This is a genomic window from Yinghuangia aomiensis (assembly GCF_039542225.1).
In the GTDB taxonomy this organism is placed as follows: Bacteria; Actinomycetota; Actinomycetes; order Streptomycetales; family Streptomycetaceae; genus Yinghuangia; species Yinghuangia aomiensis.
Genome location: NZ_BAABHS010000001.1, coordinates 230,386 through 345,728 on the forward strand (window position 1 = coordinate 230,386; position 115,343 = coordinate 345,728).

The window sequence follows — 115,343 nt, forward strand, 5'->3', positions numbered from 1 at the left end:
GCGGGCGGTGCGGCCGCGGTACTCGAACTCCTCGCCGGTCCAGGCCTTGAGGAGCGTCTCCAGGACCTCGTCCTGGATCTTGCCGCGGCGGGTCCACTCGCGGTCGAGGCCCGCGTACTCGACGGGGCGGTAGCCGAGGCCCGCGACGATCGAGAGGCGGCCGGCGCTGATGTTGTCGAGGACGGCGATGTCCTCGGCGAGGCGGATCGGGTCGTACAGCGGAGCGAGGAGCGCGCAGATGATCACGCCTATGCGGTCGGTGGCGCCGAATATCGCACCCGCGGTGCTGAGCGGGGACGGGCTCCAGGCGTTCTCCGCGCCGTGGTGCTCCTCCAGGCTGATCATGTCGAACCCGTTCGCGTCCGCGAACTTGGCCATCTCGATGGTGGCCTTGTAGCGGGACTGGACGTCGGCTCGGTCCAGACCGGGAGTCACCTGGTTGAACCGCAGATTCGTCACTGCCATGGGGGCTGCACACCTTCCGATCGTCCCGCCGGCCCCGGCGCGTTTTTCGCGCGGCCGGGCGACCCGGGAGCATGCTTGGCCCCGGCAAGCTATCTGACACCCAGTCAGGATTCAACGCCTTGACAGACCCGGCATTTGCCGCTCCCCACTACTTTGTTGGCGCAGGCCCCCCGGACACCCACGCGAACCGACCGCAATGCCCCGAACCGGGCCGTCAGGGGCCCTGAAGTGGCGGGGGAATGGGAGCGGGGTGACGGGGGTGGGGGCATGGCGAAGCGGCGGGCGGGACGCCGCGGGCCTGACCGGTGCTTGCCCCGCCGCTGACCTGCGCGCCCCCGGCCCCCGGGTTCGGGCCCCCGCGTCGCGTCCTCTGCGCGTCGTGTCCGAGGTTCGGTTGGCGGGAGGGTGTCTGGGAGACTGGGGCTCCTATGGAAACTCTGATCCTTGTCGTCGTCATCGCGGTCGTGGTGCTCGGCGCAGCCGGCTGGTTCGTCGTCGGCTCGCGCCGCGGCTCCGTCGCACCGCCTCCGCCCCGCACCCCCGTCGAGCCGAGCGTCGGCGAGGACGCGCAGCAGCTGCCCGAGCCGCCGCGCCGCGGAATCGACACGCTCGACCTGCCCGAGACCGAGGCGCCGCCCGCAGCCGACGAGGCCGGGGCGGCCACCGTTCCGGACACCCTCGAAGAGGCGCCGCCCGCGCTTGAGGTGCCCGAGCCGACCGCCGGCCGCCTGGTGCGGCTGCGGGCCCGGCTCGCCCGGTCGCAGAACACCCTCGGCAAGGGGCTGCTGGCCCTGCTGTCCCGCGAGCACCTCGACGAGGACACCTGGGAGGAGATCGAGGACACCCTCCTCACCGCCGACGTCGGCGTCGCCCCCACCCAGGAACTCGTCGAACGCCTCCGTACCCGCGTCAAGGTCCTCGGCACCCGCAGCCCCGCCGACCTGCGCGCCCTGCTGCACGAGGAACTCCTCGCGCTCGTCGGCACCGACTACGACCGTTCGCTGACCACCACCAAGGCCGCCGACGGCGCTCCCGGCGTGCTGATGGTCGTCGGCGTCAACGGCACCGGCAAGACCACCACCACCGGCAAGCTCGCCCGCGTCCTCGTCGCCGACGGCCACACCGTCGTGCTCGGCGCCGCCGACACGTTCCGTGCCGCGGCCGCCGACCAGCTCCAGACCTGGGGCGAGCGGGTCGGCGCGCGCACCGTGCGCGGCCCGGAGGGCGGCGACCCGGCGTCCGTCGCGTTCGACGCGGTCAAGGAGGGCATCGCCGAGGGCGTCGACACCGTCCTCATCGACACCGCCGGCCGCCTGCACACCAAGACCGGCCTCATGGACGAACTGGGCAAGGTCAAGCGCGTCGTCGAGAAGCACGGCCCGGTCGACGAGGTCCTGCTGGTCCTGGACGCCACCACCGGCCAGAACGGCCTCGTGCAGGCCCGGGTCTTCGCCGAGGTCGTCAACATCACCGGCATCGTGCTCACCAAGCTGGACGGCACCGCCAAGGGCGGCATCGTGGTCGCCGTGCAGCGCGAGCTGGGCGTTCCGGTCAAGCTGATCGGCCTGGGCGAGGGGCCGGACGACCTCGCACCGTTCGAGCCGAGCGCGTTCGTCGACGCGCTGATCGGCGACTGACCGCCCGAACCACGGCACACGCGACACAAGAGGGCCGGCGACCGCGAGGTCGTCGGCCCTTCGGCATGTCCGGGGAAGTGCTGCTCGGTTCAGGAGGCGAGCCAGAGCCCGCGGCCGGCACGCGGGCTGTTGCTGTGGCAGGCGTAGGCGAGGGTGCCGAGCAGCAGGCGCGCCTCGGGGAGCGCGCGGGTGTCGTCCGGCGGGCGGATCCACTCCGCGGTGCCGAGCAGGCCCAGCGGCGACGGCGGCGCGAAAATGTAGTCGCCCTCGCCGTGGCAGCGCAGGTCGAGTTCCGCGTCGTCCCAGCCCATTTGGTACAGCAGGTGCGGGAGTTCGCCCGCGGCCCCGGCGGCGACCAGGAAGAACAGCCGCCCGGTCGGGGTCTCCAGCACCGGCCCCAGCGGCGTGCCCATGCGCTCCAGACGGACCAGTGCTCGGCGGCCCGCGGGGGCCGGGACGCCGATCGCGTCGAACGCGCGCCCGGTCGGCAGGACCACGGTGCTGTCCGGCCACTGGGACCACAGGTAGCGTGCCGCCGCGGGCGCGGTCGTCGCGTGTGCCGACCACTCCGGGTCGGACGGGTGCATGCCGGGGGCGGCACAGGCCGCGCGGCCGCACGAACAGCGCGTGCTGCGCCCGTCCCGAACCAGGTAGGTTCCCTGGGCGACGGGCCAGTTCCGCTGCTCGACATACTCCGACACCGCCTGCCACAAGGCCGTGCGGGTGCGTCGGCGCGATCCGAGCATGATGTCCATGACCTCCCAACGGCTCCCGTCACTTTTGGTTACGGCTCCGCTACGCAACCGCGGCGGAGTTGCGGCGGAAGCGGCGGTTGGCGGTCGCCGGTCGACTACCAGTCAAGCGTGCGAGCCCCCTGCGGTGACCCTGGCGCAAGGGGTGGCGAACAGTGGCGTTTTCCCGTTCGCCCGCTTGGCCGCCGCTCCCGGGGTTACTTTCGGCATACGGGACATTGCGCACGGTCCCCGGGACATCCGTTGGGCGACCGAAGGGAACCGGGCACGACGGTGTGGAGTGCACAGGGGGAGAATCCGGTGTCAATCGCAGAAGCCGAGACCGCAGGATTCGCCGCCCGGGCCGAGGGCCCCGGCGGTGTCCCCGAGGACCCGTTCGCGGAGCCCGCGGCCGAGTCGTTCGCCGCCGAGCCCGCGGCCGAGCCGCGCCGTTCCGGATCGGGCAAGCAGCCCAACGACCGCCTCGCGTCGTGGTTCGACCGCACCGGCTGGTCCAAGGGCGAGTTCGCGCGCCAGGTCAACCGCCGCGCGCGCCGGCAGGGCGCCCTGCACGTCAGCACCGACACGTCGCGCGTGCGGCGGTGGCTGGACGGCGAGCAGCCGCGCGATCCGATACCGCGCATCATCTCCGAGCTGTTCAGCGAGCAGTTCGGCTGCGTGGTCGCCGTCGAGGACCTCGGCTTCAAGGAGCCGGGCGCGCTGTTCACCGGTTCCGGCGTCGACCTGCCGTGGTCGCCCGAGTCGGTGGTGGACCTGCTCGGCGAGTTCTCGCGCAGCGACCTCATGCTGGGCCGCCGGGGGTTCCTCGGCGCGTCCCTGGCGTTGTCGGCGGGCCCGGCGCTGGTCGAGCCGATGCAGCGGTGGCTCGCCCCCACCCCGGTGCCGCCGCTGCCGCCTCGCGCCCCCCTGGCCCCGGGCCGAATAGGGGCCGGCGAGCTGGACCAATTGGAAGAGACCGTGCGGCTGTTCCGCGACTGGGACATGCAGTGCGGGGGCGGCCTCCGGCGCAAGGCCGTGGTCGGCCAGCTGCAGGAGGTCACGGACCTGCTGCAGGACGCCTATCCGCTGCCGGTCCGCGACCGGCTCTTCCGGCTCACCGCCGAGCTGGCGCTGCTGGCCGGCTGGATGTCCTACGACGTCGGCATGCAGCCGGGCGCGCAGAAGTACTTCGTGCTGGCGCTGCATGCCGCGAAGGAAGCCGGGGACCGGCCGCTCGGCGCCAACGTCCTCGGCGTGATGGCCCGTCAGATGATCCACCTGGACCGCCCGTCGGACGCGTTGGAGCTGGTCCACCTCGCCCAGTACGGCGCCCGCGACAGCGCGGGCCCGCGCACCCAGGCGATGCTCTACGCGGTCGAAGGCCGGGCCCACGCCGGCCTCGCGCAGGCCGACAAGTGCCGTCGTTCGCTGGTCCTCGCCGAACAGCTCGCGGCCGACGCGGGGGAATCCGCGGAGCCCGACTGGATCCGGTACTTCGGCGAGGCGGAACTGGCGGCGGAGGCCGGGCACGCGTACCGCGACCTGGCGTACCGCAGCGCGGGACCGGCGGAGCGCGCCCGGCCGCCGATGGAGAGGGCCGTGCGGCTGTTCGCCGCGACCCCCGACTACGCGCGTTCGCTCGCCCTCGGCCTGATCGGCCTGGCGTCGGTGCACGTCCTCGAACACGAGGCGGACGCCGCGTGCGAGGCTGCCGCCGGTGCGCTCGACCTGGTCGGGCGGGTCCGGTCGGACCGGTTGACGACGCGGCTGCGGCGCACCGTGCGGAGCGCCGTCGACCGGTTCGGCGACACCGCCGCCGTCCGGTCGCTCGCCGACCGGCTGACCGCGGAACTGCCCGAGGCGCCGTTCCCGCAGGCGTGACGGCATCACGGCCGACCCGGGCACCACGGAAACGAGGCGGCGCCCCTTCGCAATCTGCGGAGGGGCGCCGCCCGGGTTCCGGGTCCGCGGCGAAGCGCCGCGGGCGCGGGTTAGGACAGGCCGATGCGGTCCATGAAGACCACGCCGGTGTTGTACATCTCCACGCCGGTGACCTTCTTGCTGTAGATCGGCCCCACCTGCGACTCGGCGTACGCCCAGATCGGCAGGTCGTTGGCCATCGCCTTCTGCAGGTTCGAGTACGCCTGCTTGCGCGCGGCCGGGTCGGTGGCGGTGCGGCCGGCCATCAGGGCGGCGTCCGCTTCCTGGTTCTTCCAGCCGAAGTAGTTCATCGGGCTCTGCGACAGGAAGGTGTTGAACATGTCGGGCTCGGGGTCGACCAGCCACTGCTGGAAGAGGATGCCCTGGAAGTCCTTCTGGATCGCGTACTTCTGGATGTACTGGCCGATCTCGATCGAGTCGATCTTCATCGACACGTTCTCGAAGGCGCTCAGGCGGCTCTTGAAGTACTCGGCGACCTTGTCGGACGACGGGTTCTTCGGGACGAGCAGCGTGAAGTCGACCTTCTTGTTCTCCGCGGCGAGCTCGTTGAAGAGCTTCTGCGCTTCGTCCTTGTTCGGCGCGGGCTGCGCGTACTGCGGGTCGAAGTACGGCGACGACTGCGGGAAGAAGCTCTTCGCCGGGATGTAGCCGTTCTGCAGCGTCTTGGGGATGTCCGCCGGGTCCAGCGCGAGCGCGATCGCGCGGCGGGCGCGCGGGTCGTCGAACGGCGCCTTGGCCGCGTTGAAGCCCAGCAGCTGGCCGCCGAGGTCTTCCTTGACCTGCGACTGCACCGAGGACTTCGCTTCCGCGAGCAGCTTCGGGTCGGAGCTGGCGAAGATGTCGGCTTGGCCGGACTTGACCGAGTTGAGCTGCTGGTTGATGTCCGGGACGTTCTTGATCGACAGCTCGTCGAGCTTCGGCAGACCCTTGTCCTTCTGCCAGTAGTTCGGGTTCTTCACGAACACCTGCTCGCTGCCGCGCGTCCAGCTCTTCAGCATGAACGGGCCCGCGCCGACCGGCTGGGTGCCCGCGGCGTCCAGGCCCTTGTTGATCGCGGACGGCGCCTCGATGTAGGTCAGGTGCGTCGCGACCGTCTTGTCGAAGCTCGGGTTCGGCATCTTCGCCGGGGTGATCTTGAGCGTCAGCGGGTCGGTGACCTCGAGGGTCAGGCCGGCCGCGGCGGAGATGTGCAGCGACGCCGTCTCCGGCTTCGCGTGCGTCTCCCAGTTGAGCTTGACGGCCGCCGCGTCGAGCGGGGTGCCGTCGCTGAAGTTCACCCCGGCGCGCAGCTTCAGCGTCCAGGTCGCGCCGTTGTCGGCGGTGGTCAGCGACTCGCCCAGGAACGGGGTGACGTTGCCCGTCTTCACGTCGATGTAGAACAGCGGGTCGTACAGCGCCGCCATCCGCGGCTCGTCCGCGACCGCGACGTACGACGAGCGGAACGGGTCGAGGGACTTGGAGTCCTGGACCGCGAGCATCGTCATCTTGCCGCCGTTTTTGGCGGTACCGCCGCCGGACGAGCTGTCCGACTTCTTGTCGTTGCCCCCGCACGCGGTCGCGGTCAACGCGAGCGCCGCGATCAGTGCGGGTATTGCCGTGCCTTGCATGGTGCGCCGTGCTGCCGTGCGTCGTGCTGACACCGTCTTGCCACCTCCGCCGAGAACATGACGACCGGACCGGGTCCGGTCGGTTGGTGCTGTCGTGCTGTGGAGCAGGGGGAACCGTGGAGCTGTCGAGCCGTATAGCTGTGAGACCTTGCAGAAATGCGGCCGGGAGCTTGGGCGGCGGGATGGGACCGCGGAGCCGGGGAGCCGCGCACCGGCGGCCGAAGGACGGCTGCCGGGTGACACGTGTGGAGCATGGCAGCCACGAGGGCCGTTCTGCTCCGGGGGAAACGCGATGTGCGCAAGATCACCGATCCTGTGCACCGCGTGCTCTGGGTCACCGTAGGGATAGTTGGCGCAAGTTGCACGTGCCCGAAGCCGATCTGTTACACAGTCAAGCTTCTCGGCGGGGTCCGGACGCGCAGCGGCGCCCCTCCGATGCACGGAGGGGCGCCGCATGCTTGCCGAACGTCACCCCCGGGGCGGGTGCCCGGCCCGGGGATCGGGGGCTACTTCCGGCCGATCCGGTCCATGAAGAACACGCCGGCGTTGTACTGCTCCACGCCCGTGATCTTGGTGCTGAAGATCGGACCGTTCGACGACTCGGCGTACACCCAGATCGGCAGGTCGGCGGCCATCGCCTTCTGCAGGTCCGAGTACGCCTGCTTCCGCGCCGCCGGGTCGGTGCTCATCCGCCCCGCCAGCAGCGCCTTGTCCGCGTCGGCGTTCTTCCAGCCGATGAAGTTGAGGAAGCTGCCGGAGTAGAACGAGTTGAACACCGTCGGCTCCGGGTCGACGACCCACTGCTGGAACAGCATCGCCTGGAAGTCCCGCTTGATCGCGTACTTCTGGATGTACGCGCCGATCTCCAGGGACTCGATCGTCATCGTCACGTTCTGGAACTGCCGCAGGCGGCTCTGCATGAACTCGGCGACCTTCACCGACGACGGGTTCTGCGGCACCAGGTAGCTGAACTCGACCTTCTTGCCCTCGGCGGCCAGCTCGTTGAAGAGCTTCTGCGCTTCGTCCTTGTTCGGGGCCGGCTGCTTGACCGCCGGGTCGACGAACGGGCCGGAGGAGTTGAAGTAGCCCGTGGCCGGGACGTACCCGTTGTCGAGCGTCTTGGGGATCTCCGTCGGGTCGAGCGCCAGCGCGATCGCGCGCCGCGCCCGCGGGTCGTTGAACGGCGCCTTCGCCAGGTTGAACTGCACCATCTGGCCGCCGTCGGTCTTGAACTCGGCGACGTTCATCTCGCTCTTCGCCTTGGAGAGCAGCTTCTGGTCCGAGCTGACGAAGATGTCCGCCTGGCCGGACTTGACGCTGGTGTACTGCTGCTGGATGTCCGGCACGTTCTTGACGCTGATGCCGTCCAGCTTCGGCAGGCCCTTGTCCTTCTGCCAGTAGTTCGGGTTGCGCTCGAACTCCTGGACGCTGCCGCGCTGCCAGCTCTTGAGGACGAACGGACCAGCGCCGATCGGCTGGCTGCCGTACACCTCGGGGCCCTTGTTGATGGCGGACGGCGCCTCGATGTAGGTCAGCTCCGACGCGACCGTGCGGTCCAGGTTCGGGTTCGGACCGCCGACCGGGGTCAGCGTGACGGTCTGCGGGTCGGTCACCGCGCTGGTGAACATCATCGCCGAACCGGCGTGCACCGAGTGGGTGTCCAACTTCGCGTGCGTGTCGAAGTTGAGCTTCACCGCCGCGGCGTCGAACGGCGTGCCGTCGCTGAACTGCACGCCCTGGCGCAGCTTCAGCTGCCACGTGGCGCCGTTGTCCGCGGTCGTGAGCGACTCGCCCAGGAAGGGCGTCACCTTGCCGGTCTTCGGGTCGATGTAGAACATCGGGTCGTAGAGCGCGGCCATGCGCGGTTCGTCGGCGACCGCGACATAGGACGTGCGGAACGGGTCCAAGGCCGCCGAGTCCTGCACGGCGAGCATGGTCAGGTGCCCGCCCTGCGCGGCGGGCGCGGTGGCGCCGTTGGACTTGTCGTCGCTCGTCTTGTCCTTCGAGTCGCTGCCGCAGGCCGTGGCGGCGAGGCCGAGGGCCACCAGGCCCGCGATCGCCGCGCCGCGGCGACCACCGAGACCGCCGATCCCGATGCGTGTTTTCCGTCGTGCTGACACCGTTACTGCCTCCTCCTGGCGAGTACGTGGCGGGCCGGTCCGGGGCCGGCCAGATCGTGCTGCCGTGCGGTCCGCCACGCGGCCCGGGAGGCGGCGCGGCGGGGTGGGGCGAGGGGTGGAGCATGGAACTGCGCGGTGCGCGTCCGGGACGCCGACGTGCGGGGCGTCGCGAACGTGAGGGCCACCGTAGGTGCTTAACGCGGGAAAGTTTGTTGTCGAGCCGAATCTGTTACATCGTCAGATTCTGATGTTCCAGTGATCGGCGGCACTCGGAGTCACAGCGTCCGGATTCCGCCCCCGGCACGGACGCGCGGCGCCGCCGGACACCCCCGTGCCGAGGGCGTCCGGCGGCGCGGATTCCGCTGCCGGACAGGCGGCTCAGCCGCCTGGGAGGGCTACTTGTGCAGCCCGATCAGCTCCCAGCGCACCAGACCGTCGTTGAACAGCTGGAGGCCGGTCACCTTGGGCGTGAAGAGCGCCGCGGAGACGGCCTCCTGGTACACCCAGAACGGCATGTCCTCGTTGAGCTGCGTCTGGACGCGCGTGTAGGCGTCACGGCGCTCTCCGGTGTCCGTCGTCAGGCGGGCCTCTTCGAGCGCCTTGTTCACGGTGACGTTGTCATAGCCCGCCGAGTTGCCGAACGCCAAGGGGCCGCCGTGCAGCAGATCGTAGATGCCCGGCTCCGGGTCGTCGATCCACTGCTGCCCGACCGCCGCGGTCCACCCGTCGCCGTTCTTGCGGACGGTGCGGATGTAGGTGGGGATGTCCACCTGCTGGATCTTCATCTCCACACCCCGGTAGGTGCTCAGCTTCTGCTGGATGAAGCGGGCCACGTCCACGGTCGTCGGCGCCGACGGGGTGATGTAGGTGAACTGGAGCGGCTTGGTGCCGTTCTTCGTCACCTGGTCGAACAGCTCCTTGGCCTTGTCCGCGTTGTTCTCCGGGGCCGAGAGCTGGTTGTTGGCGAGAGGCGACGCCGAGCCGAAGATGCCCTTCGCCGGGGTACCCGCGCCGTTGTAGAACTTGTCGTTGATCTCCGAGCCGCTGAGCGCGTAGGCGACCGCCTGGCGCGCCCGCACGTCGGTGAACGGTCCCTTGAGGTTGTTGAACAGGACCATCGCGCCGCCGTTGAGGTGGATCTCCTCGACGCCGAGGCCGTTGCTCTTGCCGAGCCCGATGTTCGCCGGGTCGACGGTCACCATCAGGTCGGACGACTTGCCGAGGCTCTCGACCCCGCGCTTCACGTCCATGTCGACGTTGATGACGATCTCGTCCAGATAGGGCAGGCCCTTGTCCTTCTGCCAGTAGTTGGGGTTCTTGGTGAACACCTGCTTCTGGCCGGGCACCCATTCCTTGAGCATGAACGGCCCGGCGCCGACCGGGTGGTCCTTCAGCTTGCCGGGGTCGGCGAGGGCCTTGGGCGATGCGATGAAGGACAGGTTGCGGGCCACGATGCGGTCGAAGTTCGCGTTCGCCGTATTCAGGGCGATGTGCAGCAGCAGCGGGTCGGCCGGGTCGACGGTCAGCGACTTGATGTTCATCGCGGCCATGCTCTGGAACGACTGGATCGTGGGGTTCCGGTGCCGGTCCCAGTTCGCCATGACGGCGTTGGCGTCGTACGGCGCGCCGTCGCTGAACGTCACGTTGGGCTTGATCGTGAGGTTCCACTGCAGCATGTTGTTGCCGTCGGGGGCGAGCCGCTCGGCGATCTGCGGCTGCACGGTCCCGGTCGCCGGGTCGGTGACCACGAGCGCGTCGTAGACCGCCGACATGCGGTTGCCGTCCGCCGCGGCGACGAACGACGTCTGGGCCGGGTCGAAGCTCGCCGCGTCGCCCGGCACGGTCATCGTCAGCGAGCCGCCCTGCTTGGGCGTGCCGCCGGGCGTCGGGGGAGTGTCGCTGCCGCCGCCGCATCCGGCGAGGAGGACGCCGGCGACGACCGTGGCCGCGAGAGACCGGCCCCGGCGGAACGCGGTGTTCCGCCGCGCGGGCGCGGGTATTCGGATAGCGCGGGAAGTACGAGTCACTGCTGGCCAACCTTCACCTGACGGGCCGTCCGTTTGCCGCGGGCGGCGGTGGTGCGCGATACCGGCAGCTGCACGGTGACCGTCGGGGGATGGCAGACCGTGGGCAAGCCGGGTGGTGCGTTGGTGGTTCGGCGGTGCTGGGTCGTGCTTCGTGCATGCCGCGCACCGTGGAGGGTGCGCGGTGGGGGCGGGTTCCCGGAGGACGGAACCCCGCCCGGCCGCGGATACGCGGAGGCCGGACCGCCGTGGACGCGGCGGCCCGGCCTGCTTCGTCACGTGATGCGGGCTGCCCCTTTCTACTGCCTCAGAGGAGTCGGGTCCACCGTCGAATGTTCTCGGCCGTCACCCGACGAACACGCCGAGGGTGTTTCGGGTAGATTCATGCGCTCTGGTCCGCCCGTCGGCGGCGCGGGTCAGCGGCGCAGGCCGATGCGGTCGAACAGGGCGACGCCGTCGCTGTGCAGGCTGACGCCGGTGATCCGCGGGGCGAACACCGCGGTCCCGATCGCCTCCTGGTACACCCAGAACGGCACGTCGCGGTTGAGCGCGATCTGCACCTGCGTATAGGCGTCGCGGCGCACGGTGTTGTCGATCGTCGTGCGCGCGGTGATCAGCGCCTGGTCGACCGCCGGGTTCTTGTAGAAGCAGCAGTTCGAGAAGCTGTCGCCGCGCAGGAAGCCGACCAGGATCGGCTCCGGGTCCGGGAGCCAGATCTGGTCGATCTTGACCTCGAAGCGGCGTTCGATGTTCGACCGGGTGATGAAGGTGGGGACGTCGAGCGTCTCGACGTTCAGCTTGACGCCCGGGTACTTCGCGAGGGTCTGCTGAATGTACTGCGCGACCTTCACGGTGTTCGGCGCGTTCGGGATGATCATCGTCGCGGTGAGCGGCTTGCTGCCGTTCGCGGTGACCTTCGCGAACAGCCGCGCCGCCTCGTCCGGGTTGTTGTTCGGCTGCTGGAGCTGGTCGTTGGCGACCGGGCTGGAGGACGAGAAGATGCCGTGCGCGACGGCTCCGGTGCCGTCGAAGATCTGCTGGTTGATGGCGTCCGCGCTGAGCGCGTTCGCGACCGCGCGGCGCGCGTCGGGGTCGGCGAACGGCCCGGACGAGGTGTTGAAGGAGATCATCTGGCCGCCGGACAGGATCACCGAGACGGTGCCGAGGCCGCCGTCGCGGGCCTGGGCCACCACCATCGGGTCGATCGTCGATGTGGCGTCGGCGCGGCCCGCCTTGAGTTCCCCGACCGCGTGCCCCGGGTCGGGGTCGACCTTGAAGACGACGTGGTCGAGGTAGGGCGCGCCCTTCTTGAAGTACGTGGGGTTGCGGTCCAGCGTGAGCGACTTCCCCTTGTGCCAGTTCCCCGGGTTGAGCATGAACGGGCCCGCACCGACCGGGTTTTCCGCGCACTTCTGGCTGGCTATGCACTTCGGCGACGCGATGTAGGTCAGCTGTGTGGCGACCATGCGGTCGAAGTTCGCGTTCCGTTCCGGCAGGGTGATCTGCAGGTGGGTGTCGTCGACGACCTCGGTGTCCAGGCCGGCCGCGGCGGCGTTCTGCTGCGACTGCACCTTCGGGTCGGCGTGCCGGTCCCAGTTCACCTTGACGGCGTTGGCGTCGAGCGGGGTGCCGTCGGTGAACTTGACGTCGGAACGCAGGGTCAGCATCCACACCTTGGCGGTGGGTTCCTTCGGCAGCAGGCTCTCCGCCAGCTGGGGGTGGACCGTGCCGGTGTTCGGGTCGGCCCAGACGAGTTCGTCGTAGATGGCCGCCATGCGGTTGCCGTCCACGACGTTGTTGTACGAGGCGGTGAACGGATCCAGTCCGCGTGCCTCGCTTTGCAGCAGGAAGGTCATCGTGCCGCCGTCCTTCGGCGTTCCCGCGGCCTGCGGGCTGGTCGTGCCGTTGTCGCCGCACGCGGCGACGAGAACGGTGCCCGCGGCCGCCATGAGCACCAGCGGCCGGCGCAGCGAAGCGCGCCGGTAGCGGTAACGGAAGGTGTGTGACGGCTGTATCTCAGGTCGTGCGAAAGCCACTGCTGGGGTCGTCCTAACGCATTGCCCGTCCGGGGGCGGACGGTGGTACCGATGGAGGTGCGACTTGCTACGTGCTCCCCGCGCGTCCGGCGCCCGTCGTCGACGGGCGCCGGACACATGCGCGGGTTCGGAAGTGCAGGGCGGTACTGGCGGTGCTAGGCGCCACGGGGTGACACGTGTCAACGTGTGGACGGCAATCTCCGTGGCATTCCGGTTGGTTGGCGGTGATTCGTGCCAAGGTCCGGAAACGCCGCACGCCGGACCGCGGAGCCGTGGCGGCTTCGCGGTCCGGCGTACGACGGACGTGCGTGGATGATTCTGACGTACGGTCAGGCGGAGGCGGCGACCGCCTCCTCCGCGTTCTCTCCGACGAGCGGGAAGTGGCAGGCCACGCGGTGCCCCGGGGCGACCTCGCGGAGCTGCGGAACCTCGTCCGCGCACCGGTCGGTGGCGAGCGGGCAGCGGGTCCGGAACCGGCAGCCGGTGGGCGGACGCATGGGCGACGGGATCTCGCCCTTGAGCGCCGGACCGGAGTGCTCGGCGCCGGGGTCCGGGGCGGGCACGGCGTCCAGCAGCGCCCGCGTGTACGGGTGCGCCGGGTTGTCGTAGATGGCGTCGGTGTCGCCGGTCTCGCAGATCGTGCCCAGGTACATCACCGCGACCTCGTCGCTGATGTTCCGGACCACCGCGAGGTCGTGCGCGACGAAGATCATCGAGACGCCGGTGGACGCCTTCATGTCGTCGAGCAGGTCGAGCACCTGCGCCTGCACCGACACGTCCAGGGACGCGACCGGCTCGTCGCAGATCAGCAGGTCCGGGTTGACCACCATGGCGCGCGCGATCGCGATGCGCTGGCACTGGCCGCCGGAGAACTGGTGCGGACGGCGGTCCGACACGAACTCCGGGTCCAGGCCCACCTTGCGCAGCATCTCGGCGACGCGCGGCGCGACCTCGTCCTTGGGCGTGCCGGAGATGACCAGGCCTTCGGCGACGATGTCCTTGATCTTGCGGCGCGGGTTGAGCGCCGAGATCGGGTCCTGGAACACCATCTGGATGCGGCGGCGCATGACGCGCAGCCCTTCCTTGTTCAGCTTGGTCAGGTCCTGCCCGTCGAACACGACCGAGCCCTTGGTGGGCTTGGTGAGCTGCAGGATCGCCCGCGCGAGCGTGGACTTGCCGCAGCCGGACTCGCCGACCAGGCCGAGCGTCTTGCCGCGCTTCAGCTCGAACCCGACGCCCGCGACGGCGTTCATGACGCCGCCGGGCACCCGGAACTGCTGCACGAGGTCGGAGACGGTGAGCAGGATGTCGTCCTCGACCGCCTCGCGGCTCGCCGGGACCTTCGCGGACGCGGCGGCGGAGGCCTCGGCGTCGTCGGCCTTCTCGGCCCCTGCCTCTGCCTCTGCGTCTGCCTCTGCCTCGGACTTGGCCTCGGCTTCGGCGTCCTCGGCCTTGGCGTCGTCCTTCTTCGCCTCGTCGGCCTTGACCTCGTCGGCCTTGACCTCTTCGGTCTTGGCGTCCTCAGCCTTGGCTTCTTCGACCTTGGTTTCCTCGGCCTTGGTTTCCTCGGACTTGGCCCTGGTCTTGGCGGCGGCCGCGGTGGTCTTCTTCTTGCCGGCGGTCATGCCGAGACCTCCTTGGTCTCCGTGCTGGTGCTTGCTCCCGCCCCGACGGTCACCGGGACGTCCAAGGCCTCGTCCTCGCCGACCGGGTGGTGGCACGCGAACAGGTGCAGCGAGTTGCCGTTCGCCCGCAGGTCCGGGCGCTCGGTGTGGCACACGTCCGCGGCGGTGTCGCAGCGTGCCGCGAAGGCGCAGCCGCCCTTGAACGTGACCAGGTCCGGCGGGCTGCCCGCGATGGGGCTCGGCCGCATCGTCTTCGGCACGTCCAGGCGCGGCACGGCGGCCAGGAGCGCTTCGGTGTAGCGGTGCCGGCGGTGCACGAACAGGTCGTCGGTGGGGGAGTGCTCCACCATGCGGCCCGCGTACATCACGGCGATCTCGTCGGTGCGGCCGGCCACCACGCCGAGGTCGTGGCTGACCAGGATCATGCCCATGCCGCGGTCCTCCTGGATCTCCTCCAGGAGGTCCAGGATCTGCCGCTGCACGGTCACGTCCAGGGCGGTGGTCGCCTCGTCCGCGATCAGCAGGTCGGGGTCGCAGGCCAGCGCCATGGCGATGGTGACGCGCTGGCGCATGCCGCCGGACAGCTGGTGCGGGTACTGCTTCGCCCGCTTCTCCGGCTCCGGGATGCCGACCTGCTTGAGGAGGTCCACCGCGCGGACCTTCGCGTCCGCGCGGGAGATCTCCATGTGCTCGCGCATCGGCTCGGTCAGCTGGCGCTCGATGCGCACGACCGGGTTGAGCGACGTCATCGGGTCCTGGAAGACCATCGCGATCCGGTTGCCCCAGATGCTCCGCGCCTGCTTGCGCGGGATGCCCACCAGCTCGTCGCCGTCGAGCTTGACGCTGCCGCTGATCTTCGCGATCGACGGGCTGATGCCCATCAGCGAACGCACCAGCATCGACTTGCCCGAGCCGGACTCGCCGACCAGGCCCAGGGTCTCGCCGCGGGCGATGCGGAACGACACGCCGTCGACCGCCTTGAGGAGGCCGCGGGGGGTGTTGAGGTGAACCTTGAGGTCGGCGACCTCCAGCAGCGGGACGTCCGACGCGGGGGCGTCTTTGTTCCGATCCATGAATACGGTCCGTCCGTCGAAAGCGCCTGGTCAGGCGGCTAGAGGTTGGATTCGCGCACGTCGAACTTCGCGCGCAGCCGGTCGCCGATGACGTTGAGGGAGAACACCGTCAGGAAGAGCACGGCACAGGGGATGAACACCTGGCCGGGCGCGTCCTCGAGCGCGTCCTTCTCCTTGAACACCATGCCGCCCCAGCTCGGCTCGGGGTCGGGGACACCGACGCCGAGGAACGACAGGGAGCCTTCCGCGACGATCATGACGGCCATCACGATGACGGCGTACGACAGGATCACCGCGACGGTGTTCGGCATCAGCTCGCGGAACATGATCCGGCCGGGCTTTGCCCCCATCGCCCGGGCCACCACGACGTACTCGCGTTTCGACTGCGCGATCGCGTTCGCTTTGGTGAGCCGGTAGAAGCCCGGGACGGCCAGCACCGCGAGGCCCGCGGTGATGTTCCAGACGGACGGCGGCTTGAACGCCGACGCCAGCATGAGCAGGAGGAGCAGCGGCGGGAACGCGAGCAGCGCGTCCGCGACGATGTCCACGATCGCTTCGACGGTTCCGCGGAAGTACGCGGACGCGAGCCCCAGCAGGCCGCCGATCAGGATGCCCAGGGCCACCGGCACGGTCGCCACGATCAGCGACGTGCGGGCGCCCAGCGCGATCCGGGTCAGCGTGCTGCGCCCGAGGTAGTCGGTGCCCAGGAACTCCGGCCACGACTGGAACGGCGCCAAGTGCGACTCGCCGATCGGCTTGTCGTACTCGGCCGGCAGCAGGTCGGCGAACAGCACCATGAGGATCACGATGCCGATCCAGCCCAGCGACAGGTACCAGAGGATCCCCGGCCGCTTCTTCTTGGCCTTGATCTCCGCGGCGGCCTCGCCCGGCGACTCCACGCCGGACTCGGTCAGGCCGAGGCTGTTCTCGGTTTCGACGAGGCTCATCGCGCCCTCACTCTCGGGTCGATCAGCATGTAACCGATATCGACCAGTGCGTTCAGCAGGACGTATCCGACCGCGATGACGACGACGGTGCCCTGCACGACAGGTACGTCGTTGTTGGCCTGGATGGCCCCGACGATGCTCTGCCCCAGGCCGGGGATGCTGAAGTAGACCTCGACGATGACGGTGCCGCCGATGAGCCGGCCCAGGGTGAGGCCCGAGATGGTGATCAGCGAGAACGACGACGGCCGCAGCGCGTGCCGGAACAGCACGTACGGCGTCGAGAGGCCCTTGGAGCGCGCCGTGAGGATGTAGTCCTCTTGCAGCGTGCCGAGCATGTCACTGCGCAGCAGCCGCAGGAACTGGGGGATTTCCGCGAGCGCGAGGACGATCGCGGGCAGTATCAGGTACTCGATGTTGCCGCCCGGGTCCTCGGAGAACTTCGCCCACCCGGTGTTCGGGAAGACTTGTCCGAGCGTGCCGGGCGCGGCGAACAGGTAGACCAGCAGGACCGAGCTGATGAACGGCGGAACGGCCAGCAGCGCCGACGACATACCGCCCATGATTTTGTCGGGCAATCGCCCGGCTTTCGCCGCGGACCAGACACCCAGGGGAACGGCCACGAGCAACGCGATGAGCAGCGCGGTGACGGCCAGCTCGAGGGTCGCCGGGTAGCGCTCCTTGATCGACTCCATCACGGGCTGGTCGGTGGCGATCGACTTGCCGAGGTCGCCGGTGACGGCGTCGCCGACCCAGTCCGTGTAGCGCTCGAACAGCGGCTTGTCGTAGCCGTATTCCTTTTCGAGCGCCTTCACGTCCGCGGGCGTCATGTCCGGGGTGAGCTTGGCGGCGACCGGGGTCTTGCTCGAATCCCCGAGCTTCATCATCTCGGGCATCGCTGTGGTGGCGAACGTGACCAGGAACAACACCGGAATCAGATGGAGGACCTTGCGACCGAGCAGGCGCCACACGACGGCGTCACCCCCTCTCGCGGGTCTGGTCGGCTTCAGGTCGGCTGACTCGTGGAGACCGATATCGGGACGGATATTGGGACAGTCTGTGCATCCGCGGTGACGGGGGTCGGAGGCCCTGGTGACACGTGCCTTGACGGTCCGTCAGTTAAGCGCGGTGATTAATTACGGCAGTGAGTGCGATCAATGTCAATGCATTCCCGTGATCGGTCTCACTGTCCCCGCCAGGCTTTACCAACCATCCCGTCGGGAACGTCCGGGCTATTCCCGCGGGACCCCTATTGCCCCTCTGACCAGCAGTTGCCCGCCCGTCACGCCGCGCCGCGGACGGCACTCGGTGCCACCTTGATCCGTACGCCGAGGTACGTGCGCGGAGGCCCGCCGGGCGGGTGTACGGTGACCTCTCCCGCCGGTCCCCCGCGGTCCCCTCTTCTGCGCGCGCCCGCGCGCGCGAGACCCGCACGTCCGCGCCCGCTGTCCGGAAACCGTCTGCGGCACCCCGGAGTTGCCCGCGCGGACCCGCCGGATCCCGCCGTCGGAGACCCCCGCACGGCCCATGCGTGGACGTTCACACCCCCGAAACACTCGTGCGGGAACCGTCACGCCCGCGAAACACGCCGCGACACGCCGTGAAACCTCACGCCCCGAAGGTTCTTCCCATGAGCCCCGGAGGTCGGCCGGGGCACCGGAGAAGAGAGGCGGAGTATGGACACGGGTAACACCGCTTTCGTACTCGTGAGCGCCGCACTCGTCCTGTTGATGACGCCGGGCCTGGCGTTCTTCTACGGCGGCATGGTGCGGGCCAAGAGCGTGCTCAACATGCTGATGATGAACTTCATCTGCATCGCGGTCGTCACGGTCCTGTGGATCCTCTACGGCTGGACCGTCGCCTTCGGCAACGCGAACGACGCGCCCGACGGCAGCACCGTATGGGGCGGCTTCAAGCAGTGGGCGCTGCACGACATCTCGATGACGGACGGGCAGTGGGGCACCTCGGGTGTCCCGATCATCGCCGTCGTCGCGTTCCAGCTGATGTTCGCCATCATCACGCCCGCGCTGATCAGCGGCGCCATCGCGGACCGCGCCAAGTTCACCGCATGGGCACTGTTCGTCGCCGTGTGGTCGACCCTGGTCTACTTCCCGGTCGCGCACTGGGTGTTCTCGCCGAACGGCTTCATCAACGCGAAGCTCCACGTCATGGACTTCGCCGGCGGCACCGCGGTGCACATCAACGCCGGTGCGGCAGCCCTGGCCTGCGCACTCGTGCTCGGCAAGCGCGTGTCGTGGCGCAAGGACCCGATGCGGCCGCACAACGTGCCGTTCGTGATGCTCGGCGCGGGCCTCCTGTGGTTCGGCTGGTTCGGCTTCAACGCCGGCTCCGCGCTCGGCGCCAACGGCGCCGCGTCGATGGTGTTCGTCAACACCCAGGTCGCCACCGCCGCCGCGGTCCTCGGCTGGCTCGCCGTCGAGAAGATCCGCGACGGCCACTTCACCACCCTCGGTGCCGCGTCCGGCGCGGTCGCCGGCCTGGTCGCCATCACCCCCGCGTGCGCCTCGGTCAGCCCGCTCGGCTCGATCGCCATCGGCCTCATCGCGGGCGGCGTGTGCGCCCTCGCCATCAGCCTCAAGTACAAGTTCGGCTTCGACGACTCGCTCGACGTGGTCGGCGTCCACCTCGTCGGCGGCGTCGTCGGCACCCTCCTCATCGGCCTGTTCGCCACGAAGGAGATGGTCGGCACCGTCTACACCAACGGCGCCAAGGCCGGCCTCTTCTACGGCGGCGGCGTCGAGCAGCTCGGCCGCCAGGCCGCGGGTGCCGCGATCGTCCTCGTCTACTCCTTCGTCCTCGCCTACGCCATCGCCTTCGTCATCGACAAGACCATGGGCTTCCGGGTCGCCGAAGACGACGAGGTCGCCGGCATCGACCAGGTCGAACACGCCGAGACCGCCTACGACTTCGCCACCATGGGCGGCTCCCTCCGGCCGGCCCCGGCCCACGTCGCCGCAGGCACCTCCGCAGCGGCCGAATCGAAGGTGGACGCGTGAAGCTCATCACCGCGGTGATCAAGCCGCACCGGCTCGACGACGTCAAGAACGCCCTCCAGGCGTACGGCGTCCACGGCATCACCGTCACCGAAGCCAGCGGCTACGGCCGCCAGCGCGGCCACACCGAGGTGTACCGCGGCGCCGAATACCAGGTCGACCTCGTTCCCAAGGTCCGCCTGGAGGTCGTCACCGACGACGACGACGCCGAAGAACTCCTCGAAGTGATCGTCAAGGCCGCCCGCACCGGCAAGATCGGCGACGGGAAAGCCTGGATCGTCCCGGTCGACAGCGTCGTCCGGGTCCGCACCGGAGAACGCGGACCCGAGGCGCTCTGAGCGCCCCGCGACCCCCGCACCGGAACACACCGGAACCCGCAATGCCTGCGCCCCGAGCCCGCACCGCCACATCGGCGTGCGGGCTCGCGGCGTCCCGCGCGCCGCGCCCTCCTCACCCCGCGCCTCCCAGCACCCCGCCCGCGCACCCGCGCGCACCGAGGAGATCGGCCCAACGCGCGTTTGCCGCGCCGGGCGCCGGGAACCCCCGACCGACCGCCGACACCCCAGGAGGCCGCCCGTGGTGAGCCCGAGCCCCCCCACCGACCGCTACACCCGCGACCGCGCCGCCCTCCTCGGCGACGCCGACCGCCCCGCCGCCGAACGCCGCCGCGCCCTCTCCGACCTCGCCGACCGCTGGCTCGCCGAACTCCTCGACGCCGCCGCCGGCCCCACCGCGGGCACCGCGGCCGCCCCCGGCGCCGGCATCGCGCTCGTCGCCGTCGGCGGCTACGGCCGCCGCGAACTCTCCCCCGGCAGCGACCTCGACGTCGTCCTCGTGCACGACGGCCGCCCCGGCATCGCCGAACTCGCCGACGCCGTCTGGTACCCCGTCTGGGACTCCGGCACCTCCCTCGACCACGCCGTCCGCACCCCCGACGAAGTCCGCCGCGCCGCCGACGACGACCTCCGCGTCCACCTCGGCCTCCTCGACGCCCGGCACATCGTCGGCGACCCCGACCTCACCGCCCGCATCCGCACCACCGCCCTCACCTCCTGGCGCACCGGCGCCGCCAAACGCCTCCCCGAACTCCGCGACGCCTGCCGGGAACGCGCCGAACAGCACGGCGAACTCGCGTTCCTCCTCGAACCCGACCTCAAATACGCCCGCGGCGGCCTCCGCGACCTCGCCGCCCTCCGCGCCGTCTCCGCCTCCTGGGTCGCCGACGCCCCCCACGAAGAAGCCGACGCCGCCCGCGCCACCCTCCTCGACGTCCGCGACGCCCTCCACCTCGCCACCGGCCGCCCCGCCGACCGGCTCCTCCTCCAGGAACAGGACACCGTCGCCCGCGCCCTCGGCCTCCTCGACGCCGACACCCTGCTGCGCCGCGTCTCCGAAGCCGCCCGCGCCGTCTCCTACGCCTCCGACGTCACCTGGCGCGAAGTCGACCGCGTCCTCGCCGCCCGCACGGGCCCCATCCGCCGCGTCCTCCGCGGCCGCAACGCCCGCCCCACCGGCCCGGAACGCCGACCCCTCGCCGAAGGCGTCGTCGAACACGGCGGCGAAGCCGTCCTCGCCCAGGGCGCCCAGCCCTCCCGCGACCCCGTCCTCCTGCTCCGCGCCGCCGCCGCGGCCGCCCAGCACGGCGTCCCGCTGTCCCGGCACGCCGTCGACCGCCTCGCCGTCGAATGCGCCCCGCTGCCCGACCCGTGGCCGCCCGCCGCCCGCGAATCCTTCGTCGCCCTCCTCGGCGCCGGCCGCAGCGCCCTGCCCGTCTGGGAAGCCCTCGAATCGCGGCACCTGGTCACCCGGCTGCTGCCCGACTGGGAACGCGTCCGCTGCCGCCCGCAACGCAACGCCGTGCACCGCTTCACCGTCGACCGCCACCTCGTGGAGACCGCCGTCCAGGCCGCCGCCCACACCCGCCGCGTCGCCCGCCCCGACCTCCTCCTCGTCGCCGCGCTCCTGCACGACGTCGGCAAGGGCTGGCCCGGCGACCACAGCATCAGCGGCGAAGTCATCGCCCGCGAAGCCGCCGCCCGCATCGGCTTCCCCAAAGACGACGTCGACGTCATCGCCACCCTCGTCCGCCACCACCTCCTCCTCGTCGACACCGCCACCCGCCGCGACCTCGACGACCCCGTCACCGTCCACACCTTCGCCGAAGCCGTCGGCAGCACCGAGACCCTCGAACTCCTGCACGCCCTCACCGAAGCCGACGCCGCCGCCACCGGCCCCGCCGCGTGGAGCGACTGGCGCGACGCCCTGTGCCGCGACCTCGTCCGCCGCACCCGCGCGGTCCTCGCCGGCCGGCCCGCCGCCACCGCACCGCCCGTCGACATCGCCCGGCTGCGCCTCGCCGGCCAGACCGAAGGCGGCTTCGCGGTCACCCTCCAGCCGCTGTCCTACGGCGCCGAGGTCACCGTCGCCGCCCCCGACCGGGTCGGCCTGCTCGCTCTCGCCGCGGGCGTCCTCGCGCTGCACCGGCTCACAGTGCGCTCCGCCGCCGCCGACGTCGTCGACGGCACCGGCATCACGGTGTGGACGGTGGAGACCGAGTTCGGCGCGCTGCCCGACCCGGCAGCCGTCCGCGAGGACATCCGCCGTGCCCTGGAAGGCGGCCTCGACGTCGCCGCCAAGCTCGCCGCCCGCGAAGCCGCCTACGCGCCGCGCCGCGGCACCGCCCCCAACCCACCGCGCGTCGAGGTCGTCCCCGGCGTCTCGGAGACCGCCACCGTCCTCGAAGTCCGCGCGCACGACAGCCCCGGCCTGCTGCACCGCATCGGGCAGGCGCTGGCCGGCGCCCGGGTCAGCGTCCGCCAGGCCCGGGTCGGCACGCACGGCGCCGACGCCGTCGACGCCTTCTACATCGTGGGCGCCGACGGCAACCCCCTGGCCCCGGACACCGCCAAGCAGGTCGCCAAGGCGGTGGAGAAAGCCCTGACCTGACCCCGGAGCCGGGGGAGCCCCGGCACCGGCCTGGCCCCGGTCCCGGCGGCCCCCCGGTAGGCTGGAGCGGACGACACTCCCATTCCCCGCGACGAAGGACCTCTGCCGACGTGTTCGACACTCTCTCCGACCGCCTCGCAGCGACCTTCAAGAACCTCCGCGGCAAGGGCCGGCTCTCCGAAGCCGACATCGACGCCACCGCGCGCGAGATCCGGGTGGCGCTGCTCGAAGCGGACGTGGCGCTGCCGGTCGTGCGCGAATTCGTCGCGCACGTCAAGGAGCGCGCCCGCGGCACGGAGGTCTCGCAGGCGCTGAACCCCGCCCAGCAGATCGTCAAGATCGTCAACGAGGAACTGGTCCGCATCCTCGGCGGCGAGACCCGGCGGCTGCGGTTCGCCAAGACCGCGCCGACCGTGATCATGCTCGCCGGCCTCCAGGGCGCGGGCAAGACCACCCTCGCCGGCAAGCTCGCCAAGTGGCTCAAGGCGCAGAAGCACGAGCCGCTGCTGGTCGCGTGCGACCTCCAGCGCCCCAACGCGGTCAACCAGCTCACCGTGGTCGCCGAGCGCGCGGGCGTCTCCGTCTACGCGCCCGAGCCGGGCAACGGCGTCGGCGACCCGGTCGCGGTCGCCCGCGACTCCATCGAGTTCGCCCGCGCCAAGCAGTACGACGTGGTCATCGTCGACACCGCCGGCCGCCTCGGCATCGACGCCGAACTCATGCAGCAGGCCGCGGACATCCGCGACGCCGTCAGCCCCGACGAGATCCTCTTCGTGGTCGACGCGATGATCGGCCAGGACGCGGTCGTCACCGCGCAGGCCTTCCTCGACGGCGTCGGCTTCGACGGCGTGGTGCTGTCCAAGCTCGACGGCGACGCCCGCGGCGGTGCCGCGCTGTCCGTCGCGCAGGTCACCGGCCGCCAGGTCATGTTCGCCTCCAACGGCGAGAAGCTCGACGACTTCGACGCGTTCCACCCGGACCGCATGGCGTCCCGCATCCTCGGCATGGGCGACATGCTCAGCCTCATCGAGATGGCGGAGCAGAAGTACGACGCCGAGGTCGCCCTCAAGGCCGCCGAGAAGATCCAGAAGGGCGGCAAAGACTTCACTCTGGAGGACTTCCTCCAGCAGATGGAGCAGGTCAAGAAGATGGGGTCGATCTCCAAGCTCCTCGGGATGCTGCCCGGCATGGGGCAGATGAAGGAGCAGATCGACAGCATCGACGACCGCGACCTGGACCGCGTCGCCGCGATCATCAAGTCGATGACCCCGGCCGAACGCGACGACCCCAAGATCATCAACGGATCCCGGCGCGCCCGCATCGCCAAGGGCTCCGGCGTCGAGGTCTCCGCGGTCAACAACCTCATCGAGCGGTTCTTCGAAGCCCGCAAGATGATGACCTCCATGGCCCGCGGCGGCGGCTTCCCCGGCATGCCGGGCATGCCGGGCATGGGCGGCGCCAAGAAGAAGGGCAAGGCCCCCAAGCAGGCCAAGGGCAAGCGCCAGTCCGGCAACCCGATGAAGCGCAAGCAGGAAGAACTCGAAGCCGCGAAGCGCCGCGAAGAGCGCGCCGCGGGCGGCTTCCAGCTCCCGGCCGGCGGCGACACCGACCCGGGCTCCTTCGAACTCCCCAAGGGCTTCGAGGACTACCTCAAGTAGTCCGCACCCGAGCGGCCTTTCCCCCGCGCGCCCGGCCCGGCCGGCCGCGCGGGGAAGGCCGCCCGGGGCGCCCGCGCCCCTGAGCAGTCCGCCCCGTTGCAGGTCAGGCGGATAGAGTTCGGCGATGACCGCCGTGTACACGAAGCCCGGATTCCGCGTCGGCATCCGCCAGGTCCGCGACGAGGACGCCCCCGCCTACCGCGACGCCGTCCTGCGCTCCATCGAACTCATCAGCCGCTGGAACCCCGCGCGCCCCGACGGCTTCCCCGACATCCTCGCCGCCCAAGGCCCGACCATGTGCACCTACCTCGTCGTCGACCTCGACGACGGCGGCCTGGCCGGCAAGATCAACGTCGCGAACATCGCCCGCGGCGGATTCCGCAACGCCACCCTCGGCTACGACGCCTACCTCCCGTACGCGGGAACCGGCCGCATGACCGAAGGCCTCAAGCTCGTCGTCGACCGCGCCTTCACCCCCGCCGCGCGCGGCGGCCTCGACCTGCACCGCCTGGAGATCAACGTCCAGCCCGGGAACGACCGTTCGATCTCCCTCGCGAAACGCCTCGGCTTCCGCCGCGAAGGCTTCTCGCCCCGCATGATCCACATCAACGGAGCGTGGCGAGACCACGAGCGCTTCGCGATGACCGCCGAGGAGTGGGCCGGCCTCGGCTGAACCCCCGCCGCCCCCGGCCCGGAACGCCGCCGGCGCGGTCCGAGCGGGACGGCGGAGCCCGTACCATGTGGCCTCATGGCAAAGGCTCCCATCCTCACCCCCCAGGCGGACGACTTCCCGCGCTGGTACCAGGACCTGATCGGCAAGGCCGAACTGGCGGACAACGGACCGGTGCGCGGCACCATGGTCATCCGACCGTACGGCTACTCGCTGTGGGAGCGGATGCAGTCCGAAGTCGACGCGCGCATCAAGGACGCCGGGGCGCAGAACGCGTACTTCCCGATGTTCATCCCCGAGAACTACCTCACGCGCGAGGCCGAGCATGTCGAAGGCTTCAGCCCCGAGCTGGCCGTCGTCACGCACGGCGGCGGAAAGCAGCTCGAAGAACCCGTCGTGGTGCGCCCCACCTCCGAGACGATCATCAACGAGTACATCTCGAAGTGGGTGCAGTCGTACCGCGACCTGCCGCTCCTCATCAACCAGTGGGCCAACGTCGTCCGCTGGGAGCTGCGGCCCCGCGTCTTCCTGCGCACCACCGAGTTCCTGTGGCAGGAAGGCCACACCGCGCACGTCTCCTACGACGACGCCCGCGCCTACGCGTCGCGCATCCACCGCCAGGTCTACGGCGACTTCATGCGCAACGTCCTCGCCATCGACGTCCTCCTCGGCCGCAAGACCGCCCGCGAACGCTTCGCCGGCGCCATCAACACCCTCACCCTCGAAGGCATGATGGGCGACGGCAAGGCCCTCCAGATGGGCACGTCGCACGAACTCGGCCAGAACTTCGCCAAGGCCTTCGACATCCAGTACCTCGCCGACAGCGGCGAACGCGAATACGCGTGGCAGACCTCGTGGGGCGTCAGCACCCGCATGGTCGGCGGCCTGATCATGAGCCACGGCGACGACAACGGCCTCCGCATCCCGCCGCGCCTCGCCCCCGTGCAGGCCGTCGTCATGGCGATCAAGGGCGACGACGCCGTCCTCGCCGCGGTCCGCGACCTCGGCGACCGACTCAAGGCGGCCGGCATCCGTGCCGTCGTCGACGACAAGACCGACACCCCGTTCGGCCGCCGCGCCGTCGACTGGGAGCTGAAGGGCGTCCCGGTCCGCCTCGAGATCGGCCCGCGCGACCTCGAAGGCGGCACCGCGATGCTGGCCCGCCGCATCGCCGGCGGCAAGAGCCCGGTCACCCTCGACAGCGCCGTCGACACCGTCGCCGCCGTCCTCGCCGAGGACCAGGACCTGCTGCTCCGCCAGTCCGCCGAGCGGCGCATCGCCCGCACCGTCGACGTCGCCTCGATCGACGAGGCCGTCGAAGCCGCCACGACCGGCTGGGCGCGCATGCCGTGGGCCGACCTCGGCCCGGCCGGCGAAGCCAAGCTCGCCGAGCAGGGCGTGTCCGTCCGCTGCCTGGTCACCGCCGACGGCGACGTCCCGGACGCCGACGACCAGCCCGGCAACGTGGCGATCCTGGCCCGCGCCTACTGACCGGGCCCTTGCCGCACCTACGCACGCCCCGGACCCCGCGAATTGGGATCCGGGGCGTGTGTCTGGCAGAATGGCCCGCTGAGTACCCGGAGCATTGACGGACCCTCTCTCCGCATGACTTCGTGTCCACGACCGGTATGTCCTCATGTCCCCACGTGACGACGCGGTCGCTCACCCACGTCAAGATGCAGGAGACACCACACTCGTGGCAGTCAAGATCAAGCTGAAGCGCCTGGGCAAGATCCGCAGCCCGCACTACCGCATCGTCGTCGCCGACGCCCGCACCAAGCGTGACGGCCGCGCGATCGAAGAGATCGGTATCTACCACCCGATGGAGAACCCCTCGCGCATCGAGGTCGACTCCGACCGGGCCCAGTACTGGCTGTCCGTCGGCGCCCAGCCGACCGAGCCGGTCGCGCACATCCTCAAGCTCACCGGCGACTGGCAGAAGTACAAGGGCCTGCCGGCTCCGGAGCCGCTGAAGGTCGCCGCCCCGAAGGCCGACAAGAAGGCCGTGTTCGAGGCCGCCGCCAAGGAAGCCGCGGACGAGCCGAAGGACGGCGCCACCACGCCGAAGGCGAAGAAGGAGAAGAAGGCCGACGCGGCCGAGGCTCCCGCTGCCGAGGCGACCGAGTCCGCCGAGTCGGCGCCGAGCGAGGGCTGACCCCATGCTCGAAGAGGCCCTTGAGCACCTGGTCAAGGGAATCGTCGAGAACCCGGACGACGTGAAGGTCCGGGCGCGCAACCTGCGCCGGGGCCGCATCCTCGAGGTGCGCGTGCACCCCGACGACCTGGGCAAGGTCATCGGCCGGGGCGGCCGGACCGCGCGGGCGCTGCGCACCGTCGTCACCGCCCTGGGCGGCCGCGGGGTCCGCGTGGACCTCGTCGACGTCGACCAGGTGCGCTGACCCGCCGCCGGCCTCCCGGGCCGGCGCGAGCGAGCAGACCCGTTCAGACGCACGGGTGGCCCTCCACATCTGTCCATCCGATGTGGGGGGCCACCCGTTTTTTCACGGGACCCCACCCCTTTTCACGGGACCCCGCGTGTCCCGCAAGGAGAATCCAGTGCAGTTGGTGGTCGCCCGGATCGGCCGGGCGCACGGCATCCGCGGCCAGGTCAGCGTCGAGGTCCGCACGGACGAACCGGAGCTCCGGCTCGCGCCGGGCGCCGTCCTGGCCACCGACCCGCCGTCCGCGGGCCCGCTGACCATCGCGGCCGGCAAGGTGCACAGCGGGCGCCTGCTCCTCAGCTTCGAGGGCGTCCCGGACCGCACCGCGGCCGAGGCGCTCCGCAACGTCCTGCTGATCGCCGAGGTCGACCCGGAGGAACTCCCGGACGACCCCGAGGAGTTCTACGACCACCAGCTCGTCGGCCTGGACGCGGTGCTGGCCGACGGCACGCTCGTCGGCGAGGTGCACGAGATCGCGCACCTGCCGTCCCAGGACCTCCTCATCGTGCGGCGGCCGGACGGGCGCGAGGTGATGGTGCCGTTCGTCGAGGAGATCGTCCCGGAGATCGACCTGGCCGAACAGCGGCTCGTCCTGACACCGCCGCCGGGGCTGATCGAGCCGGACGAGGCCGAGGTCGCGTCGGCACGCGACGCGGCGGCTGAGGATGCCCCGGATGGTTCGGATGCCCCGGACGGTTCGGACGGCACTTCGTGAGGATCGACGTCGTCTCGATCTTCCCCGAGTACCTCGCCCCACTCGACGTGTCCCTCGTCGGCAAGGCCCGCGCCAAGGGCCTCCTCGACGTCCGCCTGCACCAACTCCGCGACCAGGCGCACGACGTGCACAAGACCGTCGACGACACCCCGTACGGCGGCGGACCCGGCATGGTCATGAAGCCCGAGCCGTGGACCGCGGCCCTGGAGGAAATCGCGCCGCCCGGCGCCGACCCCGTGCCGCGGCTGATCGTGCCGACCCCGTCCGGGCGGCCGTTCACCCAGGAACTCGCCGTCGAACTCGCCGCCGAACCGTGGCTCGTGTTCGCCCCGGCCCGCTACGAAGGCATCGACCGGCGCGTCATGGACGACGCCGCCACGCGCATGCGCGTCGACGAAGTCTCCATCGGGGACTACGTGTTGGCCGGCGGCGAGGTCGCCGTCCTGGTCATGGTCGAAGCCGTCGCCCGGCTCCTGCCCGGCGTCCTCGGCAACGCCGAATCGCACCGCGACGACTCCTTCGCCCCCGGCGCCATGGCGAACCTCCTCGAAGGGCCCGTCTACACCAAGCCCGCCGAATGGCGCGGCCACGCCGTCCCGCCGGTCCTGCTGTCCGGCAACCACGGCGCGATCGCCCGCTGGCGCCGCGACCAAGCCCTGCGCCGCACCGCGGAAAACCGCCCCGACCTGCTCGAACGCCTCGCCGCGGAGACGCTCGACAAGCACGACCGGGCCACCCTCGCGGCGCTCGGCTGGACCGAGCACGACGGCCGGTTTCTTCCGGACGCCACCCCTGTGGCAGACTGAATGGCTGTTGTCGTACGACCTGATCCGGCGCCCCGCGAGGACGTGTGCCGGAGGTGCCCCTGCCACAGGGGGAGTGCCACCTCGACGGTCTGCGACCCACTTTCGTAGACACCACGAGATCCGTGGGTGACCTGTGGCACCTGCGAGAAAGCGACGCCACCATGGCCAACATCATCGACGGCCTCGACGCAGCCTCCCTGCGCGACGACATCCCGGCCTTCCGCCCGGGTGACACCCTCAAGGTGCACGTCCGCGTCATCGAAGGCAACAAGTCCCGTATCCAGGTCTTCCAGGGCTTCGTCCTGCGTCGCCAGGGCTCCGGTGTGCGCGAGACCTTCACGGTCCGCAAGGTCAGCTACAACGTCGGCGTCGAGCGCACCTTCCCGGTGCACACCCCGGTCCTCGAGAAGATCGAGGTCGTCACCCGCGGTGACGTCCGCCGCGCGAAGCTTTACTACATGCGCGACCTGCGCGGCAAGGCCGCGAAGATCAAGGAGAAGCGCGACGCTTCGGGCCGCACCACGGTCTGACCGAACCTTGCGTAGTACCGCAGAGGCGGGAAGACGAGCCGACTAGGCTCGTCCGCGATGGACGACGCAGCGCGCACGGTCGCAACGGGGACATCCCCGCAGCCCGCCGACCCGGCCCCCGGCCGCGGCTCCACCGGCACCTCCGAAGGAGGGCCCCCGGAGCCGCGGCCGACGCATGCCCGGGGACCGGCAGGCGAGGCGGATTCGGACCCCGATTCCGATGCGGATTCTGATTCGGATGCGGATTCCGATGCGGATTCGGACAAGGTGAAGGCCTCGGACGGCGGGGGAGCGAGGTCGGGGCCGACGGCGGACGCCGCCGAGCGGCGGACCGGCTCGTCGGCGGCCGAGGACACCGCGGTGTCCGGGCCGGAGACCCGAGCCGCCGAGACGGACGGCAAGGGCTCGACCGTGACCGCGAAGTCGCGGGACCGGTCGGGCGGGTCGGCGAGGGCCGAGGACGACGACGGTGCGGGGGCGAGTGCCATGGCGGCCGCGCCTTCCCCTGACGCCGAGGGCCGTGCGGGCCCGACGGCCGCGGTGGCGGCGACGACGTCGAAGGCCGGCGAAGGGGCGGATGCGGGCACCAAAGCTGCCGCGCGTTCCGCCGATTCCGACGCGAGCACGTCGACGCGTCGTCCGAAGGCCCGTCGGATGGGCGCTTCTTCGACGACGGCGGAGCAGGGGCGTGCCCCGAAGCCGTCGAAGTCCGCCGGATCGGGGGGCTCCACGGCCGCCGATGCGGATGCCGAGCACCGGGGGGACTCGGCGGCTTCGGCTGCGACGACGGCCGAAGCCGCCCCCGCGACGCGGCCGAAGGCGCGCCCGAAGGCTCGTCGGGTGGGCTCTCCTCCGGCGACCGTGGAGCAGGATCGCGTGCCCGAGCCGACGAAGTCCGGCGACTCCGAGGGGCGTGTCGAACCTGCGGGCTCCGCCGCCGGTGTGCCGGACGCCCACGGGAGTGGGGGCTCGACGGCCGCGGCGGCGACATCGACGGCGACCGCGGCTGCGGTGGTCGCCGCCAAAGCCGCCACGACGACGACGTCGCATGTGCGTCCCCAAGCCCCAGCCGCGGGCTCGTCTTCGCGCACGGCGGAGCAGGACCGCGGGCCCGCGTCGGTGACGTCCGGCGACTCCGAGGGCCGGGCCAAGCCCACCGGATCAGGCGTGACCGGAGCGGGTGGTGCGGACTCGGCCGACGAGTCCGCGAGTCGGCCGCGTGCGGCGTCGGGGGAGCGCGACGGGGCCGCCCAGCCCCGCGAAGAGTCCTCGGCTTCACCCGTCGACGCCGAGGAGCCGAGGCCGGGCGCCGGCGAAGAGCGTGCGCCGGCCGATGACGAGGCGGCGACGGGGAGTTCCTCCGATGCTGCGGTGCGTCCGCCGAAGTCCGCCGGTGCGGACCCGGCCTCCCTCCACCCCGCGCGGGTTGCTGCGCCGTCGGCGCCGAAGGAGCGCGCCACGGTTGGCTCCGCCGCCGGAGCGCCGGAATCCGCGGACGGTTGCGAGACCGACGACGTCTCCGAGACTGCAGAAGCTGCCTCGGCGGACGGCCCACCGCCCCGTGGCGTCGACAAGACCGCCGACGACGATGACGTTGCCGCTGTCGCCCCGTCCGAAGGCGACGTGAGCGACGACTCGGAATCCGAGGCGGATGCCGAGTCCGGCGAGGCAGATTCCGGCGATGCCGAGCCCACTGCGGCCGATCCCGATGCCGATGCCGCGGGTGTCGAAGCCGACCCCGACACCGGGGCCGCCGACGAGTCCGGCCCGGATTCCGACGCGACACCGACGGCCGAGGGCAGGGCGAAGGCCACGGCCGACGCGTCCGAGCCCGGCGCCGACGGCACCGGGGCTTCGGCCGAGCCCGAGCCCGCTGCCGAGTCCAAGGCGGCCCGGTCCACCGGCGACAAGCCGGAGCCCGCCGCCAAGACGACCCGCACCACTGGCGACAAGCCGGAGCCCGCCGCCGATTCCGACACCGAGGCTTCGGCCGCCGACAGCTCCGGCCCCGGGACTCCCGCGGGCAAGGCCACCGGCGCGGCCCGGTCCGGCGCGGGCGAAGCGGCTCGCGCCGCCGCCGACGCGGATGCCGCCCCCGCTGCCGCGACCGCCCCCGCTGCCGCGTCCGCCCCCGCCGCCAAGTCCCCCGCCGCGTCCGCCTCCGCCGCTGTCGAGCCCAAGACGGCAGACGGCGACCTCGTCAGTCTCGTCAAGACCCGACCCGACGACGACACGGACACCGACGAAGCCGATGCGCCGCGGAAGCGGCGGCGGTTGCCCGCCTGGGTCGAGCTGCCGCTGATGCTGGCGTTCGGGCTCGTCGTCGTGCTCGTCCTGCATACGTGGGTGGCGCAGCCGTTCGTGATCCCCAGCGGGTCGATGGAGAACACGCTGGAGATCGGCGACCGGGTGCTGGTCAACAAGCTGGCCTACTCGTTCGGTGACCATCCGAAGCGCGGTGACGTCGTGGTGTTCGACGGGACCGACGTGTTCACGTTCGACGGGAAGGGCGGCGGGCCTTCCAATCCGATCGGGAAGGCCGTCGACGCGTTCGGGTCGATGTTCGGGTTCGGGTCGTCCGACGAGACGGACTTCGTGAAGCGCGTGATCGGCATCGGCGGCGACCACGTCGTGTGCTGCGATGCGCAGGGCCGCCTCACGGTCAACGGCGTACCGCTCGACGAGAAGGACTTCCTCTACCCCGGCGACGTGCCGTCGACGATCCCGTTCGACGTCGTGGTGCCGGCCGGCGAGCTGTGGGTGATGGGCGACCACCGCGGCAACTCGGCGGACTCGCGGGAGCACATGGGGCAGCCGGGCGGCGGTTTCGTCCCGGAGGACAAGGTCATCGGCCGCGTCGAGTGGATCATCTGGCCGATCGGCCGGATGGGCGGCGTGCACCGGCCCGCGACGTTCTCCCAGCCCGGAATCGACCGGCAGGAGCCGCCGCCGCGGCTGGCGTCCGGACCGGTCGCGGCGGCGGGGCCGCCGTCGGATCGGGGCCGTGGGTAAGCGCGGCAAGCCCCGCACGTCGTCCCGTCCCGGGGAGGAACGCGAGCGTACGGCCGCCCCCGAACCCGCCCCGCCGTCTCCGGCCGCCGCGCCGCCGTCCGGCCCCGAGCCACCGGCCCCGGAACCGTCCGCGGCGGAGACCACCGCGCAGCTCCGCCCGGTGCCCGCGGCCGACGGCACCGCCCGCCCCGGCCGTGCCGCCGCGCGCGCCAAGGCGTCCGCCAAGGGCCGCGGCGGGACCCGGCGGCGGCGCCGTCCCGCGTCGCTGCTGCGCGAGCTGCCGATGCTGGTCGTGGTCGCGGTGGTGATCGCCCTGCTCATCAAGACGTTCTTCGTGCAGGCGTTCTTCATCCCGTCCGGCTCGATGGAGCGGACCATCGGCATCGGCGACCGGGTGCTCGTGGACAAGTTCACGCCGTGGTTCGGCGCCAAGCCGGAACGCGGCGAGGTGGTGGTGTTCCGCGACCCGGGCGGCTGGCTCCAGCACAAGCCGAAGAACGATCCGCCGCCGGGCATCAAGCAGCTGAAGCAGGCGATGGTCTTCGTCGGTCTGATGCCGGCCAACGACGAGCAGGACCTCATCAAACGGGTGATCGGGGTCGGCGGCGACACGGTCGCGTGCTGTGATCCGTCGGGGCGGGTGACGGTCAACGGCGTACCGCTCGACGAGCCGTACATCTATCCCGGAAACGCGCCGTCCAACCTGCCTTTTTCGGTCAAAGTACCGAAGGGCCGCCTGTGGGTGATGGGGGACCACCGGGGCGACTCCGCGGACTCCCGGGCCCATCAGGACCGGCCTTACCAGGGCACCATTTCGGAGGACGACGTCGTAGGCCGCGCCTTCACGGTCGCCTGGCCGATCGGCCGCTGGCGGACCCTCCCGGTGCCCGGCACGTTCGCGGATGCCGGGAAATTTACCCAATCGAGTGCTGCGAACGCGGTTCTCCCGAGCGTTCCGGTCGTTATGGGCTTGACGGGTGCCGTTCCGGTGATCCTGCTCCGTCGGCGTGTACGCTCGCGCCCGCGGAGCCGGGATGTCCACGCGCACCGACCGGGCTCGTGAAACGCGCCCGCAGACGAAGCATGACGATGGACGGATGGCCGGCGAGCCCGCGCGCCGGGCGCCGCCGGCACAGGTACGAGGAGGCGCCGTGGGGGAAGTCGTGGTCGGAGCACGATCCGCAGGTGGAGACGACGAACCCGGTCGTACGCCCGACGAGCCGCAGCGGCGGCCCGAGCCGGGCGGCTCCGTACCTGGCGGAACGCCCGGTGGCACCCCTGCCGGCAGCCCGGCGGGCCCGGCCGGTCCAGGGCCCGGCAACGGGTCCGGCGGACCGGACGAGGGCGCGGACGGCCCCGGCGTCCCGCACCCGGGCGAGGCCCCCGGGGAGTCCGGGGCCCGGTCGGAGAACGGCGCCGCGCCCGACGCGGACACTCCGGTGGACCTGGGCAAGAACGGCGCAGCGGCGGTTCCCCCGCCCGGCGGGCCGCGCGACGAGGAGTCGGCAGAGGAGCCCGCAGCCCCCGGCGGCCGTAAAAGAAAGGCCAAGAAGCCGGCAAAGAAGGGTTCTTTCTGGAAAGAACTTCCGCTGCTGCTCGCGGTCGCGCTGGTGCTGGCGCTCATCATCAAGACCTTCTTCGTGCAGGCGTTCTCCATCCCGTCCGCGTCGATGGAGGACACCATCCAGATCGGCGACCGGGTGCTCGTCGACAAGCTGACGCCGTGGTTCGGTGCCGAGCCGGAGCGCGGCGAGGTCGTCGTGTTCCACGACCCGGGCGGCAGCGACCCGTGGCTGGAAGGCACCCCCGACCAGTCGAGCAACGGGTTCGTGCGCGGTCTGCAGACGGCGCTGTCGTTCGTCGGCCTGATGCCGTCCACGAACGAGAAGGACCTCATCAAGCGCGTCATCGGGGTCGGCGGCGACACCGTGGCCTGCTGCGACGCCGCGGGCCGCATCACGGTCAACGGCGTACCGCTCAACGAGCCCTACCTGAAGCCGGGCGTCGCCCCGTCGGAGACGCCGTTCCAGGTCACCGTCCCCAAGGGGCGGCTGTGGGTGATGGGCGACAACCGCAGCAACTCGCGCGACTCGCGGGCCCACCTGGCCGGCGGCGACGCGATGACCGCGACCATCGACAAGGACGAGGTCATCGGCCGCGCGTTCACCGTCATCTGGCCGCTCGGCCGGATCCACTGGCTCGGCGTGCCGGACACCTTCGACCAGAAGGGCCTGTCGGCGGCGCCTCTGGCCCTCGGCTTCATCGGCGCGGTGCCCATGGTGCTGTGGCGGCGCAAGTGGGTCGAGACGCGCAGCGACGACGCCACGACGGGGGCGCCGCCGGCCTGACCGGTGCCGCATCCGCTTTCCTCCGGGCGAGGCCGGTCCCGTACATGCGTACGGGACCGGCCTCGCCCGTCCGCGTCGGGTGCACAATCGGCGAATGACTTCGAACGACGCCGCGCAGCCCCGGGCCCACGTCAACCCGTGGCCGGAGGCGCTGCCGCATCCCGTCCCCGACTATCCGGCCGACCTGCGCGTGGACCTGGTGCGCAGGGCCGTGCGGGTGGTTTTGCTGGACGCGTCCGGGCGGGTCCTGCTGTTCAACAACAACGTGGCGCAGAGTCGGCCGTCGATCTGGTGGGACCTGCCCGGCGGCGGGCTGGACCCGGGCGAGACGTACGTCGACGCGGCCGTCCGGGAGATCTTCGAGGAGACCGGCCTACGCCTGGACCCCGCCGACGTCGGTTCACCCATATGGCGGCGCAGCTCGACGTGGACACGCGGCGAGTTCCGCCGTGTACAGCACGAATACGTGGTCGCGGCGCGCGTGGCCGGAGAGGCCCCGGAGATCGACGCGCACGGGTGGACCCAGGAGGAAGTCGACGAGTATGTCGGCGCACGCTGGTGGACGGTGGATGAGATCGTGTCGAGTCGGGAGCATTTCTACCCGGGGCGGCTGCCCGAGCTGCTGCCCCGCTTCCTGGCCGGGGAACTGGTGGACGAGCCGTTCGAGTGGTGGAACTGAGCGGGAGGGCGTCGGCCTGGGCCGCCCGCCGGTACACAATGGATGCGACAGCGAAGCGCAGGAGCGAGGGGCGCGCATGAGTGCGGAGGATCTCGAAAAGTACGAGACCGAGATGGAGCTTCAGCTCTACCGCGAGTACCGCGATGTCGTCGGCCTCTTCAAGTACGTCATCGAGACGGAGCGGCGCTTCTATCTCACCAACCAATACGAGCTGCACGTGCGCTCGGCCGACGGCGAAGTGTTCTTCGAACTCGCCATGGCGGACGCGTGGGTCTGGGACATGTACCGCCCGGCGCGGTTCGTGAAGAACGTGCGGGTGCTGACCTTCAAGGACGTCAACGTCGAGGAGCTGACGAAGAGCGACTTGGAGATGCCGTCGGGGAATGAGGGGTTCGGGACGTAGGGGGAGACGGGGGAGGGGCGGCCGGCTGAGCGTTGTGCCGGCGTCGTGGCCCCCTCCCCCACCCACCTTCCGGCGGTCGCGGCCTGCCGTGACCGCCGGGTCACGCCAGGTCACGCCGGGTCGCAAAGTAGCCGGTCTCCGGTTCCGGCGGCGGAAGTTATCCACAGGCTGGGGTTGTCCACAGCCTTGGCGATCTTGAAGCTGCGCGTCTCCCTCCCGACCCGTCATGGTCGTCGCGGAGGTGGTCCTCATGACCCGCACGCCCGACCGGCACAGCCCGAAAACCCGCGCGGCGACCCACGCCGAAACCCCGGCCGAGACCCCCGTCGGTCCCGAAACCGGCCGCACACCCAAACCACGCACCCCCGCGACCCGCACCCCCACCACCCGCAACGCCGCCATCGGCGACTACGGCGAGCGCGTCGCCGCCCGCTTCCTCGCGGACGCCGGGTTCGTCGTCCTCGCCCGCAACTGGCGCTGCGCCCTCGGCGAGCTGGACCTCGTCGTCCGCGACGGCCCGACCCTGGTCGTCTGCGAAGTGAAGACCCGCCGGATCCCCGCGGTCGAGCACCCTCTGGCCGCCGTCACCCCCGGCAAAGCCGAACGCTTACGCCGTCTCGCCGAACGCTGGATCGCCGAACACCCCGACCTCGCCGCCCCCGGCTGCGACGTCCGCATCGACCTGGTCGCCGTGCTGCCCTCGCACCGCGGCGCGGCCCGCGTCGAACACGTGAGGGGAGCGTGCTGACATGGTGTTCGCCCGCACCCGCTCGGTGACGCTGCTCGGCGTCGACGGCGTCGTCGTCGAAGTCCAAGCGGACATCGAACCCGGCCTCACGGTCTTCAACCTCGTCGGCCTCCCCGACAAGTCGGTCACCGAATCCCGCGACCGGGTGCGCGCCGCCCTGGTCAACTCCGGCGAGGAATGGCCGCCCCGCCGCATCACCGTCGGCCTGACCCCCGCCACCGTCCCCAAAACCGGCAGCGGCTTCGACCTGGCCGTCGCCTGCGCGATCGTCGCCGCCAACGGCAAGATCGACCCGGAACTCCTCGCCGACCTGATCATGGTCGGCGAGGTCGGGCTCGACGGCCGGGTGCGTGCGGTCCGCGGCATCCTGCCCGCCGTCATGGCCGCGGCCGCGGCCGGGTGCGGCCGGGTGGCCGTGCCCGAGTCCGTCGCCGTGGAAGCCCGCCTCGTGCCGGACATCGAGGTCCTCGGCGTCCGATCCCTCCGGCACCTGTTCGCGGTGCTGCGCGGCCTCCCGCCGCCCGACGAACCGCCGCTCCCGGCGGCCACCGGGCCCGACCCGGAAACGGTCGGCTCGATGCTGATCGGCGGCCCCGGCCTGCCCGGCCTGCCGCCGCCCGACCTCGCCGAGGTCGCCGGACAGCGCCGCGCCCGCCGCGCCCTCGAAGTGTGCGCCGCGGGCGGACACCACCTGTACCTGCTCGGACCGCCCGGCGCCGGGAAGACCATGCTCGCCGAGCGCCTGCCCGGCCTGCTGCCGCCCCTCGACCCGCCCGCCGCCCTGGAGGTCAGCGCCGTCCACTCGGTCGCCGGGACCCTGCCGCCCGACCGGCCGCTCGTCACCGCACCGCCGTTCTGCGCACCGCACCATTCGGCCACCATGCCGAGCCTGGTCGGCGGCGGAAACGGCCTGCCCCGCCCCGGAGCCGTGTCCCTCGCCCACCACGGAGTCCTCTTCCTCGACGAAGCCCCCGAATTCAGCACCCGCGTCCTCGACGCCCTGCGCCAACCCCTGGAAAGCGGCCTGGTCACCGTCGCGCGCAGCGCCGGCACCCTCAGATTCCCCGCCCGGTTCCTGCTCGTGCTCGCCGCGAACCCGTGCCCGTGCGGGAGGTTCGCCGGCAAGGGCCTCGACTGCACGTGCTCGCCCGCGATGCGGGCCAAGTACCTGTCCCGGCTGTCCGGGCCGCTGCTCGACCGCATCGACGTCCGCGTCACCGTCGACCCGGTGTCCCGCGCGGAACTCTTCGAACCCGCAGGTGACGGAGAGTCCACCGCCGACGTGGCCGCCCGCGTCCGCGAAGCCCGCCAACGCGCCGCACGCCGGTACGCGGACACCCCGTGGGCACTCAACGCGGAAGTCCCCGGCCGCGAACTCCGCACCCGCTGGAGCCTCGCACCCGACGCTCTCACCTCCGCCGCCCGCGACCTGGAACGCGGCATGCTCACCGCCCGCGGCCTCGACCGCGTCCTCCGCGTCGCCTGGACGATCGCCGACCTGGCCGGCCGCGACCGGCCGAGCACGGCGGACGTCGACGCCGCCCTGGAATTCCGCACCGGCGTACCGCGCGGCACCGCCGCCGAGTTGCTCGCCCCCACCGGCGGCGCACTCCCGGAATCCGACGCCACCCAGGCCGCACTCGCCCAACTGGCCACGCTCGACGCCGACCGCGAACGCCGCGACCGGCCCGAATGGGACACCGAGGAGTGACCCCCATGAACGACGAACACGTCGCCCGCGCGGCCCTCGCACGGATCGCCGAACCCGGCGACACCGCCATGGGCGCCGCCGTCCGGGTCCACGGCCCGCAGGAGGTCCTCCGGGTCCTGCACGGTGACGGACCGCTGCCGCCCGAGTTCCGGCGCCGCGACCCGGGCGGCTACCGCGTCCGCCTCGGCGGCGCAGCGGCCGCCGAGGACCTCGCCGCGGTCGCCCGCCTCGGCGGGGAGTTCGTGATCCCCGGCGACCGCGGCTGGCCCACACAACTCGACGACCTCGGCGACGCCCGCCCCCTCGGTCTGTGGACCCGCGGCGCCGCCCGACTCCGGCACGCCGCATTGCGCTCCGTCGCCGTCGTCGGTTCCCGCGCCGGCACCGACTACGGCACCTACGCCGCCTACGAGTTGGCCCGGGAACTCGCCGAAGCCCGCTGGTGCGTCGCCTCCGGCGGCGCCTACGGCATCGACGCGGCCGCCCACAAAGGCGCCCTCGCCGCGGGCGGCCTGACCATCGCCGTCCTCGCCTGCGGCATCGACGTGGCGTACCCGCGCGGCCACGAACGCCTGTTCGCCCGCATCGCCGAAGTCGGCACCCTCGTCAGCGAACTCCCGCCCGGCAGCTCCCCAAGCCGTATCCGCTTCGTCGAACGCAACCGCGTCATCGCCGCACTCACCCCCGGCACCCTCGTGATCGAAGCCGCCGTACGCAGCGGCGCCCTCATCACCGCCCACCGCGCCGACGCCCTCGGCCGCGTCGTCATGGGTGTCCCCGGCCCGATCACCTCGCCGCAATCCGCCGGCGTCCACCAACTGCTCCGCGAGGAGGAAACCTACGTGGTCACCTGCGCCGCCGAAGTCCTCGAACACCTGGGCCGCATCGGCGAAGACCTCGCCCCCCGCAAAGCCGGCCCGGCCCGCCCCTGGGACCGCCTTCCACCCGACCTCTTACGCGTCCTCGAAGCCACGTCGCCCTTCCATCCCCTCGCACCCCCCACCATCGCCCGCACCGCCGGCATCGCCCCGGGAACCGTCACCACTTACTTGGAGGCCCTCCGCGAACTCGGCCTCGTCACCCCGCAGGAGGCACCACCGGGGACCCCGCGCCCGTGGCTCCGCACGACCACCCACAACGACAACACCCCGGCCCGGAACGACAGACGGGTCCCCGACGGTCCCCGAAGCACGGCAATGTGAGGGCATCCGCCACCGGGACGTTTCCGGGAGATGTCTCCGGATCAGGTTGCCGGAGGCCGGTGCGCGCGATCGTAGGGCGAAGCCCCAGAGCCCGTACTCGGTGGACGCCTACGTGGCTGCAGCATCGCGCGTGCGTGTCGGCCGTCGTGGTCCGGACGGATCCCATGGACACGGAACCGGACGTCCCGGGTCACCCGGCGCGGAAGAGCATTTCCGAGGCGGTGTCGTGGAACCACTCCCAGAACGGGCGGGTTTCGAAGATTCCGAAGTCTTGGTGGTCGAACATGGCCACACGGCAGTCGTCGTCGGTGGTGGGCGGGACGAGCGATCGAGCTTCGTGCTGCTGCGTCGCGCCTGGGCAGTGCCACGCGCAGGTGCCGACGTGCCGACGAGCCATGGGCGCCCGAGCAAGGCCCCGGACCCCGCGCATCCCGTGCGCCCCGCACGCGCGGGGCCAACTTGTATGCAGATGTCATCGTCATGTCAGTCTGCTTCCCCCTCCAGGAGTGATGCCGATGGATCCATGAACGAAGTTGGTCGTCCCTGATCGGAAAGATGCCGATCGGCAACAGTCCTGGAGGGGGCGCGTGGAGGCGTGCGCTGGGGCGTGGGCCGCGCCCACTACCCGTGGCGGTGCTTGACCGCGACCGATCGACTGATCAACGTTGGGGCATGGTCCCCCCAGAGCGCAGCGACGCTGTCCCGATGCCTGCCGAACTCGCCGATGCCGCCGAACGCTTCACGCGGCATCTGCGGGCCGAGCGCGGGTTGTCGGCGCATTCCGTACGCGCCTACGCGGGAGACGTCGCCGCGCTGCTCGAGCACGCCCGCCGGATGGGCGTGACATCGCCGCGCGGGATCGACCTTGCCGTGCTGCGGAGTTGGCTGGCCCGCATGACCAGCCTCGGCAGTGCGCGCACCACGATCGCGCGCCGTGCCGCCGCCGCGCGGGCGTTCACCGGCTGGCTCACCGCCAACGGCATCGCCGATGCCGACGCGGGTGCGCTGCTGGCCACGCCCAAAGCACACCGGCCGCTGCCTGCCGTCCTACGCCAGGACCAGGCACGCGCCCTGCTCGACCGCCCGCGGCCGAGCCGTGCCGACAAGGCGAAGCACGATCCCGATCCCGAAGCCGAACCCGCACGGGAACCCGACCCCGAAACCCCCCTCGCCCTCCGCGACCAAGCCCTCCTCGAAACCCTCTACGCCACCGGCATCCGCGTAGGCGAACTGGTCGGTCTCGACGTACCCGACCTCGACCTGGAACGCCGCGTCATACGCGTCCTCGGCAAAGGCGGCAAGGAACGCACCGTCCCCCTCGGCCTCCCCGCCGTCCGTGCCGTGTCCGCCTGGCTGGACCGGGGCCGTCCCGAGTTCCGCAAGCCGCACAGCGGCAACGCTTTGTGGCTCGGTGTCCGGGGCCGCCGCCTCGACCAGCGGGCCGTGCGGGACCTCGTCCACCGGCGCCTGGCCGCCGTGCCGGACGCGCCCGATCTCGGCCCGCACGGGTTGCGGCACAGCGCCGCGACCCACCTGATCGAAGGAGGCGCGGACCTTCGTAGCGTTCAGGAGTTGCTCGGTCACGCTACGCTCGCGAGCACGCAGATCTATACGCACGTCTCGGTGGAACGACTCAAGGCCACGTATGCCCAAGCACATCCCAGGGCGTGACGGAACCACCACGACCGTGTCCGAGCCCGAAGCGGCCGGCACGCGCGGTGGTGACCCGAACCGCGCGCTGGACGCCCTCTGGCGCGAGTTCAAGCTGTCCGGGGAGCCGCGGCTCCGGGAGCGCCTGATCCTGCACTACTCGCCGCTGGTGAAGTACGTCGCGGGCCGCGTCGGTGTCGGCCTGCCCGCGAACGTGGACCAGGCGGACTTCGTCTCGTACGGCATCTTCGGCCTCATCGACGCGATCGAGAAGTTCGACCTCGACCGCGCGATCAAGTTCGAGACGTACGCGATCAGCCGCATCCGCGGCGCGATCATCGACGAACTCCGGGCACTCGACTGGATCCCGCGTTCGGTACGGCAGAAGGCGCGCAACGTCGAGCAGGCGATGGCCACCCTCGAAGCGCGCCTCACCCGCACCCCGTCCGAGGCCGAAGTCGCCCGCGAAATGGGCATCACGCTCGACGATCTGCGGGCCATCTTCAGCCAGTTGTCCCTCGTCAACGTGATGGCCCTCGACGAACTCCTGCACGCCGGCTCGGAAACCGGCGACCGCCTGAGCCTGGTCGACACCCTCGAGGACACCACCGCGGACGACCCGGTCGAGGTCGCCGAGGCCCGCGAGATGCGCCACCTGCTCGCGCGCGCCATCAACGCCCTCCCGGAGCGGGAGAAGACCGTCGTCACGCTCTACTACTTCGAAGGCCTCACGCTCGCCGAAATCGGCCACGTCCTCGGCGTGACGGAGAGCCGCACCTGCCAGATCCACACCAAGGCCGTCCTGCAACTCCGCACCAAACTCGCCGACATGCGCTGAACGCCGCCCGCTGCCGCCCGTCCGCCCACCGTGGACGGGCGGTGCCGTCACGTCGCAGACCCGCCACCCCGCCCGGCGACCGGATCATTACAATCCGTTAGCAATTGATTACTCTCAAGCAATAAGCTCCCGCCAATGCCCCGCACGCGTCTCCACCTCCCCACCCCGCGCCGTACCGCGCCCCCAGCCACCCGCAAGGCGCACGCCGGCCCCGCCACGGCGCCCACCACGTCCCCACCTCCCGCCGAAACCGCCGCCGAAACCGCCGCCGACACCAACGCCGCCGCCGACACCAATGCCGCCGCCCCACCCGCCACCCGCCCCCACTGCCGCCCCCTCCTCCGCCGACTCCGCCGCATCGCCCTCTGGGCGCTCTGCGCCCTCCTCGCCGCCGTCCTCGGCACCGCCGTCCGCGTCTGGTGGGTCGCCCGCCAGGACGACCGCCCGTCCGTCGACGCGATCCTCGTCCTCGGTGCGAGCCAGTACGACGGACGCCCCTCGCCCGTCCTCCGCGCCCGCTTGGAGCACGCGCTGGCGCTCTACCGCGAGAACGTCGCCCCGCGGATCATCACCGTCGGCGGCAACCAGCCCGGCGACCGCTTCACCGAAGCGGGCTCAGGCCGCCGCTGGCTCGTCGACCGTGAAGTCGCCCCCAGCAGCGTGCTCGCGGTCCCGGTCGGCTCCGACACGCTGCAGAGCATCGCCGCCGTCGCCACCACGATGCACCGCCACCACTGGCACAGCCTGGTGATCGTCACCGACCCCTGGCATGCCTTGCGTTCCCGCTCGATGGCCCGCGCCGCCGGCCTGGACGCCGCGACCTCGCCGGCTCGGGAAGGCCCCGCCGTCGACAGCCGCGCCACGCAGTTCGAGTACATCGCCCGCGAGACCACGGCCTACCTGCACTGGTGGCTCTTCCGTCGCAGTTCCGGATTCGGCCACGGCGTCATCTGACCGCCCCCGCCGCCAAGTCCGGAGTCGCACGCCGACCGAGCGGTCATATCCGATCAATTCCTCGCAGACTCCGGCGTGGGCTGACCTCCGATGTCCGCCCGACTCCTTACCGTGGGACGCATGTCCGACCGGATAAGGCTCCCCGTCCACCCCCAGACCGCCTACCGCGAGAGCGACCAGGAGCGGTGGGTGCCCGAGCCGGGGAAACGCGCCGGGCGGACGGCTTTCCAACGCGACCGGGCCCGCGTCCTGCACGCCGCGGCCCTGCGTCGGCTCGCCGGCAAGACCCAGGTCGTGGTGCCGGGCGAGAGCCCGCCGGACGGGCGGCAGGTGCCGCGCACCCGCCTGACGCATTCGCTCGAATGCGGTCAGATCGGCCGCGAACTCGGACAGGCGATCGGCTGCGATCCCGACCTCGTCGAAACCGCCTGCCTGGCACACGACCTCGGACACCCGCCGTTCGGGCACAACGGCGAACTGGCGCTCGACCGCGCCGCGCAAGCCTGCGGCGGCTTCGAAGGCAACGCGCAAAGCCTCCGCCTCCTCACCCGCCTCGAACCCAAGACCTTCGCCGCACCCTCACCCGCGACCGAAACGCGAACCCGAGCCGGGGCCGCCCACACCCCCCGCAGCGTCGGCCTCAACCTCACCCGCGCCGCCCTCGACGCGGTGCTCAAATACCCGTGGCCGCGCCGCGAAGGCGTCCGCACCTACGGCGTCTACGACGACGACCTCGACGTCTTCGCCTGGATCCGCGCCGACGCCCCCGAAGGCCGCCGCAGCCTGGAAGCCCAGGTCATGGACTGGTCGGACGACGTCGCGTACTCCGTCCACGATTTCGAGGACGCCGTCTACTCCGGCCGCATCGACCTCGACCGCCTCGCCGCCCCCGGCGAACGCGCCGCCGTCCTCGCGCTCGCCGCCGACCGCTACGCCCTCGCCCCCGACGACGAACTCGGCGCCGCGCTGGACCGCCTCCTCGCCACCGAGTTCTGGCCCGGCGGCTTCGACGGGTCGCGCCGCGCGCAAGCCGGGCTCAAGAACACCACGAGCGAACTCATCGGCCGCCTGTGCCTGGCCGCCGAAACCGAGACCCGCGCCTACTTCGGCCCCGTCCCGGGCGTCCGCTACGCCGCCGACCTGCTCGTCCCACGCGACGCCCGCCTCGAATGCGCCGTCCTCAAAGCCCTCACCGCGCACTACGTGATGGGCCGCGCCGACCTCGAACAGCTCCGCATCCGGCAGCGCACCATCGTCACCGAACTCGTCGAGATGCTCGCCGCGGGCGCCCCCGACACCCTCGACCCCGCGCTGCGCCCCGACTACGCGGCCGCCTCGGACGCCGCCGCCCGCCTCCGCGTGGTCGTCGACCAGGTCGCCTCGCTCACCGACGAGGCCGCCGTCGTCCTGCACCGCGCCGTCGGCCGCCGCGCGCCCTGACCCGCATCAGCCCCACCCGCTCCGCCCCACCCGCTCCGCCCAGCCCTCCCGCACCACCCGCTTGACGCCCGTGCGACGCTGGATGGTGCCCGGCCGCGACCCGGCCCGGCGCCCCCGAGAACCCGCAGGCAAGAACCCGGAGCCCCCGTGCGCATCGAACCCGTCCCCGTGGCCGAGATCTTCGACCTGCGCTGGTCGGTCCTGCGCGCCGGGCTCCCGCAGGAGACCGCGGTGTACCCGGAGGACGCCCTTCCGGGCACGTTCCACCTGGCCGCGTACGACGACGCCGACCGGGTCGTGGGCTGCGTCACGTTCTTCCCGGACCCCCTCGACGGCACCCCCGCCCACCGCTTCCGCGGCATGGCCAGCGACCCCGAGGTCCGCGGGCAGGGCTACGGCGCCGCCGTCCTGCGCGCCGGGCTCGCCGAGTGCGCCGCCCGCGGTGCCACGCTCGTGTGGTGCAACGGCCGCACGTCCGCTCGCGGGTTCTACGAGCACCTCGGCTTCAAGGCCGTCGGCGACGAGTTCACCACTCCGCCCACCCACGTCCCGCACTACGTCTTCACCTACGACGTCCCCGCCGTCTGACCGTCCGCTTACCGGCCCCGTCCGCCCCCTCCCACCCGTCCGCCCCGTCGGTCCGGGGACGTAAACTCGACCGCATGGCGGGCCGGATTCGGGACGAGGATGTGAAGCGGGTCCGCGAGGCGGCCCGCATCGACGAGGTCGTCGGCGAGCACCTCCAGCTCCGCAACGCCGGCGGCGGCAACCTCAAGGGCCTGTGCCCGTTCCACGACGAGAAGTCGCCGTCGTTCAACGTCGCCCCCGCCAAGGGCCTCTTCCACTGCTTCGGCTGCCAAGAGGGCGGCGACGTCATCGAGTTCGTGAAGAAGGTGGAGCACCTCACCTTCTCCGAAGCGGTCGAGCGGCTGGCCGCGCAGTACAACGTGGAGCTGCGCTACGAGGAAGGCGGCTACACGCCCGGCCGCCAGCAGGGCCAGCGCACCCGCCTCGTCGAGGCGCACCGCGCCGCCGCGGTGTTCTTCGCCGAGCAGCTCGGTTCGGCCGAGGCGATGGTCGCGCGGCAGTTCCTCGCCGACCGCGGGTTCACCCAGGCCGATGCCGAGCACTTCGGGATCGGGTACGCGCCCGCCGGCTGGGAGCACCTCGTCCGCTACCTCCGCGGCAAGGGCTTCACCCCGCAGGAGCTGCTCACCGGCGGCCTGGCCAGCGAGGGCCGGCGCGGCCCGATGGACCGGTTCCGGGGCCGCCTCATGTGGCCGATCCGCGACATCGGCGGCGACGTCATCGGCTTCGGCGCGCGGCGGCTGCGCGACGACGACAACGGCCCGAAGTACCTCAACACCCCCGAGACGCCGATCTACAAGAAGTCGCAGGTGCTGTACGGCCTCGACCTCGCCAAGAAGGACATCGCCAAGTCCGGCCGGGCCGTCGTCGTCGAGGGCTACACCGACGTCATGGCCTGCCACCTCGCGGGCGTGCCCGGCGCGATCGCGACGTGCGGGACGGCGTTCGGCGAGGACCACATCAAGGTCCTGCGGCGCCTCCTCATGGACAGCGACGGCTTCCGCGGCGAGGTCATCTACACCTTCGACGGCGACGCGGCCGGGCAGAAGGCGGCGCTGCGCGCATTCGAGGAGGACCAGCGGTTCGTCACCCGCACGTTCGTCGCCGTCGAGCCCTCCGGCATGGACCCGTGCGATCTGCGCCAGACGAAGGGCGACCAGGCGGTCCGCGACCTCGTCGACTCGCGCGTGCCGCTGTTCGAGTTCGCGATCCGCAGCCGCATCGAAGGCCACGACCTGGGCACCGCGGAAGGCCGCGTCGCCGCGCTGGACGCCGCGGCGCCGATCGTCGCGGACATCAAGGACCAAGCCCTGCGGCACACCTACGCCGTCCGCCTCGACTCGTGGCTCGGGTTCCTCGACGAGCGGTTCGTCGTCGGCCGCGTCGCGCAACTCGCCCGCTGGAAACGCGAACGCGCCACGAAGGGCGCCGCGGCCGAGAGCGCGCCGCCGGACCGGGCGGCCGCCGCGCCGCGCGGCAGCCGCCCGGCGGACGGCCGCGACACGCGCCAGACGGTGCAGCGCGAAGTCCTCAAGCTCGCCCTGCAGTACCCGGGGCTGGTCGCGTGGGCGTTCGACGGCTTCGGCGTGGACGAGTTCACGGTGCCGCCCTACGCCGCCGTCCGCACCGCGATGGACACCGCCGGCGGCCTCAACGGCCCTGCCGTCGACGCCGGATGGATCCCGGCGGTCCGCGAGGCCGCCGCCGACGACACGGTGCGGGCCCTGGTCACGGAACTGGCGGTCGAGGCGCCCTACCAGTCCCGCGTGCCGGACGACGTGTATGCAGGTGGGTGCCTGGTCAGCCTGCGGGTCTACTCCGCCGACGCCCGCATCGCCGACGTGAAGTCGCGGCTCCAGCGGCTCGACCCGGCTGCCGCGCCGGAGGAGTACGCGGCGACCTTCCGGGAACTCATGGACCTGGAGAAGTACCGTCGTTCCCTCCTCGACAGCGGCGCCGCGGCGCTCTAGCCGCGGCCCCAGGGCGGCCTCAGGGCGGGGTGAGGCTCCGGGCCACCCGCGTCGCGGGCAGCAGCGCCAGCAGCAGGATCGCGATGCCCGCCGCATAACCCACCTGGAACGCGTCGGGTGCGTCGGCCGCCGCCTGCCCGGCCAGCGACCGGGCCAGGATCAGCGACAGGAACGCCGTCCCGATCGACGCGCCCACCTGCTGGGTGATCGCCAGCATCGTGCTCGCCGCCGGGATCTCCTCCTGCGGCAGGCCGGACACCGCCGACGACATCGTCGGCATCATCGTGAAGCCCATGCCCGTGCCGGTCACGAACAGCGCCGCGCCGAGTCCCCACACCGGCGCGTCCGCGCCCGCCCCGACCTGCACGGCGAACGCCCCCAGCCCGATCGCCGACAGCGACAGCCCGGCCAGCAGCAGCCGTCGCGGCCCCACCCGGGGGAGCAGCCGCCCGCACACCGGCATCGTCGCCATCGTGCCGACGCCCTGCGGCAGCATCAACAAGCCCGTCGCCATGGCGCTTTCGCCGCGCACCGTCTGGAAGTACAACGGCGCGAGCAGCAGCATCCCGAAGAACCCGCACATGAACAGCACCAGCGCCCCGCCGGACGCCCGCACCGAAGGCCGCCGCAGCAGCCGCAGATCGATCAGCGGATCCCGCGACCGCAGCGCGTGGACGACGAACGCGGCGGCCAGCGCCGCCCCGACAGCCGTCGGCAGCGCCGCCGCCACGGAGCCGAAGTCGCCGCGGTGCGCGCCCGTCGTGAGGCCGTACAGCAGCGCCGACAGGCCGGGGGAGAGGAGGACCAAGCCGACCAGGTCCAGCGGCTTGCCGGGCTGCGCGTCGCCGTGGTCGAGGAACCGGGAGGCGAGCACCAGCGCGAGCGCCGCGAACGGCAGGTTCAGGTAGAAGATCCAGCGCCACGACGCAGCGTCGACGAGCCAGCCGCCGACCAGCGGGCCCAGCATCGGCCCCAACTGCATCGGCACGCCGACGATCGCCATGATCCGGGGCACCTGGTTCCCGGCCCGCCGGGTCATGATCGTCATGCCGACCGGCATGATCATCCCGCCGCCGATGCCCTGTACCACGCGGAACGCGATCAGCGACTCCACCGACCACGCCATCCCGCACAGCACCGACCCGGCCAGGAACACACCCACCGATGCGAAATACAGCCGCCGGGTGCCGAACCTGCCGATCGTCCACGCCGTCACCGGAATCACCGCGGCGAGCGCGAGGGTGTACGCGGTCGCGACCCACTGCACGGTCGTGATGGACGCCCCGAAGTCCCCCGACAGCCGCCGCAAGGCGACGTTGACCGCCGTCATGTCGAGCCCGGTCATCGCCATGCCGAGGACGACTACGAGCGCGGTCGCGAGCAGCCGCCTCTCCAGCGGCTCCGTTTCTGCGGACGGCCGCGCCCCGGTCGGCGCCGATTCCGGACGGTTGACGTCCGTGTCCATGTTTCCCGCCCCTCCTGGCCGATGCCGTTGCCGGTCACGACCCGTAGGGGCGCACGGCCTTCGCGTCCCGCAGCGCCCGCGCCCACCACACGACCTGGTCCAGCAGCGTCCGTGCCGCCTTCCCGCAGCTCTCCGCATCGCGCGGCTCGGGCCCGTCGAACGTCGCGGCCGCACCGTGGAAGCTGACGGTTTCGCGCACCGTCACCGCGTGCAGCTCGGCGAAGACCTGGCGCAGGTGCTCGACCGCGCGCAGGCCCCCGGACAGGCCGCCGTAGGCGACGAAGCCGACGGGCTTGGCCTGCCATTCGGCGAAGTGCAGGTCGATCAGGTTCTTCAGCGCCGCCGGGTAACTGTGGTTGTACTCGGGCGTGACCACGACGAACGCGTCCGCGGCGGCCAAGCGCGGGGTCACCGCGGCCATCAGCGCCGCGTCGGCGGGGTCGGGGGCCTGGCCGTAGCCGGGCATGGCGGACGGCAACGGCGTCGCGACCAGGTCGACGACGTCGACGTCGAGGTCGTCGCGCTCGGCGGCGATCCCGGACAGCCACGTCGCGACCGTCGGGCCGAACCGGCCGCCGCGGGTACTGCCGACGATCACCGCGAGCCGCAGCCGGTCGGCGGAACCCCCGGCCGGGGCGGCGGATGCGGCGACGGAAACCGCGGCGGGGGTGGTGGATGCGGACATGGGAGGACCTCCGGGCAGGCATTGTGTGTACACCGTTATGGATGTGAGTACACCGTACACACGACTGTGTACGGTGTACAGCGGTTGATACGGTGTACGCACCGGCGCCCCGGCCGGCGGACCGAAGGGACACCCGATGGCCCCCCAGCACCCGAACCCCGAGCCCGCCGAACCGGCCACCCTCTGGGAGCGCATCGAACGCCCCGCCAAAGCCCCCCGCACCACGCTCAGCCACGCCTCGATCGCCGCCGCCGCCGTCGAAATGGCCGACGCCGAAGGCCTGGAAGCCGTCTCCATGCGCAAGCTCTCCGGCCACCTCGGCGTCACCACCATGGCCCTCTACCGCTACGTCACCGGCAAGGACGAACTCTTCGAGCTGATGCTCGACACCGCTTTCGCCGGCCGCCCCCCGGCCGCCCCCGCCCCTGGCTGGCGCGGCGCCATGCGCGCCCACGCCGAACGCAGCCGCACCACCGCCCTGCGGCACCCCTGGATCCTGGAACTCACCGCAACCCAGGTCGTCACCCTGACCCCCAACGTGGTCGCCGAGATCGACGCCGCACTCGGCGCCTTCACCGCGGCAGGCCTCGACGCCGACACCGCCATGGCCGCGGTCCAGGCCGTCCGTGCCTACATCCGCGGCGCCCTCGCCGACGAAATCGGCCAGCGCGAACTGATGAAACGCCAGAACTGGTCCGACGGCGACGACTTGCGCCACGCCTACGGCCCCCGCATGAACTGGCTCATGGAAACCGGCCGCTACCCCGCCTACCGCGACTACACCAAAACCGCCCGCCGCAAAGACGACTTCGCGTGGCGCTACGACTTCGGACTCGACTGCGTCCTCGACGGCCTCGCCGCCCGCCTCGGCATCTAAGGCGTGTCCGACCCGCGTCCGTCCCGGCACGCAGATCACCGGCCGACCGGCCGGACCCGGCGCGCCACGCCGAACCGCGAAATCGTCCAGTCCCCTTGCGGCGCGGGCAAATTAGCCCATCTCACCGCTCCCGGAGTCTTCGGTTCCGGGGCACAGTGGCGCAAACTGGGGAACGTGCCGCAGCCCACCCCACGGCGCGCGGAGGCGCCCGGCCGGCCGCCCCCGCAGCACCCGGACGACGCGCCCGAACCCACCGGCCCGCCGCTCGCGCCCGGTGCCGCCCCGGCACCGGAACCCGGCGACGACGACCCTCCCGAGGCCCCCGCGCGCGACGAAGGCCACGGACCCGCCGCCGACCTGCTGCGGCTCTACCTGCGCGAGATCGGCCGCGTCCCGCTGCTCACCGCCGCCGACGAAGTCGACCTCGCCCGCACCGTCGAAGCCGGGCTGTTCGCCGAGGAGAAACTCGCCAGGCGCCCGGACGACCCCGACCCCGACCCGGCCCTGCGCGCCGCACTCGAACGCCTCGCCGCCGACGGGGCCGCCGCCAAACGCCGCCTCATCGAAGCCAACCTGCGCCTTGTCGTCTCCATCGCCAAGCGCTACGTCGGCCGCGGCCTCGGCCTCCTCGACCTCGTCCAGGAAGGCAACCTCGGACTCATCCGCGCCGTCGAGAAGTTCGACTACACCCGCGGCTACAAGTTCTCCACCTACGCCACCTGGTGGATCCGGCAAGCCATGAGCCGCGCCCTCGCCGACCAGGCCCGCACCATCCGCGTCCCCGTCCACGTCGTCGAACTCATCAACCGGGTCATCCGCGTCCAACGCCGCCTCGCCCAGGAACGCGGCGAAGAGCCCACGCCCGCCGACCTCGCCGCCATCCTCGACCTCGACTCCACACGCATCGTGGAAGTCCTCCGGCTCGCCCAGGAACCGGTCTCCCTGCACACCCCCGTCGGCGAAGACGACGTCCTCCTCGGCGACATCGTCGAAGACGGCGACGCCGCCTCACCCGCCGAATCCGCCGCCGGCATCCTCCTCCGCGAACACCTCGAAGCGCTTCTCGCCACCCTCGGCGACCGTGAGCAAAACGTCGTCCGCCTCCGCTACGGGCTCACCGACGGCCGCCCCCACACCCTCGAGGAAATCGGGCAGCACTTCGGCGTCACCCGCGAACGCATCCGCCAAATCGAATCCCGCACCCTCAACAAACTCCGCGACCGCTCCTACGCCGACCAACTCCGCGGCTATCTCGACACCTAGTCCGGGCACGGTCCCGCCAGTGGTCCCGCCGGTAGTCCCACCAGCCCCATCGACCTCGCCGCACACGTCTTCGGCCGTCATTCCGACAGCGTCCGCGCGCCCTCCTAAACTGCGCCCATGGTCAGCATGCGCGGTCGCCTCGTCGCCGGTGTCCACTGTTCGCACCGGTCCGCCCGGATCGTCGTCTGCGACGGCGACGACGGCACCGTCCTCCGGCAGACCGTCGTCCGCTTCGCCGACGGCGCCCACGGCGACCCCGTCTCCTGGCTCCGCGCCTTCGGCGAAGCCGCCGGCGGCGGAACCCTCGACGGCGTCGAAGCCATCGGCGTCACCGCACAAGGCCACGGCCTCATAGCCCTCGACGGCCAAGGTGTCGTCGTGGCACCTCCGTTGCCCCAGGACGACATCAGCGCATCCGGCTCCGCCGCGGAACTCGCCGAAGAACTCGGCGGGCCCGGCGCGTGGTACGACGCCACCGGCCTCGTCCCCTCGCACACCACCGCCGTCTCCCACCTGCGCCGCCTCGCCCGCCACGAACCCGACGAAGCCGCCCGCGTCGCCGCCGCGGCCCTCCCGCACGACTGGCTCACCTGGCAACTCCTCGGCTGCCCCGCGGAATTGACCACCGACCGGTCCGACGCGTCGACCACCGGCTACTGGTCCCCGGAAACCGGCACTTGGCGCGACGACCTCGCCGAACGCGCCTTCGGCCGCGCCCTGCGCCTACCCCGCCTCGTCGCCCCCGGCGAAGCCGCCGGACGCACTCCCGAAGGCGTCCTCATCTCGGCCGGCGCCGGCGCCGAAGCGGCCCTCGCGTTCGGTCTCGGCCTCGAACACGGCGATGTCGTGGTGGCCGTCGGCGCCTCCGGCGCGGCCTTCGCCGTCCACGACGAGATCCCCCTCGACGCCGGACCCGCCCTGGTCTGCCTCGCCGACGCCACCGGCCGCCGCATGCCGCTCGTCCGCACCCTCAACGCCGTCCGCGTGCTCCGCGGCGCCGCCGCCATGCTCGGCGTCGACACCGCCGGCTACGACGAACTCGCCCTGCGCTCCACCCCGGGCGCCTGCGGCCTCGTCATGCTGCCCTACCTGGACGGCGAAGACGTCCCCCACCTCCCGCACGCCGCGGGCACCCTCACCGGCCTGCACCGCGAGAGCATGACGCCCGAAGCGTTCGCCCGCGCCGCGACCGAAGGCATGATGTGCGGGCTCGCCGACGGCCTCGACATCCTGCGCCGCAACGGCGTACCCGTCGAACGCGCCGTCCTCGTCGGCGTCGGCGCCCGCTCCGCCGCCGTCCGCGCGGTCGCCCCCATGCTGCTCGGATTGCCCGTCGCCGTGCCCGACCCCGCCGATTCCGCCGCGGCCGCCGCCCTGGGCGTCGCCCGCCAAGCCGCCTGGGCACTCTCCGGCAAGCCCGACGTCCCGGCCTGGCCGCGCCCCGGCGCCGACTTCACCGCCCTGTCCGACGAAGACGCGGCGATCGGCACGGCCGTGCGCGAGCAGTACCGCGACGTCCGCAACCGGCTGCACCCCGAGGCGGCCGCCGCCGACGCGGCCCCCAACCCCGGACGGCACCGCCGCAACTGACCGCAACGGGCGGCCCGGCCCGGCCTCTTCGCCGACCGGCGTCTCTCCGGACCGGTGGCTCTACAGACCGTCGTCGTAGCGGCCGTGGGCCGACGAGCCGTTGTGCGAGTGCCCGTCGTGGCGCAGATGGCGGCCCACACGCTCCGGCAGGTGCTCGCCGATCTTCTGGACCGCCTTGCCGCTCGCGTCGCGCCCGAACCCCGCCGCGGCATGCCCGGCGCTCTGCACCGGCGTGCTGTCCACGAAGCTGCGCGTCGCCTTGGCGAGCTGCTCGTAGCGCTCGCGCCCGGCCTTCGAGCCCAGGACGTACCCGACGGCCAAGCCGGCGACGAAAGTGATGCGGGTGCCCATGAGGAGTCCCTCCGAGGTGGTGTGCGAATGCGGGGCCCGTACTGTCCCGTGCCGCGTGAGCACGACTACCCGCGGGCGGCACGGGGCAACCGCGCCGGAAACCGCCCGGTACCGGCACGGGGATCGGGGCCGGTCGCGAGTCTGCCAGTCCGGCCGCCGCGGGCCCGCGCACCCCGCCGCCCGCGGGCACCCGGTCCGCCCCGGAAACCGGTGTGCAAGGCACCCCCCGGAGTGCGCTAATGTATTCCACGCAGCGACCGCCGCGGTGGAAACCCAAGCGGTCAGAGCAATCCCCTGTAGCTCAATTGGCAGAGCAGCCGGCTGTTAACCGGCAGGTTACTGGTTCGAGTCCAGTCGGGGGAGCTTCATAGGAAGCTCCCAGCCCCGCGGCCCACGGCCCCGGGGCTTTTTGCCGTCCACCGCGAAAAGCCGGGAAATCCGGGGGTCCCCCAGTCAGGTTCACACCTGCGAGGGACGGAGAAACCGTGCCGGAACCGGCGTTCGCGGACCCCCTGCGGAATCCCGCCGCGCAGCGGAAGGCGATCAACGGCTATGCTGCCGAGGCCGATACCGGTAACGGACGGCACGGGGCGGTAGCTCAGCCGGTTAGAGCAAGGGACTCATAATCCCTCGGTCGTGGGTTCGAGTCCCACCCGCCCTACTCGCAGCACTCGACAGTCGTCGGGCATCACGACAGCGCACCTCGATCGAAGCGAGGTGCGTGACGCGTCGACACCGCGGGGTTTCCGTCGAATCGACAACGGGCACCGGCCCGGAAACCCACGCATGGTCACGTATTGTGTTTGTTCGGCTACTGTCGCGCTTCGCCCGCGAGCTTAGCAACCCGCATTGCTGTGGTCTGCGCCCTTTCACTCCAACGGGTGTCTGGCGTTCGGGTGGCGTTTGACCGGGCGGCGGCTCCGCAGCGTGGCCGGCACCGCGGGCCGGACACCCAGGGTCACGGCCGGGGTTGCGGCGAGAGCGGCGGCCGGGCACTACTGCCAGCGGAAGCCCTCGCGCATCGTCAGATCCGCGATGACGGCCTGGCCCTGGCCGCTCGGATGGAACCAGTCCCAGTGGCTCAGGTCGTTCTTGCCGAACCGCTGCGCGTTCACCGCGCCGCCGTCGTACTTGCACTGCCCGGACCACTCGCCGCACACTCGGCGCAGCACGTCGTTGTAGGCGGTGATCCGGTCGCGCACCCGCTGCCGCCGGGCCAACGAGTCCGGGTGGCTGTCCATCGGGTCGGCGAGCATCGACTGGCACACGTCGGCCGTCGACCACACCGTCCGCGCGAACGATTCGCCCCGGGCGACCTCCCACAGCCGGCCGACGTCGGGGACGCTCACCACCAGGACGTGCACGCCCGGCAGCCCCTGCCGCAGCACGTCGAGGCCGTTGCGCAGCTGGCGTTCGTAGTCGGCGACCGGCGTCATGTCGGCGTCCTTGTCCCGGCACGCGTCGTTGGCACCCATCAGCACAGTGACGTATTCGACGCGCTGGCCGACCGCGACCCTGGCCTGGTCGCCCAGTTCGGACATCCGGGCGCCGGTGCGCGCGTCGTTGAAGACCGCGTTCGACGGCAGCCCGAGGCGCTTGGCCTGGCTGTCCACGTCGTCGCCCGTCGCCCACGACTTCGAGGGGCAGTCCTTCAACGGGAGGGAACAGGCGTCGAAGCCGCGGGTGATCGAGTCGCCCAGCGCGGCCATCGACCGGGGCTTGGCGAGTGGCGCGGCGGCGGCGCGGGTGGACGGGTAGACCGTCGGCTTCGCCGCGGCCGCGGGGGACTGGGAGGCCGCTTGCGCACCGGGGGCGGCCGGGGCGGGGATCGTGGGTGTACCGAAGGCCGGTTGGGCGCTCTGCGGGCCCGAGGCGGCCTGGGAGGTGGCGTGGGGACCGCTCGTCGCGTCGGAGCAGGCGGTCGCCGTCGCGGTCAGTGCCAGGCAGGCGGCGGCCATGCGCATGCGGGGGATCCGGACGCGGCCGGTGCCGCCTCGGTCGTCCAGCCGCTGTGTTGTTGGACGGTGTGCTGCCGTGTCTGTGGTGTCGGTCCCGCGCGTGCGTGCGGTTCCCCCGGTGATGCCCCCGCCCACGTTTCCCCTCCCAGGTGCTCGCCGCGCGTCCTGCCGCGCGCCGTCGCGGTGCGGCTGTGGTGCCGCACTCGTCGTCGCCGGGTGCGGATTCGCCGGGGGATACCCCTGCGGATCCGCGCGGCGGCCCCTACTCTCGGAGGAGCCGCCCGAAATCCGGGGCTGCCGCAGGAGGTTGCCTGCCACGGCCCCTCTTGACGGTATGTCATCCCTTCGGGTGAATGCTCGATTGTCGAGGGATGAGGATGCACAGCGAGGGGCAGGGTGAGTGCAGTGACTCACAGTTCCGAGACTGTGCGTGACGTTTGAATGTCAGATGAGCGGTGTATTCCTAGCAGCACACGGGCAGTGCACACGGAGAGTGATTGTTCCGCGTGGTGCTTCCGGGATGCGTGAGGCACAATGAAAGGCGCAAACCGCACGTAGGAAGCACACTGGCCGAATCGTAGGAGCAGCGGGACAAGCAGCAGACGGACGCAACGACGGGCACCCGCGTCGCGCACGAGACCAAGGCAAGACCGAGGCCGCTGGGGAAGGCGAACCTCGTCCTTAGCCTGGAGGTCCCAGTGACGACACGTGGAGTCTTGTACGTGCACTCCGCGCCGCGCGCGCTGTGCCCCCACGTCGAGTGGGCCGCACAGGGCGTTCTTGGTGTGCGCCTGAGCCTGGACTGGGTCCGCCAACCGGCCGCGCCGGGGATGCTGCGTGCCGAAATGTCGTGGCACGGCCGCCCCGGGACCGCGGCGAAGCTGGCGTCCGCGCTGCGCGGGTGGCATCTGCTGCGGTTCGAGGTGACCGAGGAGCCGTCGCCGGGCGCCGAGGGCGAGCGGTACAGCAACACCCCGGATCTGGGCATCTTCCACGCGGTCACGGGTGCGCACGGCGACATCCTGATCCCCGAGGACCGGCTGCGCGCGGTCCTGGCACGTGCCGCCCGCGGCGAGGTCGACCTGCAGCGCGAGATCGAGCGGCTGCTCGGCAAGCCGTGGGACGACGAGCTGGAGCCGTTCCGGTATGCGGGTGAGGGCGCGCCGGTGAGGTGGCTGCACCAGGTGGTGTGAGCGGGAGTACGAAAACGCCGGTGGGCGGCCCGATCGCTCGGGCCGCCCACCGGCGTTCGCGTTACAGGGGGATGTTGCCGTGCGCGCCGCGGCGCTGCGGAGCCTCGGCGATGGCCTTCGCGAGGGCGATCCGGCTGTCGTCCGGGTCGATCACCTCGTGCACGACGCCGATCTCCAGCGCCCGGTCGAGTCCGCCCGCGACCTTCTCGTGCTCGGCGGCCAGTTCGAGCTCGACCTGGGCCTTCAGCTCGTCCGGGACCTCGGCGAGCCGCCGGCGGTGCAGGATCCGGATCGCGGCGACCGCGCCCATGACCGCGACCTCGGCGGTCGGCCAGGCGATGACCTTGGTGGCGCCCAGCGACGCCGCGTTCATCGCGATGTAGGCGCCGCCGTAGGACTTCCGGGTCACCAGCGTCACCCGCGGCACGACGCATTCGCCGAACGCGTGCAGGAGCTTGGCGCCGCGCCGCACGACGCCGTCCCATTCCTGTCCGACGCCCGGCAGGTAGCCCGGGACGTCGACCACGACCACCAGCGGTACCCCGAACGCGTCGCACATGCGCACGAAGCGGGCCGCCTTCTCCGCCGACGCGGAGTCGAGGCACCCGCCGAGCCGCAGCGGGTTGTTGGCGACCAGGCCTACGGTCCGGCCGCCGAGGCGTCCGAGCGTCGTGGTGATGTTGGGCGCCCACTTGGGGTGCAGTTCGAGCCCCGGCTCGTCCAGGAGTCTGTCGACGACCGGGTGCACGTCGTAGGCCCGTTTGGCCGACTCGGGCAGCAGGGCGCCGAGTTCGCGCCGGTCCACCCGCTCGGGGTCGATCTCGCCCTGGTTGGCGAGCAGGTCGGCGAGCTGCCGGGCGCGGTCGAGGGCGTCCTGCTCGGAGTCGGCGACGACGTGCACGACGCCGCTGCGCCGGCCGTGCGGCTCGGGTCCGCCCAGCCGCAGCGCGTCGACGTTCTCGCCGGTGACGGAGCGGACGACGTCGGGCCCGGTGACGAAGACGCGGCCTTCCGGGGCGAGGATGACCAGGTCGGTCAGCGCGGGCCCGTAGGCCGCGCCGCCGGCGGCGGCGCCGAGGACGACGGAGATCTGCGGGATCTTGCCGGACGCGAGCGTCATGGCGTGGAAGATCCGGCCGACCGCGTCGAGCGACGCGACGCCTTCCTGGAGGCGCGCGCCGCCCGAGTGGAACAGCGCGATGATCGGGCAGCCGTCGGCCAGGGCACGCCGGTAGGCGTCCACGACGACCTGGCAGCCCTCGACGCCCATGGCGCCGCCTTGGACGGTCGGGTCGGAGGCGTAGGCGACGACGCGGGCGCCGTTGACGGTGCCGGTGCACGCGAGCATGCCGGACCGGTCGTAGGCCGAGATCTCCTCGTAGCTGCCCTCGTCGACGAGACGCCGCAAGCGGAGCCGCGGATTGCGCGGGTCGCTGTCCCGGTCCGGCTTGCCGGGTGCGGCAGCCGGCCGGTTGTCCATGACGGTCATGAGCGGAAGCTCCGTCCCTCCGCGGGCGTCAGCCCGCGCTGCGGAAGGCGACGACGACGTCGTGTCCGCCGAACCCGAACGAGTCGTTCAGCGCGACGATTTCGCCGTCGGGGAGCGGACGCGGGTCGTTCCGGACGATGTCGAGGCAGACGTCGTCGTCCGGGTCGTCGACGTTGATGGTGGGGGGTGCCATGCGGTGGTACAGCGCGAGCACGGTCGCGACGGACTCCACGGCGCCGGTGCCGCCGAGCAGGTGGCCGGTCATCGACTTGGTGGAGGTGACGCACACCTTGTCCGCGGCGGCGTCGCCGAGGACCTGGCGGATGGCCTTGAGTTCGGTGATGTCGCCCGCGGGGGTCGACGTGCCGTGCGCGTTGACGTGCACGACCTGGTCGGGGGCCGCGCCGGCGTCCTCGATGGCGAGGGCCATGGCGCGGGCGATGTCGCGGCCTTCCGGCTCGGGCTGCGCGATGTGGTGGCCGTCCGAGGTCATGCCGGCGCCGGCGACCTCGGCGTAGACGCGTGCGCCGCGGGCGGCCGCGTGCTCGGCGGTCTCCAGCACGAGCACGCCGGCGCCTTCGCCCATGACGAAGCCGTCGCGGGACTTGTCGTACGGGCGCGAGGCGCGCTGCGGCTCGTCGTTGCGCTTCGACATCGCCATCATGTTGGCGAACGCGGCCATCGGCAGCGGGTGGATCGCGGCTTCGGTGCCGCCGCAGACCACGACGTCGGCGCGGCCGGAGCGGATCATCTCCAGCGCGTAGGCGACCGCTTCGGCACCGGACGCGCAGGCGCTGACCGGGGTGTGCACACCGGCGCGGGCGCGGAGTTCGATGCCGACGTTGGCCGACGGGCTGTTGGGCATGAGCATCGGGACGGTGAGCGGGCCGACGCGGCGCGGGCCCTTCTCCTTGAAGATGTCCCACGCGTCGAGGAGGGTGGTGACGCCGCCGATGCCGGAGGCGATGACCACGCCGAGGCGGGTCTCCTCGACGGTCCGGCCGGTGCCGTCCTCGGCGGGCTGGTTCTTCGCCGCGTAGCCGGCGTCCGCCCAGGCCTCGCGGGCCGCGATCATGGCGAACTGGCCGGAGCGGTCGAGCTTGCGGGCTTCCACCTTCGGCATCACGTCGAGCGGTTCGACGGCGACCCGGCCGGCGAACTGCACGGGGATCTCCGCGGCCCATTCCTCGGTCAGCGTGCGGATGCCGGATTTGCCGGCGAGCAGCGCGGACCAGGTGGAGGGCACGTCGCCGCCCACCGGCGTGGTCGCGCCCAGACCGGTGACGACCACGGTGCGCGGGGTCTCGGTGCGCTTGGTCGGGCTCACGGGTAGATCACTCCCACGGGTTCGGTACGGGTTGGTACGGGTGATGCTGAGGGGGGAAGTCGGTTCGGGCCCCGCGGTGTTCCCCCGGGGCCCGAACCGGCGCCGTCACTTGACGGGCTGCGCGCCGGCGATGTAGTTGACGGCGTCGGCGACGGTGCGGAGGCCCTTGACGTCGTCGTCCGGGATCTTGACGTCGAAGCGCTCTTCGGCGGCGACGACGACCTCGACCATGGAGAGCGAGTCGATGTCGAGGTCCTCGGTGAAGGACTTGTCGAGCTGGACGTCCTCGACCTCGGTGCCCGCGATCTCGTTCACGATCTCGGCGAGACCCGCGAGGATCTCCTCCTGGCTTGCCATGGTGCTCCTTGAATGCGTTGGTGGTGCCATCAATAAACGGTGTTCCGGGCTTTTCCGGCGAATTGCCGGGAGTTGCCCGGTGAGACCCGGCGGGCCGGGACGTCCCGGGGGACTACGGAAGCGTAATGACCTGGCCGGCGTAGACGAGACCGGCCCCGAAGCCCATGACCAGGGCGGTGCCGCCGCTGGTGGCCTCGCCGGTTTCGAGCATGCGCTCCATGGCCAGCGGGATGGACGCCGCCGAGGTGTTGCCGGTCTCGGCGATGTCGCGGGCGACGGGCACCTCGGCGGGCAGCTTGAGGGCCTTGATCATCGCGTCGGTGATGCGCATGTTGGCCTGGTGCGGGATGAACGCGTCCAGGTCCTCGGTCGTCACGCCGGCCGCGTCGAGGGCCTGCTGGCAGACCTTCGCCATTTCCCACACGGCCCAGCGGAAGACCGTCTGGCCTTCCATGCGCAGCGTCGGGAACGGCACCTCGGCGTTGCCGCCGCGCAGTGCTTCCCAGCTCTCGGTCTGCGTGATGGTGTCGGCCTTGGAGCCGTCGGAGCCCCACACGACCGGGCCGATGCCGGGGGTGTCGGACGGTCCGACGACGACCGCGCCGGCGCCGTCGCCGAAGATGAACGCGGTGCCGCGGTCGTCGCGGTTCGTCAGGTCGGACAGCCGCTCGACGCCGATGACGAGGACGTATTCGGCGCTGCCGCCGCGCACCATGTCGCTGGCGAGGGTGAGGCCGTAGCAGAACCCGGCGCAGGCCGCGGAGACGTCGAACGCGGGGGCGCGGCCGCCGCCGGCGCCGAGCTTGTAGGCGATCTCGGTGGCGATCGACGGGGTCTGCTTGAGGTGGGTGACGGTCGAGACGATGACGCAGCCGATCTGGTCGGCGGCGATGCCGGCGTGCGCGAGGGCCTTGCCGGCCGCCGCGATCGACATTTCGGCGACGGTCTCTTCGTCGTTGGCCCAGCGGCGGGTCTTGATGCCGGAACGGCTCTGGATCCACTCGTCGGACGAGTCGATGCGGTCGACGAGTTCCGAGTTGGGGACGACGCGAACCGGGCGGTAGCCGCCGACGCCCCAGATGCGGGCGTGCGCAGCTCCGACGGGCGGACGGATGGGTGCGGTCACGCGAGGGCCTCCGGGTCGGCGTGGGCGGGGTTGGACGGCATGGCGGTCACACCGCGCCCTGCGGGTGGATCCGCAGCAGCGGCATACCGGGCGCGACCGGGTCGCCGTCTTCGACGAGCCATTCGACGACGGTGCCGCCGTGCGGGACGGTGACGGGCTGCCGGTCGCGGTGCGATTCCACCACGGCGACCTCGGTGCCCGGTGCCAGGGTGTCGCCGGCGCGGACGGCGGACTGCTTGACGATGCCCTTGAACGGGGCGACGACCAGGCGCCAGGTCGGCGACGCGTCGAACTCGCTGGGCGTGCCGTGCTTCTCCACGAGGGCGCGGGCGGCGTCCAGGTCGTCGGGGGTCTTGAGGGCGAGCGTCTCGACGCCGGGCAGCGCGCGCTTGGCGAGCCCGGTGAGGGTGCCAGCCGGCGGGACCTCGATGATCGCGGTGACGCCCAGGTCGCGCATGGTCTCCATGCACAGGTCCCAGCGGACCGGGTGGGAGACCTGGCTGACCAGGCGCTTGACGATCTCGCGGCCGTCGTGGAGCACGGCGCCGTCGGTGTTCGAGATGTACGGGGTGCGCGGGTCGCGCACGGTGACGCCGGGCACCAGCTCGGCGAGCCGGTCGACCGCGGGCGCCATGTGGTGGGTGTGGAAGGCGCCGGCGACGGCGAGCGGCCGGACGCGGGCCTTCTCCGGCGGGTCGGCGGCGAAGGCCTCGAGCTGCGGGAGGGTGCCCGCGGCGACGATCTGCCCGGCGCCGTTCATGTTGGCGGGGGTCAGGCCGTGCTCGGTGATCTTCGCGACGACGGCGTCGGCGTCGCCGCCGAGGACCGCGGACATGCCGGTCTCGGTGACGGCGGCCGCGGCGGCCATCGCCTTGCCGCGTTCGCGGACGAGGACCATCGCCGATTCGGCGGTGATCACGCCGGTACCGGCCGCGGCGGTCAGTTCGCCGACGCTGTGTCCGGCCGCGCCGCCGACGACGCGGTACGCGTCGGACGGGTGCGGGAACAGCGCGAGGGCGGCGACCAGGCCGGACGCCACCAGCAGCGGCTGGGCGATCGCGGTGTCCCGGATCGTCTCGGCGTCGGCCTTGGTGCCGTAGTGGATCAGGTCGAGGCCGGTGACCGCCGACCACCACGTGAGGCGGTCCGCGACGCCGGGCACGTCGAGCCAGGGCGTGAGGAAGCCGGGAGTCTGGGCACCCTGTCCGGGCGCGACGAGAACGAGCACGCATCAACCCTCTCGCCTGACAGGGGTGGGGACCCCGTATCGGCGCGGACGAAGATCGGATGACGGTTTTGTGGAGTGCCTACAAAGCACCTAAATACTGCCGTCCGCCGTGGCGAGCCGGCCGAGGATCAGCGACACCTGGAGCGTGAACGCGGAACGCGCCTCGGTGGGTACCAGGCCGGTGACGTCCATGACACGTCGGAGCCGGTAGCGGACGGTATTGGGGTGCACGAACAGCATCCGTGCGGCGCCTTCCAGGGACGCCGCCTGCTCCAGGTAGACCGAGAGCGTTTCGAGCAGCGCGGAGCCGGCCGCGAGCAGCGGTATGTAGATCTCCTCCACCAGCTGCCGGCGTGCTTCGTCGTCGCCGGACAAGGCGCGTTCGGGGAGGAGGTCGTCGGCGAGGACCGGGCGCGGGGCGTCCGGCCAGGCGGCCGCCGCGCGGTGGCCGGCGGTCGCGGACTGTGCCGACCCTACAGCGGCCAGCAAGTCGGGCACCGTGGGCCCCACGACGACGGGGCCGGGGCCGAACTGGCCGATGAGCGAGCGGGTGGCGCGGATGGGGTCTTCGGCGCCGCCGAGGATCACCACGAGCCGCTCGCCCTGCACGCCGGTGAGCACGTTGAGCTTCGCGTGCCGTCCGGCCCGGTGGATGCTGTCGACGACGGCCTGGGTGTCGGCGTCGGGGGCGTTGCCGACGATGACCATGACGTTGTCCGGGGAGCCCCAGCCGAGGGCGGCGGCCCGCGACAGGATGCCTTCGTCGGCTTCGCCGCGGAGCAGGGAGTGCACGACGAGTGCTTCGAGGCGGGCGTCCCAGGCGCCGCGGGCTTCGGCGGCGTGGGCGTACACCTGGGCGGTCGCGAACGCGATTTCGCGCGAGTACAGCAGCAGTGCCTCGCGCAGGACCTGGGTGTAGCCGGGCGCGGCGAGGTCCTCGATGCGGGCTTCGACGACCTCGATGGTGACGCGGACGAGTTCGACGGTCTGGGGGAGGGTGACGGCGCGGGTCAGTTCGCGCGGCGCGGTGCCGAAGACGTCGGCGCTGACCGCGTAGGGGGCTTCGGGGTGCCGGAACCACTCGGTGAACGCGGCGATGCCGGCCTGCGCGACGAGGCCGATCCACGACCGGTTCTCCGCGGGCATGTTGCGGTACCAAGGCAGGGTCTCGTCCATGCGCGTGGCGGCCTCGCCGGCCAGGGTGCCCGCGGATTTCTCCAGCATGCGCACGGTCGCGGCGCGCAGCCGGGCGTCGCGGGCGGGTTCCGGAGGGGGGCCGGGAGGGTCGTCCCGGGCCGGATCTCCGGCGGTGCCGTGGACGGGATCGGCGTCGGAAGATCGGGAGGTCACGGGGACCATCATGAACCCTTCGCGGCGGACCGGCGCACGCGGTCGGCGAGGGCTCCTTCCGCGCAGGCCCCGTGCACGGCACGGGCGAGCCGCGCTCCCCACACCGAACGCGGCCCGCCGAAGGGCTCGGCTTCGTCGCCCGGACGAGGGACCCGCGCGATCACGCAGACCGCGTCGGACGGGGTGCCGGTGCAGGCGTACCCGGTCTCGAAGAGTGCCTGCACTTTGGCCTCGGTGGCGGTCGCGACGGCGTTGACGAGGGCCGCGTCGGAGAGGGGCGCGGGGATGGCGGCGAGGATGTTGATGGTGCCGGGGGCGGGGAACGGGGAGGGGCGTGCGGGGGACGAAGACCCGGGCAGGGCGGCGGGCATCGGAGGCGCAGGCGCGGGGGAGGGCGGGACGGTGCCCGCGGCCGCGTCACGGGGCAGCGCCCGGGGTCCGTCCGGGCCCGATGCCCCGGCCGCCGCCCCCGTCACCGCGCCGGATTCGGGAGCCGCAGCCCACGTCGGCACGCCGATCCCGGTCGTCACCCACGCGGCGGCTCCGCCGTCGTGCGCCACGGTGAATTCCTCGACGAGTGCGGCGGTCATCATGCCTACACCCCCACCCGGCGGCAGCGCGAGCGGCGCGGCGATCTCGCCGAGGTGCGCGACCGGGTCCATGCGCGAATATCCGGGCCGCACCTGCGCGTTGAGGATCCACGCCCGCTCCCCGATCCCCCCGCCGAGGATCGCCGACGAGACGGCGCGCCACCCGGGGCCCAGCTCCCAGACGAGCGCGGGCCACCCGTCGTGGACGACGATGCGGGGCGGGGCGATCGGGCCGGTGGTCATCGCGTGGTTTCTCCGGTGCGTCGGGGTGCCGGGCGGAGTCTGCCGGGGCGGAGGTGTCTCTTCCGCGTGCTCGGCCGCGGCCTGTTCGACCCTGCGTGTCGGCCCGCTTCGGTCGGCTGGTCCGGCACTCACGGGGTCGCCTCGCCTGTCCGCGCCGCGGTGTTCGGCCCGTGCGGCCGCTGCTGCCGTGCCGGGGCCGCCGGTCCGCCGGCGGGCGACGGGTGCGCCCGGCCGGCCCGGTCACCTCGGCCGGGCCGGTCACCGTGCTCGGTCCGACCGGCATCTCCGCCCTGCGCCGGCCGTTCGCCGTCGTTCTCGCGGTGTGCTGCCGCACCCCCGCCGCTCCCGGTCGCGTCCGCTCCTGCTCCCGGTCGGACCAGGTGCACCTGGGGGCGGCCGTCCCGTCCCACCACCACCTCCACGTGCGCGTGGTAATGCTCGGCGATGGTGTCCCGGGTCAGGACTTCCGCCGCGGTGCCGGACGCGGCGGCGCGGCCGTTCACGAGCAGGAGCATGCGTTCCGCGTACTGCGCGGCCACGCCCAGGTCGTGGAGGGTGGTGATCACCGTCAGGCCGTCGTCGCGGCGGAGGCGGTCGACGAGTTCGAGGACTTGCTGCTGGTGGCCGAGGTCGAGGGCGGTGGTCGGCTCGTCGAGCATGAGGACCGGGGCCTGCTGGGCGAGCGCGCGGGCGAGGACGACGCGTTGGCGTTCGCCGCCGGAGAGGCGGGCGACGTCGCGGGCGGCGAGCGCGCCGAGGTCGAGGCGGTCGATGACGGCGTCGGCCACGGCGCGGTCGGTGCGGCCCGGGACGGCGAGGTAGCCGAGGTGCGGGGTGCGGCCGAGGAGCACGTATTCGCGCACGGTCATCTGCGGCGGCACGACCGGGTTCTGCGGGGTGTAGGCGATGGTGCGGGCGAGTTCGCGGGCGGGCAGGTCGCGCAGCCGGACGCCGTCCACGGTGACGTCGCCGCGGTAGGGCAGCAGGCCGGCGACCGCCTTGAGCAGCGTGGACTTGCCCGCGCCGTTGGGGCCGATGACGGCGAGCCAGCCGCCGCCGGCGACTTCGGCGCCGATGCCGTGCAGGACGGGGCAGCGGTCGCGGGCCACGTCGAGTCCGGCGATGCGCAGCCCGGTCACAGGTCCACCCGTCGGGTGGTGCGCAGGATCACCACGAAGAACGGGGCGCCGATGAAGGCGGTGACGACGCCGATGGGGAGTTCGCCGGGAGCGGTGGCGGTGCGCGCGATGATGTCGCCGACGACCAGGAACGCGCCGCCGACCAGGACGGACAGCGGCAGGATGAGCCGGTAGCTGCCGCCGGCCACGCGCCGGACGGCGTGCGGGATGACGATGCCGAGGAAGCCGATGAGGCCGCTGATCGCGACCGCGCCGGCGGTGGCGAGGGACGCGGCGAGCAGCACGATGAACCGCACGCGTCCGGCGTTGATGCCGAGGACCTTGGCTTCTTCGTCGCCGATCGTCATGACGTCGAGCAGCCGTGCGTGGAGGAGCAGCACGAAGGTGCTGAGCAGGGCGTACGGCAGGACGAGCCGCAGTTCGTCCCAGCCGATCCCGGCGAGGCTGCCGAGGATCCACGAGTAGATGCGCCGCAGTTCCTCGACCTTGGACTGCTGGACGAACGTCTGGGCGGCGGACAGGAACGCGGACACCGCGACGCCCGCGAGGACGAGGGTCGTGGTGCCGCCGACCTGCCCGGCGGTCGCGCCGAGCGCGTACGCCATGAGCACGCCGGCGATGGCGCCGACGAACGCGGCGAGCGGGACGACGCCGATGCCGCCGACGGATTCGACGTTCGAGTAGCCGATGACGAGGGTCGCGCCGAGGCCCGCCCCGGCGGCCGCGCCGAGCAGGTACGGGTCGGCCATCGGGTTGCGGAACACGCCTTGGTAGCCCGCGCCCGCGACGGACAGCAGACCGCCGACCACGACCGCGCCGAGGACGCGCGGCAGGCGGATCTCCATGAGCACGGAGTACTGCACGGGGGTCAGCCCGTGGTCGAGGTCGACGAACGGCAGCTTGTCGAGCAGCGCGAGGACCACGCCGCGGGCGGGCAGGTCGGCGGCGCCGACCAGCAGCCCCGCCACGACGGCTCCGGCCAGCAGCAGCGACGCCGCCGCGAAGGGCAGCGCGCGCCGGTGCCGGGCGATCGGTTCGGCGGCGGGCCGGAGCCGTCGGGCGAGGAGCGGGATCACCCGGTCGCGCCGGCCTTCGCGACCGCCTTGGTGTAGGCGTCGGCGACGCTCTTGACCAGGTCGACGACGCGCGGGCCCCAGCGCGACGCGAGGTCGTCGTCGAGGCTGACGACGTTGCCGTTCTTCACCGCGTTGGTCTTGTCCCAGCCCGGGCGCTTGGCGACCGCGGCGGCGTCCTGACCGCAGCACTTGGTGTCGGCCAGGAAGATCATGTCCGGGTTGGCCTCGACGATGTGCTCCGTGGAGACCTGCGGGTAGCCGGAGCCGTCCTTGTCCGCGGGGTCGGCGATGTTCTGCATGGCGAACAGGCTGTAGACCTGGCCGATGAAGGTCTTCGACGTCGCGCTGTAGCCGGTGCTGTCGACCTCGTGGAAGTACGTGAGCGGCTTGGCCGGCTTGACGGCGAGCGCCTTGGCGACGACGTCGTCGATGTCCTTCTTGGTCTTCGCGGCGAGGTCCGCGGCTTCCTTGGCGTGGCCGGTGGCGGTGCCGAGGGTGTTGAACTGCGCGTACATCTCGTCGAAGGTCTTGGCCGCGGGGACCTCGACGACCTTGATCTTGACCTTCTCGAGCTGGGCCTTGATGCCGTCCGTGTCGTTGGTGAGGACGACCAGGTCGGGCGTGTACTTGGTGATCGCCTCGACGTTCGGCTTGAACCCGGACAGCGCGGTCTTGGGCGCGTCGGCGGGGAAGTTCGACTGGTCGTCGACGGCGACGACCTGCTGGCCGGCGCCTATCGCGTAGAGCATCTCGGTCGCGGTCGGGGCCAGCGACACGATCTTCTTCGGCGCGTCGGCGGGGGCGGCGGACGCACCGGCGGGCGCGGCGGCGTCCTTCTTGTCGTCCTTCTTGTCGTCCGAGCACCCGGCGAGCACCAAGGCACCCAGGGCGACCGCGGCGGCGGGCCGCAGCACGGTGGCGAGCTTCACAGCGACTCCTGTGGCACCCACGGGAGGGGGGACGCAGGACCCGTGGACGGATCGCCCTTCCTACGAGGGCAGATGTCGTCGACGCAGGCGAGGCGACCTGGCTCGTCCCCCGGAGGGGCATGTCAGTTGCGGGACAGCGCCGGAATCGCACCGGACTTCGCTGCACACTGCGTCTCGGCGGAATGGTCCGCCGGATCCAGGACGATACCAACCGGTTCCGGGCCGTACGGTTGCGGGGAGAGCCCCCCGGGAGGAAGCCATGACCGCCGACCTCGACGTCCGCCGTGCCGCCGGCCGGTTCCACACCGCCGCCGGCTGGTTGGAATCGCACCACAGCTTTTCGTTCAGCCACCACTACGACCCGGGCAACACCCACTTCGGGCTGCTGCTGGTCAGCAACGACGACGTCGTCGCGCCCGGCACCGGCTTCGACACGCACCCGCACCGCGACATGGAGATCGTCACGTGGGTGCTCGGCGGATCCCTGGTGCACCAGGACTCGGCGGGCCACAACGGGCTCATCCACCCCGGACTCGCGCAGCGCATGAGCGCGGGCCGCGGCATCCTCCACTCGGAGAAGAACGACGCGGCGGGCAGCGCGGAACCCGTGCACTTCGTGCAGATGTGGGTGATGCCGGACGAAGCCGGGATCACCCCCGGCTACGAGCAGCTCGACGTGACCGCGGACCTCGACCGCGGCGGCTTGGTGCCGGTCGCGTCCGGGCGTCCCGGGCACGAGGCGGCGATCCGCATCCACCAGAAGGACGCGGCCCTGCACGCGGCCCGGCTGAAGGCGGGGGAGTCGGTGGCGCTGCCGACCGCGCCCTATGCGCACCTGTTCGTGGCGCGCGGCAGCGTCGCGCTGGAAGGCGCAGGACAGCTGGTCGAAGGCGACGCGGTGCGGATCACCGGCGCGGAAGGCCAGCGGGTGACGGCCGAGGGCGACGCCGAGGTGCTGGTGTGGGAGATGCACAGCACGGTGCAGTGAGGGCCGGGGCGGGGCGCGTCGGCGCGCGGGCTCGACGGAGCGCGGCTCGGCGGGCAGGCTCGTGCTCACGCGACCGGCCACACCGCTCGGCGACGGGAGTCCCAGATGCCGCACGACCGCCCCCTCGACCTGACCCTTTACGGCGCGACCGGCTTCACCGGCACGCTGACCGCGGAGTACCTCGCGCGGAACGCGCCCGCGGGCTGCCGGTGGGCGATCGCCGGGCGCGACGACAAGAAGCTCGCGGCGCTGCGCGACCGGCTGGCGGCGATCGATCCCGCGTGCGCCGAGCTGCCGATCCGCACGGCCGACAGCGCGGATCCGGCGTCGCTGCGGGCGCTCGCGGCGGAGACGCGGGTGCTGGTCACGACCGTCGGGCCGTACCTGCAGTACGGCGCGCCGCTGGTCGCGGCGTGTGCGGAGCAGGGCACGGACTATCTCGACCTCGCGGGCGAGCCCGAGTTCGTCGACCGCATGTACGTCGCCCACCACGCCGAAGCCGTCGAGTCCGGTGCGCGGCTCGTGCACGCGTGCGGGTTCGACGCGATCCCGCACGACCTCGGCGTGTACGCGACCGTCGCGCGGCTGCCGCGCGACGTGCCGATCCGTGTCGAGGGCGTGGTCCGCGCGGGCGGGACGATCTCCGGCGGCACGTTCGCCTCCACGCTGAACGCGGTGTCGCGCCTGCGCGCCTCGCGCGACGCGGCGAAAGCCCGGCACCGGGACGAGCCGCGCCCCGAGGGGCGCCGGATCCGCCTGAACGACGGGAAGCCGCGCCGGGACCGGGCGACGGGCCTGTGGCTGGTACCGCTGCCGACCATCGACCCGCAGATCGTCGGCAGGTCCGCGGCCGCGCTCGACGCCTACGGGCCCGAGTTCTCCTACACGCACTACGCGGGTGTCCGCCGCCTGCCCGTCGCCGTCGGCTCGGCCGCCGGCCTGGTCGGGCTGGTCGCGCTCGCGCACATTCCCCCCGCCCGGCGGATGCTGCAATCCCGGCTCGCGCCCGGCGAGGGCCCGAACGAGGAGCGCCGTGCCAAGGCGTGGTTCGTCGCGCGCTTCACGGGCGAGGGCGGCGGCGAACGTGTGGTGACCGAGGTGCGCGGCGGCGACCCGGGCTACTCCGAGACCGCCAAGATGCTCGCCGAGTCCGCGCTGTGCCTGGCCTTCGACGATCTGCCGGAGACGTCCGGGCAGGTCACGACCGCCGTGGCGATGGGCGACGCGCTGATCGGCCGGCTGCGGCGGAACGGCATCGGGTTCCGGCACCCGGGCGAGGAACCCGACGCGACGGGGTCCAAAGGCGGCGGAGCGGCCGGCTCCGCGGCCGCGGACGGCTCCGACGCGTGACACTTGCTTAGAGCGCACTCCAACTCTCTAGCGTCGTAGCCGCGGCCCACCAGGCCGCCCGCTCCCAGGAGGCCCGATGTCCCCCGCCGACCCGGTTCCGGTCCTCGATCCCGGCCCCGCCGCCGAGATCGGCCGGTATCCGATCGGCGAGGTCGTCGAACGCACCGGGCTGTCCGCGCACACCCTGCGCTGGTACGAACGGATCGGCCTGCTCCCGCAGGTCGGCCGGGAAGCTCCGCGGAGCGGATACCGCACGGCAGGCCGTCGGCTCTACAGCGACAACGACCTCGCGTTCCTCGACTTCGTCGGCAAACTCCGGAGCACCGGAATGCCGGTCGCCGACATGATCCGGTACGCCGAACTCGCCCGCGAGGGCGGCGCCACGGTCGACGAACGCCGCGACGTCCTGGTCGCGCACCGCGCCGACGTCCGCGACCGGATCGCCGAGCTGACCGCCTGCCTGCACGCCCTCGACTACAAGATCGACCTCTACACGCGGCTCCGCGACGACGCCGCGGACGACGGGATGGCTGACGACGATGCGAACCACGACGCTGGGCACTGACGGCCCGCTCACCTCCGTCCAGGGCCTCGGCTGCATGGGCATGAGCGACTTCTACGCCGCCGCGGAGCCGGAGCGCGACCGCTCCCTGGCGACGCTCGCCCGCGCGCACGACCTGGGTGTCGTCCACTTCGACACCTCCGACATGTACGGCTCCGGCGCCAACGAGGAACTCCTCGGCGCGTTCTTCGCCGGCTCCTCCGGCCGCCGCGAGAAGACGCTGCTGGCCACGAAGTTCGGCATCGACCGCAATGCCGCCGAGGGCGAGCGCGGGGTGCGCGGGGACGCCGCGTACGTCCGCGCCGCGTGCGATGCGAGCCTCAAGCGGCTCGGCACCGACGTCATCGACGTCTACTACATGCACCGCCGCGACATGGCCGTGCCGATCGAGGAGACCGTCTGGGCGATGGCCGAGCTGGTCAAGGCCGGCAAGGTCCGCTACCTCGGGCTGTCCGAAGTGACCGCCGCGGAGATCCGCGCCGCCGCGGGCATCCACCCGATCCACGCGGTGCAGGCCGAGTGGTCGGTGTTCGCCCGCGACATCGAAGCGTCGGTCCTGCCGGCGGTGCGGGAGGTCGGTGCCGCGCTGGTCGCCTACTCGCCGCTCGGCCGCGGCTTCCTCAGCGGCAAGTTCGCGGGCTTCGACGACCTGCCCGACGGCGACTTCCGCCGCAACCAGCCCCGGTTCGTCGGCGACAACGGCCGCGCCAACGCGGAACTCCTCGCCCCGCTGCGGGACATCGCCGCCGCACACGGCGCCACGCCCGCGCAGGTCGCCCTCGCGTGGGTGCACGGCCGGACCAAGGCCGACCACCTGCCCGTCGTGCCGATCCCCGGCACCACCAACCCGGACCGGCTCCTGGAGAACGCCGCGGCCGCCGACCTCGCCCTCACCGCCGACGAGATCGCCGCGCTGGAGCCGATCGCCGGCCGCGTCGCCGGGGACCGCTACGCCGAAATGACCCTGACGCACAACGACCGCGCCTGACGGTTTCTCCCCGCACGGCGACGTGCCGTGCGGCCGACCCCGGCCGAAACCACGGCAGCCGCAGCCGACTTCCGTCCCGTACCGCCCGACGGCCTACGCAGCGCAACGCGCGTAGCCTCGATGATCACATAGCGTGAAGCCAAGGTTACGAATCGGCTTCGGTCCCGTCAGCGGGGCTTGTGACCACCGTGTCACCGGGCGTAGCACGGGTAGGCGGCAGTCGGTCGGAACCACCTACTGGGGGTCCTGTGGCGGACGTGGTTTTGGACGGGGTCGGCAAGGTGTATCCGGACGGCACCCGGGCCGTCGAGGGCCTCGACCTGTCCGTGGCGCACGGCGAGTTCCTCGTCCTCGTCGGCCCGTCCGGGTGCGGCAAGACGACCGCGCTGCGGATGGTCGCCGGGCTCGAGGACATCAGCGAGGGCACCGTCCGGATCGGCGAACGCGTCGTGAACCGGGTGCCGTCCCGCGACCGCGACGTGGCGATGGTGTTCCAGAGCTACGCGCTCTACCCGCACCTCAACGTGCGCGACAACATCGGCTTCGGGCTGAAACTGCGCAAGCTGCCGAAGGCCGAGATCGACAAACGGGTCCGCGAGGCCGCACGCACCCTCGGCCTGGAGGAGCACCTGGGGCGGAAGCCGCGCCAGCTGTCCGGCGGCCAGCGGCAGCGCGTCGCGATGGGCCGGGCGATCGTCCGCGAACCGCAGGCGTTTCTTATGGACGAGCCGCTCTCCAACCTCGATGCCAAGCTCCGCGTCCAGATGCGCGCGCAGATTGCCCGGCTGACCCGGGAGCTGGGCGTCACGACGCTGTATGTGACCCACGACCAGGTCGAGGCGATGACCCTCGGCGACCGGGTCGCGGTGATGCGGAAGGGCGTCCTCCAGCAGGTCGCGCCGCCGCAGGAGCTGTACGACCGGCCGGTGAACCTTTTCGTCGCGGGCTTCATCGGGTCCCCGGCGATGAACGTGGTCACCGGTGAACTCGAGGAAGAAGGCGGCGAGTTGCGGGTGCGGTTGGGCTCGCAGCGGCTGACCGTGCCGGCGCAGGTGCTCGTCGACCGCCCGGCGCTGCGCGGCTATGCGGGCCGCCGGATCATCGTCGGGATCCGTCCCGAGGACCTCGGCGAGGTGTCCGGCGAGGTCCCGGACGGGACGGTGCTGCGCGCCGACACCGACCTCGTCGAGTCGATGGGCTCCGAGGTGCACGCGCACGTGCGGATCGACGCGCCGCCCGCGGTCACCGCGGAAGTCCACGAACTCGCCGCGGACGCGGGCGCCGACGACCAGGTCCCGGACCCGGCCACCGGCAGCTCCGAACTGGTCGCCCGGCTCGGGCCGCGCACCGGGGTCCGGGAAGGCGAAGGCACCCGACTGCGTGTGGCCACCGACCGCCTGCACTTCTTCGACCCGGACACGGGGCTGTCCGTCCGCGACTCCGTCCCGGGCCCGGGCGGCCCGACCGACCGGAACGGCCCGACCGACCAAGGCGACCCGACCGACCCGACCGGCAAGTGAAGCGCGGCTACTTCGACGACGGCGATCCTGGAGGGCGAGCAAGCGTGAGACGAGTCGTGGGGGCCCTGGCGGCCGTATCGTTGCTGGCCCTCGGACTGGGGGCGTGCAGCGACGACGACGGCGGCGGCAAGTCGGACACTCCGAGCGCGGGGGCTCCGAGTGGCGGCGGCCCGAGCGTGGCACTGCCGGATCTGAAGGGCACGACGGTGCAGGTGGCCGCCGTGTGGACCGGCGACGAGCAGGCGTCGTTCAAGAAAGTGCTGGCCGAGTTCGAGAAGCGCACCGGCGCCAAGACCGAGTACGTGCCGACCGGCGACAGCGCCGCGACGTTCCTCGGCCAGCGCGTCGAAGGCAACGCGCCGCCGGACGTGGCGTTCCTCGCGCAGCCCGGCGCACTCACGCAGTTCGCGCAGAAGGGCTGGATCAAGCCGCTCGCGTCGGACGTGCAGCAGACCGTCCAGCAGAACTTCTCGACGCAGTGGCAGACCCTCGCGACGAACGACGGCAAGCTGTACGGCGTCTACTACAAGGCCGCCAACAAGTCGCTGGTCTGGTACAACGCCAAGGTCTTCGGGAACGCCGGCGCGGCCGAGCCCAAGACGTGGGACGACCTGCTCAAGACCGCCGGCCTGGTCTCCGACTCCGGCACGCCCCCGTTCGCCACCGGCGGCGCGGACGGCTGGGTGCTGACCGACTGGTTCGAGAACGTCTACCTCAGCCAGGCCGGCCCCGACATGTACGACAAGCTGGCCAAGCACCAGATCCCGTGGACCGACCCGTCGGTGGCGCAGGCGCTGCAGACCCTCGCGCAGGTGTGGGGCAAGGGCGACTGGTTCCCGGGCGGGACCGGCGGCGCGCTGCAGACCGAGTTCCCGGCGTCCGTGCCGCAGGTGTTCGGCGACACCCCGAAGGCCGGCATGTTGCCGGGCGCGGACTTCGTCGGCACGAACATCATCAAGGACACCAAGGCGAAGATCGGGCAGGACGCCAAGTTCTTCGGCTTCCCCGCGGTCGGCACCGGCAAGCCGCCCGTGGTCACCGGCGGCGACGTCGCGGTCGCGATGAAGGACAGCCCCGGGGCGATGGCGCTGCTGAAGTTCCTCGCCACCACGGACGCCGCGCAGATCTGGGCCCAGCAGGGCGGCTACATGTCGCCCAACAAGAACCTCGACTTCGCGTCGTACCACGACGACGCCACGCGGGCGATCGCGCAGAACCTGATCGCGGCGGGCGACGGCTTCCGGTTCGACATGTCCGACCAGGCGCCGTCCGCGTTCGGCGGCACCAAGGGCGAAGGCGAGTGGCGCGACCTCCAGGACTTCCTGCGCAACCCGTCGGACGTCCAGGGTGCGCAGGCCAAGCTGGAGGCGGACGCCGCCAAGGCCTTCGGCAGCGGCTGAGGCGACGGGACGCCATGGCCGAAGCGACGATCCCGTCCCCGGCGAGCACAACCGCCCCCGGGGCCGCACCGCCTGACGAGCGGCGCGGCCTCGGCGGCGGGGCGCTGCTCGCGTGGTTGTTCCTGCTGCCCGCGGTCGTGATGCTGGGCGTGCTGGTCGCCTATCCGATCGTGTGGACGTTCGTGCGCAGCCTGTTCGGCGCGGACGGCTGGTCGGACTTCGCCGGCCTGGGGAACTACCAGGACCTGTTCACCGACGACGACACGTTCACCGCGCTCAAGAACAACCTGATCTGGGTGCTCGTGGTGCCCGCGGTGGTCACCGCGCTCGGACTGGTGTTCGCGGTGCTCACCGAACGGGTGCGGTTCGCTACCGCGTTCAAGCTGGTCGTGTTCATGCCGATGGCCGTGTCGATGCTGGCCGCCGGGATCACCTTCCGGCTGGTCTACGACCGCGACCCGGACAAGGGCGCCGCCAACGCGGCGATCGTCTCCGTGCACGACGCGTTCTCCGGCGGCGCCCCGTACCCCGGGGCGCGGCCGCGGCCGAACGCGGGACTCGATGCGGAAGGCGGCGGGTTCGTCACCAAGGCGGCCTATTCCGCGGGCGCTTCGGTGACGCTGCCGCTGGTCGCGCTGCCCCCGGACAAGATGCCGTCCGACGCGCGCCCGGCGGCCGCACCCGCGGCCGCCGGGGGCGGGCTGTCCGGTGTGGTGTGGCTGGACTTCAGCCCGGGCAACGCGGGTACTCCGGGGAAGGTCGACCCGGGGGAGAAGGGGCTGCCGGGTGTCCGTGTCGAAGCCGTGCGCGACGGGCACACCGTCGCCTCGGCGACGACCGCGGCCGACGGCTCGTTCCGCATCCCCGACCGCGCAGTCGCCGGGGGAGGCGTGCAACTGCGCCTCGCGGAGGGCAACTTCGCGAAGTCGTTCGGCGGCTACGACTGGCTCGGGCCGAACCTCGTCACCGGGGCCATCATCGGCGCCTACGTGTGGATGTGGGCCGGCTTCGCGATGGTGCTCATCGCCGCGGGACTCGCCGCGATCCCCCGCGACGCCCTCGAAGCGGCCCGCGTCGACGGCGCGACCGAAGGGCAGGTCTTCCGGCGGGTGACGGTGCCGCTGCTCGCACCGGTGCTGGTCGTGGTGATGGTGACGCTGATCATCAACGTCCTCAAAGTCTTCGACCTCGTCTACATCATCTCGCTCGGGTCGTCGCAGAAAGAGGCCAACGTCCTGGCGCTGCAGATGTACCTCGCGTCGTTCGGCGGCGGCGACAACCAGGGCCTCGGCAGCGCCATCGGCATCGTGCTGTTCCTGCTCGTGCTGCCCGCGATGCTCTTCAACATCCGCCGCTTCCGGAAGGAGAACCGGTGACGAGCCCGGCAGTCGAAGCGGTCGCCAAGCCCGCCGCCGCGGACACCGGCGGCGGAGCCGTCAAACGCGGGATCGCGTCGCGGATCGTCGCCCGCACCGGCGGCGGCCTCGTGTCGGTCGGGCTGGTGGTCGTCGCGCTGTTCTGGCTGGTGCCCACGTTCGGACTGCTCGTGTCGTCGCTGCGCGATCCGCAGGACACCGGCGCGTCCGGCTGGTGGAAGGTCTTCTCCCACCCCGGGCAGCTGACCTGGCACAACTACGACAAGCTGCTGTCGAACGACGACATGATGAAGGCGTTCTTCAACACGGTCTGGATCACCGTGCCCAGCACCGTGCTGGTGATCCTCATCGGCTCACTCGCCGCCTACGCCTTCGCCTGGCTGGAATTCCCCGGCCGCGACTGGCTGTTCCTCGTCGTCGTCGGCCTCCTGGTGGTGCCGATCCAGGTCGCGCTGATCCCGATCTCCAAGCTCTACGGTGAGACCCACCTCTTCGGCACGATCACCGGCGTCGTCCTCTTCCACGTCGCCTTCGGCCTGCCGTTCGCGGTCTTCCTCCTCCGCAACTACTTCGCCGGCATCCCCCGCGACCTCCTCGAAGCCGCCCGCATGGACGGCGGCACCGACCTCACCATCTTCTTCCGTGTCGTCCTCCCGCTCGGCCTCCCGGCCATCGCGTCCCTGGCGATCTTCCAGTTCCTGTGGGTCTGGAACGACATGCTCGTCGCGCTCATCTACGCCGACGCCGACTCCCAGCCGCTCACCGTCGCCTTGCAATCCCAGACTCGGGCGATGGGCGCCAACATCGAGGTCCTGGCCCCAGGCGCCTTCCTATCGCTCGTCGTCCCGCTGGCGGTCTTCTTCGCCTTCCAGCGGCACTTCGTGCAGGGGGTGATGGCGGGGGCGGTCAAATAGCGCGGAGCCATCGGCAGGCGTCGCGATCACCGTTCCTTGCGCTGGTCCGCCTGGCGGTCGTATCGGGGTGGGGCGCCGCGGTACAGGGTGCGGCCGCCCACTTCCACGATGGTCACCTGGCGTGCGTCCCGCACCCGCGCCACCAACTCCGGCAGCAGGACCGTGCCGGGCGCGGCTGCCGCCAGACGTTCGCGGGCCATGGCCAGGAACAAGTCATTCTGTTCGCGCACCTCCGCAGGGACCCGGGACTCGTCGGACGCGGCTTCGTCCACGGCTTGGAGGAGCGAGAGGCGCGCCTCGAGCGGCGTCGTGGGATCGGCCCCAGCCGCCGTGGCGCGTCGGCCGTCGAGCGTCTTCGGCTGCGTGGTCAGTCCGAGGAAAGGGAAATACGGGGCGGATTGCGGCATTCGCCCGGCCGTGGATTCCATGACGGCCCGGAACTCGTCGAAACCGAGGGTCCCGCCGTTGGCGCTGCGCAGGCTCAGCCAGGCGGTCTCCAGCGGCAACTGGCCGAGTGCCGCGCGCGCGACATCGGACTCCGCGGACCGTTGGATCTCGACCTCTTCGTACAGACTCGGCAAACCCCACCGCTCCGCCGTCTTCGCGCCCGGCACCTGGGAGAAGAACTGGCGTCGGCGTGCGGGGGAGGGTTCGTGCGGGGCTCGCAGGCGCAGGGTCGCCCAGGTGTGCGCGGCCGCGTGCGGGGCCGGTGCGACGAACGCGAGGTCGTAGTCGTTGAGGACCAATCGTCCGTGCTTGTCCGTCATCAGGTTGCCCAGCGTCGGATCGCCGTGCGCCACCACCCAGGGTCCTTTCGACGTGGCGCGGACCGCCTCCGGCGTCATGGTCGACAGGTCGCGACTGAGCTGCTGCGCGCGTGCCAAACCGAGTCGGCGCATCGTGGCGCCGCCGATGAGCGTCCGCACGACCGAGGCAACGCGCACGACGTCGGCACGCGCCACCTCGAAGTGGTCGGCCTCGGCGGCGTTGGCCAACGGGAGGCGGTCGTAGACCGTATACGTCAGGTCCGCGAGATACTCCAGCGACTTCTGCTGGTGCGGACGCAACTCGCGTGCCGCGTCGATGCTTTCCCGAGCGAGTTGCGCGTGGCTCTCGATGAGGGCTTCCAGCTGCCCGTCGTACTCCGCCGGACTCGTCGCTTCGGGCAACGGCGTCAGTTCGTCGTGCAGGAACGAGTTCGTCGGGAGGACCGACGTGAGCGGGGCGGGCGGGAAGACGCCGGGACGCGTCGTCGCCAAGGCGGACCGCGTCAGGTTCTCGTCGAGCACCCGGAGGTCGAACGCATCGCCGGCGGGCGCGGTTGTGGCGGCGCGGACGACAGCCCCGTCTTGCCCGTTGCGGACGACCTCGTTTGCCCCACCCTGGCCGACGGTCCGCGGGAGGACGATCTCGACAAGGTGCTCCGGACGTTTCTCGGGCACGTGCGCGACCTCCGCTTCTGCCGGTTCGGCGCCTCGGGCGTGCGCGACTGTACTGCGTTCCGCCCGGCGACGACAGGATGCCTTGCGCGTCCGTCGAATCGGCGCGTATGCGTTTTCGGGACAGCCCCTAGAGTCGGAGCATGCCGACCGACGCACCGCGCACCCTCACCCTCCGTGAACTGAACCGCGCCACGCTGGCGCGGCAGCACCTGCTGGCGCGGGTGCGGATGCCGGCGTCGGAGATGGTCGGGCACCTGGCCGGAATGCAGGCCCAGCACCCCATGTCGTCGTACTTCACGCTGTGGACGCGGATCGAGGACTTCGACCCCGAAGAACTCGTGGGGTTGATGACGTCGCGGCAGGTGGTGCGGATCGCGCTGATGCGGGGCACGATCCACACGGTCACCGCGGACGACTGCCTGGCCTGGCGGCCGATCATCGCGCCGGTTCTGGAACGGATGACGCGCGGGTCGCACGGCAAGGGCTACGGCTCCGCCGACCTCGACGAACTCGTGCGCCTCGGCCGGGAGTACATCGAGGAGGAGGCGCGGACGTTCGCCGCCGTCGGCGCTTACCTCGGGGAGCGCTGGCCGGATGCGGCGCCGACAGCGTTGGCGCAGGCGCTGCGCGCACACGCCCCGCTCGTGCAGGTGCCGCCGCGCGGGCTGTGGGGACGCAGCGGCGCCGTCGCGCACACCACGGCCGAGCACTGGCTCGGGCGGCCGGTGGCGTCCGAGCCGTCGGTCGACGCGATGGTGCTGCGCTACCTCGGCGCGTTCGGCCCGGCGTCCGTCAAGGACGTGCAGGTGTGGTCCGGCCTGACCCGGCTCAAGCCGGTGCTCGACCGGCTGCGCCCGCGGCTCGCGGTGTTCCGCGACGAGGCCGGGCGCGAACTGTTCGACCTGCCCGACGCGCCGCGGCCGGACGCCGACACCCCCGCGCCGGTGCGGTTCATCGCCGACTTCGACAACCTGACCCTGTCCCACGACGACCGCAGCCGCGCCCTGTCGAAGGAGTGGCAGCAGTGGGGCACGGCCAACCTCAACATGCTGTGGGGCGGCGTGCTGGCCGACGGCTTCCACCGCGCGGCCTGGCGGATCGAGCGCACGAAGGACACCGCGACCCTGCTCGTCAGCTCGGGCCCCGAGCCGAAGGACGTCCTGAAGCCGCACCGCGACGCCGTCGAGGCCGAAGGCCGGCGCCTGCTGGCGTTCGCGGCCGCGGACCGGGACAAGCACGAGATCGCCTACGCCTGACCCGGTCCGCGTTCCCGCGCGGGACCTTTCGACTCACAGCACCTTCGACAGGAACGCCCTCGTCCGCTCGTGCCGCGGATTCGTCAGCACCTCGCGCGGATGCCCGGACTCGACGACGACACCGCCGTCCATGAACACCAGCGCGTCGCCGACCTCGCGGGCGAACCCCATCTCGTGGGTCACCACGATCATCGTCATGCCGTCCTCGGCCAAGCCGCGCATCACGTCGAGCACTTCGCCGACCAGCTCGGGGTCGAGCGCCGACGTCGGCTCGTCGAACAGCATGAGCTTCGGCTCCATCGCCAGCGCCCGCGCGATGGCGACGCGCTGCTGCTGGCCGCCGGAGAGCTGCGCGGGATAGGAGTCCACCTTGTCCGCGAGCCCGACCCGGTCGAGCAGCCGCAGCGCGCGCTCCCGCGCGACCGCCTTGGTCTGCTTCTTCACCTGGACGGGCGCTTCCATGACATTGCCGAGCGCGGTCATGTGCGGGAACAGATTGAAGCGCTGGAACACCATCCCGATATCCCGCCGCTTCAGCGCGACTTCGGAGTCCTTGAGCTCGTAGAGCCGGTCGCCCTTCTGCCGGTAGCCGACCAGTTCGCCGTCCACCCACAGCCGCCCGGCGTTGATCTTCTCCAGGTGGTTGATGCAGCGGAGGAACGTGGACTTGCCGGAGCCGGACGGCCCGATCAGGCAGAACACCTCCCGCGGCAGCACCTGCAGGTCGATCCCGCGCAGCACTTCGTTGAGCCCGAAGGACTTGTGGACGCCTTCGGCGAGCACCACAGGTTGCGCACTGGTCATCGCTGCACCGCCGGCCTGCGGACCGAGAACACGGTCGCCCTGATCTTCCGGAACACGGTGGGCGGCAGCTCGCGCTGCGAGCCCTTGGCGTAGTGCCGTTCGAGGTAGTACTGGCCGACGCTGAACACGCTGGTCAGGAACAGGTACCAGATCGAGGCCACGAACAGCAGTTCCATCGTCGCGAGGTTACGGCTGTAGATGTCCTGCGACTTGCGCATGACTTCTTCGTAGGTGATCACCGACGCGAGCGACGACGTCTTCAGCATGTTGATGAACTCGTTGCCGGTCGGTGGGATGATCACGCGCATCGCCTGCGGCAGGACGATCCGCCGCATGGTCAGCGAGCCGCTCATGCCCAAGGCCTGCGAGGCCTCCGTCTGGCCCTCGTCGACCGACTGGATGCCCGCGCGCACGATCTCCGCCATGTAGGCGCCCTCGTTGATGCCCAGACCGAGCAGCGCGGCGAGGAACGGCGTCATCAGCTCGGTCATCGGCTCGCTGTAGAAGCCGATGTCGAAGGTCGGGAAGATCAACGCCAGGTTGTACCAGAGCAGCAGCTGCACGAGGACGGGCGTGCCGCGGAAGAACCAGATGTACAGCCATGCCACGGTGCTGGTGACCGGGTTCTCGGACAGCCGCATGACCGCGAACATCACGCCCAGGACGAGGCCGAGCACCATCGACAGCACGGTGATGACGACGGTGTTCTTGACGCCTTCGAGAATGGCGTCGGAGAACAGGTAGTCGGGGATGACCCCGTAGTTGATGTCCGCGTTGGAGAACGCGATGCCGATCAGCGCCAGGACGGCGATGACCGCGACGGCGGCGATCCAGCGTCCGTAGTGCGGAACCGGGATCGCCTTGATCGGCACGGGCCCGGCGCCGGGAGCTACCGGGACCTGGGGGCCGGGTTCGGCCGGCGGTCCGCCGGCCGAACCCTTGTCGAAGGAAGGAGCCACGGGTGCTTGCCTCTCACGATCCGGTCAGCCGCCGTTGACGGCGATCTGGGTGACGGCACCCTGCGTCAGCTTCCGCGCCTCCAGGATCTTCGTGTACTCGCCGCTCTTGACGATGTTCTCGAGCGCTTCCTTGACGACGTCGCGGAGCTGCGTGTCGTCCTTGCGCAGCGCGACACCGTACGGGCCGGCCTCCAGCTGCTCGCCGACCACCTCGAAGTCGCCGCCGTTGTTGGCGGTCTGCGCGTTGTAGGCGGCGACCGGGAAGTCGTTCATGTCGGCGACCGAGCGGCCCTGCTTGAGCTGGAGCAGCGCGTCCGTGTCCTTGTCGAAGGTCAGCAGGTCGATCTTGCCCTTGCCCGCCGCGGCGCACTTCTCCTGCTGCTTGTTGGCCATCTCCTCCTGCGTGGTGCCCTTTTGCAGCGCCACGGTCTGGCCGCAGAGGTCGTCCAGGGTCTTGATCCCCTTGGGGTTGCCCTTCTGGACGAGGATCGACGTGCCCGCGTTGAAGTAGTCCACGAAGTCGACGCCCGGCCCGGCCTTCTTGCCGTCCTTGTCGACCCCGTTCTGGCGGTCCTTGGTGTCGCTCATCGACGACATGATCAAGTCGATGCGCTTGGAGTTGAGCGACGTGATCAGGCCGTCGAACGACTGGTTCTTGAACTGGAGCTGGATGCCCAGCTGCTTGCTGATGGCGGCCGCGATGTCCGGGTCCATCCCGATGATCGTCTTGCCGTCCGAGTCGTAGTACTCGTTCGGCGCGTACGCCACATCCGAGCCCACCTTGATGACCTGGGCCTTCTGGTACTTCTCCGGCACCTTCGCGTACAGCGGTGCGGACTTGTCCACGGGCGGCTTGCTGTCGCCGTCGTCGCCGCAGGCGGTGAGGAGCAGCGCGCCGGCCACGAGCGCGGCACCGGCCGCGGATATGCGGCGGCGCGCCGAGTGTGCAGTCATCGGGGTCCTCCATGAGGGAGCGGAACAGCGCCGATCGGGGACTGACGTACACAAAGATCGACTCGGACACTTGTTCACCCGCGCCGAGATCGAGTCGCAGTTTCCCATCATGTGGACCGGTGGGGGGATGCTCGGAATGTCAAATTCAGATAACGGATGACGCGCGTAGTGCATGAACATCGGCGCGAAAACGGCCGAGAGCCCGGAGCGCGCCATGCGCTCCGGGCTCTCGCGTTCAGCTCAGGCAGTCACCGTGACCGGTCAGGCGTCCCCGCCCACCGTGCCGACCCCGGCCGCCTTGACGTCGAGGATCTGGTACCGGTCGATGGCCTTCTTGACCGTGCCCGGGTCGACCTCGCCGCGGCGCGCCAGCTCGCTGAGCACGCCCACCACGACCGACTCGGCGTCCACGTGGAAGAACCGCCGCGCGGCACCGCGGGTGTCCGCGAAGCCGAAGCCGTCGGTCCCGAGCGAGCTGAAGTCGCTCGGCACCCAGCGGGCGATCTGGTCCGGCACCGCACGCATCCAGTCGCTGACCGCCAGCACCGGGCCCGGACGGCCGTCCAGCACGCGCTGCACGTACGGGATCCGCGGCTCCTCCTCCGGGTGCAGGAGGTTGTGCTCCTCGCACGCCACGGCCTCGCGGCGCAGCTCGTTCCACGACGTCGCCGACCACACGTCCGCGACGACGTTCCAGTCCTCGGCCAGCATGCGCTGCGCGTCGAGCGCCCACGGCAGGCCGACGCCGGACGCCAGGATCTGCGCCTTGAGCGCGCCGTCCCGCGGCTCGCCGGGCTTGAGCAGGTACAGGCCCTTGAGGATGCCGTCGACGTCGACGTTCTCCGGCTCGGCCGGCTGGTCGATCGGCTCGTTGTAGACCGTCAGGTAGTAGAAGACGTCCTCGCCGTGCGGGTGCTCGTCCGACGAGCCGTACATACGGCGCAGGCCGTCCTTGACGATGTGCGCGATCTCGAACGCGTAGGCCGGGTCGTAGGCCACGACCGCCGGGTTCGTCGACGCCAGCAGCTGCGAGTGCCCGTCAGCGTGCTGGAGGCCCTCGCCGGTCAGCGTGGTCCGGCCCGCGGTGGCGCCGAGCACGAAGCCGCGCGCCAACTGGTCGGCCATCTGCCAGAACTGGTCGCCGGTGCGCTGGAACCCGAACATCGAGTAGAAGACGTACACCGGGATCATCGGCTCGCCGTGCGTCGAGTACGACGACCCGGCGGCGATCAGCGACGCGGTGCAGCCCGCCTCCGAAATGCCCTCGTGGAGCATCTGGCCGCTCTCCGACTCCTTGTAGGAGAGCAGGAGTTCGCGGTCGACGGCCTCGTACCGCTGGCCGTGCGGGTTGTAGATCTTCGCGGTCGGGAACATCGCGTCCATGCCGAACGTGCGGTACTCGTCCGGCGCGATCGGCACGAAGCGCTTGCCGATCTCGGGGTCGCGCATGAGGTCCTTGAGGAGCCGCACGAAGGCCATCGTGGTGGCCATCGGCTGCCGCGCGCCCTTCTTGATCGGCGCGTACACGTCGTCGCCGGGCAGCTTGACCGGCTTGGCGCGCAGCACGCGCTGCGGCATCGAACCGCCGAGCGCCGCGCGGCGCTCCCGCATGTACTCCATCTCCTCGGACTTGTCGCCCGGGTGGAAGTACGGCGGCAGGTCGGCTTCCAGCTCCTGGTCCGAGATCGGCAGGTACAGCCGGTCGCGGAACATCTTGAGGTCGGCCTTGGTGAGCTTCTTCATCTGGTGCGTCGCGTTGCGGCTCTCGAAGTTCGGACCGAGGGTCCAGCCCTTCACCGTCTGCGCGAGGATCACCGTCGGCTGGCCGGTGTGCTCACGTGCCGCCTTGAACGCCGCGTACACCTTGCGGTAGTCGTGGCCGCCGCGGCCGAGCTTGCGCAGCTCGTCGTCCGACATGTGCGCGACCATCTTGCGCAGCCGGGCGTCGTCGCCGAAGAAGTGCTCGCGGGCGTAGCCGCCGGACTCCACCGCGTACGTCTGGAACTGCCCGTCCGGCGTGGTGTTCATCTTGTTGACGAGCACGCCGTCGGTGTCCTGCGCGAGCAGCGGGTCCCACGAGCGGTCCCACACGACCTTGATCACGTTCCAGCCGGCGCCGCGGAAGTACGACTCCAGCTCCTGGATGATCTTGCCGTTGCCGCGCACCGGGCCGTCGAGCCGCTGCAGGTTGCAGTTGATGACGAAGGTGAGGTTGTCCAGCTCCTCGCGGGCCGCCAGGCCGATGTTGCCCAGCGACTCCGGCTCGTCCATCTCGCCGTCGCCGAGGAACGCCCACACGTGGCTGCGCGAGGTGTCCTTGAGGTTGCGGTGCAGCAGGTACCGGTTGAACCGGGCCTGGTAGATCGCGCCGAGCGGGCCGAGGCCCATCGACACGGTCGGGAATTCCCAGAAGTCCGGCATGAGCCGCGGGTGCGGGTACGACGACAGGCCGTACGGCGCCTGCGAGTGCTCCTGGCGGAAGCCGTCCAGGTGCTCCTCGGTCAGCCGTCCCTCGAGGAAAGCGCGGGCGTAGATGCCGGGGGCGGCGTGGCCCTGGAAGAAGATCTGGTCGCCGCTCTCGCCGTGGTCCTTGCCGCGGAAGAAGTGGTTGAAGCCGACCTCGTACAGGCTGGCGGACGACGCGTACGTCGCGATGTGGCCGCCGACGCCCAGGCCGGGCCGGTTGGCGCGGGACACCATGATGGCCGCGTTCCAGCGGATGAACGCGCGGATGCGGCGCTCGATGTCCTCGTCACCGGGGAACCACGGCTCGCTCTCCGGCGGAATGGTGTTGATGTAGTCGGTGCTGCGCAGGGCAGGCACACCGACCTGCCGCTCGCGGGCGCGTTCGAGCAGCTTGAGCATGATGTAGCGGGCGCGCTGCCGCCCCTGCTCGTTGATGACGGAGTCCAGCGACTCCAGCCACTCCCCGGTCTCCCCGGGGTCGATGTCCGGGAGCTGGCTCGGGAGGCCGTCACTGATGATCGAGAAGCGCTCTCGTCCGGATGCCACGCTGTTCCTTCGCATATCGGTAGATGTAGCGATCATCGGCCGGGCCCGGGATGCCCGGAGTTGTCCCGGCGATCCCGCGCGTCGGCCGCCAATGAGCGGTGTCGCGCCGCCTCCATCGTGGTACCCGGACGCCGTATCCGTCATCTCTACCGATCAGTAATGAACCCGGTGGATGCGCAGGTAGCGCCCACACGTGCCCATATCTGCCGCTTCGATCTCGTGGACCTTTGTATCCCTGCCTCTTCGGCTTTCCCGGCTACCGCGACGAGGGGCGGCGTTGCCCTGACCCCGGCTGTCGCCGGGTGCCACACGCGGCGGTCGACGGGTGCGGGGTATCCACACCTGTCAACCGCCTAGAACATTACGCCCGGCCTCTTTCTTCCGAAGCACCGGCGTAGTTGTCTGGGAGGTGTACGGATGCCGCGGCGGGGGACACACCAGGCATCCTCGGCGGAAGGAGTTCCGATGCACGCGACCATCGGCGACCGGCTGCACGTCCACGGCAACCACGTCGGCGAAGCGGACCGGAAAGGCGAGATCCTCGAGGTCCGCGGCCCGGACGGCGGTCCGCCCTACGTGGTGCGCTTCGAGGACGGCCACACCGGCCTGATCTTCCCCGGACCGGATGCGGAGGTCGAGACCGCGGCGGTGCGGCACGCGCTGGGACGCCCGCTGCCGGGTTCGGCACCCACGCCGAACGCGATGCCCAAGCACCAGCGGCACGGCTGGTGACCCCCCGACACTTTTCCGAGACGCGTCCGGCACCCGGCCGGCCCGACCGGCACCACCCCGATACCCGTCGGGGTGGTGTTTGGGCGGTGGCGTGACCTGGGTACTTGCGCGAACAGCCCGGCGCGTGTGGACTACGGCCACAGCTCCGGAAACCTGCGGGGCCGAACATGGGAGGTCACTTCGTGAGCGCGACCGCGGACCACGCGGAGGAGAAGGCCAATCCGGCTGCCCGGCTTGGCTTCGAGGCCGGACAGGTGGTCCAGGAACTCGGGTACGACGACGACGTTGACGAGGAGCTGCGCGAAGCCATCGCGGAGGTCACCGGAAACGAGCTTGTCGACGAGGACTACGAGGAGGACGTCGCCGACGTCGTGCTCCTCTGGTTCCGCGATGAGGACGGCGATCTCGTCGATTCCCTCGTGGACGCCCTGACCACGCTCACGGACGGCGGTCACATCTGGCTGCTGACCCCGAAGACCGGACGCGACGGCTACGTCGATCCCGCGGACATCGGTGAAGCGGCCCCGACGGCGGGCCTGGCCCGCACCACATCCGCCAATGCCACCAAGGACTGGTCGGCGACCCGTCTGGTGGCGCCCAAGACCGCGCGCAGCGGCAAGCGGTAGTCCCGACGCGGAACACCACGAGGCCCGCGGCCGATCCGATCCGGATCGGCCGCGGGCCTCGTCGCATACCGGCGGCCGGCCCGGGGCGGGTCAGCGCTGCAAGCGGCTTATGGTGCGCCCTATCCCGCCGAGCCAGCCGGCCGCGACCCGCAGCGCGGGGCCGCCGGGCAGGCCGGGGACGTGGTCGAGCAGCGGCGCCAGGGCCAGCAGGCCGGCCAGGTTGTCCAGCCGCAGGTCGCGCTTGACCAGCAGCGGCGGCACCGACCGGCGGCCCGCCGACGCGTCCAGCAGCAGCGCGGTGGACGCGCCGCGGACGGCCGGTATGCCGCGCTCGTCGGCGGCGACCCGGCGGACCGTCCAGCCGTCCGCGGACGCGGCGAACGCCCAGCCGCCGTCCGGACCGGCCAGCGCGGTGTCGGCGGCGACGCCGTGCCGGGCGGCCAGCGCGCCGGTGATGTCGGCGAGCGCGAGCAGCCCGGCGTCGAGCAGTGCGGGGTCCGGCTTCGTGGCGCCGCAGGGGGCCAAGTCGAGGGCGTGCACGGCCAGTTCGTAGGCGATCGCGCCGAGCTGGGTGAGCAGCGGGACGGGGCCGACCTGCGAGCCGGTGGGCGTGGTGCCGAGCCCGGGGTCGGCGGCGACGGCGGTGAAGGCGTCATCGATGCGGGCGCGTCCGGCGTCGAGCGCGGCCAGCAGGTCGTCCCGGGTCGCGTCGCGGTGGGCGGCGATCAGCGCGGCGTTGGCGGCGTCCTGGTCGAGCGGCTCGGCCGCGGCGGGGCGTTCCCCGCGGGCCTCGGCGAGGAGCCGGGTGAGGAGTGGTTCCTCCGGCCACGAGGCGAGGTGCGCGACGACGTCCCGGCCGGTCCAGCCGGGCAGCCGCGACGGCGCGTCCGGGTCGGCGTCCGCGGCGGTGCGGCGGAACGCGTCCCACGCGGCGAGCGCGCGCTCGCGCTGCTCACCGAGCGGCAGATCGGCCGCGCCACGCGGGCCCTGGCCGGCGGGGGCCGGGCGGTCGGGGCCGGGGTGCGCGGCGCCGGGCTCGTCGTCGGCGGCGGCGTCGTGCGGGTGAGCGGTCGCGGGCATGCCCCCCATCCTTCCCTGGACAATTCCGAGCCAAGCGGGCCCCACCCCGAACGCAGTCCCGACAGGGCTCCTACACACACGCACACGAACTCGCCGACCGCAGGACCTGCTCACCGACCGAGCTCGCCCGAACGTGCCTCCACGCACACGCACGCGAACATACCGACCGCCCGACCGCCCTCCTGGCCCCGGTGCGGGGTGGCGTGGGTCCGTCGACGACCCGGGCGGCGGTGCGCTGGTGGGGGTGCGGCGGGTCGTGGGCCGGGGCCGCCTGCGCGGCCTCGCCCGCCGGGACCGTCGGGGGCGCGGGGCTACGGGCGGGTGGCGGCCCGATGGTCATCAGGTGGTCACCCGTGCGGGCCGGTGCGGGGCTGGTGCCAGACTGTGGGCGTGAAGCCCCTTCCGGGGCGCGACACCGTCACATCGCAGCGGTTGGAAATCCGCAGGTCGAAAGGACCGCACCATGGCCGTCGAGATCGGCAGCAAGGCCCCCGACTTCGAGCTGAAGAACCAGCACGGCGAGGTCGTCAAGCTCTCCGACTTCCAGGGCAGCAAGAACGTCGTCCTGCTCTTCTACCCGTTCTCCTTCACCGGCGTGTGCACCGGCGAGCTGTGCGCGCTGCGCGACGAGCTGCCGACCTTCGTCAACGACGACACCCAGCTCCTCGCGGTGTCCTGCGACTCGATGTTCACCCAGAAGGTGTTCGCCGAGCGCGAAGGCCTGGAGTACCCGGTGCTGTCGGACTTCTGGCCGCACGGCGAGGTCTCCAAGGCTTACGGCGTGTTCAACGAGGAGAAGGGCTGCGCGGTCCGCGGCACCTTCATCATCGACAAGGAAGGCACGGTCCGCTGGACCGTCGTCAACGCGCTGCCGGACGCGCGCGACCTGAACGAGTACGTCAAGGCGCTCGGCTCCATCTGACCCCTCCGACCTCTCCGGTCGCTCCGGTCTCCCGCCGTGCCCGGTCCGGCGCCCCTCGGGGCACCGGACCGGGCACGGCGTTTTCACGGCCCGTTCGGGGGCAGGTGCAGGAACGATTGGCCGCGCGGAAATGTTCGCGCGCGCGACACCCGTCAGATCACAACGGCACCAGGAACTCGTGACTAGGATCGGATCGTTGTCCAGCCGTATACGGCAAATCCCGGAGCATCGCCGCCGCGGCGGTCTCCACGAACTTATGGAGGACTCGTGGGAGTCAGCCTGAGCAAGGGCGGCAACGTCTCCCTGACCAAGGAGGCCCCGGGCCTGACGGCCGTTCTGGTCGGCCTGGGCTGGGACGTCCGCACGACCACCGGCACGGACTTCGACCTGGACGCAAGCGCGATCCTGCTCAACAACACGGGCAAGGTCGCCTCGGACAGCAACTTCGTGTTCTTCAACAACCTCAAGAGCCCCGACGGCTCGGTGGAGCACACGGGCGACAACCTCACCGGTGAAGGCGAGGGCGACGACGAGGCGATCAAGGTCAACCTCGCGGGTGTCCCGACCGAGATCGAGCGCATCGTGTTCCCGGTGTCGATCTACGACGCGGAGACCCGCCAGCAGTCGTTCGGCCAGGTCCGCAACGCGTTCATCCGCATCGTCAACCAGGCGGACAACAACGAGCTGGCGCGGTACGACCTCACCGAGGACGCGTCGACCGAGACCGCGATGGTCTTCGGCGAGCTGTACCGCAACGGCGCGGAGTGGAAGTTCCGCGCGGTCGGCCAGGGCTACGCCTCGGGCCTGCGCGGCATCGCGCAGGACTTCGGCGTCAACGTCTGACGTCCGCCGGACCGCGGCGCCGCACGGTGCCGCAGCACAATTGCAAGGTGACGCCCGCCGGCCGTGCGCCGGCGGGCGTCCTGCTTTCTTCCGTCGATTACCGCAATTCCGTATCGATTTCGTAGCGCGATTGCGCAACACCGCAACTATGCCGTCCGATGGCAAAGGCGTTCGCGTGCGGCGCCGGCCGGAATGCCGGTTGGGGGAAATCCCTTGAGCCGGGACGGGGTCGAGACGCGGTGCAGGGCGTCTGACTAGGCTTCGATCGGGGACCAAGCGAAGCAGGAGGAACACATGGGGGTCACCCTCGCAAAGGGCGGCAATGTCTCGCTGACGAAGGCCGCGCCGAACCTGACGACGGTGCTGGTCGGTCTCGGCTGGGACGCGCGCGCGACTACGGGTGCGGCATTCGACCTCGATGCCAGCGCCCTGCTGTGCGGCGGCGCCGGAAAGGTGCTCGGGGACGACTACTTCGTTTTCTACAACAACCTCAAGAGCCCCGAAGGCTCCGTGGAACACACGGGCGACAACCTCACCGGCGAGGGCGAAGGCGACGACGAGACGATCATGGTCGACCTCACGCTCGTGCCCGCGGGCGTGGAGAAGGTCGTGTTCCCCGTCTCGATCTACGACGCCGAGAACCGGGGGCAGACGTTCGGGCAGGTGCGCAACGCGTACATCCGCATCGTGAACCAGGCGGACGGGAACGAGCTTGCGCGTTATGACCTGACGGAAGATGCGTCAAGCGAGACTGCCATGATCTTTGGAGAACTTTACCGATACCAGGGAGAATGGAAGTTCCGCGCGGTCGGCCAGGGGTACGCTTCGGGGCTGCGGGGGATCGCTCTCGACTTCGGCGTCAGCGTTCAGTGACGACCAGTCAGGGCCGGTCACCCCGGTGACCGGCCCATAGTCGTTTCAGGGGGGCAGTACCCCGGCGCCACCCGTCCTTCCGTTCTTCCTGCCCGACAACCCGAGAAAGGGACCATCCCTCCGTGTTGCTCCGTACCTTCGGCTGGTCATTCGCCGTGACCTTGGCGGGATTGGCCGTCGCCTTCATCTTCTGGGGGGCGGAAGGATTCGGCGTCGTCCTGATCCTGTCCATCCTGGAGATCTCGTTGTCCTTCGACAACGCGGTCGTCAACGCCACGATCCTCAAGAAGATGAACGCCTTCTGGCAGAAGATCTTCTTGACCGTCGGCGTGCTCATCGCGGTCTTCGGCATGCGGCTGGTGTTCCCGCTGGCCATCGTCAGCGTGACCGCGTCGCTGAATCCCATGGACGTCATCGATCTCGCGTTCCATGAGAACAAGATGATCGACGGCATGACGTACGCCGACTACCTGCACGACGCGCATCCCGCGATCGCGGCGTTCGGCGGCATCTTCCTGCTGATGATCTTCCTGGACTTCATGCTCGACGACCGCGAGCACAACTGGATCGCCCCGGTCGAGCGGTTCACCGCACGGCTCGGCAAGTTCGAGGTGCTGTCCACCCTCATCGCCCTGGTCGGCCTGGTCCTCGCCGCGCAGCACCTGGCGCCGGAGGGCAAGGAGGGCACCGTGATGGTGGCCGGTGTCCTCGGCCTCATCGCGTACCTGGGCGTCGGCGGACTGTCCGATTACTTCGAGTCGCACGGGGTCGGCGGGGACGACGACGAGGACGAGGCGGAGGAGGGCGCCAAGTCCGGCAGCGCCAAGCCGCTCGTGCTGGCGTCCGGCAAGGCCGCGTTCTTCATGTTCCTCTACCTCGAGGTCCTCGACGCGTCGTTCTCCTTCGACGGCGTCGTCGGCGCGTTCGCGATCACCCAGGACCTGCTGTGGATCACGCTGGGCCTCGGCATCGGCGCGATGTACATCCGGTCGCTCACCGTCTACCTGGTGCGCCAGGGCACGCTGGACGACTACGTGTACCTGGAGCACGGTGCGCACTACGCGATCGGCGCGCTGGCGGGCATCCTGGTCTTCTCGATCAAGTGGGAGGTCCCGGAGATCGTCACCGGCCTCGTCGGTGTCGGCTTCATCGGCATCGCGCTGATCTCGTCGATCATGCGCAACCGCCGGATCGGCCACATCCCCGGGCAGAACGGGCAGGGCAGCGAGCCATCGGTGGAAGCCAAGGTCTGAGCAACGGGATGAACCCGCCCGAACTCCCCTGAAAAGGGGCGGAATCGGGTCCGGAGCGAAACCGGCCGTACCGCGCGCGTGTCTCACCAGGCACCGCGCGGTACGGCTATTTTTGTGTCAGCTGTGCCGGCACGGTGACCGGGCGCCGTCCGCGCCCGGCGCCGGCCGGCCGAGGCGGGGAGGGCACGATGCCGTTGTTCGGACGGTCGCAAGGCGGACTGATCGGTGAGCCGGACACCGGCAGCCACAAGGTCACCCTGACCCGGACCACCCCCGAGGTGTCGCTGACCCGCCAGGGTTCGGCGACCGGCACGCTCCGCGTCAACCTGCACTGGAACCAGCACTACGAAGAGGCCCCGGGCCGCCCGCGCGGCGGACTGTTCCGTCCGCTCGAGGTCCAGGCGCCGCCGCTGCCGCAGAAGATCGACCTCGACCTCGGCTGCATGTGGGAACTCGCGGACGGCTCCAAAGGCGTCGTGCAGGCGCTCGGCAACCTCTACGGCGACTTCAACGCGACCCCGTTCGTCCGCCTCGACCACGACGACCGCACCGGCTCGGCCTCCGGCGAGACGATGTTCATCAACCTCGACCAGTGGCGGCTCATGAAGCGGCTGCTGATCTTCGTCTACATCTACGACGGGACGCCCGCCTTCGACCAGGCCAACGGCGTCGTGAGCCTCTTCCCGAACGCCGGCCGCCCCATCGAAGTCCGCCTCGACGAACGCTCGTCCGGCGCCAAGACCTGCGCGGTCGCCCTGGTGGAGAACCACGGCGACGACGTCACCGTGCGCCGCGTGGTGCGCTATCTCGACGGGTTCCAGGCCGAGCTGGACCGGGCGTTCGGGTGGGGGCTGGTCTGGGCGCGGGGCTACAAGTAAATGCCGCGCGGCCGGTGACGGCGCGTTCCTGGACTGCCGAGCGAACCACAGCAGGCAAGCAGGCAAGCAGGCAAGCAGGTAGGTAGGAAGGGAGGCGTCATGGCCGACGCCGTGGAGGACTTCGGCGGCACCCCCGTCTTCGTGTGCGACCCCGCGGGCGAACCGGTGCGCGGCGAGCAGGACGCCACGGACCTGATCGGCAACGCGTACTACCAGGGCGCGTCCTGGGTCGCGGTGCCCGCGGAACGCCTCGGCGACGACTTCTTCCGGCTGAGCACCAAGGTCGCGGGCGGGATCGTGCAGAAGTTCGCCAATTACCGCATGGGCTTGGCGGTGCTCGGTGACATCGACCGGCACGTCGCGGGGAGCACGGCGCTGCGCGACTTCGTGGTGGAGAGCAACCGCGGCCGCCAGCTGTGGTTCCTCCGGGACGCGGAGGCGCTGCGCGGCAAGCTGGCGGGGGAGTAGCGGCAATCTCGGCAAGCACCACCGGCCGAGCCCGGCCGAGCCCGGCCGGTGCGTGCTGTGCGCCCTCCTGGCATCGACCGGAAAGCGCCCCCGGTACCGCTACTGGAACTGCGGGCCCTGCGGCGGGTTGTTCAGCCACTGGGTCTGCGGTGCCGGGCCGCCGGGGAAGCCGGGGCCCGACGGGGCCGGGGTGTGCGCCGGAGTCGCCTGCGGCGTGTGGCCGGGGCTCGAGTGCGGGCCCTGCGGCATGGCGCCCGGGGCGTACTGCGGCCCGCCGGGCGGCATGTGCATGACACCGGCGGGCGTCAGCGTGCCCGCCGGGGTGCCCGGGTTGGACACCGGCCCCGCGGCGGACGCCGGCTGCGAGGCCGGGCCGCCCGCGCTGCCGTGCCCGGGTGTGGCCGGGAAGCCGGGGGCGGGGTCGTCGAGGCCGGGCGGCGGGGGGATCGGGATGCCGCCGTACGGCGACTGCGGCCCGGTCGAGGCTCCGGCCGGGGGCGCGCTGTCCGGCAGGCTCGCGGGCATCAGCGCGGTCGCGGGAAGGTCGGCGAACGGCGTAGGCGTGACCGGTGCGCGCCCGGCGGACGGCTGCGGCCGCGCGGTCGCCGGGGTGCTCGCGGGCCCGGCGGTGGTCGGCGCGGGGGTCGGCCACGGGGACGACGTCGACGGGGACGGGGTGGACGGCGTCGCGGCCGACGGAGACGCGGCGGGCGCCGGGGAAGCCGAGCCCTGCCGCGGTCCCGCGGACGGCGCCGGGACGGCCGCGGGGGCCGGCTCGTCGTCTTCCTCGTCGTCGACGTTGATGCCGTAGTCCATCGCCAGCCCGGCCAGGCCCGTGTCGTAGCCCTGGCCGACCGCGCGGAACTTCCACTGGTCGTTGCGCTGGTAGATCTCGCCGAACACGAACGCCGTCTCGGTGGTCGCACCGGCGATCGGGAAGTTCAGCAGCTCCGTGCCCGACCCGGCGTCGAAGACGCGCAGGATCAGGTTCGGGACCTGGCTGACCCGGCCTTCGTACGCCGAGCCCGCCACCACGACCCGCGCCACGCTCGGCTCCAGCGCCTTGATGTCCACCCGGAACGCGTCCGAGCAGCCCGCCGCCGCGACGACCTTGTCGCCGTGCACGACCGCGCCGGACGGATGCCGCGGCTGGTTGTAGAACACGAAGTCCGCGTCGGTGCGCACCTTCCCGTTTGCGCCCAGCAGCAGCGCCGAGCAGTCGATGTCCGGCACCCCGGCACCCGGCCGCCACTCCAGGACGACCCGGACCGACTCCGCGCCGAGGACCGTGTTCGCGCCCTTGGTCATCACCTGCGTCATGGCCCCATCCTGCCCGGAACGGCGCCCGCGGCTCAACGAGGGGGCGGGCGCGGCGTGCCGCCGGGCCCCGCGGGGCTCACCCGGACGGCCCATCCGTGCGGAGATCCATCCGGAATGCGCGAACTCGGACGGATCGGCGTTCGTTGAAGATCCGGGGACGGCATGGGGACGGCAGTGCGGGCGCGGGGATCGTGCGTGCTCCCCGCCACATTGTCGCTCCGTGGTTTTCGGCCGTCACCCAGCGTGCACGCCCCGCCGGAAACCCGGGTGCCGTCGGCAATTCCGGCCTTCCGACCGCGTCGCTGCGGGCGGCCGGATTGCGTGTGACACGGCTGTGACAAGCCCGTGAACGTCTTCCGCATGCGCCCGGAGGGAACTTCTGTCATTTTGCTTTTCGGTTACCGTATGTGTGCCTGCCGGGATTCCCGGTCGGGCGCGAACGCGCCGAAGGCGCGAATAAGGTCCCACCGCACCGCCATGCGCGAGGGGGACGCGCCCAGGACCGGAAACTCGACACGCAAGGGGGAAAACGGATGCGCCACTTCGCGTTCTTGGCCGACCACGAGCTGAGCCGGCTGTTCCATCGGCCGCCGCAGGAGTTCGGCCGCGATTCCGAGCCGTCCGTGCTCGCCGCGGCACTCGGCGCCACCTTGTACAGCCCCGCCACGCGCCGCACCCTGGCCGCGGACATCGCCAAGCAGGCCGCGCGCGGCGTCACCTCGATGGTGCTGTGCCTGGAAGACGCGATCGACGACCGGGACGTCGAGATGGGCGAGCACAACCTCGTCGCCCAGCTCACCGAGTACGCCGAATCCGGCGCCGACGGCCCGCTGCTGTTCGTCCGGGTCCGCACCGCCGAGCAGATCACCGACCTCACCGAGCGCCTCGGCCCGGCGCTGTCCGTGCTCACCGGCTTCGTCATGCCCAAGTTCGAACCGGACAACGGCGCCCGCTACCTCAAGGCGCTCGTCGAGGCCGGCCTGGACAGCGGCCGGCGGCTGCTCGGCATGCCGGTGCTGGAATCGCCGAGCATCGCCTATCTCGAATACCGGCAGCGGGTCCTGACCGACCTGTCCGCGCTGATAGCCGGCTACCGCGAGCACGTGCTCGCGGTGCGGATCGGGGCGACGGACTTCGCGTCCGCGTACGCGCTGCGCCGGTCGCGCGACCTGACCGCCTACGACGTCCACCTGGTCGCCGGCCTGATCGCCGACATCGTCAACGTGTTCGGCCGCTCGGACGGCACCGGATTCGTCATCTCCGGCCCGGTCTGGGAGTACTTCCCGCAGGGCGAGCGCCTGTTCAAGCCACAGCTGCGGCGCTCGCCGTTCGCCGAGGCGGAGGACCCGGACGAGGCCGTCGCGCTGCGGTCCCGGCTGATCTCCGCCGACCTGGACGGGCTGATCCGCGAACTCGAACTCGACAAAGCCAACGGCCTGCTCGGCAAGACCGCGATCCACCCGAGCCACGTCGCGGTCATCCACGCCATGTCGGTGGTCACCCACGAGGAATTCAGCGACGCCTCGGACATCCTCGCGGAGAGCGCGGCGGGCGGGGGCGTGCTGCGTTCGGCCTACACGAACAAGATGAACGAAGTGAAGCCGCACCGGGCCTGGGCCGAAGCGGTGATGCGCCGCGCGGGCGCGTTCGGCGTGGCGGCGGAGGACGTCAGCTTCGTCGACCTGCTGGCCGCCACGGCGTCGGCGCAGGCCGCCGGCCCGGTGCGCGCCAGCGTGGCACCGCGGCTGCGGGACATGTCGCACGCGGTGAACGTGCGGGGGACGTCGGCGGGTTCGGGCGGAGAGCGATGAGCACGGGATACGGCGCGGCCGAGGCGGGGCGCTCGGGCGGCTCGGCCCGCTGGGGCGCGTCGGATGCGTCGTCTGCGTCGACCGACTCGGGTGCCGAATGGTCGGGCACGTGGGTCGCGCGCCGTCTCGGGCTGCGGATGGCCGCCGACGAGAACGGCATCGGACCGAGCTTCTCGACCGACGTGACCGCGTCGTACGACGGGGCCGGCGACCTGCGCGGCTTGGTCGGCCTCGCCCTGCGCCGCAACCCGCGCCGCGCACACCTGCTGGTGTCGACGGTGCTGGGCAAGCATGTGCCGCAACTGCCCGAGTTGGTGCACGAGTCCGGGCGGGCGTTGGGCGTGCTGGTGGCGGCCCGGCTGGCCGACGGGGTCGGCGAGGCCGAGACGACCGGGGCCGGTCGAGCCGGTCTCGGTCGGGGGTTCCACGGAGCGGCGCCGACGGGCAACGGCACGCGCGTGACCGCCCAGACCGCCGCGGGCGGGAGCCACGACCACCGCCCCGTCGTCCTCGGGTACGCCGAGACCGCGACCGGGCTCGGCCACTGCGTCGCCGAGATGGTGGCGGGCGCGACCTACCTGCACTCGACGCGGCGGCCGGTGTCCGGTGTCGAGCCGCTGGGCGGGTTCGAGGAGGAGCACTCCCACGCCACTTCGCACTTGCTGCTGCCGGAGGATCCCGCGCTGCTGTCCGGGCACGGGCCGCTGGTCCTGGTCGACGACGAACTGTCCACCGGGCGCACGGTGTTGAACACGATCGCGGAGATCCATACGGTCGCGCCGCGCAGCCGCTACGTGATCGCGTCGCTGATCGATGTGCGCACCGGCGCCGACCGGGCCGCGATGGCGGCGTTTGCGGCGGAGCTGGGTGCGCGCGTGGACGTCGTGGCGCTGGCGAGCGGTGTGGTGACGCTGCCGGAGGATGCCCTGGCGCGCGGCCAGGAGTTGGTGGCCGCGGAGGAAGCCCGGGGTTCGGCGGCGTCGGTCGACGACTCCCGCCCCGCGTCCGTCCTCCGCCTCGACCTCGACTGGCCCGCCGGTCTCCCCGACGGCGGCCGTCACGGCTTCACCCCCGACCACCAGGCCCGGCTCGATGCCGTCCTCCCGGCCCTCGGCGCCCAGGCCGGCGCCGCCCTCGCCGGGGCCCGGCGGGTGCTCGTGCTCGGGTTCGAAGAGCTGATGTACGTGCCGCTGCGGCTGGCGCGGGCGCTCGCCGATGCGCTGCCCGAGGCCGAGGTCCGCTACTCGACGACGACGCGTTCCCCGGTGCTCGCCGTCGACGACCCCGGCTACGCGATCCGCACGCGCCTGGACTTCCCGGCGCACGACGATCCCGCGGACGGCCCCGGCCCGCGGTACGCGTACAACGTCGACCCCGGTGCCGACGCCGCGCGCCGGTTCGACACGATTGCCGTCGTGCTCGACAGCACCGCCGACACCGCCGCACTCCACGCGGACGGCGGTCTTGTCGACCGGCTGGCCGGGGTAACCGACCGGGTAGCGGTGGTTGTCGTGCCCTCGTATGTCCCCGCATCCGCTCCGCCCCGCACTTCGGCCGCCGCGACCGCGCCGGCCGGCGCACCGCCCGATGTCCCCGAATCCGCCGTCCCCGACCGCGAGGTAGCCATATGACCGTCCGCGACACCGGAAAACTGCCCGAGCCGCTTGCGGGTCCGGGGTTCTCCTCCTATGCCGCGGGCGAGGTCACTTGGCTGCTCAAGGACCTCTCGGACGTGGAACTCGAGGCGCCGCTGGAGGAGCGCGAGGAGGCCATCCAGCACGGCGGCGCGCACTACGCCGAGTCTCTGCCGATCGAGTACCAGCCCTCGCCCGAGTACCAGGCGCTGTTCCACGCCGCGCTCGACGAGACCGCGGACCGGATCGCGCACGCGGTGGGCGTGGTGACCGAGATCGTCCTCGCCGAACGCGGCCGGGACACCGTGCTGGTGTCGCTGGCCCGGGCCGGCACCCCCGTCGGCATACTCATGCGCCGCTGGGCGGCCTACGCACACGGCCTCGACCTGCCGCACCACGCGGTCTCCATCGTCCGCGCCCGCGGCATCGACCCGGTCGCGCTGCGCTGGCTGGCCCGCGAATACGACCCGGCCCGCGTGATGTTCGTCGACGGCTGGACCGGCAAGGGCGCCATCACCCGCGAACTGACCGAAGCCCTGGACGACTTGCACCAGGCGACCGGACTGCGGTTCTCCGACGAACTCGCGGTGCTCGCCGACCCCGGGTCGTGCGTGCGCACATACGGCACCCGCGACGACTTTCTCATCCCGTCGGCCTGCCTCAACTCCACCGTCTCCGGCCTCGTGTCGCGGACCGTGCTGCGGCCCGGCCTGATCGGCCCCGACGACTTCCACGGCGCGAAGTTCTACCGCGACCTCGCGTCCGTCGACGTGTCGAACCTGTTCCTGGACACGGTGGCTTCGCGGTTCGCCGCGGTCGCCGACGACGTCGCCCGCGACTGGCCGGCGCTCGCCGCCGCCGACCGCACCCCCGGCTGGGAGGGCTGGCGGGCCGTCGAGCGCATCGGAACCGAATACGGGATCGACAACGTCAATCTGATCAAACCCGGCGTGGGGGAAACCACGCGGGTTCTGCTGCGCCGCGTGCCGTGGATGATCCTTGCCCGGCGCGGCGTCGGCACCGAGCTCGACCACGTCCGCATGCTCGCGGACCAGCGCGGAGTGGCGGTCGTCGAGGTCGACGACCTGCCGTACTCGTGCGTGGGGCTGGTCAAGCCCGGATTCCGCCGCGACATGGGAGTCACGTGACGAAGGCCCGGCACGACCACACGCACGACAGCACGCCCGGCAAGCCCGGCAAGCCCGGCAAGACGGCCGAGGCCGGCAACGCCGCGGACGCGGGCAAGGCGGCCAAGGCGGGGAAGGCCGGCAAGTCCGGTGCCGCTGCCGCGACCCCGGTGGCGCGCGGTGCGCGCACCGGGCCGGTGGTCGCCGCGTGCGACCTCGACCGGACGCTGATCTACTCGCGGGCCGCCGCCAAGCTCGGGCTGCCGGCGGACGCCCGGCCTCCGGTGCTGGAGTCCGTGGAGATCCACGAGGGCAAGCCGATCTCGTTCCTGACGCCCGACGCGTCGCGCATGATCGCCGAGCTGGGCCGGGCGGCGCTGCTGGTGCCGACCACCACGCGGACCCGCAAGCAGTACCAGCGGATCCACCTGCCGGGGCCGGCGCCCGCGTACGCGATCTGCGCCAACGGCGGCCACATCCTCGTCGACGGCGTCACCGACGAGGACTGGCATGCGCTGATCCGCAAGCGCCTCGCGGAGGAGTCCGCGCCGCTGGCCGAGGTCGTGGCACGGCTCGAAGCCGCCACCGACCCGGAGTGGACGCGCAAGCTGCGGGTCGCCGAGGACTTGTTCACGTACCTGGTGCTGGAGCGCGACAAGGTGCCCGCCGGGCTCGTCGACGAGCTGACCGGGTGGGCGGCGGAACGCGGCTGGGGTGTGTCGCTGCAGGGCCGCAAGCTGTACTTCGTGCCGGACGCGCTCACCAAGGGCGCGGCGGTCGAGGAGATCCGCCGCCGCAGCGGCGCCGGGACCGTGCTGGCCGCGGGCGACTCGCTGCTCGACATCGAGCTGCTGCGCGCCGCCGACCTGGGCATCCGTCCCGGCCACGGCGAACTCGCCGACCTGGACTGGCACGCCCCGCACGTCGTCGCGACCGGTACGGCCGGGGTGCGGGCGGGCGAGGAGATCCTGCGCTGGCTGCTCGACCGCGTGCGGGTGGCCCAGGCGGCCTGAGACGGTCTGCGATGGCCGGACACGGCCTGACGACACGGCCGGACACGGCTACGCGACGCGCTGCCCCCGGCACCGGTGCGGTGCGGGGGGCAGCGGTTATGCCGGATGTCGGCGGGCGCCGGGGCCGGACGCCGGTGCGTCAGACGTCGGCGCCGCGGACCGTGAGGAGTTCGGCGCTGGCCTGCACCGGCGGGAGGCCTTCGATGTGGAAGGTCAGCTGGAAGCCGTCCCGGGCGGCCCGCACACGGGTCAGCGTGACCTCGGCGAACCGGTCGAGCGCCTGCCCGAGTTCCCGGACCGCGGTGCCGGTCGCGGACAGGCCCAGCACGGTGCCGTCGCTCAGCACGACGCTGTCGCCGCCGAGGCCGCGCGGGGCGGCGTGCACGTCGGTGACCCGGAGAGGGCCGCGGCCGAGCGAATTGAGCCAGCGGACGGCCTGCTCGTGCAGGAGGTCGCGCTCTTCGTCGTACGCGGTGTGCATCATGCGCCGAAGCTCGTTGACGTCGGGCGTGTGCAGCGGGATCTTCTGCACGGTGTCCGCCTTGGGCGTACGGCGCAGGGCGGCCACGCAGGGCGCGGCGGCGAGCGCGACGAACGCGAGCATCGGTATCAGCAGCACGGGCATGGGCACGTCCCCGGGGAGTCGCGGCCGCGGTGCGAGGCACCACGGCCCGAAGGGCGGCGTCGGGTGGGGATTCTCCCGGGGTCGCCCGGGTATCCGGCACGCCGACGTGTTTGCAGCTCGGCGGCTCAGGGGAAGGTGGCCCTGACGGCTGGGACCGAGGTCCCGGCGCTACCGCGCTGTCAAAGACCTTAAACGCCGTTTCGGGTAAAACGGCAGGACCGATTTGCGGGCGGGCAGGGTCGGTCGCCCGGGGTCGCCAGGAGTTGACCCGCTGTCGTAAACCACGCGGCTTTTGTCCGTATTTGTCGGTAGTGGTGTGGCGGAACTCACGTCCGCCGCGCGCGAACACCGTGGCACGGACCGGGGTCGTTCATGCGCGGAGGGTGGGCAGTGCGGCGGCGGGGTTCGGTTGCCCGGGTCAGGCGCCTGCGCGGTCGTCGCGGATCTGCTGGACGACGCCCGCGACCTCGGCACGGATCGCCCGGGCCTCCGACAGGAACTGCCACCAGTCCGGATGCGGCGCGTCCAGCCCGTCGCGGAGCTTGTCCAGCCGGAACACCAGCGCGTCGAGCCGCCGCGCGTAGCGTTCCTCGGCCACCGCCCGGTCGCCGACCGCGAGCCGCTGCGCGTCGCGGACCGCGAACCGGGTGCGCTGGACCTCCGCTTCCGGGTCCGCGGCGGCCGCGTCCAGGTCGCGCAGCCGGTCGTGCACCGCGGCCATCGCCTCGTCGGCCTGGTTCAGCGCGGCGCGCGCGGTCGCCAACCGGCTCACCGCGTCCGCCCATTCCTGCCGCCCCGCGGCCTGGCCCGCCTCGTCGATCCGGGCCTCCGCCACGGCCACCGCCTGCGTGACCTTCTGCGGCGCGTCCGCGATGTCCGTCCAGCACGCCGCGCTGTAGTCCCGGCGCAGCCGGTGCAGGGCAGGCTCCAGATTGTCGGCGCGGGACGCCACCGCCTGCGCGCGGGTACGCAGCGACGACAGGCGCTTGGTGACGTCGTCGCGCAGGCGGGGGAGGCGCTCGGCCTCCTCGTACAACGCGTGCGCGGTCTCCGTCACCTGCGCCGCGCGGGTCAACGTGCCCGCGACGCCGTGCACCGCGGCACCCTTCTCCAAGTCCGCGAGCGCGGCGAGCAGCGCCGCCAAGCGCTGGTCCAACGCGGGCCCGGCCAGGCCCTGCTGCCCGGCGGTCCGCACGGCGTCCGCGGCGGCCCGCGCCGCCTGCCGGGCCTGCTCGGTCTTGGGCGGCAACTGCGACAGCGCGGCGTCGGCCCGGGCGATCGTCGGCCCGAGCGTCCCGGCGAACCGCTCCAGCTCCTTGCCGACCTCGTCCAACCGCCGCGCGGCGGCGTCGAGATCCCGGCGGGCGGCCTCGTAGTCGGCGGACTCCGCGTCCACGTCCAGCGGATGCCGGTCCATCGTGGCGATATACGCCGCACTGGCCTCGTCGACGGTCTCGCTCAACGCGTCGAACCGGCGCAACGCCGCATCGGTCTGGTCGGACGGCTCGACCGCACGCACGGTCTCCAGCGAAATCCGCAGATCCCGCTGCGCGGTGTCCAGCCGCAGGAACGCCTCCCCGGCCGCCTCGCGCGCCGCCACGGCACCCGCCCGCGCAGCCTCCCGCCGACGCCGCCACGGCCGGGACTCCCCACCCCCGAACGCCCCCGGCACCAGCAGCGGAACGAGCACGGGCAGCCACACCGCCACCCCGACCCGACGCCGTCCCGACCCGAGTGCCACTCCCACTCCCGTCACCGTCTGCGCGTTGCCGACTTCATCCTCCCAGGTCTGAGAGGCGAGGGAGCGGAGGTGGTGAGGTCTTGGGGGCGGGGTGGGGGAGGGATGACGGGACAGCGTGTCGAGGTGGGGGCGGCCCGCCACGCCTGAGCGCCGACCACGCGGCTCCTGGCGCCGGCGGCCCGCCTCGCGCGGGGCGTGAGTGCCGGCTGGACTCGGTCCGTCGCCCTGCCTCGCGCCGGGCGTGAGCTCAGGCTGGACTCGCTCCGTCGCTCCGTCGCTCCGTCGCTCCGTCGCTCCGGCTCGCGTTGCCTTGCGCCGGCCACGATTGCCGTCGGCCGTCGGCGCACGAAATGCCGATCGGATCGGTTGGCTGCCTGTGCGCGGCCGGGTCTGGCATCGACCGTGGTCGTCCCCTTCCACGGCCGGTTCGCAAGCACCGGCCGGAGGCGGCACCCGGCTGCGCGCGCCCTGCCTCCCGCCCACGGGGCTCGCCCCCCACGACCGGCTCATTCGCCCTGCGCGCCGCCCCGCTCCTTGCCGCCGCGTCTCCCGCCTGCCGCCGGACCTGCGGTCGCCGCCCGCGCACCCGCCCCGGGCGCGCCGCCCCGCGGCCCCGTCCCGCGCCCCGAAACGCGTGCGCGTGCACTCGTGCCGATTCGGTACGCTGTGCACCAGCCGCCACCGCACCACGCGGCCATTCCGCCTTGCGCGGGCGCGTAGCTCAGTTGGTTAGAGCACTGCTCTTACAAAGCAGGGGTCATCGGTTCGAGTCCGATCGTGCCCACCAGCGAAGAAGCCCCGGAGCGATCAGGCTCCGGGGCTTCTCGCATCAGTCTTTGACATCAACGTCGGCGATCGGGTGCGCCGGCGGTGCAGCATCCGGTCGATGTGCGGGACTGCTTCCCGCTTCGGTGACTCGGGCACGTGCGTGCAGGCAACCATCGTCGCGCTGACCTGGCTGTGGCCGAGGATTTCCATCGCGAAGCGGGCGTGCACGTTGCTCACCGCGAGCAGGGTGGCTGCCTCGTGCCGGGCCTCGGGCACCCGGATCCGCGGGACGGCCGCCGCGTCGGCCAGGCGCAGTTCTCGCCGCCGACGCTTTGGCGCTGCTTGCGGACGAGCAGTGTGTCCGGGTGTCGAGGTCGAAGTTCCGCCACCGGAGGCCGGTCCTCGCGCCCGTGTGCGGGGGTTTCGCCAGGACGGGCCGAGAGTGCGTTGGCGGTGCCGACTCGGATGGGCGTGCAGCGCAAAATGAATCTGGGAGAAGCCGGTCGCGGCCTCCGGCCGACAGTCGGATCTGCCGCCCCGGCGCGGCAACATGCCTGGCAGAAGGCCGTGTTGGGCTGCCAGGGCAAATGATCGCGAGACACGATCCGATCAATGACGGACACATTAAGTGCAGATCACGCCAATAGATCCGTCGATTCCTTGCATGCGAGCCGTGGCCCGCGCATCGACGGCGCGGCCGAGGCCGCGCAAGGCGATTCGACGGGGCCGCCCGCTGCGCGCAACCATGCAGGCATCCCCTCCGACACCCGCCCTGGGCGGCGTTGACGCGGGCCTGCCGCCGGAAAGGACGCCCATGCCTACCCCTGCTCCCCGAGACCTGTCCGACCTGCCCTTCCGGCATCGGCTCGAGTCCTTCTCCGCGGACCTGGCACGGGAGGAGGACTACGAGTGGCTCCACATCGACGGCGCCACCTTCGACGACATCGATGCCGGGATGAGCCGCTTCACCGAGTCGGCGCTTTCCTCGGTGACGTTCAACGGCGGCCGGCTGCGCCGCGCGCGGCTGGACACGGTGTGGATGCACAGCATCCGCACCGTCGGCACCGACCTCGCCGAGAGCACCTGGCTGGACACCGAGTGCCTGTCCGGCCTCCTGGCCGGCACCCAGCTCCACGGCGCCCAGATGCGGCGCACCGTCTTCCACCACTGCAAGTTCGACTCGGTCAACCTGCGCGCGACCAAGCTCCGCGAGGTCGCGTTCGTCGACTGCCTGCTGCGCGACGTCGACTTCGCCGGCGCCACCCTGACCGATGTCTCCTTCCCCGGGACCTCCCTGGACAAGGTCGACTTCACCAAGGCCACCCTCAGCCGGGTCGACCTGCGCGATGCGACCGCGCTCGGCATCACCTCCGGAGCCGAAGCCCTCAACGGGGCCATCGTCAGCACTCCCCAACTGCTCGACCTCGCCCCCGCCTTGGCCCGGCATATCGGGATCACGGTCAAGGACCGCTGAGACGGGTACAACCGGATCCGTGCCCGGGCTGCGCGATTCAGGGATCCCGCGAGCTCCTGTCCCCGACGGAGGAGGCCGTACCGCAGCTCCGGCCACCCAAGCCGCGATACCCCGTTGCCGTCGATGTGGTCGGTCCCGTTCGGGCACCGGTTCCGGGGAGGCAACCTGTCGAGGGCCTGGGGTCGTTGGACTGCCGGTTGAAGGGGGAGCGGACGCAGGACCCGGAGGGGTTCCACGACTATGTGGCGGCGAACCGGGACCGTTGGTTCGGTTCGGGTGGCTGCTGTGCGGGAGCCGCACGTGGGCCGAGGCGGGCGGCGTGGAATTCAGCTTGCGGTTGCGCAAGTGGGGAGTGGATCACCGTGGTGTCCCGACTGGTTGGGCTGGGATGCCGCCGCGTCGCGGAATCCCCGAAGTGGCTCGGCCACTTCGGGGATTCGTGGGGCGGCGTGGATCGGCCTCGGGTGCCGGTCAGGGGTTCCGGGGCGTACGCCGCCTGAAGACCAGGGCCGCGGTGAGGGCCGCGGCCAGGGCCAGGCCGGCGTTCACGGCGATCGCCGTCTTCACGGCGGGCAGGATTCCGGTGGTGGCGGAAGTGCCGATGGCGGTGACGACCGCGGACATGATCGGCGTGCCCATCGTGATGCCGATCTGCTGGGACATGGTGGCCAGGCCGGTGGCGAGTCCCTGTTCGTGGTTCGGGAGGTCGGAGGTCGCCGTCACCATGAAGCCGACGATGACCAGCATGTTGCCGACGCCGCCGAGGAAGGTGGCGGGGAGCAGCAGCGCCATCGCGGGGCCGGCGGCGGTGCCGAGCAGCAGGAGCACGGCGGTGAAGGCGGCTTGGACGAGGCCGCCGACGATCAGCGCGCTGCGGGTCGACGTCTTGGCGATGACGCGGGGGGCGAGGAGGCCGCCGACGACGGTGCCGAGGCCGAGGACGCCGAAGGAGACGCCCGCCTGCAGGGCGGAGAAGCCGAGGACCTTCTGCAGGTACAGGGTCAGCAGGTAGACCAGCGAGGTCTCGGTGAGGAAGGCGACGAGCCCGAGCACGTTGCCCCACGCGACGTTGCGGCGGCGCAGGACGGCGGGTGGCACGAGCGGTTCGGCGACGCGGCGTTCGACGGCGTGGAAGCCGGCGAGGAGGACGGCGCCGGCGACGAGGCCGGTCAGGGCGAGCGGGTCGGTCCAGCCGTGCTCGCCGGCCTGGGTGAGGCCGTAGACGAGTCCCAGCAGGCCGAGGGTGACGGAGAGCGCGCCGGGGACGTCGAGCTTGGGCCGCTCCGCGGGGCGGGATTCCTCGATGACGGACGGCGCGATCAGCAGGACGGCCGCGGCGACCGGCACGTTGATGAAGAACGCCCAGCGCCAGGAGAGCAGTTCGGTGAGCACCCCGCCGAGGACCGCGCCCGCGGTGAACCCGGCGGACATCAGCGCGCCGTTGAGGCCGAGGGCCTTCTGCCGCAGCGGGCCTTCCGGGAACGACGTGGTGAGCAGGGACAGGCCCGCCGGGGTTGCGGCGGCGGTGGCCAGGCCTTGGGCGACGCGTGCGGCCAGCAGGACGGCGGGGCTGGTGGCGAGCCCGCCGACCAGCGATGCCAGGCCGAGCAGGGCCAGGCTGCCGAGGAAGATCCGCTTGCGGCCGACGAGGTCGCCGATGCGGCCGAAGATCAGCGTGAAGCCGGCCGCGGACAGGGCGAACGACGTGGCGATCCACTGCAGGTTGCCGAGGGAGAAGCCGAGTCCGTCGCCGATCGCGGGGAGCGCGACGTTCAGGATCGAGAAGTCGACGGCGAGCATGAACTGGGCGACGAGCAGCACCGCGAGGACGAGTCTGGTACGGGAGTCGGTGGTGCGGGGCGGCCGGTCGGGGCCGGGGCGTGTGTGGGGGGCTTCGGTGGTGGTGGCGTGGGGCCGGGGGCTTGCGGCGGGGGTGACCGAGGCCGCGTCGGGTGCGGCGGCCGGGCGGGAGGAGGGCGTGGTGGTGGACATGGCAGGGTTCCTCCGAGCGATTTAACGGGACTGGAGTTCCGTTACGTCGAAGAGCGTAGCACCGACTCCGCCATTAAGGGAACTATGGTTCCGATAGAGTGGTGGTCGCGCCGGAGCAAGCCGGCCGGAAGGAGGCCCGATGACCAGCACCCCAGCCCCCGGCACCACCCGCCCCGGCGGCCGCACCGCCCGGGTGCGGGAGGCCGTGCTGCGCGTGGCCGGCGACGCCTTGGCGGAGGACGGCTTCGATGCGCTCGACCTCGCCGAGATCGCGCGCCGCGCGGGCGTCGGCAAGACCACCGTGTACCGGCGCTGGAACGCGCCGGGGGCGCTCGCGGCCGACCTGCTGGCGGACATGGCCGAGCAGTCGCTGCCGCGCAGCGACACCGGTTCCCTGCACGGGGATCTGACGGAGAACGCACGCTTGGTCGTGAAGACCCTCACCGACGAGCGGCAAGGGCGCCTGTTCAAGGCGCTCATCGCGGCGTCGCTGTGCAACGCGCAGGCGGCCGAGGCGCTGCACCGGTTCTACGAGGTGCGGATCGGCGAATGGGCGGGGTGTGTCACGGACGCGGTCGCGCGCGGTGAGATCCCGGCCGGGACCGATCCGCGCGCGGTGGTTGCGGCAGTGTCCGCGCCGCTCTACTACGCGCTGCTCAATACCGGGGCTGCGCTGAACGCTGACGATGCGGATCGGGCGGCGGCAGCGGCGGTGGCGGGGGCGCGGGCGGGGGTGTGGGTGGGGGAGGGGTAGGCGGCGGGAGAAGGGGGCGTGCTTGCGTTGCGGGGCGGTGGTGCGGGGGGCCCACCCCCCCCCGCACCGGCGTTGTTCGTCCGGTCCTAGCGGTCCTGCTGCAACTGCCAGAGTTCCGCGAACAGGCCTTCTGCCTTCACCAGTTCGTCGAAGGTGCCGCGTTCGCGGACCCGGCCGTGCTCGAGTACGACGATCTCGTCGGCGAAGGCCACGTTGGCCAGGCGGTGGGTGACCAGGACGACCGCCCGGTCCTGTGCCTGTTCGCGGAGGCCTTTGAAGATGCGGTGTTCGGCTCGCGGGTCGAGGGCGCTCGTCGGTTCGTCGAGGACCACCAGGACGCCGGGGCGGTAGTACGCGCGGGCCAGGTTGATGCGCTGCCACTGGCCGCCGGACAGGTCGGTGCCGCCCATGAACTCGTGGGCGAGGCTGGTGTGCAGGCCGTGTTCGAGGCCGTCGACGACCTCGTCCGCGCCGGACGCGGCCAACGCCCGTGCCATGGCCGCGTCGTGGTCGGCGCGGGGCTGGCCCGCGGTGATGTTGTCGCGGGCGACCAGCGGCCAGTGGACGACGTGCTGGGTCAGGTAGCAGATGTGCTTCCACGCGGCCCGAGGCGCCAGGTCGCGGGTGTCGCGGCCGTCCCAGGTCACGCGCCCGGTGGTCGGCATGTAGAGGCCGGTCAGCAGGTTGGCGAGCGTGGATTTGCCGGAGCCGTTCTCGCCCACCAGGGCGACGATCTTGCCGACCGGGACCTCCAGGTCGACGCCGTCCACCGCGGGCTTCTTGCGGCCTTGGTACGTGAACCCGACGCCTTCCGCGCGGAACACCCGCGGCTTCGGCAACTCATCGCCGCCGCGGCGGAGTTCCATGCGGTGACCGCCCGCGCGGTCGAGGAACTGCTGCCAGTTGTCCATGTACAGCCCGGTCCCGTACATGCTCGTTCCCGCGCCCACGATGCCGCCCAGCGACGTGCTCACCGTGCGCAGCGCGATCACCGCGGTGCCCGCCGCCGCGACGCTCATGCGGTGGGTGGCCAGCAGCCACACGACCGCGCCCCACACGAGCCCCGCGGCCGCGCCGCCCGCCAGGGCGCCGAGGATCGACACGCGTGCGGCGCGGGCGGCCGCGGCTTGGGTGATGCGCTGGACTTTGTCGGCGTGCTTCTCGTAGACGGCCAGCAGGTGCGGGGCGAGGGTGAAGGCGCGGAGCTGGTTGGCGCGCCACTCGTCGGCGATCTGCCATCGCAGGTTGTTCAGCAGGACGCGCTCGTGCTGGGTCTCGGTGCTCGTCTGGTACTCGATGCGGGCGGCGCGCACGGCGGCGATGCCGCGCGGGATCGCGCCGAGGAGCAGCAGCGGCAGCAGGACGGGGTGCAGGTAGGTGATGACGGAGGCTGCGGCGGCGAACGACGCGGCCGCGGCGATCACGTCCTGGGAGTGGGTGAGGAGGGTGCGCATCGACTGTGCGCCCCGGTCGGCGGCGTCGTATTCGGCGACGAAGCCGGGGTGGTCGTACGCCTCCAGCTCGGCCGACGCGATGGCTTCCAGGAGCAGCGCCTCGGCCTTGCGGTTGATCTGCGGAGTGAGCCGTTGGGACAGGTAGACGACCGCGACGCCGAGTCCGGCGCGGGCGCCGACGGCCCCCGCGAGCAGGCACAGCGACGGTGCGGCGTCGCGGAGCCGGGCGAGCACGTCGCCGGAGGCGATGACCGCGGTGATGGTGGCGGTGGTGGCGAGCAGCCCGGCGGCTTCCAGCACGCCCGCGGCGACCTGGCAGGCGAGAAGCGCGAGCAGGGCGCGGCGGTCGACGTCCCAGACGAGGCGTAAGGCGGTGCCGATGAGTCGGGGGAGACGGGTGGCCATCGCCCGCGTGGTGACTTTGTTGAGGACGGCGTCGGTGTCGGCGAAGGAGGAGACGAAGCGGAGTTCTTCGTCGGCGGGGGTGTCGTCGAGCGACTCGTGTGGTGAGGGGGCGCGGGGGGCGGGGATTTCGGTGGAAGTGCGGTCGTCCGGGTCGGGTGCATCGGTCGGCATGGGCATCCCTCCAGGACCGCGCGGCGCGCGCGGAACGCCTATGCTGCGCCCGGGCGTGCGGGGTGCGGGAGGGGCGCACGGAAGCGTGCGGGGTTCGGGGGCGTGCCGGCCCGGAGGCGGGTTGCCTCCGGGCCGGTCGGGGAGAAGCCGGGCCGTGCGCCGCAGCTTTCAGTGCGCCCCCGTCACGTTCAGCACCACCACCCCGCCCACGATCAGACCGATCCCGGCGATCGTCCACACGTCGACCGGCTGGTGCAGGAACAGCACCCCGATGGCGACGATGAGGGCCGTCCCCACGCCCGACCAGATCGCGTACCCCACGCCCACATGCAGCCCTTGCTGGAGCCCCTTCGCGAGCATGAAGAACGCCGCCCCGTACCCGGCCAGGCAGACGGCCGTCGGAAGGGGCCGGGTGAAGCCGTCGGTGGACTTGAGCAGGCTGGTGGCGACGACTTCGGCCACGATCGCGAAGCCGAGGTAGACGTAGGGCATGGGCCGTCCCCGGGGGAGTCGGTGCGCGGTCAGCGGCGGTCTTGGACCTTCGTGCGGTACAGCCACAGGCCGACCGACGTGGCCAGGACGCCGAGTGCGATGCCGAGTTCCTTGTAGCCGCCGTAGCCGGTGATCTTGAATCCGGTGGCGCCGACGACCAGCACGGCCGTGAGGAACGCGGCGAGCAGCCAGGCGAGCGGCACGAAGAAGCCCGGGAGCTTGATCGGGCGGGCGAGGTCGGGGCGGTCCTTGCGCAGCATCGCGTAGCCGGAGATGGCCAGGATGTGGGTGAGGATGTAGCCCAGGTTGCCGGTCACCACAATGGCCAGCGGGGTCTTGAGGAAGACCAGCGCGAGGATGTTGATGACCAGGGCGACGGTCAGGGCGCGGGCCGGGACGCCGCGCCGGTTGAGGACGCCGACCTGCTTGATGGTCGTGCCTTCCTTGCCCATGTTGTAGAGCACGCGGGAGCCGTCGGCCAGGCCGGTGATCATGATGAGCAGCAGCGACGCGATGAGGAAGACCACCATGAGGTCCGCCGCGCCGCCGATGAGGTCCTGGAACGCGCCCACGTAGAAGGTCGTCGGGTCGCCCGCGATGCGCTCTTCGCCGAGGTAGCCGGACAGGGCGAGGGGCAGCAGGATGAACACGCCGAGAGAGAAGAGCACGCCGGCGCGCAGTGCGCGGGACGTGTCGCGGACGGTGTCCTTGTACTCGGGGGCGAACGTCGCGCAGACCTCGACGCCGAAGGACGTCCACGCCATCACGTACAGCCACACGAGCGCTTCGCGGATGCCGCTTGCGCCGTGCAGGTTCCAGTGCAGGTTGCCGGCGCTCCAGTCGCCGGTGAAGAACGGCACGAAGATGAACACGGCGAGCGGGATCAGCAGCATGCCGCCGGTCACGTAGACGACCCACATGGCGACGTGCAGGCCGAACATGGCCGCGGCGAAGAGCAGGAGCACGATGCCGATGCCGACCGCGATCGGGAAGGTGACCGTGGCGGGCCCCAGCTCCCAGCTCCAGTCCTCGTCGGGGAACCACTGGGCCTGGACGAGCGAGCCGATGATGCCCGCGTACACGGAGAGCGACGTGGTCCAGGCGAACCAGTAGCCGATGCTGGCCAGCGGGCCGACGAACGGGGCGCGCTGCTTCCAGCCCTCGGTGGCGTAGTGGGCGATGCCGCCGGACGACTCGGGGAACATCGCGGCCAGCTCGGAGTAGATCCAGTTGGCGCCGGTGGCCAGCACCATGGAGGCCGCCCACAGGGCTATCGCGCCCCAGGCGCCGAGGCCTCCGATGGAGGCGCCGAGCGAGGCGATGAGGGCCGCGGGCATGGCCAGCGACATGGCGAAGCCGTCGTACCAGCGCATCTTCTTGGCGAGCGCCGGCTGCTCTCCGGCGGAGCCGGGTTCGGTCGGCGGCGTGGAGACCTGGGCGGACATGGGCGTGCCCTTCGGGGTGGGGGTGGGGTGGGGTGGGGGAGGTGCGGGAACGGGACTGCGAAGGGCTCCGTTATAGGCGTGTCGATTTGGCGGTGTCAACGGTTGTTCTGCTGATCGAGCAAAGAAAGCAACCTGGAATTGCTGAATCTGAAGTATTGACAGCTCCAAGTTGCTGGGTGGACGCTGGCGGGGTCACCGTACGGGTGAAGCCGTACGAGTCCGCTTGATTACCGGGCAACTCGGGCAACCAGGTACAAATCGGAGAGATATTCCATGAGCACCCGCTACCAGCTCTTCATCGACGGCGCGTACGTGGACGGCACCGGCCCCGACTCGTACGAGGTGCGCAGCCCCGCCACCGGCGAACACGTCGGCACCATCCCGATCCCGTCGGCCGCGGACCTCGACGCCGCCGTCAAGGCCGCCAACGACGCGCAGGCCGCGTGGGCCCGCGTCAACGTCTGGGAACGCGCCAAGGTGTGCCACCGCATCGGCGACGAACTCGCCAAGCGCGTCGACGAGTTGGCCCGCCTGCAGACGCTGGAGCAGGGCAAGCCCCTGGCCGAGTCGGTCGCCGACATCGAGGAAGCCGCGCAGCTGTTCCACCTGCACGCCGAAGACGCGGTGCGCCTGCACGGCGAGACGATGCCGTCGACCGTCGACAACAAGCGCATGTTCACCTTCCACGCGCCGGTCGGCACCTGGGGCATCATCACGCCCTGGAACTTCCCGCTGCTCATGCTCGCCGAGTTCGTCGCGCCCGGCCTCGCCACCGGCAACTCGCATGTCGTCAAGCCCCCGGCCAACACGCCGCTGACCGTGCTCAAGGCCATGGAGGCGTTCGTCGCCGCGGGCCTGCCCGAGGGCCTGGTCAACATCGTCGCGGGCGAAGGCGCCACCGGCGACGCGCTCGTGCGGCACCCCGGCATCGACGCGATCGGCTTCATCGGCTCGTCCGCGACCGGCGCGAAGATCCAGGCCGCCGCGGGCCTCAAGCGCTCCATCATGGAGTGCTCCGGCAACGGCCCCCTCGTCGTCCTCGCCGACGCCGACCTCGACGCCGCCGCGGCCGCGGCCGTCTACGGCGCGCACCTGTGCTCCGGCCAGGTCTGCTGCGCCACCGAGCGCGTGATCGTGCACGCCGACGCGCACGACGGCTTCGTCGAAGCCGTGCTGCGGGCCGCCGAAAAGGTCGTCCTCGGCGACCCGTTCGACGCCGCGACCAACCTCGGCCCGCTCAACAACGAAGGCGTCGCCGCCAAGATGGACCGGCACATGGCCGACGCCCGCGACCGCGGCGGGAAGATCCTGACCGGCGGCGGCCGCCGGTCCGGCACGCCGACCGACCTCTACTACGAGTTCACCGTCGTCGACGACGTCCCGGTCGACAGCCTGCTGTCCCGCGAGGAGTCCTTCGGCCCGGTCGTCCCGATCATCACCGGCGCGAACGACGACGAACTCCTGCGCATCGCCAACGACGACAAGCTCGGCCTCCAGGGCGCCGTGTTCACGCAGAACATGGGCGCCGCGTTCCGCTTCGTCGAGGAGATGAAGGTCGGCCAGGTCGTCGTCAACGACAGCACCTGCTTCTGGGACATCAACATGCCGTTCGGCGGTGCCGGCGGCCGCGGCACCGGCTGGGGCCGCATCGGCGGCAAGCACACCCTGCTCGACATGTCGGACCTGCGCACCGGCGTGTTCAGCCTCTGACCGCACCACCGGTCCGGGTCCCGGCCACCGGGACCCGGGCCCTACGGGGGAACCCCAGACAAGGATCGATCCCATGACCCGCGACGCCCACCGGGCTGCGCTGCGCACCACCTCGCCGACGGCCTTCTGGCTCGACCGCCCCGAACGCCCGGCCGCCCTCCCGCGGTTGACCGCCGACACCACCGCCGACCTGGCGATCGTGGGCGGCGGCTACACCGGGCTGTGGACGGCACTGCTCGCCAAGCAGCGCGAGCCCGGCCGCGACGTGCTCGTGCTGGAGGCCGGGACCTGCGGCCACGCGGCCAGCGGCCGCAACGGCGGCTTCCTCTCGCCCAGCCTCACCCACGGCCTGTCGAACGGCGCGGCCCGTTGGCCCGGCGAGATCGACACCCTCCAGCGGCTCGGCAACGCCAACCTCGACGCGTTCGAACGCGACCTCGACACGCACGGCATCGACTGCGGCTTCGCCCGCACCGGCAAGGTGTCCGTCGCCGCCACCCCGTGGCAGGCCGCCGCGCTCCGCGAAGCCGCCGCCCTCGGTGCCGAGCACGGTGAGAAGTCCCGGCTCCTCGACGGCGCCGAACTCCGCGACTGGGTCGACTCGCCGATGTGGGGCACCGGCCTGTGGCAGCCGGACTACGCGCTGGTCGACCCGGCCCGGCTGGTCTGGGGCCTGCGCGACGCGTGCCTCGCGGCGGGGGTCCGCATCGCCGAGCACACCGAGGTGACCGGGCTGGACAGCAAGCCCGCCGACCGGATCCGGCTGACCACGCCGTACGGCGAAGTCGCCGCCCGCCGCGTCGCGTTGGCCACCAACATCTACCCGCCGCTGCTCAAGCGCTTCCGGCTCAGCATGGTCCCGGTCTACGACTACGCCCTCACCACCGTCCCGCTGACCGACGACCAGCTCGCCTCCATCGGCTGGACCGGCGCGCACGGCATCACCGACGCGGGCAACCAGTTCCACTACCTGCGCAAGACCGCCGACAACCGCATCTTGTGGGGCGGCTACGACGCGATCTACCCGTTCGGCGGCCGCGTCGACGAGGCGCTCACCCAGCGCCCGGAGACCTTCGGCACGCTCGCGGCGCAGTTCGCCGAGACGTTCCCGGCGCTCGCCGACGTACCGTTCTCGCACGCGTGGGGCGGCGTCATCGACTCGACCACCCGGTTCTGCATGTTCGCGGGCACCGCCGCGGCGGGCCGGATCGGCTACGCGCTCGGCTTCACCGGGCTCGGCGTGGGCGCGACCCGCTTCGGTGCGGACGTCGTGCTCGACCTGCTCGAAGGGCGCGCCACCGAGCGCACCGGGCTGGAGATGATCCGCCGCAAGCCGCTGCCGTTCCCGCCCGAACCGGTCCGCTACGCGGGCATCCAGGCGACCCGCTGGTCGATGGCCCGCGAGGACCTGAACGGCAAGCGCAACCTGTGGCTCCGTACCCTGGACCGGCTCGGACTCGGCTTCGACTCGTGACCCCGCCCGGGGGCACCGGGGCCGCGGACACGCGGCGGAACGCACGGCAGGCGAGAGACGGGGGCGCGATCATGGGTGGCCACGACCACACGCAGGAACCAGGGGCCGGTGGGCTGCCGGCGCCGGCGCCACGAGAACCGCGGAGCAGTCGCATGAACGCAGGCCTGGACGACATCGACCGGAAGATCATCGCGATCCTCCAGGCGGACGGCCGGCGGGCATACAGCCAGATCGCGGAAGACCTCGGCATCCCCGCCTCGTCGGTGCGCTACCGGGTGCAGCGGCTGGAGGACAACGGCGTCCTCCAGATCGTCGGCATCGCCAACCCGCTGACCATCGGCTTCAACCATCTCGCGATGATCGGCATGCGGGTCCGGGCCGGCACGGCGCAGGACGTGTGCCGGGCGCTGCGGGAACTCCCGGAGACGTCGTACGTGATCGTCACGGCCGGCCACTACGACGTCATGGTCGAGGTCATCTGCCGCGACACCGAGCACTTCACCGATCTGGTGACGCGGCGTATGCACCTCATCGACGGGGTGGTGTCGACCGACTCGTTCTTCGTCCTCGAAGTGCACAAACTCGCGTACGGCTGGGGTGTGGGCGCGGTCGACGCCGCGGAGACCGCGCGGCTCGACGCGGCCGGCGGCGAGGACCACCGGGGCATGGACCAGCGGGGACAGCGCTGACCGGACCCGGCGGGCCCCCGGGGCGCCCCGGAAGGCGGCAGGACGAAGGCCGGCGGCCCGGTCGCGCGTGATGCGCGACCGGGCCGCCGGCCGTTCCGCGTCCGGGGTTATCCGCCCATGCCGCCCGCCGGCGGGTGGCGCTCGGTGGAACCCATCTGGCTGCGGTCGGCCGCCTGGCTCGCCTGCCATTCGGCCGCTTCCGCTCGGGACATCGACTCCTCGTTCATCCCTTGGGCCATCTCCCACTTCGCGGTCAGTGCGTACAGGACAACGACGTCCAGCGCGATCACGACGATCGACCATGCCGGGTGTGCGGCGATGAAGGCGATTTCGCCGATGATGTTGAGCATCGCCAGGGCGATCGCCACGTACCGGGACCAGCTCGCCCCGGCCAACAGGCCCATGCCGGTCGCCAGTTGGAGTGCGGCGAAGCACAGCAGGATGACGCCCCACGTGGTGTAGCTGCGCAGCAGCAGCTGGTCGTTGGCGACGACGTAGTAGCCGTTCCGGAAAAGCGCGGTCAGGCCCTGGAAGAGGTTCAGGATACCCAGCACCAACAGCGTGAAGGCCGCGAAGGCGACCCATCCGGACCACGCGTTGAATCCGCCGGAATTGCGTGACATGAGGTGCTCCCCTGTGACAGCCGGACGCCGACGTCCGGACTGGTAGCCAGTTGCACTCACTCCACGCTAGACCCATTTATCAGTATTTGTCCCTTTCGGGAGTTTCCTTGAGGCGGCCGCACCGCGAGCCCGGTCACGCGAAAGCCCGGTCTCCGGGGAGACCGGGCTTTTCTACGGCGTGTGAAACGGAAGGAGCCCCATCCGCTTCTCGCGGACCCTGATTGCGCGGTGCACGGCCTTCGAAGGACCGCTTCTCCGCGTCTGTCCTCTGCGGACCCCTTCCGTTCCTCCCAGTAGAACTCCACGGAGTGCCCGGTGCAAAACACCGGGCCCGGGAACGGCGGGGCGGCGGGTCCGCGGCCGGGCGGCCGCGGACGCCCGGATCAGGCCGGCGGGACCGATCAGGCCTGGGCCGGACCGTCACCGTTCGGCGACGGGGTGCCCGCGTCCGCCTTCTCCGACTCGATCTGCTGCTTCACCGCGTCCATGTCCAGGCCCTTGGCCTGGCCGATGAGGTCGACCAGCGCCGCCTCGGGCAGCGCGCCGGGCTGCGCGTACACCATCACGTTGTCCCGCACCAGCATGATCGTGGGGATCGAGCTGATCGAGAACGCGGCGGCGAGTTCCGGCTGGGCCTCGGTGTCGACCTTCGCGAACAC

94 protein-coding genes, 3 tRNA genes and 3 pseudogenes (2 of these 100 only partly in view) are annotated in these 115,343 nt (G+C 71.7%); 59 read left to right on the top strand and 41 right to left on the bottom strand.

What is annotated here, in order from left to right:
• A protein-coding gene (locus ABEA93_RS00960) for an LLM class flavin-dependent oxidoreductase (RefSeq protein ID WP_345673267.1) crosses the window boundary here: on the bottom strand, window positions 1-465 show its 5' portion. The gene continues 528 nt to the left of window position 1, outside the view; only the first 465 of its 993 coding nucleotides appear in the window; its start codon is at window positions 463-465; its stop codon lies beyond the left edge, outside the window.
• Window positions 466-893: 428 nt separating this feature from the next.
• Between ABEA93_RS00960 and ftsY the strand changes: the two genes are divergently transcribed.
• Window positions 894-2,102: a signal recognition particle-docking protein FtsY gene (gene ftsY / locus ABEA93_RS00965; RefSeq protein ID WP_345673268.1), complete on the top strand. Its 1,209-nt coding sequence runs from the start codon at window positions 894-896 to the stop codon at window positions 2,100-2,102.
• Between the two features lie 89 nt (window positions 2,103-2,191).
• Here the strand turns inward: ftsY and ABEA93_RS00970 are convergent, their stop codons facing one another.
• Complete coding sequence (locus ABEA93_RS00970) at window positions 2,192-2,857, bottom strand: bifunctional DNA primase/polymerase (RefSeq protein ID WP_345673269.1); 666 nt, start codon at window positions 2,855-2,857, stop codon at window positions 2,192-2,194.
• A gap of 297 nt (window positions 2,858-3,154) precedes the next feature.
• On the opposite strand from ABEA93_RS00970, the gene ABEA93_RS00975 reads away from it, so the two are divergent.
• A complete protein-coding gene (locus ABEA93_RS00975; protein ID WP_345673270.1) occupies window positions 3,155-4,714 on the top strand; it encodes an NsdA family TPR-like regulatory protein in 1,560 nt (519 codons plus the stop codon).
• 110 nt (window positions 4,715-4,824) lie between these two features.
• Here the strand turns inward: ABEA93_RS00975 and ABEA93_RS00980 are convergent, their stop codons facing one another.
• The 8 genes from ABEA93_RS00980 to ABEA93_RS01015 form a co-directional block, all read right to left on the bottom strand.
• Complete coding sequence (locus tag ABEA93_RS00980) at window positions 4,825-6,414, bottom strand: ABC transporter substrate-binding protein (protein WP_345673271.1); 1,590 nt, start codon at window positions 6,412-6,414, stop codon at window positions 4,825-4,827.
• Between the two features lie 473 nt (window positions 6,415-6,887).
• Entirely contained in the window at window positions 6,888-8,501 is a 1,614-nt protein-coding gene (locus tag ABEA93_RS00985; RefSeq protein WP_345673272.1) for an ABC transporter substrate-binding protein, read from the bottom strand.
• 395 nt (window positions 8,502-8,896) lie between these two features.
• A complete protein-coding gene (locus ABEA93_RS00990) occupies window positions 8,897-10,528 on the bottom strand; it encodes an ABC transporter substrate-binding protein (RefSeq protein ID WP_345673273.1) in 1,632 nt (543 codons plus the stop codon).
• Between the two features lie 413 nt (window positions 10,529-10,941).
• Complete coding sequence (locus ABEA93_RS00995) at window positions 10,942-12,561, bottom strand: ABC transporter substrate-binding protein (protein ID WP_345673274.1); 1,620 nt, start codon at window positions 12,559-12,561, stop codon at window positions 10,942-10,944.
• 329 nt (window positions 12,562-12,890) lie between these two features.
• The gene (locus ABEA93_RS01000; RefSeq protein WP_345673275.1) at window positions 12,891-14,186 is read right to left on the bottom strand and encodes an ABC transporter ATP-binding protein; all 1,296 of its coding nucleotides are present in this window, start codon (window positions 14,184-14,186) and stop codon (window positions 12,891-12,893) included.
• Window positions 14,183-15,259 (bottom strand): ABC transporter ATP-binding protein, encoded by a 1,077-nt coding sequence (locus ABEA93_RS01005; RefSeq protein WP_345673276.1) that lies wholly within the window; start codon window positions 15,257-15,259, stop codon window positions 14,183-14,185. Before ABEA93_RS01005 ends, ABEA93_RS01000 begins: the two co-directional genes overlap by 4 nt.
• A 38-nt stretch (window positions 15,260-15,297) precedes the next feature.
• Window positions 15,298-16,206 (bottom strand): ABC transporter permease, encoded by a 909-nt coding sequence (locus tag ABEA93_RS01010; protein ID WP_345673277.1) that lies wholly within the window; start codon window positions 16,204-16,206, stop codon window positions 15,298-15,300.
• Window positions 16,203-17,174 (bottom strand): ABC transporter permease, encoded by a 972-nt coding sequence (locus tag ABEA93_RS01015; protein ID WP_345673278.1) that lies wholly within the window; start codon window positions 17,172-17,174, stop codon window positions 16,203-16,205. The genes ABEA93_RS01010 and ABEA93_RS01015 overlap by 4 nt, the downstream gene beginning before the upstream one ends.
• A 705-nt stretch (window positions 17,175-17,879) precedes the next feature.
• Between ABEA93_RS01015 and ABEA93_RS01020 the strand changes: the two genes are divergently transcribed.
• The 25 genes from ABEA93_RS01020 to dnaG all read left to right on the top strand — a co-directional run bounded on the left by ABEA93_RS01020 (window position 17,880) and on the right by dnaG (window position 46,526).
• Window positions 17,880-19,220: an ammonium transporter gene (locus tag ABEA93_RS01020; protein ID WP_345673279.1), complete on the top strand. Its 1,341-nt coding sequence runs from the start codon at window positions 17,880-17,882 to the stop codon at window positions 19,218-19,220.
• A complete protein-coding gene (locus ABEA93_RS01025) occupies window positions 19,217-19,555 on the top strand; it encodes a P-II family nitrogen regulator (RefSeq protein WP_345673280.1) in 339 nt (112 codons plus the stop codon). The genes ABEA93_RS01020 and ABEA93_RS01025 overlap by 4 nt, the downstream gene beginning before the upstream one ends.
• Window positions 19,556-19,793: 238 nt before the next feature.
• Window positions 19,794-22,163, top strand: coding sequence for a [protein-PII] uridylyltransferase (locus tag ABEA93_RS01030; RefSeq protein WP_425584761.1), 2,370 nt, complete (start codon window positions 19,794-19,796; stop codon window positions 22,161-22,163).
• Between the two features lie 110 nt (window positions 22,164-22,273).
• Window positions 22,274-23,821 carry a signal recognition particle protein gene (ffh, locus tag ABEA93_RS01035; RefSeq protein WP_345673282.1) on the top strand — a complete coding sequence of 516 codons (1,548 nt, stop codon included), beginning with the start codon at window positions 22,274-22,276 and terminating at the stop codon, window positions 23,819-23,821.
• Between the two features lie 124 nt (window positions 23,822-23,945).
• Window positions 23,946-24,494 (top strand): GNAT family N-acetyltransferase, encoded by a 549-nt coding sequence (locus ABEA93_RS01040; protein ID WP_345673283.1) that lies wholly within the window; start codon window positions 23,946-23,948, stop codon window positions 24,492-24,494.
• A 75-nt stretch (window positions 24,495-24,569) separates the two neighbouring features.
• Window positions 24,570-25,982, top strand: coding sequence for a proline--tRNA ligase (proS, locus tag ABEA93_RS01045; RefSeq protein ID WP_345673284.1), 1,413 nt, complete (start codon window positions 24,570-24,572; stop codon window positions 25,980-25,982).
• A 205-nt stretch (window positions 25,983-26,187) separates the two neighbouring features.
• A complete protein-coding gene (gene rpsP, locus ABEA93_RS01050; protein WP_345673285.1) occupies window positions 26,188-26,646 on the top strand; it encodes a 30S ribosomal protein S16 in 459 nt (152 codons plus the stop codon).
• A 4-nt stretch (window positions 26,647-26,650) separates the two neighbouring features.
• Window positions 26,651-26,890, top strand: a complete 240-nt coding sequence (locus ABEA93_RS01055; protein WP_235052715.1) for an RNA-binding protein — start codon at window positions 26,651-26,653, stop codon at window positions 26,888-26,890.
• A gap of 157 nt (window positions 26,891-27,047) precedes the next feature.
• On the top strand, window positions 27,048-27,647 hold the full coding sequence (gene rimM / locus ABEA93_RS01060) for a ribosome maturation factor RimM (protein WP_345673286.1): 600 nt from the start codon (window positions 27,048-27,050) through the stop codon (window positions 27,645-27,647).
• Entirely contained in the window at window positions 27,644-28,453 is an 810-nt protein-coding gene (trmD, locus tag ABEA93_RS01065; RefSeq protein WP_345673287.1) for a tRNA (guanosine(37)-N1)-methyltransferase TrmD, read from the top strand. Before rimM ends, trmD begins: the two co-directional genes overlap by 4 nt.
• Window positions 28,454-28,614: 161 nt before the next feature.
• Window positions 28,615-28,983 carry a 50S ribosomal protein L19 gene (rplS, locus tag ABEA93_RS01070; RefSeq protein WP_345673537.1) on the top strand — a complete coding sequence of 123 codons (369 nt, stop codon included), beginning with the start codon at window positions 28,615-28,617 and terminating at the stop codon, window positions 28,981-28,983.
• A 2,301-nt stretch (window positions 28,984-31,284) separates the two neighbouring features.
• Window positions 31,285-31,995 carry a signal peptidase I gene (lepB, locus tag ABEA93_RS01075; RefSeq protein WP_345673538.1) on the top strand — a complete coding sequence of 237 codons (711 nt, stop codon included), beginning with the start codon at window positions 31,285-31,287 and terminating at the stop codon, window positions 31,993-31,995.
• Window positions 31,988-33,058, top strand: a complete 1,071-nt coding sequence (gene lepB / locus ABEA93_RS01080; RefSeq protein ID WP_345673288.1) for a signal peptidase I — start codon at window positions 31,988-31,990, stop codon at window positions 33,056-33,058. The genes lepB (ABEA93_RS01075) and lepB (ABEA93_RS01080) overlap by 8 nt, the downstream gene beginning before the upstream one ends.
• Before the next feature lie 88 nt (window positions 33,059-33,146).
• The gene (gene lepB / locus ABEA93_RS01085; RefSeq protein WP_345673289.1) at window positions 33,147-34,343 is read left to right on the top strand and encodes a signal peptidase I; all 1,197 of its coding nucleotides are present in this window, start codon (window positions 33,147-33,149) and stop codon (window positions 34,341-34,343) included.
• Window positions 34,344-34,437: 94 nt separating this feature from the next.
• A complete protein-coding gene (locus tag ABEA93_RS01090; protein WP_345673290.1) occupies window positions 34,438-35,022 on the top strand; it encodes an NUDIX hydrolase in 585 nt (194 codons plus the stop codon).
• A gap of 76 nt (window positions 35,023-35,098) precedes the next feature.
• Window positions 35,099-35,425: a DUF2469 domain-containing protein gene (locus ABEA93_RS01095; protein ID WP_345673291.1), complete on the top strand. Its 327-nt coding sequence runs from the start codon at window positions 35,099-35,101 to the stop codon at window positions 35,423-35,425.
• A 400-nt stretch (window positions 35,426-35,825) separates the two neighbouring features.
• The gene (locus ABEA93_RS01100; protein ID WP_425584776.1) at window positions 35,826-36,173 is read left to right on the top strand and encodes a YraN family protein; all 348 of its coding nucleotides are present in this window, start codon (window positions 35,826-35,828) and stop codon (window positions 36,171-36,173) included.
• 1 nt (window position 36,174) lies between these two features.
• Window positions 36,175-37,884, top strand: coding sequence for a YifB family Mg chelatase-like AAA ATPase (locus tag ABEA93_RS01105; protein WP_345673292.1), 1,710 nt, complete (start codon window positions 36,175-36,177; stop codon window positions 37,882-37,884).
• A 5-nt stretch (window positions 37,885-37,889) separates the two neighbouring features.
• Window positions 37,890-39,086: a DNA-processing protein DprA gene (gene dprA / locus ABEA93_RS01110; RefSeq protein ID WP_345673293.1), complete on the top strand. Its 1,197-nt coding sequence runs from the start codon at window positions 37,890-37,892 to the stop codon at window positions 39,084-39,086.
• 705 nt (window positions 39,087-39,791) lie between these two features.
• Window positions 39,792-40,757, top strand: coding sequence for a tyrosine recombinase XerC (locus ABEA93_RS01115; RefSeq protein ID WP_345673294.1), 966 nt, complete (start codon window positions 39,792-39,794; stop codon window positions 40,755-40,757).
• Complete coding sequence (gene whiG, locus ABEA93_RS01120; RefSeq protein WP_345673295.1) at window positions 40,732-41,574, top strand: RNA polymerase sigma factor WhiG; 843 nt, start codon at window positions 40,732-40,734, stop codon at window positions 41,572-41,574. The genes ABEA93_RS01115 and whiG overlap by 26 nt, the downstream gene beginning before the upstream one ends.
• A gap of 135 nt (window positions 41,575-41,709) precedes the next feature.
• Window positions 41,710-42,528 carry a YdcF family protein gene (locus tag ABEA93_RS01125; RefSeq protein WP_345673296.1) on the top strand — a complete coding sequence of 273 codons (819 nt, stop codon included), beginning with the start codon at window positions 41,710-41,712 and terminating at the stop codon, window positions 42,526-42,528.
• 120 nt (window positions 42,529-42,648) lie between these two features.
• A complete protein-coding gene (locus ABEA93_RS01130; protein ID WP_345673297.1) occupies window positions 42,649-43,968 on the top strand; it encodes a deoxyguanosinetriphosphate triphosphohydrolase in 1,320 nt (439 codons plus the stop codon).
• Between the two features lie 147 nt (window positions 43,969-44,115).
• Complete coding sequence (locus ABEA93_RS01135; protein ID WP_345673298.1) at window positions 44,116-44,556, top strand: GNAT family N-acetyltransferase; 441 nt, start codon at window positions 44,116-44,118, stop codon at window positions 44,554-44,556.
• A gap of 74 nt (window positions 44,557-44,630) precedes the next feature.
• A complete protein-coding gene (dnaG, locus tag ABEA93_RS01140; protein ID WP_345673299.1) occupies window positions 44,631-46,526 on the top strand; it encodes a DNA primase in 1,896 nt (631 codons plus the stop codon).
• Window positions 46,527-46,545: 19 nt separating this feature from the next.
• Here the strand turns inward: dnaG and ABEA93_RS01145 are convergent, their stop codons facing one another.
• Window positions 46,546-47,991 carry a DHA2 family efflux MFS transporter permease subunit gene (locus ABEA93_RS01145; protein ID WP_345673300.1) on the bottom strand — a complete coding sequence of 482 codons (1,446 nt, stop codon included), beginning with the start codon at window positions 47,989-47,991 and terminating at the stop codon, window positions 46,546-46,548.
• A 34-nt stretch (window positions 47,992-48,025) separates the two neighbouring features.
• On the bottom strand, window positions 48,026-48,676 hold the full coding sequence (locus ABEA93_RS01150) for an NADPH-dependent FMN reductase (protein ID WP_345673301.1): 651 nt from the start codon (window positions 48,674-48,676) through the stop codon (window positions 48,026-48,028).
• A gap of 136 nt (window positions 48,677-48,812) precedes the next feature.
• On the opposite strand from ABEA93_RS01150, the gene ABEA93_RS01155 reads away from it, so the two are divergent.
• The 3 genes from ABEA93_RS01155 (at window position 48,813) to ABEA93_RS01165 (ending at window position 52,406) form a co-directional block, all read left to right on the top strand.
• Entirely contained in the window at window positions 48,813-49,553 is a 741-nt protein-coding gene (locus ABEA93_RS01155) for a TetR/AcrR family transcriptional regulator C-terminal domain-containing protein (RefSeq protein WP_345673302.1), read from the top strand.
• Between the two features lie 165 nt (window positions 49,554-49,718).
• On the top strand, window positions 49,719-50,816 hold the full coding sequence (locus ABEA93_RS01160; RefSeq protein ID WP_425584777.1) for an RNA polymerase sigma factor: 1,098 nt from the start codon (window positions 49,719-49,721) through the stop codon (window positions 50,814-50,816).
• 117 nt (window positions 50,817-50,933) lie between these two features.
• Window positions 50,934-52,406, top strand: coding sequence for an FGGY family carbohydrate kinase (locus ABEA93_RS01165; RefSeq protein ID WP_345673304.1), 1,473 nt, complete (start codon window positions 50,934-50,936; stop codon window positions 52,404-52,406).
• A gap of 60 nt (window positions 52,407-52,466) precedes the next feature.
• Here the strand turns inward: ABEA93_RS01165 and ABEA93_RS01170 are convergent, their stop codons facing one another.
• Window positions 52,467-52,757: a hypothetical protein gene (locus ABEA93_RS01170; RefSeq protein ID WP_345673305.1), complete on the bottom strand. Its 291-nt coding sequence runs from the start codon at window positions 52,755-52,757 to the stop codon at window positions 52,467-52,469.
• Window positions 52,758-53,047: 290 nt separating this feature from the next.
• Between ABEA93_RS01170 and ABEA93_RS01175 the strand changes: the two genes are divergently transcribed.
• Window positions 53,048-53,120 (top strand) — tRNA-Asn (locus tag ABEA93_RS01175).
• 224 nt (window positions 53,121-53,344) lie between these two features.
• A tRNA-Ile gene (locus tag ABEA93_RS01180) sits at window positions 53,345-53,418 on the top strand.
• Window positions 53,419-53,752: 334 nt separating this feature from the next.
• Here ABEA93_RS01180 and ABEA93_RS01185 read toward each other — a convergent pair.
• Window positions 53,753-54,721 (bottom strand): SGNH/GDSL hydrolase family protein, encoded by a 969-nt coding sequence (locus tag ABEA93_RS01185; protein WP_345673306.1) that lies wholly within the window; start codon window positions 54,719-54,721, stop codon window positions 53,753-53,755.
• Between the two features lie 692 nt (window positions 54,722-55,413).
• Between ABEA93_RS01185 and ABEA93_RS01190 the strand changes: the two genes are divergently transcribed.
• Window positions 55,414-55,908, top strand: coding sequence for a DUF3145 domain-containing protein (locus ABEA93_RS01190; RefSeq protein WP_345673307.1), 495 nt, complete (start codon window positions 55,414-55,416; stop codon window positions 55,906-55,908).
• A 61-nt stretch (window positions 55,909-55,969) separates the two neighbouring features.
• Here ABEA93_RS01190 and ABEA93_RS01195 read toward each other — a convergent pair whose 3' ends face one another.
• The 11 genes and pseudogenes from ABEA93_RS01195 to ABEA93_RS01245 all read right to left on the bottom strand — a co-directional run bounded on the left by ABEA93_RS01195 (window position 55,970) and on the right by ABEA93_RS01245 (window position 66,762).
• Window positions 55,970-57,397: an acyl-CoA carboxylase subunit beta gene (locus ABEA93_RS01195; RefSeq protein ID WP_425584763.1), complete on the bottom strand. Its 1,428-nt coding sequence runs from the start codon at window positions 57,395-57,397 to the stop codon at window positions 55,970-55,972.
• A 28-nt stretch (window positions 57,398-57,425) separates the two neighbouring features.
• Window positions 57,426-58,724 (bottom strand): beta-ketoacyl-ACP synthase II, encoded by a 1,299-nt coding sequence (gene fabF, locus ABEA93_RS01200; RefSeq protein WP_345673308.1) that lies wholly within the window; start codon window positions 58,722-58,724, stop codon window positions 57,426-57,428.
• Between the two features lie 105 nt (window positions 58,725-58,829).
• On the bottom strand, window positions 58,830-59,081 hold the full coding sequence (locus ABEA93_RS01205) for an acyl carrier protein (RefSeq protein ID WP_345673309.1): 252 nt from the start codon (window positions 59,079-59,081) through the stop codon (window positions 58,830-58,832).
• A gap of 112 nt (window positions 59,082-59,193) precedes the next feature.
• The gene (locus ABEA93_RS01210; protein WP_345673310.1) at window positions 59,194-60,207 is read right to left on the bottom strand and encodes a beta-ketoacyl-ACP synthase III; all 1,014 of its coding nucleotides are present in this window, start codon (window positions 60,205-60,207) and stop codon (window positions 59,194-59,196) included.
• Window positions 60,208-60,253: 46 nt separating this feature from the next.
• The gene (locus ABEA93_RS01215; RefSeq protein WP_345673540.1) at window positions 60,254-60,526 is read right to left on the bottom strand and encodes a biotin/lipoyl-containing protein; all 273 of its coding nucleotides are present in this window, start codon (window positions 60,524-60,526) and stop codon (window positions 60,254-60,256) included.
• Window positions 60,503-61,435 (bottom strand): annotated as a pseudogene (locus tag ABEA93_RS01220) (ACP S-malonyltransferase); the annotation flags it as partial. The pseudogene ABEA93_RS01220 and the gene ABEA93_RS01215, both read right to left, overlap by 24 nt.
• A gap of 90 nt (window positions 61,436-61,525) precedes the next feature.
• On the bottom strand, window positions 61,526-62,659 hold the full coding sequence (locus tag ABEA93_RS01225; RefSeq protein WP_345673541.1) for a PucR family transcriptional regulator: 1,134 nt from the start codon (window positions 62,657-62,659) through the stop codon (window positions 61,526-61,528).
• A gap of 134 nt (window positions 62,660-62,793) precedes the next feature.
• Window positions 62,794-63,618, bottom strand: coding sequence for an adenosylcobinamide amidohydrolase (locus tag ABEA93_RS01230; RefSeq protein WP_345673311.1), 825 nt, complete (start codon window positions 63,616-63,618; stop codon window positions 62,794-62,796).
• Window positions 63,619-63,746: 128 nt separating this feature from the next.
• Complete coding sequence (locus ABEA93_RS01235; RefSeq protein WP_345673312.1) at window positions 63,747-64,757, bottom strand: ABC transporter ATP-binding protein; 1,011 nt, start codon at window positions 64,755-64,757, stop codon at window positions 63,747-63,749.
• The gene (locus tag ABEA93_RS01240) at window positions 64,754-65,833 is read right to left on the bottom strand and encodes a FecCD family ABC transporter permease (RefSeq protein WP_345673313.1); all 1,080 of its coding nucleotides are present in this window, start codon (window positions 65,831-65,833) and stop codon (window positions 64,754-64,756) included. Before ABEA93_RS01240 ends, ABEA93_RS01235 begins: the two co-directional genes overlap by 4 nt.
• Window positions 65,830-66,762, bottom strand: a complete 933-nt coding sequence (locus ABEA93_RS01245; protein ID WP_345673314.1) for an ABC transporter substrate-binding protein — start codon at window positions 66,760-66,762, stop codon at window positions 65,830-65,832. The genes ABEA93_RS01240 and ABEA93_RS01245 overlap by 4 nt, the downstream gene beginning before the upstream one ends.
• Before the next feature lie 259 nt (window positions 66,763-67,021).
• Here ABEA93_RS01245 and ABEA93_RS01250 point away from each other — a divergent pair, with 259 nt between their 5' ends.
• The 8 genes from ABEA93_RS01250 (at window position 67,022) to ABEA93_RS01285 (ending at window position 75,860) form a co-directional block, all read left to right on the top strand.
• Window positions 67,022-67,750, top strand: a complete 729-nt coding sequence (locus tag ABEA93_RS01250) for a pirin family protein (protein ID WP_345673315.1) — start codon at window positions 67,022-67,024, stop codon at window positions 67,748-67,750.
• 105 nt (window positions 67,751-67,855) lie between these two features.
• Window positions 67,856-69,100, top strand: coding sequence for a saccharopine dehydrogenase family protein (locus tag ABEA93_RS01255; protein WP_345673316.1), 1,245 nt, complete (start codon window positions 67,856-67,858; stop codon window positions 69,098-69,100).
• 76 nt (window positions 69,101-69,176) lie between these two features.
• On the top strand, window positions 69,177-69,665 hold the full coding sequence (locus ABEA93_RS01260; protein WP_345673317.1) for a MerR family transcriptional regulator: 489 nt from the start codon (window positions 69,177-69,179) through the stop codon (window positions 69,663-69,665).
• Window positions 69,640-70,650: an aldo/keto reductase gene (locus ABEA93_RS01265; RefSeq protein ID WP_345673318.1), complete on the top strand. Its 1,011-nt coding sequence runs from the start codon at window positions 69,640-69,642 to the stop codon at window positions 70,648-70,650. Before ABEA93_RS01260 ends, ABEA93_RS01265 begins: the two co-directional genes overlap by 26 nt.
• Window positions 70,651-70,898: 248 nt before the next feature.
• On the top strand, window positions 70,899-72,170 hold the full coding sequence (locus ABEA93_RS01270) for an ABC transporter ATP-binding protein (RefSeq protein ID WP_345673319.1): 1,272 nt from the start codon (window positions 70,899-70,901) through the stop codon (window positions 72,168-72,170).
• A gap of 44 nt (window positions 72,171-72,214) precedes the next feature.
• Window positions 72,215-73,570, top strand: a complete 1,356-nt coding sequence (locus ABEA93_RS01275; RefSeq protein WP_345673320.1) for an ABC transporter substrate-binding protein — start codon at window positions 72,215-72,217, stop codon at window positions 73,568-73,570.
• Between the two features lie 14 nt (window positions 73,571-73,584).
• Window positions 73,585-74,946 carry an ABC transporter permease gene (locus ABEA93_RS01280; RefSeq protein ID WP_425584764.1) on the top strand — a complete coding sequence of 454 codons (1,362 nt, stop codon included), beginning with the start codon at window positions 73,585-73,587 and terminating at the stop codon, window positions 74,944-74,946.
• Window positions 74,943-75,860: a carbohydrate ABC transporter permease gene (locus tag ABEA93_RS01285; RefSeq protein ID WP_425584765.1), complete on the top strand. Its 918-nt coding sequence runs from the start codon at window positions 74,943-74,945 to the stop codon at window positions 75,858-75,860. The genes ABEA93_RS01280 and ABEA93_RS01285 overlap by 4 nt, the downstream gene beginning before the upstream one ends.
• 26 nt (window positions 75,861-75,886) lie before the next feature.
• On the opposite strand, the gene ABEA93_RS01290 is transcribed toward ABEA93_RS01285, so the two are convergent.
• A complete protein-coding gene (locus ABEA93_RS01290) occupies window positions 75,887-77,302 on the bottom strand; it encodes a hypothetical protein (RefSeq protein ID WP_345673321.1) in 1,416 nt (471 codons plus the stop codon).
• A 140-nt stretch (window positions 77,303-77,442) separates the two neighbouring features.
• Between ABEA93_RS01290 and ABEA93_RS01295 the strand changes: the two genes are divergently transcribed.
• The gene (locus ABEA93_RS01295) at window positions 77,443-78,558 is read left to right on the top strand and encodes a winged helix DNA-binding domain-containing protein (protein ID WP_345673322.1); all 1,116 of its coding nucleotides are present in this window, start codon (window positions 77,443-77,445) and stop codon (window positions 78,556-78,558) included.
• A 33-nt stretch (window positions 78,559-78,591) separates the two neighbouring features.
• On the opposite strand, the gene ABEA93_RS01300 is transcribed toward ABEA93_RS01295, so the two are convergent.
• The 4 genes from ABEA93_RS01300 to aceE form a co-directional block, all read right to left on the bottom strand.
• Entirely contained in the window at window positions 78,592-79,362 is a 771-nt protein-coding gene (locus ABEA93_RS01300; RefSeq protein WP_345673323.1) for an amino acid ABC transporter ATP-binding protein, read from the bottom strand.
• Window positions 79,359-80,321: an amino acid ABC transporter permease gene (locus ABEA93_RS01305; protein WP_425584766.1), complete on the bottom strand. Its 963-nt coding sequence runs from the start codon at window positions 80,319-80,321 to the stop codon at window positions 79,359-79,361. Before ABEA93_RS01305 ends, ABEA93_RS01300 begins: the two co-directional genes overlap by 4 nt.
• Window positions 80,322-80,345: 24 nt before the next feature.
• Window positions 80,346-81,275 carry an ABC transporter substrate-binding protein gene (locus tag ABEA93_RS01310; protein WP_345673324.1) on the bottom strand — a complete coding sequence of 310 codons (930 nt, stop codon included), beginning with the start codon at window positions 81,273-81,275 and terminating at the stop codon, window positions 80,346-80,348.
• Window positions 81,276-81,536: 261 nt separating this feature from the next.
• A complete protein-coding gene (aceE, locus tag ABEA93_RS01315) occupies window positions 81,537-84,302 on the bottom strand; it encodes a pyruvate dehydrogenase (acetyl-transferring), homodimeric type (RefSeq protein WP_425584767.1) in 2,766 nt (921 codons plus the stop codon).
• Between the two features lie 450 nt (window positions 84,303-84,752).
• Between aceE and ABEA93_RS01320 the strand changes: the two genes are divergently transcribed.
• Both ABEA93_RS01320 and ABEA93_RS01325 read left to right on the top strand, forming a co-directional pair.
• Window positions 84,753-85,019, top strand: a complete 267-nt coding sequence (locus ABEA93_RS01320; RefSeq protein WP_345673326.1) for a DUF1918 domain-containing protein — start codon at window positions 84,753-84,755, stop codon at window positions 85,017-85,019.
• A 182-nt stretch (window positions 85,020-85,201) separates the two neighbouring features.
• Window positions 85,202-85,645, top strand: coding sequence for a DUF3052 domain-containing protein (locus ABEA93_RS01325; protein WP_345673327.1), 444 nt, complete (start codon window positions 85,202-85,204; stop codon window positions 85,643-85,645).
• A gap of 90 nt (window positions 85,646-85,735) precedes the next feature.
• On the opposite strand, the gene ABEA93_RS01330 is transcribed toward ABEA93_RS01325, so the two are convergent.
• Window positions 85,736-86,725, bottom strand: a complete 990-nt coding sequence (locus ABEA93_RS01330) for a maleylpyruvate isomerase N-terminal domain-containing protein (RefSeq protein WP_345673328.1) — start codon at window positions 86,723-86,725, stop codon at window positions 85,736-85,738.
• A gap of 463 nt (window positions 86,726-87,188) precedes the next feature.
• Here ABEA93_RS01330 and ABEA93_RS01335 point away from each other — a divergent pair, with 463 nt between their 5' ends.
• The 6 genes from ABEA93_RS01335 (at window position 87,189) to ABEA93_RS01360 (ending at window position 91,962) form a co-directional block, all read left to right on the top strand.
• The gene (locus ABEA93_RS01335; protein ID WP_345673329.1) at window positions 87,189-87,647 is read left to right on the top strand and encodes a peroxiredoxin; all 459 of its coding nucleotides are present in this window, start codon (window positions 87,189-87,191) and stop codon (window positions 87,645-87,647) included.
• Between the two features lie 267 nt (window positions 87,648-87,914).
• Complete coding sequence (locus tag ABEA93_RS01340; RefSeq protein ID WP_345673330.1) at window positions 87,915-88,490, top strand: TerD family protein; 576 nt, start codon at window positions 87,915-87,917, stop codon at window positions 88,488-88,490.
• Between the two features lie 294 nt (window positions 88,491-88,784).
• Window positions 88,785-89,363: a TerD family protein gene (locus ABEA93_RS01345; RefSeq protein ID WP_345673331.1), complete on the top strand. Its 579-nt coding sequence runs from the start codon at window positions 88,785-88,787 to the stop codon at window positions 89,361-89,363.
• A 122-nt stretch (window positions 89,364-89,485) separates the two neighbouring features.
• Window positions 89,486-90,616 carry a DUF475 domain-containing protein gene (locus ABEA93_RS01350; RefSeq protein ID WP_345673332.1) on the top strand — a complete coding sequence of 377 codons (1,131 nt, stop codon included), beginning with the start codon at window positions 89,486-89,488 and terminating at the stop codon, window positions 90,614-90,616.
• Window positions 90,617-90,804: 188 nt separating this feature from the next.
• Entirely contained in the window at window positions 90,805-91,494 is a 690-nt protein-coding gene (locus ABEA93_RS01355; protein ID WP_345673333.1) for a TerD family protein, read from the top strand.
• A 99-nt stretch (window positions 91,495-91,593) separates the two neighbouring features.
• The gene (locus ABEA93_RS01360) at window positions 91,594-91,962 is read left to right on the top strand and encodes a DUF4180 domain-containing protein (protein ID WP_345673334.1); all 369 of its coding nucleotides are present in this window, start codon (window positions 91,594-91,596) and stop codon (window positions 91,960-91,962) included.
• A 99-nt stretch (window positions 91,963-92,061) separates the two neighbouring features.
• On the opposite strand, the gene ABEA93_RS01365 is transcribed toward ABEA93_RS01360, so the two are convergent.
• Complete coding sequence (locus tag ABEA93_RS01365; protein ID WP_345673335.1) at window positions 92,062-93,282, bottom strand: TerD family protein; 1,221 nt, start codon at window positions 93,280-93,282, stop codon at window positions 92,062-92,064.
• 533 nt (window positions 93,283-93,815) lie between these two features.
• Between ABEA93_RS01365 and ABEA93_RS01370 the strand changes: the two genes are divergently transcribed.
• The 3 genes and pseudogenes from ABEA93_RS01370 to ABEA93_RS01380 all read left to right on the top strand — a co-directional run bounded on the left by ABEA93_RS01370 (window position 93,816) and on the right by ABEA93_RS01380 (window position 98,867).
• Window positions 93,816-95,093, top strand: coding sequence for an HpcH/HpaI aldolase/citrate lyase family protein (locus ABEA93_RS01370; RefSeq protein WP_345673336.1), 1,278 nt, complete (start codon window positions 93,816-93,818; stop codon window positions 95,091-95,093).
• A 137-nt stretch (window positions 95,094-95,230) separates the two neighbouring features.
• Window positions 95,231-97,875, top strand: a pseudogene (locus ABEA93_RS01375) (phosphoribosyltransferase).
• 149 nt (window positions 97,876-98,024) lie between these two features.
• Entirely contained in the window at window positions 98,025-98,867 is an 843-nt protein-coding gene (locus ABEA93_RS01380; RefSeq protein WP_345673545.1) for an HAD family hydrolase, read from the top strand.
• Window positions 98,868-99,006: 139 nt separating this feature from the next.
• On the opposite strand, the gene ABEA93_RS01385 is transcribed toward ABEA93_RS01380, so the two are convergent.
• A complete protein-coding gene (locus ABEA93_RS01385) occupies window positions 99,007-99,492 on the bottom strand; it encodes a hypothetical protein (protein WP_345673337.1) in 486 nt (161 codons plus the stop codon).
• Window positions 99,493-99,910: 418 nt separating this feature from the next.
• Window positions 99,911-101,233 carry a hypothetical protein gene (locus tag ABEA93_RS01390; protein WP_345673338.1) on the bottom strand — a complete coding sequence of 441 codons (1,323 nt, stop codon included), beginning with the start codon at window positions 101,231-101,233 and terminating at the stop codon, window positions 99,911-99,913.
• A gap of 710 nt (window positions 101,234-101,943) precedes the next feature.
• On the opposite strand from ABEA93_RS01390, the gene ABEA93_RS01395 reads away from it, so the two are divergent.
• A tRNA-Val gene (locus ABEA93_RS01395) sits at window positions 101,944-102,020 on the top strand.
• Between the two features lie 20 nt (window positions 102,021-102,040).
• On the opposite strand, the gene ABEA93_RS01400 is transcribed toward ABEA93_RS01395, so the two are convergent.
• A complete protein-coding gene (locus tag ABEA93_RS01400; RefSeq protein WP_345673339.1) occupies window positions 102,041-102,238 on the bottom strand; it encodes a hypothetical protein in 198 nt (65 codons plus the stop codon).
• 577 nt (window positions 102,239-102,815) lie between these two features.
• Between ABEA93_RS01400 and ABEA93_RS01405 the strand changes: the two genes are divergently transcribed.
• Window positions 102,816-103,475, top strand: coding sequence for a pentapeptide repeat-containing protein (locus ABEA93_RS01405; protein WP_345673340.1), 660 nt, complete (start codon window positions 102,816-102,818; stop codon window positions 103,473-103,475).
• A gap of 471 nt (window positions 103,476-103,946) precedes the next feature.
• Here the strand turns inward: ABEA93_RS01405 and ABEA93_RS01410 are convergent, their stop codons facing one another.
• Window positions 103,947-105,467 carry an MFS transporter gene (locus tag ABEA93_RS01410; protein WP_345673341.1) on the bottom strand — a complete coding sequence of 507 codons (1,521 nt, stop codon included), beginning with the start codon at window positions 105,465-105,467 and terminating at the stop codon, window positions 103,947-103,949.
• A 139-nt stretch (window positions 105,468-105,606) separates the two neighbouring features.
• Here ABEA93_RS01410 and ABEA93_RS01415 point away from each other — a divergent pair, with 139 nt between their 5' ends.
• Window positions 105,607-106,221 (top strand): TetR/AcrR family transcriptional regulator, encoded by a 615-nt coding sequence (locus ABEA93_RS01415; RefSeq protein ID WP_345673342.1) that lies wholly within the window; start codon window positions 105,607-105,609, stop codon window positions 106,219-106,221.
• Window positions 106,222-106,307: 86 nt separating this feature from the next.
• Here ABEA93_RS01415 and ABEA93_RS01420 read toward each other — a convergent pair whose 3' ends face one another.
• The 3 genes from ABEA93_RS01420 to ABEA93_RS01430 all read right to left on the bottom strand — a co-directional run bounded on the left by ABEA93_RS01420 (window position 106,308) and on the right by ABEA93_RS01430 (window position 110,188).
• Window positions 106,308-108,251 carry an ATP-binding cassette domain-containing protein gene (locus tag ABEA93_RS01420; protein ID WP_345673343.1) on the bottom strand — a complete coding sequence of 648 codons (1,944 nt, stop codon included), beginning with the start codon at window positions 108,249-108,251 and terminating at the stop codon, window positions 106,308-106,310.
• 168 nt (window positions 108,252-108,419) lie between these two features.
• Window positions 108,420-108,743 (bottom strand): DMT family transporter, encoded by a 324-nt coding sequence (locus ABEA93_RS01425; protein ID WP_345673344.1) that lies wholly within the window; start codon window positions 108,741-108,743, stop codon window positions 108,420-108,422.
• Between the two features lie 29 nt (window positions 108,744-108,772).
• Window positions 108,773-110,188, bottom strand: coding sequence for an APC family permease (locus ABEA93_RS01430; protein WP_345673345.1), 1,416 nt, complete (start codon window positions 110,186-110,188; stop codon window positions 108,773-108,775).
• A 273-nt stretch (window positions 110,189-110,461) separates the two neighbouring features.
• On the opposite strand from ABEA93_RS01430, the gene ABEA93_RS01435 reads away from it, so the two are divergent.
• The 3 genes from ABEA93_RS01435 (at window position 110,462) to ABEA93_RS01445 (ending at window position 114,061) form a co-directional block, all read left to right on the top strand.
• Window positions 110,462-111,898: an aldehyde dehydrogenase family protein gene (locus ABEA93_RS01435; RefSeq protein WP_345673347.1), complete on the top strand. Its 1,437-nt coding sequence runs from the start codon at window positions 110,462-110,464 to the stop codon at window positions 111,896-111,898.
• 73 nt (window positions 111,899-111,971) lie between these two features.
• The gene (locus tag ABEA93_RS01440) at window positions 111,972-113,372 is read left to right on the top strand and encodes an NAD(P)/FAD-dependent oxidoreductase (RefSeq protein WP_345673348.1); all 1,401 of its coding nucleotides are present in this window, start codon (window positions 111,972-111,974) and stop codon (window positions 113,370-113,372) included.
• A 152-nt stretch (window positions 113,373-113,524) separates the two neighbouring features.
• Window positions 113,525-114,061, top strand: coding sequence for an Lrp/AsnC family transcriptional regulator (locus ABEA93_RS01445; protein ID WP_345673349.1), 537 nt, complete (start codon window positions 113,525-113,527; stop codon window positions 114,059-114,061).
• Between the two features lie 107 nt (window positions 114,062-114,168).
• Here the strand turns inward: ABEA93_RS01445 and ABEA93_RS01450 are convergent, their stop codons facing one another.
• Window positions 114,169-114,684 carry a DUF7144 family membrane protein gene (locus tag ABEA93_RS01450; protein WP_345673350.1) on the bottom strand — a complete coding sequence of 172 codons (516 nt, stop codon included), beginning with the start codon at window positions 114,682-114,684 and terminating at the stop codon, window positions 114,169-114,171.
• A gap of 401 nt (window positions 114,685-115,085) precedes the next feature.
• Window positions 115,086-115,343, bottom strand: a pseudogene (trxA, locus tag ABEA93_RS01455) (thioredoxin); its annotated part runs 153 nt beyond the window's last position; the annotation flags it as partial.

What these genes read in the sequence shown, in the direction of transcription:
- ABEA93_RS01300 (WP_345673323.1), bottom strand. Translation starts at nt 79,362, where the DNA reads ATGACCAGTGCGCAACCTGTGGTGCTCGCCGAAGGCGTCCACAAGTCC.
- ABEA93_RS01450 (WP_345673350.1), bottom strand. Translation starts at nt 114,684, where the DNA reads ATGTCACGCAATTCCGGCGGATTCAACGCGTGGTCCGGATGGGTCGCC.
- ABEA93_RS01165 (WP_345673304.1), top strand. Translation starts at nt 50,934, where the DNA reads ATGGTCAGCATGCGCGGTCGCCTCGTCGCCGGTGTCCACTGTTCGCAC.
- ABEA93_RS01415 (WP_345673342.1), top strand. Translation starts at nt 105,607, where the DNA reads ATGACCAGCACCCCAGCCCCCGGCACCACCCGCCCCGGCGGCCGCACC.
- ABEA93_RS01150 (WP_345673301.1), bottom strand. Translation starts at nt 48,676, where the DNA reads ATGTCCGCATCCACCACCCCCGCCGCGGTTTCCGTCGCCGCATCCGCC.
- ABEA93_RS01370 (WP_345673336.1), top strand. Translation starts at nt 93,816, where the DNA reads ATGCGCCACTTCGCGTTCTTGGCCGACCACGAGCTGAGCCGGCTGTTC.
- ABEA93_RS01250 (WP_345673315.1), top strand. Translation starts at nt 67,022, where the DNA reads ATGACCGCCGACCTCGACGTCCGCCGTGCCGCCGGCCGGTTCCACACC.
- ABEA93_RS01230 (WP_345673311.1), bottom strand. Translation starts at nt 63,618, where the DNA reads ATGACCACCGGCCCGATCGCCCCGCCCCGCATCGTCGTCCACGACGGG.
- ABEA93_RS01440 (WP_345673348.1), top strand. Translation starts at nt 111,972, where the DNA reads ATGACCCGCGACGCCCACCGGGCTGCGCTGCGCACCACCTCGCCGACG.
- ABEA93_RS01430 (WP_345673345.1), bottom strand. Translation starts at nt 110,188, where the DNA reads ATGTCCGCCCAGGTCTCCACGCCGCCGACCGAACCCGGCTCCGCCGGA.
- dnaG (WP_345673299.1), top strand. Translation starts at nt 44,631, where the DNA reads ATGGCGGGCCGGATTCGGGACGAGGATGTGAAGCGGGTCCGCGAGGCG.
- proS (WP_345673284.1), top strand. Translation starts at nt 24,570, where the DNA reads ATGGCAAAGGCTCCCATCCTCACCCCCCAGGCGGACGACTTCCCGCGC.
- ABEA93_RS01445 (WP_345673349.1), top strand. Translation starts at nt 113,525, where the DNA reads ATGAACGCAGGCCTGGACGACATCGACCGGAAGATCATCGCGATCCTC.
- ABEA93_RS01000 (WP_345673275.1), bottom strand. Translation starts at nt 14,186, where the DNA reads ATGACCGCCGGCAAGAAGAAGACCACCGCGGCCGCCGCCAAGACCAGG.
- ABEA93_RS01225 (WP_345673541.1), bottom strand. Translation starts at nt 62,659, where the DNA reads ATGCTGGAGAAATCCGCGGGCACCCTGGCCGGCGAGGCCGCCACGCGC.
- ABEA93_RS01095 (WP_345673291.1), top strand. Translation starts at nt 35,099, where the DNA reads ATGAGTGCGGAGGATCTCGAAAAGTACGAGACCGAGATGGAGCTTCAG.
- ABEA93_RS01355 (WP_345673333.1), top strand. Translation starts at nt 90,805, where the DNA reads ATGCCGTTGTTCGGACGGTCGCAAGGCGGACTGATCGGTGAGCCGGAC.
- dprA (WP_345673293.1), top strand. Translation starts at nt 37,890, where the DNA reads ATGAACGACGAACACGTCGCCCGCGCGGCCCTCGCACGGATCGCCGAA.
- ABEA93_RS01010 (WP_345673277.1), bottom strand. Translation starts at nt 16,206, where the DNA reads ATGAGCCTCGTCGAAACCGAGAACAGCCTCGGCCTGACCGAGTCCGGC.
- ABEA93_RS01185 (WP_345673306.1), bottom strand. Translation starts at nt 54,721, where the DNA reads ATGCGCATGGCCGCCGCCTGCCTGGCACTGACCGCGACGGCGACCGCC.
- ABEA93_RS01280 (WP_425584764.1), top strand. Translation starts at nt 73,585, where the DNA reads ATGGCCGAAGCGACGATCCCGTCCCCGGCGAGCACAACCGCCCCCGGG.
- rplS (WP_345673537.1), top strand. Translation starts at nt 28,615, where the DNA reads ATGGCCAACATCATCGACGGCCTCGACGCAGCCTCCCTGCGCGACGAC.
- ABEA93_RS01365 (WP_345673335.1), bottom strand. Translation starts at nt 93,282, where the DNA reads ATGACGCAGGTGATGACCAAGGGCGCGAACACGGTCCTCGGCGCGGAG.
- ABEA93_RS01130 (WP_345673297.1), top strand. Translation starts at nt 42,649, where the DNA reads ATGTCCGACCGGATAAGGCTCCCCGTCCACCCCCAGACCGCCTACCGC.
- ABEA93_RS01040 (WP_345673283.1), top strand. Translation starts at nt 23,946, where the DNA reads ATGACCGCCGTGTACACGAAGCCCGGATTCCGCGTCGGCATCCGCCAG.
- ABEA93_RS01385 (WP_345673337.1), bottom strand. Translation starts at nt 99,492, where the DNA reads ATGCCCGTGCTGCTGATACCGATGCTCGCGTTCGTCGCGCTCGCCGCC.
- ABEA93_RS01055 (WP_235052715.1), top strand. Translation starts at nt 26,651, where the DNA reads ATGCTCGAAGAGGCCCTTGAGCACCTGGTCAAGGGAATCGTCGAGAAC.
- aceE (WP_425584767.1), bottom strand. Translation starts at nt 84,302, where the DNA reads ATGCGAAGGAACAGCGTGGCATCCGGACGAGAGCGCTTCTCGATCATC.
- ABEA93_RS01170 (WP_345673305.1), bottom strand. Translation starts at nt 52,757, where the DNA reads ATGGGCACCCGCATCACTTTCGTCGCCGGCTTGGCCGTCGGGTACGTC.
- ABEA93_RS01425 (WP_345673344.1), bottom strand. Translation starts at nt 108,743, where the DNA reads ATGCCCTACGTCTACCTCGGCTTCGCGATCGTGGCCGAAGTCGTCGCC.
- ABEA93_RS01405 (WP_345673340.1), top strand. Translation starts at nt 102,816, where the DNA reads ATGCCTACCCCTGCTCCCCGAGACCTGTCCGACCTGCCCTTCCGGCAT.
- ABEA93_RS01330 (WP_345673328.1), bottom strand. Translation starts at nt 86,725, where the DNA reads ATGCCCGCGACCGCTCACCCGCACGACGCCGCCGCCGACGACGAGCCC.
- ABEA93_RS01145 (WP_345673300.1), bottom strand. Translation starts at nt 47,991, where the DNA reads ATGGACACGGACGTCAACCGTCCGGAATCGGCGCCGACCGGGGCGCGG.
- ABEA93_RS01105 (WP_345673292.1), top strand. Translation starts at nt 36,175, where the DNA reads ATGGTGTTCGCCCGCACCCGCTCGGTGACGCTGCTCGGCGTCGACGGC.
- ABEA93_RS01255 (WP_345673316.1), top strand. Translation starts at nt 67,856, where the DNA reads ATGCCGCACGACCGCCCCCTCGACCTGACCCTTTACGGCGCGACCGGC.
- ABEA93_RS01360 (WP_345673334.1), top strand. Translation starts at nt 91,594, where the DNA reads ATGGCCGACGCCGTGGAGGACTTCGGCGGCACCCCCGTCTTCGTGTGC.
- ABEA93_RS01345 (WP_345673331.1), top strand. Translation starts at nt 88,785, where the DNA reads ATGGGGGTCACCCTCGCAAAGGGCGGCAATGTCTCGCTGACGAAGGCC.
- ABEA93_RS01125 (WP_345673296.1), top strand. Translation starts at nt 41,710, where the DNA reads ATGCCCCGCACGCGTCTCCACCTCCCCACCCCGCGCCGTACCGCGCCC.
- ftsY (WP_345673268.1), top strand. Translation starts at nt 894, where the DNA reads ATGGAAACTCTGATCCTTGTCGTCGTCATCGCGGTCGTGGTGCTCGGC.
- ABEA93_RS01195 (WP_425584763.1), bottom strand. Translation starts at nt 57,397, where the DNA reads ATGACCGTCATGGACAACCGGCCGGCTGCCGCACCCGGCAAGCCGGAC.
- ABEA93_RS01420 (WP_345673343.1), bottom strand. Translation starts at nt 108,251, where the DNA reads ATGCCGACCGATGCACCCGACCCGGACGACCGCACTTCCACCGAAATC.
- ABEA93_RS01295 (WP_345673322.1), top strand. Translation starts at nt 77,443, where the DNA reads ATGCCGACCGACGCACCGCGCACCCTCACCCTCCGTGAACTGAACCGC.
- ABEA93_RS01310 (WP_345673324.1), bottom strand. Translation starts at nt 81,275, where the DNA reads ATGACTGCACACTCGGCGCGCCGCCGCATATCCGCGGCCGGTGCCGCG.
- ABEA93_RS01335 (WP_345673329.1), top strand. Translation starts at nt 87,189, where the DNA reads ATGGCCGTCGAGATCGGCAGCAAGGCCCCCGACTTCGAGCTGAAGAAC.
- ABEA93_RS01020 (WP_345673279.1), top strand. Translation starts at nt 17,880, where the DNA reads ATGGACACGGGTAACACCGCTTTCGTACTCGTGAGCGCCGCACTCGTC.
- ABEA93_RS01435 (WP_345673347.1), top strand. Translation starts at nt 110,462, where the DNA reads ATGAGCACCCGCTACCAGCTCTTCATCGACGGCGCGTACGTGGACGGC.
- ABEA93_RS01090 (WP_345673290.1), top strand. Translation starts at nt 34,438, where the DNA reads ATGACTTCGAACGACGCCGCGCAGCCCCGGGCCCACGTCAACCCGTGG.
- ABEA93_RS01205 (WP_345673309.1), bottom strand. Translation starts at nt 59,081, where the DNA reads ATGGCAAGCCAGGAGGAGATCCTCGCGGGTCTCGCCGAGATCGTGAAC.
- ABEA93_RS00970 (WP_345673269.1), bottom strand. Translation starts at nt 2,857, where the DNA reads ATGGACATCATGCTCGGATCGCGCCGACGCACCCGCACGGCCTTGTGG.
- lepB (WP_345673538.1), top strand. Translation starts at nt 31,285, where the DNA reads ATGCTGGCGTTCGGGCTCGTCGTCGTGCTCGTCCTGCATACGTGGGTG.
- ABEA93_RS01005 (WP_345673276.1), bottom strand. Translation starts at nt 15,259, where the DNA reads ATGGATCGGAACAAAGACGCCCCCGCGTCGGACGTCCCGCTGCTGGAG.
- ABEA93_RS01410 (WP_345673341.1), bottom strand. Translation starts at nt 105,467, where the DNA reads ATGTCCACCACCACGCCCTCCTCCCGCCCGGCCGCCGCACCCGACGCG.
- whiG (WP_345673295.1), top strand. Translation starts at nt 40,732, where the DNA reads ATGCCCAAGCACATCCCAGGGCGTGACGGAACCACCACGACCGTGTCC.
- ABEA93_RS01155 (WP_345673302.1), top strand. Translation starts at nt 48,813, where the DNA reads ATGGCCCCCCAGCACCCGAACCCCGAGCCCGCCGAACCGGCCACCCTC.
- ABEA93_RS01115 (WP_345673294.1), top strand. Translation starts at nt 39,792, where the DNA reads ATGCCTGCCGAACTCGCCGATGCCGCCGAACGCTTCACGCGGCATCTG.
- ABEA93_RS01320 (WP_345673326.1), top strand. Translation starts at nt 84,753, where the DNA reads ATGCACGCGACCATCGGCGACCGGCTGCACGTCCACGGCAACCACGTC.
- ABEA93_RS01265 (WP_345673318.1), top strand. Translation starts at nt 69,640, where the DNA reads ATGCGAACCACGACGCTGGGCACTGACGGCCCGCTCACCTCCGTCCAG.
- ABEA93_RS01260 (WP_345673317.1), top strand. Translation starts at nt 69,177, where the DNA reads ATGTCCCCCGCCGACCCGGTTCCGGTCCTCGATCCCGGCCCCGCCGCC.